Annotated in this window: 98 protein-coding genes, 2 tRNA genes and 3 pseudogenes; 32 read left to right on the top strand and 71 right to left on the bottom strand. The window is 75.9% G+C overall.

Annotated features, from left to right (window positions below; all coding sequences use genetic code 11):
* Window positions 1-66: 66 nt before the first annotated feature.
* Window positions 67-1,227: a LacI family DNA-binding transcriptional regulator gene (locus FMM08_RS20595; RefSeq protein WP_222711016.1), complete on the bottom strand. Its 1,161-nt coding sequence runs from the start codon at window positions 1,225-1,227 to the stop codon at window positions 67-69.
* A 114-nt stretch (window positions 1,228-1,341) separates the two neighbouring features.
* On the opposite strand from FMM08_RS20595, the gene FMM08_RS20590 reads away from it, so the two are divergent.
* From FMM08_RS20590 to FMM08_RS20575, 4 genes are all read left to right on the top strand, one after another.
* Window positions 1,342-1,719, top strand: coding sequence for a hypothetical protein (locus tag FMM08_RS20590; protein ID WP_147928210.1), 378 nt, complete (start codon window positions 1,342-1,344; stop codon window positions 1,717-1,719).
* A 108-nt stretch (window positions 1,720-1,827) separates the two neighbouring features.
* Window positions 1,828-3,252 (top strand): DNA repair protein RadA, encoded by a 1,425-nt coding sequence (radA, locus tag FMM08_RS20585; RefSeq protein WP_147928209.1) that lies wholly within the window; start codon window positions 1,828-1,830, stop codon window positions 3,250-3,252.
* A gap of 105 nt (window positions 3,253-3,357) precedes the next feature.
* Window positions 3,358-4,458 carry a DNA integrity scanning diadenylate cyclase DisA gene (gene disA, locus FMM08_RS20580; RefSeq protein WP_139710227.1) on the top strand — a complete coding sequence of 367 codons (1,101 nt, stop codon included), beginning with the start codon at window positions 3,358-3,360 and terminating at the stop codon, window positions 4,456-4,458.
* Window positions 4,459-4,553: 95 nt separating this feature from the next.
* Window positions 4,554-6,332 (top strand): DUF7800 domain-containing protein, encoded by a 1,779-nt coding sequence (locus tag FMM08_RS20575; RefSeq protein WP_222711015.1) that lies wholly within the window; start codon window positions 4,554-4,556, stop codon window positions 6,330-6,332.
* Window positions 6,333-6,470: 138 nt separating this feature from the next.
* Here FMM08_RS20575 and mmsB read toward each other — a convergent pair whose 3' ends face one another.
* The 3 genes from mmsB to chvE form a co-directional block, all read right to left on the bottom strand.
* Window positions 6,471-7,694, bottom strand: coding sequence for a multiple monosaccharide ABC transporter permease (mmsB, locus tag FMM08_RS20570; RefSeq protein WP_147928208.1), 1,224 nt, complete (start codon window positions 7,692-7,694; stop codon window positions 6,471-6,473).
* Window positions 7,691-9,340: a multiple monosaccharide ABC transporter ATP-binding protein gene (mmsA, locus tag FMM08_RS20565; protein WP_147928227.1), complete on the bottom strand. Its 1,650-nt coding sequence runs from the start codon at window positions 9,338-9,340 to the stop codon at window positions 7,691-7,693. The genes mmsB and mmsA overlap by 4 nt, the downstream gene beginning before the upstream one ends.
* 165 nt (window positions 9,341-9,505) lie before the next feature.
* Window positions 9,506-10,654 carry a multiple monosaccharide ABC transporter substrate-binding protein gene (gene chvE / locus FMM08_RS20560; protein WP_147928207.1) on the bottom strand — a complete coding sequence of 383 codons (1,149 nt, stop codon included), beginning with the start codon at window positions 10,652-10,654 and terminating at the stop codon, window positions 9,506-9,508.
* Between the two features lie 360 nt (window positions 10,655-11,014).
* On the opposite strand from chvE, the gene FMM08_RS20555 reads away from it, so the two are divergent.
* A complete protein-coding gene (locus FMM08_RS20555) occupies window positions 11,015-11,893 on the top strand; it encodes an iron-sulfur binding domain-containing protein (protein WP_147928226.1) in 879 nt (292 codons plus the stop codon).
* Between the two features lie 56 nt (window positions 11,894-11,949).
* Here the strand turns inward: FMM08_RS20555 and FMM08_RS20550 are convergent, their stop codons facing one another.
* Together FMM08_RS20550 and FMM08_RS20545 are read right to left on the bottom strand one after the other, a co-directional pair.
* Window positions 11,950-12,444 (bottom strand): amino-acid N-acetyltransferase, encoded by a 495-nt coding sequence (locus FMM08_RS20550; protein ID WP_147928225.1) that lies wholly within the window; start codon window positions 12,442-12,444, stop codon window positions 11,950-11,952.
* A 192-nt stretch (window positions 12,445-12,636) separates the two neighbouring features.
* On the bottom strand, window positions 12,637-15,180 hold the full coding sequence (locus tag FMM08_RS20545) for an ATP-dependent Clp protease ATP-binding subunit (protein WP_147928206.1): 2,544 nt from the start codon (window positions 15,178-15,180) through the stop codon (window positions 12,637-12,639).
* 290 nt (window positions 15,181-15,470) lie between these two features.
* Between FMM08_RS20545 and FMM08_RS20540 the strand changes: the two genes are divergently transcribed.
* Window positions 15,471-16,427, top strand: coding sequence for a GGDEF domain-containing protein (locus tag FMM08_RS20540; protein WP_147928205.1), 957 nt, complete (start codon window positions 15,471-15,473; stop codon window positions 16,425-16,427).
* Here FMM08_RS20540 and FMM08_RS20535 read toward each other — a convergent pair.
* The 3 genes from FMM08_RS20535 to lysS are packed head-to-tail and all read right to left on the bottom strand — an operon-like array spanning window position 16,403 to window position 18,516.
* Complete coding sequence (locus FMM08_RS20535; protein WP_147928204.1) at window positions 16,403-16,747, bottom strand: histone-like nucleoid-structuring protein Lsr2; 345 nt, start codon at window positions 16,745-16,747, stop codon at window positions 16,403-16,405. The genes FMM08_RS20540 and FMM08_RS20535 overlap by 25 nt on opposite strands.
* Before the next feature lies 1 nt (window position 16,748).
* Window positions 16,749-16,979, bottom strand: coding sequence for a hypothetical protein (locus FMM08_RS20530; RefSeq protein ID WP_147928203.1), 231 nt, complete (start codon window positions 16,977-16,979; stop codon window positions 16,749-16,751).
* A gap of 40 nt (window positions 16,980-17,019) precedes the next feature.
* Window positions 17,020-18,516: a lysine--tRNA ligase gene (lysS, locus tag FMM08_RS20525; protein WP_439653577.1), complete on the bottom strand. Its 1,497-nt coding sequence runs from the start codon at window positions 18,514-18,516 to the stop codon at window positions 17,020-17,022.
* 128 nt (window positions 18,517-18,644) lie between these two features.
* Between lysS and FMM08_RS20520 the strand changes: the two genes are divergently transcribed.
* A complete protein-coding gene (locus FMM08_RS20520; RefSeq protein ID WP_147928202.1) occupies window positions 18,645-19,487 on the top strand; it encodes a class I SAM-dependent methyltransferase in 843 nt (280 codons plus the stop codon).
* A 25-nt stretch (window positions 19,488-19,512) separates the two neighbouring features.
* Here FMM08_RS20520 and panC read toward each other — a convergent pair whose 3' ends face one another.
* Both panC and FMM08_RS20510 read right to left on the bottom strand, forming a co-directional pair.
* Entirely contained in the window at window positions 19,513-20,397 is an 885-nt protein-coding gene (gene panC / locus FMM08_RS20515) for a pantoate--beta-alanine ligase (RefSeq protein WP_147928201.1), read from the bottom strand.
* The gene (locus tag FMM08_RS20510) at window positions 20,394-21,332 is read right to left on the bottom strand and encodes a Rossmann-like and DUF2520 domain-containing protein (RefSeq protein ID WP_147928223.1); all 939 of its coding nucleotides are present in this window, start codon (window positions 21,330-21,332) and stop codon (window positions 20,394-20,396) included. Before FMM08_RS20510 ends, panC begins: the two co-directional genes overlap by 4 nt.
* 169 nt (window positions 21,333-21,501) lie before the next feature.
* On the opposite strand from FMM08_RS20510, the gene FMM08_RS20505 reads away from it, so the two are divergent.
* Window positions 21,502-22,245, top strand: coding sequence for a methyltransferase domain-containing protein (locus FMM08_RS20505; protein WP_187279901.1), 744 nt, complete (start codon window positions 21,502-21,504; stop codon window positions 22,243-22,245).
* 37 nt (window positions 22,246-22,282) lie between these two features.
* On the opposite strand, the gene FMM08_RS20500 is transcribed toward FMM08_RS20505, so the two are convergent.
* The 6 genes from FMM08_RS20500 to FMM08_RS20475 all read right to left on the bottom strand — a co-directional run bounded on the left by FMM08_RS20500 (window position 22,283) and on the right by FMM08_RS20475 (window position 27,831).
* Window positions 22,283-23,743 carry a PH domain-containing protein gene (locus FMM08_RS20500; RefSeq protein ID WP_222711013.1) on the bottom strand — a complete coding sequence of 487 codons (1,461 nt, stop codon included), beginning with the start codon at window positions 23,741-23,743 and terminating at the stop codon, window positions 22,283-22,285.
* Window positions 23,740-24,225 (bottom strand): PH domain-containing protein, encoded by a 486-nt coding sequence (locus FMM08_RS20495; protein WP_255472653.1) that lies wholly within the window; start codon window positions 24,223-24,225, stop codon window positions 23,740-23,742. The genes FMM08_RS20500 and FMM08_RS20495 overlap by 4 nt, the downstream gene beginning before the upstream one ends.
* A gap of 85 nt (window positions 24,226-24,310) precedes the next feature.
* A complete protein-coding gene (locus FMM08_RS20490) occupies window positions 24,311-25,063 on the bottom strand; it encodes a hypothetical protein (protein WP_187279900.1) in 753 nt (250 codons plus the stop codon).
* A 157-nt stretch (window positions 25,064-25,220) separates the two neighbouring features.
* On the bottom strand, window positions 25,221-26,201 hold the full coding sequence (locus FMM08_RS20485; protein ID WP_147928197.1) for an ABC transporter substrate-binding protein: 981 nt from the start codon (window positions 26,199-26,201) through the stop codon (window positions 25,221-25,223).
* Between the two features lie 185 nt (window positions 26,202-26,386).
* Complete coding sequence (locus tag FMM08_RS20480) at window positions 26,387-27,127, bottom strand: ABC transporter permease (RefSeq protein ID WP_147928196.1); 741 nt, start codon at window positions 27,125-27,127, stop codon at window positions 26,387-26,389.
* Complete coding sequence (locus FMM08_RS20475; protein WP_222711012.1) at window positions 27,127-27,831, bottom strand: ABC transporter permease; 705 nt, start codon at window positions 27,829-27,831, stop codon at window positions 27,127-27,129. Before FMM08_RS20475 ends, FMM08_RS20480 begins: the two co-directional genes overlap by 1 nt.
* On the opposite strand from FMM08_RS20475, the gene FMM08_RS20470 reads away from it, so the two are divergent.
* Complete coding sequence (locus FMM08_RS20470) at window positions 27,805-29,007, top strand: ABC transporter ATP-binding protein (protein ID WP_147928195.1); 1,203 nt, start codon at window positions 27,805-27,807, stop codon at window positions 29,005-29,007. The two genes, FMM08_RS20475 and FMM08_RS20470, sit on opposite strands and share 27 nt — an antisense overlap.
* On the opposite strand, the gene FMM08_RS20465 is transcribed toward FMM08_RS20470, so the two are convergent.
* The 9 genes from FMM08_RS20465 to dacB form a co-directional block, all read right to left on the bottom strand.
* Entirely contained in the window at window positions 28,917-29,492 is a 576-nt protein-coding gene (locus tag FMM08_RS20465; RefSeq protein WP_187279899.1) for a DUF3180 domain-containing protein, read from the bottom strand. The two genes, FMM08_RS20470 and FMM08_RS20465, sit on opposite strands and share 91 nt — an antisense overlap.
* Entirely contained in the window at window positions 29,489-30,478 is a 990-nt protein-coding gene (folK, locus tag FMM08_RS23885) for a 2-amino-4-hydroxy-6-hydroxymethyldihydropteridine diphosphokinase (RefSeq protein ID WP_255472652.1), read from the bottom strand. The genes FMM08_RS20465 and folK overlap by 4 nt, the downstream gene beginning before the upstream one ends.
* Entirely contained in the window at window positions 30,475-31,317 is an 843-nt protein-coding gene (gene folP, locus FMM08_RS20455) for a dihydropteroate synthase (RefSeq protein WP_222711011.1), read from the bottom strand. The genes folK and folP overlap by 4 nt, the downstream gene beginning before the upstream one ends.
* Window positions 31,318-31,345: 28 nt before the next feature.
* Complete coding sequence (gene folE, locus FMM08_RS20450; protein ID WP_147928191.1) at window positions 31,346-32,023, bottom strand: GTP cyclohydrolase I FolE; 678 nt, start codon at window positions 32,021-32,023, stop codon at window positions 31,346-31,348.
* Between the two features lie 2 nt (window positions 32,024-32,025).
* Window positions 32,026-34,053 (bottom strand): ATP-dependent zinc metalloprotease FtsH, encoded by a 2,028-nt coding sequence (gene ftsH, locus FMM08_RS20445; protein WP_147928190.1) that lies wholly within the window; start codon window positions 34,051-34,053, stop codon window positions 32,026-32,028.
* A gap of 179 nt (window positions 34,054-34,232) precedes the next feature.
* Window positions 34,233-34,787: a hypoxanthine phosphoribosyltransferase gene (gene hpt / locus FMM08_RS20440; protein ID WP_147928189.1), complete on the bottom strand. Its 555-nt coding sequence runs from the start codon at window positions 34,785-34,787 to the stop codon at window positions 34,233-34,235.
* A complete protein-coding gene (tilS, locus tag FMM08_RS20435) occupies window positions 34,787-35,866 on the bottom strand; it encodes a tRNA lysidine(34) synthetase TilS (RefSeq protein ID WP_147928188.1) in 1,080 nt (359 codons plus the stop codon). The genes hpt and tilS overlap by 1 nt, the downstream gene beginning before the upstream one ends.
* Before the next feature lie 54 nt (window positions 35,867-35,920).
* A complete protein-coding gene (locus tag FMM08_RS20430; protein ID WP_222711010.1) occupies window positions 35,921-37,048 on the bottom strand; it encodes a zinc-dependent metalloprotease in 1,128 nt (375 codons plus the stop codon).
* Window positions 37,049-37,108: 60 nt separating this feature from the next.
* Window positions 37,109-38,680: a D-alanyl-D-alanine carboxypeptidase/D-alanyl-D-alanine endopeptidase gene (gene dacB / locus FMM08_RS20425; RefSeq protein WP_147928187.1), complete on the bottom strand. Its 1,572-nt coding sequence runs from the start codon at window positions 38,678-38,680 to the stop codon at window positions 37,109-37,111.
* A gap of 122 nt (window positions 38,681-38,802) precedes the next feature.
* Between dacB and FMM08_RS20420 the strand changes: the two are divergent.
* Window positions 38,803-39,291: pseudogene (locus FMM08_RS20420) on the top strand (inorganic diphosphatase); the annotation flags it as partial.
* Window positions 39,292-39,430: 139 nt separating this feature from the next.
* On the opposite strand, the gene FMM08_RS20415 reads toward FMM08_RS20420, so the two are convergent.
* On the bottom strand, window positions 39,431-40,861 hold the full coding sequence (locus tag FMM08_RS20415; RefSeq protein WP_147928185.1) for a C40 family peptidase: 1,431 nt from the start codon (window positions 40,859-40,861) through the stop codon (window positions 39,431-39,433).
* Between the two features lie 128 nt (window positions 40,862-40,989).
* Window positions 40,990-41,466 carry a MarR family winged helix-turn-helix transcriptional regulator gene (locus tag FMM08_RS20410; protein ID WP_147928184.1) on the bottom strand — a complete coding sequence of 159 codons (477 nt, stop codon included), beginning with the start codon at window positions 41,464-41,466 and terminating at the stop codon, window positions 40,990-40,992.
* Between the two features lie 77 nt (window positions 41,467-41,543).
* On the opposite strand from FMM08_RS20410, the gene FMM08_RS20405 reads away from it, so the two are divergent.
* Window positions 41,544-42,497, top strand: coding sequence for a siderophore-interacting protein (locus tag FMM08_RS20405; protein WP_147928183.1), 954 nt, complete (start codon window positions 41,544-41,546; stop codon window positions 42,495-42,497).
* A 38-nt stretch (window positions 42,498-42,535) separates the two neighbouring features.
* Here FMM08_RS20405 and FMM08_RS20400 read toward each other — a convergent pair whose 3' ends face one another.
* A complete protein-coding gene (locus FMM08_RS20400) occupies window positions 42,536-43,198 on the bottom strand; it encodes a histidine phosphatase family protein (RefSeq protein WP_147928182.1) in 663 nt (220 codons plus the stop codon).
* Window positions 43,195-43,614, bottom strand: a complete 420-nt coding sequence (locus tag FMM08_RS20395; protein WP_147928181.1) for a winged helix-turn-helix transcriptional regulator — start codon at window positions 43,612-43,614, stop codon at window positions 43,195-43,197. The genes FMM08_RS20400 and FMM08_RS20395 overlap by 4 nt, the downstream gene beginning before the upstream one ends.
* Before the next feature lie 99 nt (window positions 43,615-43,713).
* Here FMM08_RS20395 and FMM08_RS20390 point away from each other — a divergent pair, with 99 nt between their 5' ends.
* Complete coding sequence (locus FMM08_RS20390; RefSeq protein WP_147928180.1) at window positions 43,714-44,571, top strand: SDR family oxidoreductase; 858 nt, start codon at window positions 43,714-43,716, stop codon at window positions 44,569-44,571.
* A 22-nt stretch (window positions 44,572-44,593) separates the two neighbouring features.
* Here FMM08_RS20390 and FMM08_RS20385 read toward each other — a convergent pair whose 3' ends face one another.
* From FMM08_RS20385 to FMM08_RS20350, 8 genes are all read right to left on the bottom strand, one after another.
* A complete protein-coding gene (locus FMM08_RS20385) occupies window positions 44,594-45,247 on the bottom strand; it encodes a response regulator transcription factor (RefSeq protein ID WP_147928179.1) in 654 nt (217 codons plus the stop codon).
* A 148-nt stretch (window positions 45,248-45,395) separates the two neighbouring features.
* Window positions 45,396-46,766 carry a sensor histidine kinase gene (locus FMM08_RS20380; RefSeq protein ID WP_147928178.1) on the bottom strand — a complete coding sequence of 457 codons (1,371 nt, stop codon included), beginning with the start codon at window positions 46,764-46,766 and terminating at the stop codon, window positions 45,396-45,398.
* 149 nt (window positions 46,767-46,915) lie between these two features.
* Window positions 46,916-49,897 (bottom strand): AfsR/SARP family transcriptional regulator, encoded by a 2,982-nt coding sequence (locus FMM08_RS20375; protein ID WP_147928177.1) that lies wholly within the window; start codon window positions 49,895-49,897, stop codon window positions 46,916-46,918.
* Between the two features lie 204 nt (window positions 49,898-50,101).
* Window positions 50,102-53,152, bottom strand: a complete 3,051-nt coding sequence (locus FMM08_RS20370; RefSeq protein ID WP_187279898.1) for an AfsR/SARP family transcriptional regulator — start codon at window positions 53,150-53,152, stop codon at window positions 50,102-50,104.
* Window positions 53,153-53,202: 50 nt separating this feature from the next.
* A complete protein-coding gene (locus tag FMM08_RS20365) occupies window positions 53,203-53,934 on the bottom strand; it encodes an aspartate/glutamate racemase family protein (protein ID WP_147928175.1) in 732 nt (243 codons plus the stop codon).
* Window positions 53,931-55,484 (bottom strand): NCS1 family nucleobase:cation symporter-1, encoded by a 1,554-nt coding sequence (locus FMM08_RS20360; protein ID WP_147928219.1) that lies wholly within the window; start codon window positions 55,482-55,484, stop codon window positions 53,931-53,933. Before FMM08_RS20360 ends, FMM08_RS20365 begins: the two co-directional genes overlap by 4 nt.
* 201 nt (window positions 55,485-55,685) lie before the next feature.
* A complete protein-coding gene (locus tag FMM08_RS20355) occupies window positions 55,686-56,378 on the bottom strand; it encodes a GntR family transcriptional regulator (RefSeq protein ID WP_147928174.1) in 693 nt (230 codons plus the stop codon).
* A 114-nt stretch (window positions 56,379-56,492) separates the two neighbouring features.
* Window positions 56,493-56,568, bottom strand: a tRNA-Thr gene (locus FMM08_RS20350).
* A gap of 105 nt (window positions 56,569-56,673) precedes the next feature.
* Here FMM08_RS20350 and FMM08_RS20345 point away from each other — a divergent pair.
* Window positions 56,674-56,982, top strand: a complete 309-nt coding sequence (locus FMM08_RS20345; RefSeq protein ID WP_147928173.1) for a hypothetical protein — start codon at window positions 56,674-56,676, stop codon at window positions 56,980-56,982.
* A 63-nt stretch (window positions 56,983-57,045) separates the two neighbouring features.
* Here the strand turns inward: FMM08_RS20345 and FMM08_RS20340 are convergent, their stop codons facing one another.
* The 11 genes from FMM08_RS20340 to FMM08_RS20295 form a co-directional block, all read right to left on the bottom strand.
* Window positions 57,046-58,641, bottom strand: a complete 1,596-nt coding sequence (locus FMM08_RS20340) for an alpha/beta hydrolase (RefSeq protein ID WP_147928172.1) — start codon at window positions 58,639-58,641, stop codon at window positions 57,046-57,048.
* Window positions 58,638-59,783, bottom strand: coding sequence for a DNA polymerase III subunit delta' (locus FMM08_RS20335; RefSeq protein ID WP_147928171.1), 1,146 nt, complete (start codon window positions 59,781-59,783; stop codon window positions 58,638-58,640). Before FMM08_RS20335 ends, FMM08_RS20340 begins: the two co-directional genes overlap by 4 nt.
* On the bottom strand, window positions 59,780-61,999 hold the full coding sequence (tmk, locus tag FMM08_RS20330) for a dTMP kinase (protein ID WP_255472651.1): 2,220 nt from the start codon (window positions 61,997-61,999) through the stop codon (window positions 59,780-59,782). Before tmk ends, FMM08_RS20335 begins: the two co-directional genes overlap by 4 nt.
* A gap of 84 nt (window positions 62,000-62,083) precedes the next feature.
* Window positions 62,084-62,923, bottom strand: a complete 840-nt coding sequence (locus tag FMM08_RS20325; RefSeq protein ID WP_187279897.1) for an anti-sigma factor — start codon at window positions 62,921-62,923, stop codon at window positions 62,084-62,086.
* On the bottom strand, window positions 62,920-63,552 hold the full coding sequence (sigK, locus tag FMM08_RS23205) for an ECF RNA polymerase sigma factor SigK (protein WP_222711008.1): 633 nt from the start codon (window positions 63,550-63,552) through the stop codon (window positions 62,920-62,922). Before sigK ends, FMM08_RS20325 begins: the two co-directional genes overlap by 4 nt.
* Before the next feature lie 145 nt (window positions 63,553-63,697).
* Window positions 63,698-66,580, bottom strand: coding sequence for a type I DNA topoisomerase (topA, locus tag FMM08_RS20320; protein WP_222711007.1), 2,883 nt, complete (start codon window positions 66,578-66,580; stop codon window positions 63,698-63,700).
* Between the two features lie 149 nt (window positions 66,581-66,729).
* Window positions 66,730-67,773 (bottom strand): phosphatase PAP2 family protein, encoded by a 1,044-nt coding sequence (locus FMM08_RS20315; RefSeq protein ID WP_147928169.1) that lies wholly within the window; start codon window positions 67,771-67,773, stop codon window positions 66,730-66,732.
* A gap of 4 nt (window positions 67,774-67,777) precedes the next feature.
* Window positions 67,778-69,382, bottom strand: coding sequence for a DUF7059 domain-containing protein (locus FMM08_RS20310; RefSeq protein WP_147928168.1), 1,605 nt, complete (start codon window positions 69,380-69,382; stop codon window positions 67,778-67,780).
* A 14-nt stretch (window positions 69,383-69,396) separates the two neighbouring features.
* Window positions 69,397-71,964 carry a sodium-translocating pyrophosphatase gene (locus FMM08_RS20305; protein WP_147928167.1) on the bottom strand — a complete coding sequence of 856 codons (2,568 nt, stop codon included), beginning with the start codon at window positions 71,962-71,964 and terminating at the stop codon, window positions 69,397-69,399.
* Window positions 71,965-72,090: 126 nt separating this feature from the next.
* Complete coding sequence (locus FMM08_RS20300; protein ID WP_147928166.1) at window positions 72,091-72,558, bottom strand: ATP-binding protein; 468 nt, start codon at window positions 72,556-72,558, stop codon at window positions 72,091-72,093.
* Between the two features lie 16 nt (window positions 72,559-72,574).
* Complete coding sequence (locus FMM08_RS20295) at window positions 72,575-72,931, bottom strand: STAS domain-containing protein (protein WP_147928165.1); 357 nt, start codon at window positions 72,929-72,931, stop codon at window positions 72,575-72,577.
* 136 nt (window positions 72,932-73,067) lie between these two features.
* Between FMM08_RS20295 and FMM08_RS20290 the strand changes: the two genes are divergently transcribed.
* Both FMM08_RS20290 and FMM08_RS20285 read left to right on the top strand, forming a co-directional pair.
* Window positions 73,068-75,578, top strand: coding sequence for a DEAD/DEAH box helicase (locus FMM08_RS20290; protein ID WP_147928164.1), 2,511 nt, complete (start codon window positions 73,068-73,070; stop codon window positions 75,576-75,578).
* 55 nt (window positions 75,579-75,633) lie between these two features.
* Entirely contained in the window at window positions 75,634-76,122 is a 489-nt protein-coding gene (locus FMM08_RS20285; protein WP_147928163.1) for a hypothetical protein, read from the top strand.
* Window positions 76,123-76,204: 82 nt separating this feature from the next.
* On the opposite strand, the gene FMM08_RS20280 is transcribed toward FMM08_RS20285, so the two are convergent.
* From FMM08_RS20280 to ssd, 7 genes are all read right to left on the bottom strand, one after another.
* On the bottom strand, window positions 76,205-76,582 hold the full coding sequence (locus FMM08_RS20280) for an Rv3654c family TadE-like protein (RefSeq protein ID WP_187279896.1): 378 nt from the start codon (window positions 76,580-76,582) through the stop codon (window positions 76,205-76,207).
* Window positions 76,579-76,908, bottom strand: coding sequence for a TadE family type IV pilus minor pilin (locus FMM08_RS20275; protein WP_147928162.1), 330 nt, complete (start codon window positions 76,906-76,908; stop codon window positions 76,579-76,581). Before FMM08_RS20275 ends, FMM08_RS20280 begins: the two co-directional genes overlap by 4 nt.
* A gap of 47 nt (window positions 76,909-76,955) precedes the next feature.
* Window positions 76,956-77,207, bottom strand: coding sequence for a DUF4244 domain-containing protein (locus FMM08_RS23880; RefSeq protein ID WP_255472650.1), 252 nt, complete (start codon window positions 77,205-77,207; stop codon window positions 76,956-76,958).
* A 221-nt stretch (window positions 77,208-77,428) separates the two neighbouring features.
* On the bottom strand, window positions 77,429-78,055 hold the full coding sequence (locus FMM08_RS20265) for a type II secretion system F family protein (RefSeq protein ID WP_187279895.1): 627 nt from the start codon (window positions 78,053-78,055) through the stop codon (window positions 77,429-77,431).
* Window positions 78,052-78,906 carry a type II secretion system F family protein gene (locus FMM08_RS20260; protein ID WP_147928161.1) on the bottom strand — a complete coding sequence of 285 codons (855 nt, stop codon included), beginning with the start codon at window positions 78,904-78,906 and terminating at the stop codon, window positions 78,052-78,054. The genes FMM08_RS20265 and FMM08_RS20260 overlap by 4 nt, the downstream gene beginning before the upstream one ends.
* Window positions 78,903-79,952 carry a TadA family conjugal transfer-associated ATPase gene (locus tag FMM08_RS20255; protein WP_255472649.1) on the bottom strand — a complete coding sequence of 350 codons (1,050 nt, stop codon included), beginning with the start codon at window positions 79,950-79,952 and terminating at the stop codon, window positions 78,903-78,905. Before FMM08_RS20255 ends, FMM08_RS20260 begins: the two co-directional genes overlap by 4 nt.
* The gene (gene ssd, locus FMM08_RS23875; RefSeq protein WP_187279894.1) at window positions 79,949-81,022 is read right to left on the bottom strand and encodes a septum site-determining protein Ssd; all 1,074 of its coding nucleotides are present in this window, start codon (window positions 81,020-81,022) and stop codon (window positions 79,949-79,951) included. Before ssd ends, FMM08_RS20255 begins: the two co-directional genes overlap by 4 nt.
* Window positions 81,023-81,285: 263 nt before the next feature.
* On the opposite strand from ssd, the gene FMM08_RS20245 reads away from it, so the two are divergent.
* From FMM08_RS20245 to FMM08_RS20225, 5 genes are all read left to right on the top strand, one after another.
* Complete coding sequence (locus FMM08_RS20245; RefSeq protein WP_147928158.1) at window positions 81,286-81,663, top strand: DUF485 domain-containing protein; 378 nt, start codon at window positions 81,286-81,288, stop codon at window positions 81,661-81,663.
* Window positions 81,660-83,294 carry a monocarboxylic acid transporter gene (locus FMM08_RS20240; protein ID WP_147928157.1) on the top strand — a complete coding sequence of 545 codons (1,635 nt, stop codon included), beginning with the start codon at window positions 81,660-81,662 and terminating at the stop codon, window positions 83,292-83,294. The genes FMM08_RS20245 and FMM08_RS20240 overlap by 4 nt, the downstream gene beginning before the upstream one ends.
* A gap of 241 nt (window positions 83,295-83,535) precedes the next feature.
* A complete protein-coding gene (acs, locus tag FMM08_RS20235) occupies window positions 83,536-85,521 on the top strand; it encodes an acetate--CoA ligase (RefSeq protein WP_147928156.1) in 1,986 nt (661 codons plus the stop codon).
* A gap of 193 nt (window positions 85,522-85,714) precedes the next feature.
* The gene (locus tag FMM08_RS20230; RefSeq protein WP_187279893.1) at window positions 85,715-86,107 is read left to right on the top strand and encodes a phage holin family protein; all 393 of its coding nucleotides are present in this window, start codon (window positions 85,715-85,717) and stop codon (window positions 86,105-86,107) included.
* A 61-nt stretch (window positions 86,108-86,168) separates the two neighbouring features.
* Entirely contained in the window at window positions 86,169-87,119 is a 951-nt protein-coding gene (locus FMM08_RS20225; protein ID WP_255472648.1) for an alpha/beta fold hydrolase, read from the top strand.
* 4 nt (window positions 87,120-87,123) lie between these two features.
* On the opposite strand, the gene FMM08_RS20220 is transcribed toward FMM08_RS20225, so the two are convergent.
* From FMM08_RS20220 to sp36, 6 genes are all read right to left on the bottom strand, one after another.
* The gene (locus FMM08_RS20220; protein WP_187279892.1) at window positions 87,124-88,308 is read right to left on the bottom strand and encodes a MarP family serine protease; all 1,185 of its coding nucleotides are present in this window, start codon (window positions 88,306-88,308) and stop codon (window positions 87,124-87,126) included.
* Window positions 88,305-89,021, bottom strand: coding sequence for an NUDIX hydrolase (locus FMM08_RS20215; RefSeq protein WP_222711006.1), 717 nt, complete (start codon window positions 89,019-89,021; stop codon window positions 88,305-88,307). The genes FMM08_RS20220 and FMM08_RS20215 overlap by 4 nt, the downstream gene beginning before the upstream one ends.
* Window positions 89,018-89,704, bottom strand: a complete 687-nt coding sequence (gene nth / locus FMM08_RS20210; protein ID WP_187279902.1) for an endonuclease III — start codon at window positions 89,702-89,704, stop codon at window positions 89,018-89,020. Before nth ends, FMM08_RS20215 begins: the two co-directional genes overlap by 4 nt.
* Window positions 89,705-89,813: 109 nt before the next feature.
* The gene (locus FMM08_RS20205; RefSeq protein WP_147928152.1) at window positions 89,814-90,491 is read right to left on the bottom strand and encodes a Crp/Fnr family transcriptional regulator; all 678 of its coding nucleotides are present in this window, start codon (window positions 90,489-90,491) and stop codon (window positions 89,814-89,816) included.
* A gap of 78 nt (window positions 90,492-90,569) precedes the next feature.
* Entirely contained in the window at window positions 90,570-91,034 is a 465-nt protein-coding gene (locus tag FMM08_RS20200; protein WP_147928151.1) for a RidA family protein, read from the bottom strand.
* Window positions 91,035-91,037: 3 nt separating this feature from the next.
* Complete coding sequence (gene sp36, locus FMM08_RS23200; RefSeq protein WP_170131469.1) at window positions 91,038-91,196, bottom strand: Sp36 family protein; 159 nt, start codon at window positions 91,194-91,196, stop codon at window positions 91,038-91,040.
* Window positions 91,197-91,251: 55 nt separating this feature from the next.
* On the opposite strand from sp36, the gene FMM08_RS20195 reads away from it, so the two are divergent.
* Window positions 91,252-92,361 carry an ArsA-related P-loop ATPase gene (locus FMM08_RS20195; RefSeq protein ID WP_222711005.1) on the top strand — a complete coding sequence of 370 codons (1,110 nt, stop codon included), beginning with the start codon at window positions 91,252-91,254 and terminating at the stop codon, window positions 92,359-92,361.
* Complete coding sequence (locus tag FMM08_RS20190) at window positions 92,358-93,599, top strand: ArsA family ATPase (RefSeq protein ID WP_147928149.1); 1,242 nt, start codon at window positions 92,358-92,360, stop codon at window positions 93,597-93,599. The genes FMM08_RS20195 and FMM08_RS20190 overlap by 4 nt, the downstream gene beginning before the upstream one ends.
* Before the next feature lie 7 nt (window positions 93,600-93,606).
* Here FMM08_RS20190 and FMM08_RS20185 read toward each other — a convergent pair whose 3' ends face one another.
* Window positions 93,607-93,930 (bottom strand): WhiB family transcriptional regulator, encoded by a 324-nt coding sequence (locus FMM08_RS20185; RefSeq protein ID WP_147928148.1) that lies wholly within the window; start codon window positions 93,928-93,930, stop codon window positions 93,607-93,609.
* A 272-nt stretch (window positions 93,931-94,202) separates the two neighbouring features.
* On the opposite strand from FMM08_RS20185, the gene FMM08_RS20180 reads away from it, so the two are divergent.
* On the top strand, window positions 94,203-96,794 hold the full coding sequence (locus FMM08_RS20180; protein WP_147928147.1) for a transglycosylase domain-containing protein: 2,592 nt from the start codon (window positions 94,203-94,205) through the stop codon (window positions 96,792-96,794).
* 124 nt (window positions 96,795-96,918) lie between these two features.
* The gene (locus tag FMM08_RS20175; protein ID WP_147928146.1) at window positions 96,919-98,151 is read left to right on the top strand and encodes a NupC/NupG family nucleoside CNT transporter; all 1,233 of its coding nucleotides are present in this window, start codon (window positions 96,919-96,921) and stop codon (window positions 98,149-98,151) included.
* 53 nt (window positions 98,152-98,204) lie between these two features.
* On the opposite strand, the gene FMM08_RS20170 is transcribed toward FMM08_RS20175, so the two are convergent.
* Window positions 98,205-98,705, bottom strand: coding sequence for a GatB/YqeY domain-containing protein (locus FMM08_RS20170; protein ID WP_255472647.1), 501 nt, complete (start codon window positions 98,703-98,705; stop codon window positions 98,205-98,207).
* A gap of 28 nt (window positions 98,706-98,733) precedes the next feature.
* Between FMM08_RS20170 and FMM08_RS20165 the strand changes: the two genes are divergently transcribed.
* From FMM08_RS20165 to FMM08_RS20155, 3 genes are all read left to right on the top strand, one after another.
* Entirely contained in the window at window positions 98,734-99,648 is a 915-nt protein-coding gene (locus tag FMM08_RS20165) for a metallophosphoesterase (RefSeq protein ID WP_255472646.1), read from the top strand.
* 89 nt (window positions 99,649-99,737) lie between these two features.
* Window positions 99,738-99,814: transfer RNA gene (locus FMM08_RS20160), tRNA-Pro, on the top strand.
* A gap of 176 nt (window positions 99,815-99,990) precedes the next feature.
* Window positions 99,991-101,553 carry an APC family permease gene (locus FMM08_RS20155; protein ID WP_147928143.1) on the top strand — a complete coding sequence of 521 codons (1,563 nt, stop codon included), beginning with the start codon at window positions 99,991-99,993 and terminating at the stop codon, window positions 101,551-101,553.
* A gap of 61 nt (window positions 101,554-101,614) precedes the next feature.
* On the opposite strand, the gene FMM08_RS20150 is transcribed toward FMM08_RS20155, so the two are convergent.
* Together FMM08_RS20150 and FMM08_RS20145 are read right to left on the bottom strand one after the other, a co-directional pair.
* Window positions 101,615-102,721 (bottom strand): aspartate-semialdehyde dehydrogenase, encoded by a 1,107-nt coding sequence (locus FMM08_RS20150; RefSeq protein ID WP_147928142.1) that lies wholly within the window; start codon window positions 102,719-102,721, stop codon window positions 101,615-101,617.
* On the bottom strand, window positions 102,718-103,992 hold the full coding sequence (locus tag FMM08_RS20145; RefSeq protein ID WP_147928141.1) for an aspartate kinase: 1,275 nt from the start codon (window positions 103,990-103,992) through the stop codon (window positions 102,718-102,720). The genes FMM08_RS20150 and FMM08_RS20145 overlap by 4 nt, the downstream gene beginning before the upstream one ends.
* A 127-nt stretch (window positions 103,993-104,119) precedes the next feature.
* Here FMM08_RS20145 and FMM08_RS20140 point away from each other — a divergent pair, with 127 nt between their 5' ends.
* On the top strand, window positions 104,120-105,487 hold the full coding sequence (locus FMM08_RS20140) for a DUF4032 domain-containing protein (protein WP_147928140.1): 1,368 nt from the start codon (window positions 104,120-104,122) through the stop codon (window positions 105,485-105,487).
* A gap of 35 nt (window positions 105,488-105,522) precedes the next feature.
* Here FMM08_RS20140 and FMM08_RS23870 read toward each other — a convergent pair.
* The 4 genes and pseudogenes from FMM08_RS23870 to cysS all read right to left on the bottom strand — a co-directional run.
* Window positions 105,523-106,029, bottom strand: a pseudogene (locus FMM08_RS23870) (GGDEF domain-containing protein); the annotation flags it as partial.
* Window positions 106,030-106,510: 481 nt separating this feature from the next.
* Entirely contained in the window at window positions 106,511-108,310 is a 1,800-nt protein-coding gene (locus FMM08_RS20130) for a putative bifunctional diguanylate cyclase/phosphodiesterase (protein ID WP_147928138.1), read from the bottom strand.
* Between the two features lie 70 nt (window positions 108,311-108,380).
* Window positions 108,381-109,439: a 23S rRNA (guanosine(2251)-2'-O)-methyltransferase RlmB gene (gene rlmB / locus FMM08_RS20125; protein ID WP_147928137.1), complete on the bottom strand. Its 1,059-nt coding sequence runs from the start codon at window positions 109,437-109,439 to the stop codon at window positions 108,381-108,383.
* A gap of 112 nt (window positions 109,440-109,551) precedes the next feature.
* On the bottom strand, window positions 109,552-110,979 hold the full coding sequence (gene cysS, locus FMM08_RS20120; protein WP_147928136.1) for a cysteine--tRNA ligase: 1,428 nt from the start codon (window positions 110,977-110,979) through the stop codon (window positions 109,552-109,554).
* A 135-nt stretch (window positions 110,980-111,114) separates the two neighbouring features.
* Between cysS and FMM08_RS20115 the strand changes: the two genes are divergently transcribed.
* From FMM08_RS20115 to FMM08_RS20105, 3 genes are read left to right on the top strand one after another with little or no spacing between them, the layout of a single operon-like run.
* Entirely contained in the window at window positions 111,115-112,200 is a 1,086-nt protein-coding gene (locus FMM08_RS20115; RefSeq protein WP_147928135.1) for an S-(hydroxymethyl)mycothiol dehydrogenase, read from the top strand.
* Entirely contained in the window at window positions 112,197-112,853 is a 657-nt protein-coding gene (locus FMM08_RS20110; RefSeq protein WP_255472645.1) for an MBL fold metallo-hydrolase, read from the top strand. The genes FMM08_RS20115 and FMM08_RS20110 overlap by 4 nt, the downstream gene beginning before the upstream one ends.
* 1 nt (window position 112,854) lies before the next feature.
* Window positions 112,855-113,274, top strand: coding sequence for a GntR family transcriptional regulator (locus FMM08_RS20105; protein ID WP_147928134.1), 420 nt, complete (start codon window positions 112,855-112,857; stop codon window positions 113,272-113,274).
* A gap of 16 nt (window positions 113,275-113,290) precedes the next feature.
* Here the strand turns inward: FMM08_RS20105 and FMM08_RS20100 are convergent, their stop codons facing one another.
* Window positions 113,291-114,244 (bottom strand): ferritin-like domain-containing protein, encoded by a 954-nt coding sequence (locus FMM08_RS20100; protein ID WP_147928133.1) that lies wholly within the window; start codon window positions 114,242-114,244, stop codon window positions 113,291-113,293.
* Between the two features lie 309 nt (window positions 114,245-114,553).
* Between FMM08_RS20100 and FMM08_RS20095 the strand changes: the two are divergent.
* Window positions 114,554-114,689, top strand: a pseudogene (locus tag FMM08_RS20095) (superoxide dismutase); the annotation flags it as partial.

Raw genomic sequence — 114,689 nt, 5'->3', positions numbered from 1 at the left:
TCACCAGCTGGTAGCGGACGAGGTGCCCGTGCAGCGCGGCCACCTCCTCGCGCAGGCGGCGGCGGGTCAACCTCCGGCAGCACCGCGCTGGGGCCGTCCGGGGGGCCGGGGAGCCACGGGCGGGCGCGGTGGAGCGGTGCTGGCGCGGACCACCAGCTCCGGGACCACCCGCCGGGTGCGCACGGGCTCGCCGCGCAGGCCCGCCAGCAGCACCTCCAGGCAGCGGCGGCCCAGCGCGTCGAAGTCCTGCCGGACGGTGGTCAGCGGCGGGACGAGGTACGCCGCCTCCGGCACGTCGTCGAAGCCGACCACGCTGACGTCCTCGGGCACCCGCAGCCCGCGCTGCCACAGGGCGCCCAGCAGGCCGATGGCCACCTGGTCGTTGACGGCGAACACGGCCGTGGCGCCCCGCTCGACCAGCGGTCCCGCGGCGCGGTGCCCCGCGGCGGCGGCCCAGTCACCGGGGACGACCTCCGGCACGGTGGCTCCGGCGGCGAGCAGCTCGGCGCGCCACCCGGCCTCCCGCGCCCGCGCCTCCAGCCAGGTCCGCGGCCCTCCGACGTGGTGGACCGTGGCGTGCCCGAGCTCCAGCAGGTGGCGGACGGCGAGGCGCGCACCGTGCTCCTGGTCGACGCTCGCCGACAGCGGGCCGGGGTGATCTCCACCACTCCCGGCGCCCCCGGCGCCCCCGGCGCCCCCGGCGCCCCCGGCGCCCCCGGCACCCCCGCCGCCCCGGGCCAGGGGCGCCTCGAGCGTCACCACCGGCACGCCGGCGTCCAGCGCCTCGACGGCGGCCACCGCGGCGTCGTCGGGGGCGATGACCACCAGGCCGTCCACGCCGAGGTCGCGCAGGTGGTCCACGGCGTCGCGCACCTCGCGCGGACCGACCTCCGGCAGCAGCACCACCGAGGTGGCGTAGCCCTCGGCGCGCGCCGCCTGCTCCACCCCCAGCAGGGCGCTCGTGGGCCCGAACTCGGCGGTGCTGGCGCTGACCAGGCCGATCGTGCGCGTCGAGCGCGTCACCAGGGCGCGCGCCGCGGTGTTGACCCGGTAGCCGAGCTCGGCGATGGCCTCCTCGACGCGGCCGCGGGTCTCCGCCCGCACGCTGGGGTGGCCGTTGACCACCCGCGACACCGTCTGCAGCGAGACGCCCGCGCGCGCGGCGACGTCCGCCATGACCGGAGCACGCACCGGGACGGGACCACCGCTGCCCGCGTCGACCGGCACCGCCACCTCCTCGCCAGCCCCGCCCGCCGCCGCTCGGCGACCCCGGACCGGGGAGGAGCGATGGTAGGGCGTGGGGGCTGGCGCGCAGCAGCGGCGCAGAGCACAGTGACGCCCATGAGCAGCACGCACGCCGAGACGCGCCGCCCGGGCCCCCCGGGGCGCGGCGCCATCCGCAAGCCCATCCTGTCCCCGGCCTCCGTGGCCCTGTTCCTGCTGTTCCTCGGCGGCACGGTCCTGGCCACGATCGTCCCCGCGGGCATCGCCCCGCCGAGCGACCTGGACGGCACCACGCTCGACCAGGCCTGGCAGGCCTTCGGCATCTCCGTGGTCGGGCTGCTGGTCATGGCGGTCGCCTCGGGCTTCCTGTACGCCCGCACCAAGGAGATCGCGATGCTCATCCTCGCGATCGCCCCCACCACCGCGGGCTTCGTGGGCGCCGTGGTGCTGCTGGCCATGCACGGCTTCGCCTCGGCGTACCCGAACGCCTACTGACCGACCGGCAGCTCGACCGACGGCCGGCGGCCGACCGCCGCCGGCCGCCCCCCGTCGTCGTCCCGGTGGTGACGAGCGGTGTCGGTGGCAGCGCCTAGCGTCACGTCCGTGAGCACCCGCACCACCCGAGCGCCCCGCGCCGAGCACCGCTGCGCGGAGTGCGGCTGGACCACCCCCCGCTGGGTGGGCCGCTGCGGGCAGTGCCAGGCGTGGGGCTCCCTGACCGAGACCGCCCCCCTGCTGTCCGCCGCGCCCCGCGGGGCCGGGGCACCCGCCCCCGCCGCCCCCGTCCGGGCGGCCCGCCGCGCCAGCGAGGTGGTGACCACCGGGCGCCTGCAGCGCCTGCGCACGGGCCTGGCCGAGGTCGACAGGGTGGTCGGCGGCGGGCTGGTGCCGGGCCAGGTGCTCCTGCTGGCCGGTGAGCCGGGCGCGGGCAAGAGCACCCTCCTCCTCGCGGTGGCCGACGCCGTCGCCGCTGCCTCCGGCCCGGGAGCGGTGGTGCTCTACGTCTCCGCCGAGGAGTCCGTGGAGCAGATCGCCGTGCGCGCGCGCCGCACCGGCGCCCGCTCGGAGTCGCTGCTGCTCGCCGACGACACCGACCTCGGCGCCGTGCTCGGCCACGTCGAGCAGCTCACCGCGTCCTCCGAGCGGCTCGCCCTGCTGGTGGTCGACTCGGTGCAGACCGTCTCCTCCTCGGAGGTGGAGGGCCGCCCCGGAGGCGTCTCGCAGGTCATGGCGGTGGCCGGGGCGCTCACCCGGCTCGCCAAGGAGCGCGGTCTGCCGGTCTGCCTGGTCGGCCAGGTCACCAAGGAGACGACCGTGGCCGGACCGCGGTCGCTGGAGCACCTCGTCGACACGACGCTGACCCTCGAGGGCGACCGCCACACGGCGCTGCGGCTGCTGCGGGCCGTGAAGAACCGCTACGGCCCGGCCGACGAGGTCGCGTGCTTCGAGCAGACCGACACCGGGCTCCGCGAGGTGCCCGACCCCAGCGCCCTCTTCCGCGGCACGCGCACCGACCCGGTGCCGGGCACCTGCACCACCATCACCGTGGAGGGTCGCCGGGCGCTGCTGGCGGAGGTGCAGGCGCTGGTCGCCCCCACGCAGGCGCCGGTGCCGCGGCGGGCCGTCTCCGGCCTCGACAGCGCGCGCACGGCCATGCTCACCGCCGTCACCGAGCGGCACGCCCGCGTGGCGGTGCACGCGAAGGAGCTCTACGTCTCCTCCGCCGGCGGCATGCGGCTGGCCGACCCGGGCGCGGACCTCGCGGTGTGCCTGGCGATCGCGTCGGCCGCCACGGACCGGGCGCTGCCGGCGGACGTCGCCGCCCTCGGCGAGGTGGCGCTGTCCGGTGACGTGCGCGCCGTGCCCATGCTCCAGGCCCGCGCCGCGGAGGCGGTGCGCCTCGGGCACACCCGCCTGCTCGTGCCTCCCGGCGCCGCCGAGCTGGTGGACGAGCGCACGCGCCGCGCCGCCCGCCTCGAGGTGGTGGGCTCGCTCGGCGAGGCCGTGCGCAGCCTGCTCCCCAGCTGACCGCTCCCGGCCTCCCGCCCCCGCCGGGGCTGGGGGCGGTCGGCGCACGGGCGGTCCCGCGCCGCCGGGACGGACCCCTCGGGCGCCTCCCCCTAGACTCCCCGCGTGGACGAGCGCGAGGAGGAAGCCCTCCTGCGGGCCACGCTGGCCGTCGTGGCCCCGGGCACGGCGCTGCGAGACGGCCTGGAGCGCATCCTGCGCGGGCGCACCGGCGCGCTCGTCGTCCTCGGGCACGACGCGACCGTCGAGCAGCTCTGCACGGGCGGCTTCAACCTCGACGTCGACTTCTCGGCCACCCGCCTGCGGGAGCTGGCGAAGATGGACGGCGCCATCGTCTGCGACCGGGCCGTGACCCGCATCGTGCGCGCCGCGGTCCAGCTGGTGCCCGACCCGTCCATCGAGACGAGCGAGTCCGGCACCCGCCACCGCACCGCCGAGCGGACCGCCAAGCAGACCGGCCTGCCAGTGGTGTCCGTGAGCGCCTCGATGAACATCGTGGCGCTCTACGTGGGCTCGCGCCGGCACGTGGTGGAGGGCTCGGACTCGATCCTCGCCCGCGCCAACCAGGCCCTGGCCACCCTGGAGCGCTACCGCTCCCGCCTCGACGAGGTCACCGGCACGCTGTCGGCCCTCGAGATCGAGGACCTGGTCACCCTGCGCGACGTCGCCAGCGTGCTGCAGCGCCTCGAGATGGTGCGCCGGATCTCCGCGGAGATCTCCGGCTACGTGGTGGAGCTGGGCGCCGACGGCCGCCTGCTCTCGCTGCAGCTCGACGAGCTGGTGAGCGGCATCGGCGGAGACCGCGAGCTGGTGGTGCGCGACTACCTCACCGGCCCGGCGGGCAGCGAGACCACCGTGCGCACCGGCCGCTCCGTGCAGGGCGTCCTGGAGGACCTGTCGGCCCTCACCGACTCGCGACTGGTGGACCTCGAGGCGCTCTCGCGGGTGCTGGGACTCCTCGGCGACGGTGACACCCTCGACTCCCCCGCCTCCCCGCGCGGCTACCGGCTGCTCTCGAAGGTGCCCCGCCTGCCCGCCGTCGTCGTCGAGAGGCTCGTCACCCACTACGACGGCCTGCAGAAGCTGCTGGCCGCCAGCACCGACGACCTCATGGGTGTCGGCGGGGTCGGGGAGCACCGGGCGCGCGCCGTCCGCGAGGGCCTCTCGCGCCTGGCCGAGTCCAGCATCCTCGAGCGCTACGTCTAGAGCGGGTGCTCCCGGCGCGGCCGGGAGATGATCGGGGCGTGACTGCTGACGGTCCTGCTGGCGGCGCGCCGGCTCACGGCTCGAGGAGCGGGGCCGTGCCCGAGCTGGTGCTCGGCCCCATGCTCCGCCACGTCGACGCCACGAGCGCGACGCTGTGGTTCGAGACGAGCGGGCCGTGCACGGTCTGCGTGGAGGTGGGCGGCGGGGTGCTGGACGCCCCCGTGACGGCATCGGGCAGCACCTGGGGCGTCCACGGGCACCACTACGCCATCCTCGTCGTGCGGGGGCTCCCGGAGGCCTCGGAGCTGCCGTACACCGTGCACCTCGCGGAACCCGTCGCGCCCGGAGCCGCCCACCCGCCCGCCGCGCGCCGGGTGTGGCCGCCGGTCAGCCCCGACGCCGAGCTGGCCGCCTTCCCCCCGAGCGCGGTGCGCACGGCGCGCTCTGACGGGAGGCTGCGCCTGGCGTTCGGCTCCTGCCGCCGCTCGGAGCCCCTGGACGCCGCCGGGGTGGCGGCCGTGGGGCCGGACGCGCTGGTGGAGCTGGCGCACCGGATGGCGTTCCCGCCGTCCGACGGGCCGGCGCTGGAGCCGCCCGACGTGCTGCTGATGCTCGGTGACCAGCTCTACGCCGACGAGCCGTCCGAGCCGATCCGCGAGCGGCTGGAGACCGCCCGCCGGGACCCCGACGTGGCCGACCACCCCGAGGTGGCCGAGGAGATCTGCACGTTCGAGGAGTACACGTGGCTGTACACCGAGAGCTGGAGCGCTCCCCCGGTGCGCTGGCTGCTCTCGACTGTGCCCACCTGCATGCTCCTGGACGACCACGACCTGCGCGACGACTGGAACACCTCCCAGGCGTGGCGCGAGGAGATGAGGCGCAAGCCCTGGTTCGACGACCGCGTGCGGGGCGCCCTGGGCAGCTACTGGGTCTACCAGCACCTCGGCAACCTCAGCCCGGCCGAGCTCGACCGCGAGCAGCTGCTGGCGGCCATCACCGCCGCTGAGGACGACGACGCGCGCAGCGCCCTCCTCGACGACTACGCCGAGCGCGCCGACGCAGAGCCCGACACCGCCCGGTGGAGCTACGTCCGCGACTTCGGCCGCACCGCCACGGACGGCACGGCCGACGACGGCACCGGCGGTGGCGTGCGGCTGGTGGCGGTGGACTGCCGCTGCTCGCGGCGCCTCGACCCGGGGAACCGCGCCATCCTCGACGACGCCGAGTGGGCGTGGGTGCAGGAGCGGGCGCAGCCGGAGGCCCCCGTCGACCACCTGCTGCTGGCCAGCACGCTGCCCGCGCTCATGGTGCCCGCCTTCTCCGACGTGGAGGCCTGGAACGAGGCCGTGGTGCGGGGGCGGTGGGGCCGGTGGCTGAGGGGGCCGGGCGAGGCGCTGCGGCAGGCGATCGACCTCGAGCACTGGGCGGCGTTCGGCACGTCCCTGCACGACCTCCTGCGGCTCCTGGCGCGCGTCGCGTCGGCCTCGAGACCACCGGCGACGGTGCTCCTGCTGTCCGGCGACGTGCACTGCAGCTACACGGCCCGGGCGCAGCTCGACGGCGTCGTCGGCAGCCCCACGGCCGTCCACCAGCTGGTGATGTCGCCGTTCCGCAACCCGCTGAAGCCCGCGCTGCGGGTGGCCAACCGCCTGGCCGACGTGCGGCCCGTCCGGGCGCTGGCGGCGCTGCTGGCCCGCTCCGCGGGGGTGGCGCGCCCGCCGGCGTCGTGGGAGGTCGAGGAGGGTCCCTGGTTCGACAACGGCGTCATGACGGTGGTGCTGGAGGGCCGCAGCGCCCGGCTGGAGGTCGACCACGTGCGCGTGGACGCCTCCGGCCGCACGCTGCGGCGCACGCACCACCGCACGCTCGTCTGACGTCGCCCGCCCTGCGCCCGACCCGCTCCCGACGCGCCGGGGCGCGGGGACGACGGAGGGCCCCGGCATCGGCCGGGGCCCTTCGTCGTCGTCCTGCTGGTCCCGCCGGTCAGCTGGGCCGACCGGCGGGCGGGGGTGTCAGCGGGTGCCGGAGCGCCGCTTGTTGTAGACGTCGAAGGCGACGGCCAGCAGCAGCACGAGGCCGCGGATGATGAACTGCCACTGCTGCCCGAGACCCAGGATGATCATGCCGTTGTTGATGACGGCGACGAGCAGACCACCGACCATGGCGCCGACGATCGTGCCGACGCCGCCGGTGACGGCGGCGCCGCCGATGAAGGCCGCCGCGATGGCGTCGAGCTCAGCGCCGGTGCCGGCGGCCGGCTGGGCGCCGTTGGTGTACGCGGAGAAGATGACGCCCGCCACACCGGCGAGGAAGCCCATGTTGACGAAGATCCAGAAGTTGACCTTCCGGACGTTGACGCCGGACAGCATCGCCGCGGACAGGTTTCCGCCGATGGCGTAGACCTGGCGCCCGAACACCGTCGACTTGGTGATGACGGCGTACGCCATGATCAGCACGGCGAGGGTGATGAGGACGATCGGCAGGCCGCGGGCGGTGGCGAGCTGGTAGGCGAACCACATGACGACGGCACCCACGACGACGATCTTCAGGAGCAGCACCGGCAGCGCCTCGACGACCTGCTGGTACTTGATGCGGGCCCGGCGGGTGCGCAGCTGCTGCGCGACGAAGCCGGCCACGGCCAGCGCCCCGATGAGCAGGGTGAAGGCGTCGTACCCGTAGCCGCCCATGAGGCCGTTGAGGTAGCCGTTGGCGAGGTTCTGGTACGACTGCGGGAAGCCCGACAGCGAGATGTTCTCCAGGACCAGGTAGTCCAGGCCGCGGAAGAGGAGCATGCCCGCCAGCGTCACGATGAACGCCGGCACGCCCACGTAGGCCACCCAGAAGCCCTGCCAGGCGCCGATGACGACGCCCACGGCGAGGCCGGCGAGCGCGGCGACCCACCACGGCTGGCCGTAGGTGATGGCGAGGCGGGCGGCCACCGCACCCACCACCGCCAGGACGGAGCCGACCGACAGGTCGATGTGCCCGGCGACGATGACGATGAGCATGCCGATGGCCAGCACCAGCACGTAGGCGTACTGCGTGACGATCGTGGAGACGTTGCGCGCGGCCAGGCTCTGGCCGTCGGTGAGCACCGCGAACAGCGCCACCACCAGCACGAAGGCGATGTAGATGCCGCTCTGGCGCAGGTTGGCCGTCAGAGCGACGAGCGGGTTGGCGCTGCCGGTCTTCGGCTGGGGCGCGCTCGGGGCGGGCGCGGTGGCCTGGGTGCTCATGCGAGGTCCTCGGGGTTCTGGCTGGAGATGGGCGAGCGCGACTGCTCGGACTGCTGGGGGGCGCCGGGGACGACGGGCGCCTCACCGGAGGTGCCCACCGTGGCCCCCCTGTCAGCCGGAGCGCCTGTGCGGACGGGAACGCGCTCGAGGGTCATGAGCTCCATGAGGCGCTCCTGGGTGGCCTGGGCGATCGGCACGTCACCGGTGATCCGGCCCTGCGACAGCGTGTAGACGCGGTCGCAGATGCCGAGCAGCTCGGGCAGCTCCGAGGAGATGACGATGACCGCCTTGCCCGCCGCCACCAGCTTGTTGATGATGACGTAGATCTCGTACTTGGCGCCCACGTCGATGCCGCGGGTCGGCTCGTCGAGGATGAGCACGTCCGGGTCGGCGAAGATCCACTTGGACAGCACGACCTTCTGCTGGTTGCCGCCCGAGAGCTTGCCGGTCACGGACATCACGGTGGGGGCCTTGATGTTCATGTCCTTGCGCGAGCGCTCGGCGACGGCGATCTCCTCCTGGGAGTTCACCAGTCCCGCACCACCGGCGAGCTTGTCCAGCGCCGCCGCGGAGACGTTGCGCTTGATGTCGTCGATGAGGTTGAGGCCGTACTTCTTGCGGTCCTCGGTGGCGTAGGCGATGCCGTGCTTGATGGCCTCGCGCACGTTCCTCGCCTGGATCAGCTGGCCGCGCTTGTAGAGGCGGCCGCCGAGGTAGCGCCCGTAGGACCGCCCGAAGATGCTCATGGCCAGCTCGGTGCGCCCGGCGCCCATGAGACCGGCGATGCCGATGACCTCACCGGCGCGCACGGACAGGCTGGCGCCCTCCACGACGAGCCGGTCCTGCGTGGCGTGGCCGACCGTCCAGTCCTCCACGCGCAGCACCTCCTCGCCGGGGTGGCTCTCGCGCTCGGGGTAGCGGCTCTCCAGGTCGCGGCCGACCATGCCGCGGATGATCCGCTCCTGCGTGACCTCGCCGGAGGCGATGTCGAGGGTCTCGATCGTCCTGCCGTCGCGGATGATCGTCGTCGACTGGGCGATCGAGATGATCTCGTTGAGCTTGTGGCTGATGATGATGCAGGTGATGCCCTCGGCCTGCAGCTGGCGCAGGAGACCGAGCAGGTGCTCGGAGTCGGTGTCGTTGAGCGCGGCCGTCGGCTCGTCGAGGATGAGCAGCTTGACGTCCTTGGTGAGCGCCTTCGCGATCTCCACGAGCTGCTGCTTGCCCACGCCCAGCTGGCCCACGGGCGTGGTGGGGTTCTCCTTGAGGCCGACGCGGCGCAGCAGCTTGCCGGCCTCGCCGTTGGCGCGGTTCCAGTCGATGAGACCGCCGCGGCCCTTGACCTCGTTGCCCAGGAAGATGTTCTCCGCGATGGAGAGGTAGGGCACCAGCGCGAGCTCCTGGTGGATGATCACGATGCCCGCGTGCTCGGACTCGTTGATCCCGCTGAAGCGCGCGACCTGGCCCTCGAACACGATGTCGCCGTCGTAGGTGCCGTGCGGGTAGACGCCCGACAGCACCTTCATGAGGGTCGACTTGCCGGCGCCGTTCTCGCCGCAGATCGCGTGGACCTCGCCCCGGCGCACCTTGAGCGTCACGTCGGAGAGGGCCTTGACGCCCGGGAAGGTCTTGGTGATGGAGCGCATCTCCAGGATGACGTCGCTGGAGGGACTGCTGCTGGTCGTCGTCACTGTGCCGCCCACCTCGTGGTGCTCCCGCCTGTTAGGCGCATGGTCAGTGCCCTGCGGCAGCCGACCGCCCCGCGCCCCCCGTGGGGAGCGCGGAGCAGCCGGCTGCGACGCGAGGTCGGGTTACTTCTGACCCTTGTCGACCTGGGCCTGCGTGTAGTAGCCGCTGTCGACGAGGACGGACTTGACGTTGTCCTTGGTGACGACGGTCGACTCGAGGAGGTACGACGGCACGACCTTCTTGCCGTTGTTGTAGTCCGTGGTGTTGTTCGCCTCCGGCTCCTTGCCGGACAGGTAGTCACCCGTGACCTTGATGGCCTCGTCGGCGAGCTTGCGCGTGTCCTTGAAGATCGTGGAGTACTGCTTGCCGTCGTTGATGAGCTTGACGTTGTCGATGTCAGCGTCCTGCCCGGTGACGATCGGGAACGCCTTGCCGCCGCTGCCGTACCCGGCGTTGGTCAGCGCGGTGATGATGCCGCGGCTCACGATGTCGGCGGGCGACAGCACCCCGTTGAGGGTGATGTTGGCGTCGGAGGAGGTGAGCAGGGTCTCCATGCGCTTCTGCGCGACGTCCGTCTTCCACTGCTGGGTGGCGATCTGGGAGATGTCCGTCTGCTTCGACGGGATCACGATGGTGCCCTTGTCGATGTACGGCTGCAGGACGGACATGGCGCCCTTGTAGAAGAAGGTCGCGTTGTTGTCGTCCAGCGAGCCGGCGAACAGCTCGACGTTCAGCGGACCGGCCGGGGCCGAGGGGTTCGGCGAGCCGTCGGCGTTGAGGAGGCCCAGGCCCGTGAGCAGGGAGTTGCCCTGCTGCACGCCGACCTTGAAGTTGTCGAACGACACGTAGAAGTCGACGTTCTCGGTGTCGCGGATCAGGCGGTCGTACGAGATGACCTTGATCCCGGCGGCGGCGGCGTCGGCGAGCTGGCTGCTCAGCGCGGTGCCGTCGATCGAGGCGACGATGAGGACCTTGTCACCGTTGTTGATCATCGTGGTGAGCTGCGACACCTGCGTGGGGATGTCGTCGTTGGCGTACTGCAGGTCGACCTTGTAGCCGAGCTTCTCCAGGCCGGCCTTGACGTTGTTGCCGTCGTCGATCCAGCGCTGAGAGGTCTGCGTGGGCATCGCGACGCCCACGGTGACGTCGGCGGGAGCAGCGCTCGTGGCGGACTCCCCGGGAGCGGTGGAGCCGGCGCCGCCACCACCGCAGGCCGACAGGCCCAGGGCCAGGGCTGCTCCGACGGCCACGAGTGCGAAACGCTTGTTCACGCGGTACCTCTCTGTCGTTCGAGGCCCACCCGTGCTCCAGCGCCCGGGCGTGGCCTTCGCACCGCACCTCGAGGGCGCGGTGAGCGCTCGGAGGCGGCTGGCGGGGCGTGTCTGCTGCACCGCGCCTGCGTCTCCTGCGCGGGGTCGATTGTGAACGCTCTCAGCCCCAGGCGGTCAAGGGTGGAGAGCCCGTCGGGTGGTCACGATCCGGTCACGTCCGTCGCGGACGACGCGATCTGCAGCACCGCGCCCCGGGAGCGGGCGGGGTCGGGCGGCCGCGCAGCCGGCGGCGGGAGAGCATGGGGCGTGCCACGACCGCGGGCTGCAGCCCTCCCCGCAGCCGACCGCGACCACGGAGCCCTGGTCGCCGCGGTGCTCCGCTGGTACGCCGACAACGCCCGTGACCTGCCCTGGCGCCACCCGGGGGCACCCGAGGAAGTCGCTTGGCCCGTGCTGGTCAGCGAGGTGATGCTGCAGCAGACGCCCGTGGCCCGCGTCGAGCCGGTGTGGCGCGCGTGGCTGGAGCGGTGGCCCAGCCCGGCGGCCCTCGCCGCGGAGGCCGCGGGCGAGGCCGTGCGGGCGTGGGGCCGTCTGGGGTACCCCCGTCGGGCGCTGCGCCTGCACGCGGCCGCGGTCGCCGTCGTCGAGCGCCACGGCGGGAGGGTGCCCTCGGACCCGCAGGCGCTGTTAGCGCTCCCAGGGGTGGGTTCCTACACCGCGGCGGCGGTGGGGGCGTTCGCCTTCGGGCAGCGGGTGGCGGTGGTGGACACCAACGTCCGCCGGGTGCTGGCCCGCGCCGTGCAGGGCCGCGCCCAGCCCGCGCCGGCGCTGACGGCCGCAGAGACGGCCCTGGCGGTCGAGGTGCTGCCCGAGGCGCCAGCAGGCGACTCCCGCCTGCCGGCGCGCTGGTCGGTGGCCGTGATGGAGCTGGGGGCGCTCGTGTGCACCGCGAGGGCACCGCGGTGCGGCGCCTGCCCGGTGGCGGACCTGTGCGCGTGGCAGCGCGCCGGTGCGCCGCCCGACGACGGCCCGGCCAGGCGCGGCCAGGCGTGGCACGGCACCGACCGGCAGGTGCGCGGGCGGCTCCTGGCCCTCCTCAGGGACGCTCCCGGTCCCCTGGACGGCCCGGCGCTGTCGGCCGCGTGGGACGACGACGAGCAGCGCGAGCGCTGCCTCGCGTCGCTCGCGGAGGACGGCCTCGTGGTGCCCTCCGGCGGCGGCTGGTCGCTGCCGCTCTGACGCCGCCCCGCGCCTGGGCGCTTCGCACCCCCGGTGCGCACGAGGACGGGACGGGCTCAGCGCAGGTGGAGCAGCATCCGGGTGTTGCCGAGGGTGTTGGGCTTCACGCGCGCGAGGTCGAGGAACTCCGCCACGCCGTCGTCGTGGGAGCGCAGCAGCTCCGCGTACACCTCTGGCGCCACGGGCGTGCCCTCGATCACCTCGAAGCCCAGGCGGGCGAAGAAGGGCACCTCGAAGGTCAGGCAGAACACGCGCGAGACGCCGGTCTCCCGCGCGTCGTCGAGGAGCGCCTCCACGATGGCGGAGCCCACTCCGAGGCCCCGGGCGGAGGACGCCACCGCGAGGGTGCGCACCTCGGCGAGGTCCTCCCACATGACGTGCAGGGCTCCGCACCCCACGACGTCGCCGTCCAGTTCGGCCACCCGCATCTCGGGCACGGACTCGTAGCTGGCCACCGCGTGCTTGGCCACGAGCACCCCTCGCTCCGCGAGCGGGGCGGTGAGGGCGCGCACCGCGCGGACGTCGGTGGCCCGGGCCCGGCGGACGAGCACCCGGGACGACGGAGGACCAGCCGCAGCAGCGGCACCGGCGCTGCCGGGGGTGCCAGGGGCGCCGGGGGCGAGGTCGGGCACCACCCCATCGTGCCCGATGCAGTCCGGGCCGCGACGAGCAGGAGCCCCCGACCCTGGTGGGTCGGGGGCTCCTGCTCGGCCCAGGGGCTCAGTCCCCGCGGCGAGCCAGCGTCAGGACGCGTCGTCCTTGGTCAGGCTCGGCGGGGAGGACGGCGGCACCGCCCCGGAGGAGGCACCGACGGCGGCCACCTCGGGGATGGGCGACTTGCGGGTGCCCTGGAAGGTGAACCGCGCGGCCGGGCCCTCGCCCTCGACGTCCACGAGGACGATCTCGCCGGCCGTCAGCTCGCCGTAGAGGATCTTCTCGGACAGCGCGTCCTCGATCTCGCGCTGGATGGTGCGGCGCAGCGGGCGCGCACCGAGCACGGGGTCGTAGCCGCGGACGGCGAGCAGGTCCTTGGCGGGCTGGGTCAGCTCCAGGCCCATGTCGCGGTCCTTCATGCGCAGGTCGACCTTGGCGATCATCAGGTCGACGATCTGGATGATCTCCTCCTGCGTGAGCTGGGGGAAGACCACCACGTCGTCGACGCGGTTGAGGAACTCCGGGCGGAAGTGCGTCTTGAGCTCCTCGTTGACCTTGATCTTCATGCGGTCGTACGAGGTGGACAGGTCGCCGCCGGCCTGGAAGCCCATCTGCAGGCCCTTGGCGATGTCCCGGGTGCCCAGGTTCGTCGTCATGATGATCACGGTGTTCTTGAAGTCGACCGTGCGGCCCTGGGAGTCGGTGAGCCGACCGTCCTCGAGGATCTGCAGCAGCGAGTTGAAGATGTCGGCGTGGGCCTTCTCCACCTCGTCGAACAGGACCACCGAGAACGGGCGCCGCCGCACCTTCTCCGTGAGCTGGCCGCCCTCCTCGTACCCGACGTAGCCGGGGGGCGAGCCGAACAGACGCGACACGGTGTGCTTCTCGGAGAACTCGCTCATGTCCAGCTGGATGAGCGCGTCCTCCTCGCCGAAGAGGAACTCCGCCAGGGCCTTGGCCAGCTCGGTCTTACCGACACCGGTGGGGCCGGCGAAGATGAACGAGCCGCCGGGGCGCTTGGGGTCCTTCAGACCGGCGCGGGTGCGCCGGATCGCCTGGGACAGCGCCTTGATGGCGTCGTTCTGGCCGATGACGCGGTGGTGGAGCTCGGCCTCCATGTTGAGCAGGCGGCTGGACTCCTCCTCGGTCAGGCGGACCAGCGGGATGCCGGTGGCCGTGGCGAGGACCTCGGCGATCAGCTCCTCGTCGACCTCGGCGACCACGTCCATGTCGCCGGCCTTCCACTGCTTCTCGCGCTCGGCCTTGGCCGCCAGCAGCTTCTTCTCGGAGTCGCGCAGGGAGGCGGCCTTCTCGAAGTCCTGCGCGTCGATCGCGCTCTCCTTCTCGCGCCGCACCTCGGCGATCTTCTCGTCGAACTCGCGCAGGTCCGGCGGAGCCGTCATGCGGCGGATGCGCAGGCGCGCGCCCGCCTCGTCGATGAGGTCGATCGCCTTGTCCGGCAGGTAGCGGTCGTTGACGTACCGGTCGGCCAGGGTGGCGGCGGCCACGAGGGCGCCGTCGGTGATGGAGACGCGGTGGTGCGCCTCGTAGCGGTCGCGCAGGCCCTTGAGGATCTCGATGGCGTGGGCCAGGTTCGGCTCGGCCACGAGGATCGGCTGGAAGCGGCGCTCCAGCGCCGGGTCCTTCTCGATGTGCTTGCGGTACTCGTCGAGCGTGGTGGCGCCGATGGTCTGCAGCTCACCGCGGGCCAGCATCGGCTTGAGGATGCTGGCGGCGTCGATCGCGCCCTCGGCCGCACCCGCACCGACGAGGGTGTGGATCTCGTCGATGAACAGGATGATGTCGCCGCGGGTGCGGATCTCCTTGAGCACCTTCTTGAGGCGCTCCTCGAAGTCACCGCGGTAGCGGCTGCCGGCCACCAGCGCGCCGAGGTCGAGGGTGTAGAGCTGCTTGTCCTTCAGCGTCTCGGGCACCTCGCCGCGGACGATGGACTGCGCCAGGCCCTCGACGACGGCGGTCTTGCCGACGCCGGGCTCGCCGATGAGGACGGGGTTGTTCTTGGTGCGGCGGGAGAGCACCTGCATGACGCGCTCCACCTCCTTGCCGCGGCCGATCACCGGGTCGAGCTTGCCCTCGCGGGCGGCCTGGGTGAGGTTGCGGCCGAACTGGTCGAGGACCAGCGAGCCCGACGGGGTGCCCTCCTGGGGACCGCCGGCGGTGGCGGGCTCCTTGCCCTGGTAGCCGGACAGCAGCTGCAGCACCTGCTGGCGCACGCGGTTGAGGTCGGCGCCGAGCTTGACGAGGACCTGGGCGGCGACGCCCTCGCCCTCGCGGATCAGCCCGAGCAGGATGTGCTCGGTGCCGATGTAGTTGTGGCCGAGCTGCAGCGCCTCGCGCAGCGACAGCTCGAGGACCTTCTTGGCGCGCGGCGTGAAGGGGATGTGACCGGAGGGGGCCTGCTGGCCCTGGCCGATGATCTCCTGCACCTGCTCGCGCACGGAGTCGAGGGAGATGCCGAGGGACTCCATCGCCTTGGCGGCGACGCCCTCACCCTCGTGGATCAGCCCGAGCAGGATGTGCTCGGTGCCGATGTAGTTGTGGTTGAGCATCCTGGCCTCTTCCTGAGCCAGGACGACGACGCGGCGGGCGCGGTCGGTGAACCTCTCGAACATGGTGCGCTCCTCGCGAGCGTGGGCGGTGCGGAACCCCGCTCACCGGCTGCCACCGGTGGGCCGGACGACCTCACTGACCCTGACGATGCTATCCCCGGGGTGCGACGGCGGTGGGGGCTCGCGCCCCGCACCTGGTCGGCCCGGAGGGGGAGGACCGGGTCGGCCTCCCGTCACAGGGAGCAACGCTCCCAGGTCAGAGGGGTGTTCCGCGGGAGGGCGCTCCGGCTGTTCGCTGGTGGCGGACGGGGGCGCAGGTCAAGACCGCCGACCGCGCTGCCGAAGATCCACCCGTGGAGCCCCCGTCACACCCCGCGCGGCCGCGCACGACCGCTCCGCTGCGGCGCCGCCCGCTGCGCGCCCTGGAGACGGCGATGGTCGGCCTGGGCGTGGTCACCGGCCTGGCGTTCCCGCCGGTGGTGGCCCTGACCGGCACCGCGCCCTGGTCCGCCGTCTCCGCGCCGGGCTTCGTCGTGGTGTGCGTGGCCGCCGGGGTGGCCGTCGGCGCGGCGAACGCCGGCCTGGTCCGGCTCGTGCTCGTCCGGCACCTGCGCGCGCTCGGCGTCCAGGTGCGCCTGGTCGAGCAGGCGGCCGGGTGGGCCACCACCACGGGGGACGACGCACCGCTGCACGCCGCGGACCTGCGCCTGCCCGAGCACGCCGACGACGCCCTCGGCACGGTGCCGGCCTCGCTCAACGCCCTCGTGGGCACCGTGGCGCGCGGGGTGCGCGAGCGCGCCCGGCTGGAGGCCGAGCTGCGCCACCGGGCGACGCACGACGCGCTGACGGGCCTGGCCCGGCGCGGCCACCTCGTCGACCTGCTGGACCGGGCCCTCGCCGACGCCGCGGCGCCGCGACCCGCCGTGCTGTTCGTGGACCTGGACGACTTCAAGGCGGTCAACGACGTCCACGGGCACCACGCCGGTGACGCGGTGCTGCGGGCCGTCGCCGAGCGCCTCCACGACGTCCTCGCCCCCGGCGACGTCCCCTCCCGCTTCGGCGGAGACGAGTTCGTGGTGCTCGTCGCCGACGGCGACCTCGAGCGCGCCCGCGACGCGGTGGCCCGGGTCTGGGAGCGCCCGGTGCACGTGGCCGGGGCTGCGCTCGCGGTCGCCGGCAGCTGCGGCGGCGTGCGGGCGCGGCCCGGAGAGCTGTCGGCGGACGCCGTCCTGCAGCGCGCCGACGCGCGGATGTACGCCTGCAAGCAGGCGCGGCGGCAGGGGGCTCAGGCGCCGGTGGCCGCCCGGTAGGCCTCGACCACCGCGGCCGGCACCCGGCCGCGCTCGTTCACGGTGTGGCCGTTCTCGCGCGCCCACGCGCGCACCGCGGCCACGTCAGCGCCCCCGGCCGCACCGGAGGTGCCGGCGCCGGAGGTGGCGCGGGCGCGGCGGCCCGCCGTCGTCCGGCGGGCGTGCCCCACCCAGACGGCGAGGTCGTCGCGCAGGCGCGCGGCGTGCTCGGCGGACAGGTCGATCTCGTAGTCGGTGCCGTCCAGGGAGAAGGAGACGGTCTCCTCGGCGGGGCCGCCGTCGAGGTCGTCGACGAGCACCACCTGCAGCGTCTGCGCCACCTCAGCGCACCTCTCCCCGCACCACCGCGGGAGCGGAGGACGACGACGCGCGCTCGCCGGCCTCGCGCTCCGCCGCCTCGCGCTGGGCCTGGGCGCGCTGGGCGTCCTCGCGGTCGAGGGCCGCCATCGCCTCGCGCTCGCTGCGGTCGGCCCGCAGCACGGCGCGCATGACGAACCAGAACAGCAGGGCCACCCCGACGGGGGGCGTCAGCGCGGCGATCGCGGCCATCACGACACGAACGGTACCCCGCTCGGCGCCAGCTCCCCGCCCCTCAGGCCTCCGGCTTGACCAGCGGGAAGAGGATGGTCTCGCGGATGCCGAGGCCCGTGAGCGCCATGAGCAGCCGGTCGATGCCCATCCCCACACCACCGGCGGGGGGCATGCCCACCTCCATGGCGCGCAGGAAGTCCTCGTCGACGGGCATGGCCTCGTCGTCGCCGGCGGCGCCCAGGCGGGCCTGCGCCTCGAGGCGCTCGCGCTGGACCACCGGGTCGTTGAGCTCGGAGTAGCCGGTGGCCAGCTCGAAGCCGCGCACGTAGAGGTCCCACTTCTCCACCACGCCGGGCACCGAGCGGTGCGACTTGGTGAGGGGGGAGGTCTCGAGCGGGAAGTCGCGCACGAAGGTGGGCGCGACCAGGTGGTCGCCCACGAGGTGCTCCCACAGCTCCTCGACGAGCTTGCCCGCGGAGGCGGTGGGCGCCACGCCCACGCCGAGGCGCTCGGCGCGCTCCACCAGCACCGAGCGGGGGGTCTCCGGGGTGATCGGCTCGCCCAGCGCCTCGGACAGCGAGGGGTACATCGACAGCTGCGCCCAGGTGCCGCCGAGCTCGTACTGGGTGCCGTCGGCCAGGAGCGCGGTGGTCGAGCCGAGGGCGTCGCGGGCCGCGGTCTGGATGAGCTCGCGGGTGCGGTCGGCCATGACGTCGTAGTCGGCGTAGGCCTCGTAGAACTCGAGCATCGCGAACTCCGGGGAGTGCGAGGAGTCGGCGCCCTCGTTGCGGAAGTTCCGGTTGATCTCGAAGGCGCGGTCCAGGCCGCCCACCACGGCGCGCTTGAGGAAGAGCTCCGGCGCGATGCGCAGGTACAGCTCGATGTCGAAGGCGTTGGAGTGCGTGACGAAGGGCCGCGCCGCGGCGCCGCCGTGCAGCGTCTGCAGCATCGGGGTCTCGAGCTCGAGGTAGCCCAAGCCGTCGAACGTCGAGCGCAGCGAGCGGACGACGGCGGCGCGCGTGCGGACCACCGCCCGCGCCTCGGGCCGGACGATGAGGTCGACGTAGCGCTGGCGCACCCGGACCTCCTCGCTGGTCTCCTTGTGGAGCACCGGCAGCGGCCGGAGGGCCTTGGTGGCCATCGCCCAGGAGGTGGCCATGACGCTCAGCTCGCCGCGCTTGGACTGCACCACGCGCCCGGTGGCGGAGACGACGTCGCCCAGGTCGACGTCGGACTTCCACGCCGCGAGCGCGTCGGCGCCGACCTCGGCGAGGCTGAGCATCACCTGCAGGCGCGTGCCGTCACCGTCCTGCAGGGTGGCGAAGGCGAGCTTGCCGGTGCCGCGCTGGAAGACCACGCGGCCCGCCACGGAGACGACGACGTCGGTCTCCTCCCCGTCGGCCAGCCCGGCGTGCGCCGCGCGGACCTGCGCCAGCGACGCGGTGCGCGGCACCGAGACGGGGTAGGGCTCCACGCCCGCGTCGAGCAGGCGCTGCCGCTTCTCGCGCCGCACCCGCAGCTGCTCGGGCAGCTGGTCCGCCGCCAGCTCGTCCTGCACCGCTGCTGCGGCGTCGTCGGCGGGGTGGGGGGCGGGCGGGACCTCGGGCACGGTCCCCGAGGGTATCCGGATCTCCCGGACCCGGCCCGGGGCTCCCGCCGCGGCCCGCGGCGTGCTGGGATCAGGTGGTGGCGAACTCCCCCCTCGACACCCCCGACGACGTGCCCGAGGCCGACGACGAGGCGCGGCGCACCTCCTTCGGCACCCTCGTCGACGCCGAGCGGTACGACCGCCTGCGCCCGGACCACCCCGACGACGCCGTGCACTGGCTGACGGGGTCCCCCGAGGAGCCGCTCGACGTGCTCGACCTCGCGGCGGGCACCGGCAAGGTCTCCCGCACCCTGGCCCGCCGCGGGCACCGCGTGGTGGCCGTCGACCCCAGCGACGGGATGCTCTCGGTGCTGCGCCACTGGCTGGCCGAGTCGCCGAGGGCGCAGGTGCGGGCCGTGGCGGGCACCGCCGAGCACGTCCCGCTGCCGGACGCCTCGGTCGACGCCGTCGTGGTCGGCCAGGCGTGGCACTGGCTGCGCCCCGCGGCCGCCGCGGCCGAGGTGGCCCGGGTGCTGCGCCCGGGCGGGGTGCTGGGGCTGGCGTGGGTGGTGCGCGACGTGTCGGTCGGCTGGGCCGCGGAGCTGGAGGCGCTGTTCGGCGGCGAGGGCCTCGGCGAGGCCACCGGCGCCGACGAGGCGGCGCCGGGCGCGCACGCCCGCGACCTCGCCGACGCCGGCTGGTGGCCGCGGGTCCCGCTGCGGGGCGCGCAGCGGGAGCGCGCGTCGTTCCCGGCCGTGCAGCGGCTGGCCTCCGCCGACGACGTCGTCGCGCTGGCCTCGACCTACTCGGGGCTGGCCGTCAGCCGCCGGCGGGAGGGCCTGCTGGCGCGGGTGCGGGAGCTCGCCGAGGGGGCGGCCGGACCCGACGGCTCGGTGCTGCTGCCCCAGGTCTGCCACTGCTTCCGCTACCGCCTCCCCTGACACGGGGTGGGGCGGGGCGGTGGCGTCAGCGGGCGGCGCCCACCACCAGCGGGAGGTTGTCGATGAGCCGGGTGGGCCCGACCTTCGCCGCCACGGCCAGCAGCGCCGGCCCGCGGAAGTGCTCGGGCACGTCGTCCAGGGTGTCCGGGTCGACCAGGGCCAGGTAGTCGACGCGCGCCAGGGGCTCGCCCACCAGCACGTCCCGCGCCGCGCGGCGCACCGCGCTGGCCCCCTCAGGCGCCGCCGCCTCCCCCGCGCGCAGAGCGCGCGACAGCACCAGGGCCACCTCGCGGTCCAGCGGGGACAGGTGCGCGTTGCGGCTGGACAGCGCCAGGCCGTCGTCGTCGCGCACGGTCGGCACGGCCACCACCTCCACGCCGAGGTCGAGGTCGCGCACCATCCGCCGCACCAGCAGCAGCTGCTGGGCGTCCTTCTGGCCGAAGAGCGCGACGTCGGGGCGGACCAGGTGCATGAGCTTCGCGACGACGGTCAGCACGCCGTCGAAGTGCCCGGGGCGCGAGGCCCCCTCGAGCACCGTCCCGAGCTGCCCGGAGGAGACCCGGACCGCCGGGTCGCCGTCGGGGTAGACGACGTCCGGGGAGGGCGCGAAGACGACGTCGGCGCCCACCCGGCCCAGCAGCTCCAGGTCGGCGTCGAGGGTGCGCGGGTAGCGGGCGAGGTCGGCGCCGGCCCCGAACTGCAGCGGGTTGAGGAAGATCGTGACGACGACGCTGGCGGCGCGCTCACGGGCGGCCTCCACGAGCGAGGCGTGCCCGGCGTGCAGGGCGCCCATGGTCATGACGACGGCGAGGGGCCCGGGCAGCTCGGCGCGCGCCGCTGCCAGCTCGGCGCGCGTGCGCACCAGCCGCGGCGGGGCGGGCTGCGCGGAGCTCGGGGAGGTGGCGGTCACGAGGGGTCTCCGCTCTGCAGGGCGCTGTCGACGTCGTCGGCCGGGGGGCCGGTGAGGCGCCCGCCGGCGCGGGCGCGGGCCGCCGTGGCGCGGGCGAGCGCGAGGTGGGCGGCGGGCACGTCGGGGCCCACAAGGCCCTCGGCGGCCGCACGGGCCAGGACGGCGCGGTGGGCGGTGAGCGTGCCCGCGTCACCGCGGGCCACCGGGCCGGTGAGGGCGTCGTCCCCGGAGCGCAGGGCGCCGTCGAGCGCGGCGTGCAGCAGCGGGCCGAGCACGCGGTCCGTGCGCTCCAGGCCGGCGGCGCGCAGCACCTCGGCGGCCTGGGCGACCAGCGTCACGAGGTGGTTGCTGCCGTGGGAGAGGGCCGCGTGGTAGAGCGCCCGGTCGGCCTCGTCCACCACCACCGGCTCCGCACCGACCTCCACGACCAGCGCCTGCGCCACCGGCAGCACCGGGGCCGGCGCGGTCACCCCGACCACGGCGTCGGTGAGGCGCACGAGGTCGAGGCTGGTGCCGGTGAAGGTCATGGCGGGGTGCAGCGCCAGCGGGATGCCGCCGGCGGCGCGCGCCGGCTCGAGCACCCCGGTGCCGTGACGACCGCTGGTGTGGACCACCAGCTGCCCCGCCTGCCAGCTGCCCGTCGCCGCGAGGCCCGCCACGAGGTCGGCGAGGGCGTCGTCGGGGACGGCCAGCAGCACCAGCTCCGCCCGCTCCACCACCTGCGGCACCGGGAGCACCGGCACGCCGGGCAGGAGGGTGGCCGCGCGCTCGAGGCTGGCCTCCGAGACCGCCGACACCCCCACCACGGCGTGCCCCGCGGCGCGCAGGGCGGCGCCCAGCACCGCGCCCACGCGGCCGGCCCCCACCACGCCGACGCCCAGGCGTCCCGGGGCGGGCCGTCTCCGGGCGCGGCGACCTGCGTCGTCGTCCTCCAGCACGCGGGGAGCGTACGTGCGGCGGCGCAGCGGCAGCTCGGCGCCCGCGCCCGACCGGGTGCGCCCCGGGGCCACCACAGGTCCTTCGCCGGTCCGTCGCGGGTCCGTCGCGGGTCCGTCGCGGGTCCGTCAGAGGAGGAGCGGCACCCGGGCGGCTAGGGTCGCCGACGTGGGACGGCACGAGCGCGTGGCCGAGCTGGCGCGCCTGGACGTCGAGGGCCTCGTGGTGGCCGACGTGGGCTGCGGCAGCGGCCGGACGGTGCGCGCGCTGCTCGACCCCGCGCCCGGCGCGCACGCCCCGCGGCTGGTCCACGCGCTCGACCACGTCTCCGCCCTCGACGACGACCTCCTGGCCGACGCCCGCGTGCGCAGCCGCATCACCGACCTCGACGGACCGCTGCCCTGGCGCGACGGCGAGCTGGACCGCCTCGTCTCCCTCAACACCGCCGAGCACCTCGGCGACCCGGTGGCGCACCTCGCGGAGGTCCACCGCGTGCTGCGCCCCGGGGGGCTGTGCGTGCTGGCGCACTCCGACTGGGACACCGCCCTGTTCACCAGCACCGACGACCAGCTGACCCGCACCCTGGTGGACAGGTTCACCGCGGCGGCGCTCGGCCCCGGCCGCTCCGACGGCTTCATGGGCCGCAAGCTGCTGGCGCTCGCGGCGACGGCGGTCCGCCGCGGGTCGGGCTGGACCGTGGAGGCCGCGACCTCGTGGGCCGACCCCCACCGCCGCTTCGACGACGGGTCGCTGGCGTGGAAGGTGGCCACCGGCGTGCTGGCGTCCGCCCAGGACGACCCGGTGCTCGCCGCCCGGGCCTCCGGGTGGATGGAGGAGCTGCGCGCGCTGGCAGCGGCGGGCCAGTTCCTCTTCACCGTCACGGACGTCGCCGTGGTGCTCCGCCGGGACTGACCCGGGACCGGTCGGGGGCTGACCGGGCGACGGCGGCTCAGCCGGGCTGCTCCATCCAGCGCTCCGGGCCCGCCACCGCGCGGGCGGTGCGGGCGCGCTGCGCCTGCTCGTCGAGCAGGGCCACCGCCTGCTCCGCGGACAGGTGCTCCGCGCGGGGCCTCACCGGACCCGGGGTGGAGTGCAGCGCGAGGGTCGCCAGGCCGAGGCGCCGCTGCAGCGGGCCCTGCTCGACGGCCAGCGACTGGGTGCGCTCGTGCGGCACGACGTCGAGCTCGCGCCGCAGGCGGCCGCGGCGCAGCAGCAGGGCGTGCTCGGTGACCAGCGCCCCGCGGCGCCGCCACGAGACGAGGTCCACCCAGCGGGCCGCGGGCGGCGCCACCAGCCAGCCGCCCTCGGCGGCCGTGCCCCGCAGGCCCGCCTCCAGGCCGTGGGGGCCGAGGTCGTCGTGCAGGGCCGGCAGCACCAGCGCGAGCACGGTGCCGGCCTCCGCGGCGGTCGCCACCGGCAGCAGCGTGCTCGCCGACTGGCTCTCCTGCCCCTCCCCCGCGAACCCCGCGACGTTGACGTGCACCCGCCACCACCCGAAGACCCGCCACAGCAGGGGCTGGGTCAGCCGCACGGCCTGCACGCGCCCCGGAGGCACGGTCTGGGTGCGGCTCTCCAGCAGCCCTGACCGCAGGCGCACCCCGTCCGGGGACGTCGCGACGCGCCAGTTGGCGCCCTTCGACAGCGCCGTCCAGAGGCTGCCGGCCAGGCCCAGCAGGGGGGCCGCCGCGCCGAAGAGCACGCCCACCTCGCGGGTGGTCACCGCCCCCACCACCACGCCGACCAGGACGACGCCGAGCGCGACCGCCGCCCCCGACAGCGCGACGGAGGCCGCCACCCGCCCGAACGGCACCTCCACCAGCTGCTGCTCGGGCGCCTCCGGCGCGGCGTCGCCCTCGAAGTCCAGGCCCGCCGAGCGGGCCAGCAGGAGGTTGCGCAGGCGCTGCGCGTCGGCCTCGCGCAGGTAGGCCAGCCGCACCTGGGACCCGGCGCCGCCGGCCACCTCCACGCGCAGCTCGGCGAACCCGAGCAGCCGCGCCACGAGCGGCTGCACGACGTCCACCGCCTGCAGCCGGTCCAGGCGCGCCACCCGCTGGCGCTTGGCGATGACGCCGCTGTGCAGGCGCACCGCCTCGTCGTCCACCGTGAAGCGGGTCGCCCGCCACGACAGCGCGGAGGCGGCCACGGCCACCACGACGCACCCCACCAGCGCCGCCACCGCGATGAGCAGCTCCAGGTGGCCGGGCAGCTCCTCGCCGTTCACCGCGCTGCGGCCGCGCTCCTGGGCGTAGAGGAACAGCAGCACCACGAGCACGCGCCAGCTGCGGAGCACCGGCGTGACCGGGTGGAGGCGCTCCCAGCGCTGCGCGGGCGCGCCCGCGCCGGGGACGACGGGAGCGGTCCCCGGCAGCGCGGTGGGGTCGGGCGTCGCTCCGCCCGGAGCCTCGGTCACAAGCCGGCCAGACGTGCCTCGCCGCGGCGGGAGAGCCTGTCGCGCAGCCGCGAGGCCTCCTCCGGCCGCAGGCCCGGGATGGTGGCGTCGCTGCTGGCCGAGGCCGTGTGGAGCTGCACCGTGGCGATGCCCAGCCACCGCTCGAGGGGACCGGCGGAGACGTCCACGTACTGCATCCGCCCGTAGGGGACCACCACCAGCGAGCGGAAGAGGATGCCGCGGCGCACGAGGAGGTCGTCCTCGCGCTCGGCGTACCCGATGGCCCGCACCTGGCGGCCGGCGAGCCACCACTGCCAGCCCTCCAGCGCGAGGAGGGCCGCACCGCCGACCAGCCACCACGGCGACCACAGCAGGACCGCTCCCGCCACGACGACCGCCAGCCCGACCACCGCGCCCACCGCCGTCACCAGGCGCCGCGCGAGGACCAGCCGGTCCGACACCGGCGTCCACTCCACGTCGGGCAGGTCGAAGGGGGTGCTCACGGCCTCAGCGTCCCCCCGGGGCACCCGCGGGCGCCAGGCGGGTCCCCGCCCAGGGGAGTCGTCCGGCGCCCGCCCGCGGTCCGCCTCAGGCGGCCGGGGCGGCGGCGCGCAGGGAGCCGGTGTCCGGGCCGGTGCCCACGGCCCACAGGCGCTTCAGCTGCGCGATCTCCAGGGCGCGCTGCTCGGGGGCGACCTCCGAGGCGGGCGGGCCGACGTGCACGGCGACCTCACCGGTGCTGGCCGCCACGTGCACGACGACCTCCGGACGGGCCTCGGCGGCGGAGGCCGCCGGGACGGCGGCGTCGGCGTCGCGCTCGAGGGCGTGCTCCGCGCGCTGCGACGGGATGATCATCGGCAGCTGGAGCACGGTGGCCTCCTCGCGCTCCGCGGCGCGCACCACGTCGACGACCTCGGCGTCAGCGGCGGAGCAGGTGTCGTCGTCAGCGGCGGCGGCCGGCGCCACGGGGGCCAGGGCGAGCGCGCGGAAGGCGGCGGGCGAGGGCTCCTCCACGTCGACAGCGGGGTCCAGGCGGACGTCGAACGGGACGGCGCCATCGGAGGGAGCGGTCGAGCAGACCTGCTCGAGGCCGGCGACGTGGCGGCCGCGGACCCGGCCGAGGCGCGCGCGGTGGCGGGCGCGCAGGCCTGAGAGCGTCAGCGGCACGCCGGCGGCGGCGAGGCCCGCCACGCCGAGGGCGGGGTTCTGGGCGGTGGCGGCGACGGCGGCGACGACGCAGCCGGCGAGGGCGCCCACGGGGACCGTGGTGGCGGTGATGAGGCTGCGCGCGGCCCAGGTCAGGGGGGCGGTGGAAGCGCGGTGGCGGGCGGTGGAGGCCATGCGTGAAACATAGGTCTCGCAAGCCCCGCAAGGCTCACGACACGCCATGCGTCACTGAAATCTCATCAGTCACACTCGCCACGCGCTCGGGCGCGTCGCCCGCAGACCGCACCGGGCCCCCTCCTCGACCGTCGAGGAGGGGGCCCGGCGGACGGGGTCAGCCGTCGATGAGGCCCTTGTCCTGCAGGTAGGTCTTGGCGACCGCCTCGGGCAGCTGCCGCTCGCCGTCGACCTGGCCGTTGAGGGCCTTGAGGTCGGCCGTGGTGAGCACCGAGGCCAGCTTGTTGAGCGCCTCGGTGACCTTGGTGTCGCTGGCGACGTCCTTGCTGACGGCGGGCACGAGGTTGTCGGCGAGCTGCAGCTTCTTGTCGTCGTCGAGCACCACGAGCCCGAACTGCTCCAGCGTGCCGTCCGTGGTCGCGACGAGCCCGAGCTGGCTCTCGCCCTTCTGCACGGACTGCTTCACCGCCGGGGTGTCGAAGCCGAGCGGCAGCAGGTTGCCGACCTTGATCCCGTAGGTGCTCTCCAGGCCCGGCTGGCAGAACGGCCGCGTCGGGCACTCCTCCGTGGCTGCGAGCGTGACGGGCTGCCCGAGGGCGCCGAGGTCGGACAGGGTCTTGAGGTTGTTCTCGGTCGCGTACTTCTGCGTGACGGCGAACGCGTTCTGGTCGGCCGCCTGCGCCGGGTCGAGCAGGGTGACGCCCTGCGCCTGCGCCAGCGGCTGCGCCGCGGCGACGGTGGCGGCGGCGTCGTTGGTGGCGATGGGCGGCGCGTCCTTGCCGTTCTTCTGCTGGTTGAGGTACTCGGCGAGGGTGGCGGCGTACTCGGGGACGACGTCGATCTCGCCCGAGGCGAGCTGGCCGAAGTAGACCTCGCGGTTGCTCGCCGTGACGATGCTGGTCTTGTACCCGGCGCCCTGCAGCAGCTGGGCGTACAGCTGCTCCATGATCGCTGCTTCGGTGAAGTCGGGGCCGCCGACGACGACGGCCTGCGTGGAGCCGCCGCTGGACGTGGCGTCGCTGGAGGCGGCGCCGCCGGACTGGACGCTGTCGGCAGCGCAGGAGCTCAGGGCGAGCACGGCGCCAGCCAGTCCGGCGATGAGGAGGGATGCGCGGGTGCGCCTGCGGAACGAGGTCACGGGGACCGCCTTCTGTGTCCCGCGGCCCGGTCCGAGCCGCGCGTGTCGGGCGGGAGCCGTCACGTCGGCCGTCGCGGCGCGGGAGCGCCGCGGCCGGCCCGGCCACCGCGGCCCGTGCGGTGCTGCGTGCACGGGATGCTCGGCATGCAACCCCATGAGCGCGGTGAACGCGCTCCGGGGGGCGGTCACGATGTCGTAACGGCTCCCGCGCCCCCCGAAGAGCCCACCCGCCCGGAGCGCTTCCGGGCGGCGCGGCGCGCCCGCGCCACGGGGTCGGCGCGGCGCCCGGCCCAGGCCAGCCCGTACTCGACCGCCAGGGCGAAGGCGGCGATGAGGAGGGTGCCGGCGAGCGCGGCCGACAGGTCGATGCCGGCGCTGCCCGTAGCGCGCGTGATGATGCGCCCGAGCCCGCCGAAGGCGAAGATCGCAGCGATCGAGGTGGTGGCGACCACCTGCACCGCCGCCTGGCGCACCCCGTTCATGATCATGGGGGTGGCCAGCGGCAGCTCCACGCGCCGCAGCACCTCCGACGCCGACATGCCCATCCCGGTGGCGGCGTCCACCGCCCCGCGGTCGACCTCGCGCATCCCCGTGAAGGTGTTGGTGAGCACGGGCGGGACGGCGAAGAGCGTGAAGCAGAGGATCAGCGTCCACCAGGTGCGCCCGAACCCGGGCACGAGCAGCAGGATGCCGAGCAGGGCCAGGACGGGCACGGCGCGCCCGGCGTTGCCGATCTGCTGGGCCAGCACTCCCCCGCGCCCGGTGTGCCCGAGCCAGACGCCCACCGGCAGCGCGACGAGGCACGCGAGGCCCAGGGAGGCGGCCGAGTAGCCGAGGTGCTGGACGAAGAGCGTGGGCACGCCGGCGTCCCCGCGCCAGTTGGCGGGGTCGGCGAACCAGGCCGGGATGCCCGTGAGCCAGTCCATCAGCGCTGTCCCCTCCGCCACGGCGTGGCCAGGCGCTGGGCCCCCAGCAGCAGCAGGTCGAAGACCACCGCGAGCACCACGCACAGGAGCGAGGCGGTGAGCACCTGCGCGTTGAAGTTCGAGGAGTACCCGGTGGTGATGAGGTTGCCCAGGCCGCCCTGGCCGATGATCGCCCCGACGGTGGCCAGCGCCACCGTGGACACCGCGGCCACCCGCAGCCCGGCCATCGCCGAGGGCAGTGCGAGTGGTGCCTCGACGCGCCACAGGGTGCGCCAGGACGACAGGCCCATGCCGGCCGCGGCGTCGCGGACCTCGGGGTCGACGCCGTCCAGGCCCACGAGGATGTTCCGGACCAGGATCGTCAGCGAGTACAGCGCCAGGGCGATGACCACCGTGGTGGAGGTCAGGCCCGTCATCGGCAGCAGCAGGATGAACAGCGCCAGCGACGGGATCGTGTAGATCACCGTGGTCACCCCCAGCGTCAGCCCCCGCGCGCGCTTCACCCGGTGGGCGAGCACCGCCAGCGGGACCGCCAGCACCACGCCGACCGCGAGCGAGACCAGGACGAGGTAGAGGTGCTGCCCCAGCGCCCCCAGCAGCACGTCCGAACGGGTCTCGACGTACAGCGGGCAGACCCAGTCGTTGCGGACCAGGCAGTTGTCGGGGAGGGTCGCGCTGTGGACACCAGCCGCGATCAGGGACACGGCGGGGACGCTACCCCGGGCAGCACCATCCGGCTCGACGGCGTGGAGAAGCGCTACCCGGACGGCACCCTCGCCGTGGGCCACCTCGACCTCGCCGTGGAGGCCGGGGAGATGGTGGCGCTCGTGGGTCCGTCCGGCTGCGGGAAGTCGACCACGCTGCGCATGGTCAACCGGCTCATCGAGCCGACAGCGGGCCGCATCGAGATCGGCGGGCGGGACGTCACGCGCGTCGACGCCGTGAAGCTGCGGCGCGAGATCGGGTACGTCATCCAGCGGGTCGGCCTGTTCCCGCACCTCACGGTGGCCGCGAACATCGCCACCGTCCCCCAGCTGCTCGGGTGGGACCGCAAGCGCACGAGCGCCCGCGTGGAGGAGATGCTCGAGCTGGTGGGACTGCCCGCCTCCCAGTACGCCGACAGGTACCCGCACGAGCTGTCCGGCGGCCAGCAGCAGCGCATCGGGGTGGCCCGCGGCCTGGCGGCCGACCCGCCGGTGCTGCTCATGGACGAGCCGTTCGGCGCGGTCGACCCCATCGCCCGCGACCGCCTGCAGGGCGAGTTCCGCCGCATCCAGGCCGAGCTGCACAAGACGGTGCTCATCGTCACGCACGACATCGACGAGGCCGTGCGCCTGGCGGACCGGATCGCGGTCTTCAGCCAGGGGGGGAAGCTCGAGCAGTTCGCCGACCCGGCCACGGTGCTGGGCGCGCCGGCCAACGAGTTCGTGGCCGACTTCGCCGGCTCCGACCGCGGGCTGCGGCGCCTGGCCGTGACGCCGGTGGAGGCCCAGGACCTGGCGCACCCCGCCACGGTGCTCGTCGACGACGACCTCGCCACCGCACGCGCCGCCATCGACGGCACCGCCGAGCCCTACGCGGTGGTGCTGGACCGCTCGGGCGCGCTGCGCGGCTGGGTGTCGCTGCGCCACCTCGCCCACGACCGGGGCCCGGGCGCGCAGGGGGGCACCGTGGGGCAGGTGGCGCGCCGCTTCGACGAGACGATCAGCGTGGGCGACTCGCTGCGCAAGGGGCTGGCGGAGATCGTCCAGCACGACGCCGGCTGGCTGCCCGTGCTCGACGGAGAGCGCTACGTGGGGGTGCTGACCCCGGACGGCGTGTACTCGGCGCTGCGGCGGACCTCGCCGTCGCCGGGCTCGCGCGACGACGTCCCGGTCTGACCGCCGCTGCGACGACCCTGCTGCCGGCCGGCGCGTCCGTCGGCGTCGTCGTCGGGTGGCAGGCGGCACCAGCGCTCCACGACGACGCCGGCCACCAGCAGGAGCAGCGAGCCGGCCATCGCCGCCAGCGCGAGGAGCATGCGGTCGCGACGCACCTCGATGCCGAGCATCGGCAGCAGGAGGGCCACGAAGCCGCCGTAGGCCCCTGCCAGCGCGGCGCCGGTGACGCCGGCCGCCTGGGCGACCACCACGGTCCGCGCGGCTCGCAGCGCGTCGAGCGGGCGGTCCCGGTGGCCCTGGTTCCAGCGCCGCACCGGCCTGCCCACCGAGAGCACGGCGACCGCCAGCACCACGAGCAGCACGGGGACGGTCCACGGCATCGGCACGGCGGCACCGGTCCCGTCGACGACGTCGAGCGCCACCCAGGTCACCACGCCGGCCACCAGCGCCACCGCGAGCAGCACCCGCGTCCGCAGGGGGCTCACGCGGAGCCCCCTGCCGACAGCGCGACGTCCGGGCGGGGACGCACGTCGGAGACGGCCGCCGGGTCCGCAGCGGCCAGGGCGGCGAGGACGTCGGCCACGCGGCCGGCCCCCGGCAGCACGTCGTCGGGGGCGAGCCCGGCCCACGGCACCAGCACGAAGGCGCGGACCCCGGCGCGGGGGTGCGGCACCTGCAGCGCCGGGCTGCCGCCGCCGCCGCCGTCGTCGTCCGCGGCGACCAGGGCGCCGCAGGTGAGGACGTCGACGTCGAGGGTGCGGGCGCCCCACCGCGGCTCACCGGCGCGCACCGCCGCGTCGCGCCCGTGGGCGGCCTCGACGGCCCGGCAGGCGCGCAGCAGGTCGCGCGGCGACAGCGCGCACCGCAGGCGCACCACGGCGTTGAGGTAGTCGGGCTGGGGGGCTGCGCCGGGCAGCCCGACGGCGGTCGTCTCGACGACGCCGGAGACGCCCACCACCTGCAGGCCGCCCGTGGCCGCCAGGTCGCGCACGGCCGCCGCCATCACGGCCTCGCGGTCGCCCAGGTTGGCCCCCAGGGCGACCACCGCGTCGAAGGGGCTGGCCGGCGCGGCGTCGAGCAGGTCGCCGCGGCGGCGGACGACGGTGATGACGACGTCGTCGAAGGGCACCTGCACCGGGGCCTGGGGCTTGTGGACGGCGACGGCGACGGCCAGCACGCCCGGGTGCACGAGGCACGCGCTGGCGACCCGGCTCGCGAGCACCTCGACGAGGGCCACGGGCTCGCCGGCGAGGACGGCGACGACGTCGGCGGCGACCACGGAGTAGTCGACGGCGTCGGCGAGGTCGTCGGTGACCGCGGCGGTGCGGGTGTCGACCTGGAGGTCGACGTCGGCGGTGAAGACCTGTCCCAGCTGGCGCTCGGCGTCGAGCACCCCGTGGCGGCCTCGGGCGCGCAGCCCGCGCAGGGAGACGACGTCTCCGCGGAGCTCGGTGGTCAGCAGTCCGCTCACGCCGCCGCCTCCGCCCAGCGGGCGGCCACGCGCACGGCGTCTGCGCTGGCGCGCACGGCGTGCACGCGCACGCCCCAGGCGCCCGCGGCGGCGGCCAGCGCCGTGACGGCTGCGGTGGCGTCGTCGCGCTGCTCCGGCGGGCGCGGGACCCCCGGGCCACCCCCGGCACCAGCGCCGTCGGCCAGCAGCGCGCCGAGGAAGCGCTTGCGGGAGGCGCCCACGAGCACGCGGCCCCAGGCGCCGACCAGCTCGGGGAGCGCCGCGAGCAGGGCCCAGTCGTGCTCGGCGCGCTTGGCGAACCCCAGGCCGGGGTCGGCCACGAGCTGGTCCCGGCGCACCCCCGCGGCCTCGAAGGCGGCCAGGCGGGCGCCGAGCTCGGCGCGGACCTCGGCCACGACGTCGTCGTAGACGGCGAGGTCGTTCATGCCCGCCGAGTGCCCGCGCCAGTGGCCCACCACGCAGGTGGCGCCCGAGGAGGCGACGAGGGCGGCCATGGCGGGGTCGGCGAGCCCGCCGGAGACGTCGTTGACGATGCTCGCCCCCGCCTCCAGCGCCGCGGCGGCCACACCCGACCGCATGGTGTCGACGCTCACCACCACGCCGTGCCCCGCGAGGGCCCGCACCACCGGCAGCACGCGGGACAGCTCCTCGGCCTCGCTGGGCCGGGCAGCACCGGGACGGGTCGACTCACCGCCCACGTCCACCACGTCGGCGCCCTGGGCGACCAGCGCGAGCCCGTGCTCGACGGCGGCCGGCGCCCGCAGGTGCCTCCCACCGTCGCTGAAGGAGTCGGGGGTCGTGTTCACCACGCCCCAGACCAGGGTCCTGCCCGTGCTCACCGGCTCCTCACAACTGCCCACCGCCCGGTCAGCGACCCAGCACCAGGCTCAGCGCCTCCGCCCGCGTGGCGGCGTCGCGCATGCCGCCACGCACCGCGGAGGTCGTGGTGCGGGCGCCCGGGGCCCGCACGCCGCGCACGGACATGCACAGGTGCTCGCAGTCGACCACGACCAGCACGCCGCGGGCGTGCAGGTGCTCGACGAGGGCGTCCGCGACCTGCGTGGTGAGGCGCTCCTGGACCTGCGGCCGGCGGGCGTACAGGTCGACGAGGCGGGCCAGCTTGGACAGCCCCGTGATGCGCCCGTCGGCGCTGGGCACGTAGGCCACGTGCGCGACGCCGGTGAACGGCAGCAGGTGGTGCTCGCAGACCGAGGAGACCGGGATGCCGCGGACGGCCACGATCTCGTCGTGGCCGATGTCGAACGACGTGGCCAGCACCTCGGCGGGGTCCTGCCGCAGGCCCGCGAAGAGCTCCACGCAGGCCCGGGCCACCCGGTCCGGCGTGGCCCGGAGGCCGTCGCGGTCCGGGTCCTCGCCGATCGCCAGGAGCAGCTCGCGCACGGCCGCGCGGGCCCTCTCGACGTCGACGGGACCGACCGCGCCGACGTCGCCCGGCGCACCGGTGCCTCCACCGGCCGCGGTCCCAGGACCGCCTGCAGCCGTGCCCGCGGGCTCCGCGGCGGCGCCGGGGGTGGGCGCCGCCACGGTCAGGCCTGGGGGCCGGGGTCGGCGCGGAAGCCCTCGGGCCCTCGGACGCCTCCGGCGAGGTGGTCCTCGCCGGCCGCGGCGGCCTCGTCCTGGGGGGCCATGAGGTGCGCGTGGCCGTTCTGCGCCGCGGCGATCTCCTTGGGGGACATCACCGGCGGGCGCTGGTCGACGTGCCGGCGCTCGCTGGACAGCCACACCGGCCGCAGCGGGCGCTTCTGCACGGGGGCGAAGACCTCGGCGAGCTGCTCGCGGTTGAGCGTCTCCTCCTCCAGCAGGCGCACCACGAGGGTGTCGAGCACCTGGCGGTGCTCCATGAGGATCTCCCAGGCCTCGTCGTGCGCGTTCTCGATGAGGCGGCGGACCTCCTCGTCGACGACGGCCGCGACGCCCTCGGAGTAGTCGCGCTCGTGGCCCATGTCGCGGCCCATGAAGACCTCGCCGCTGCCGCTGCCCAGCTTGATGGCGCCCACGCGCTCGCTCATGCCGTACTGCGTGACCATCTTGCGGGCCATGTCCGTGGCCTTCTCGATGTCGTTGCTGGCACCGGTGGTGGGGTCGTGGAAGACGAGCTCCTCCGCCACGCGACCGCCCAGGGCGTACGCCAGCTGGTCGAGGATCTCGTTGCGGGTGGTGGAGTACTTGTCGTCCACCGGCAGCACCATCGTGTAGCCGAGGGCGCGGCCGCGCGGGAGGATCGTCACCTTGGTCACCGGGTCGGTGTGCCGCAGCGCCGCGGCCACCAGGGCGTGCCCGCCCTCGTGGTACGCGGTGATCTTCTTCTCCTTCTCGTTCATCAGCCGGGTCCGCTTCTGCGGACCGGCGATGACCCTGTCGATCGCCTCGTCGAGCTCGCGGTCCCCGATCACCTGGCCGTTGGTGCGCGCGGTGAGCAGCGCCGCCTCGTTGAGCACGTTGGCGAGGTCAGCGCCGGAGAAGCCGGGGGTGCGACGGGCCACGGCGAGCAGGTCGACGTCGGGCGCGACGGGCTTGCCCTTGGCGTGCACCTGGAGGATCTGGTGGCGGCCGTTCATGTCCGGCGCCTCGACGGCGATCTGCCGGTCGAAGCGGCCCGGGCGCAGCAGGGCCGGGTCGAGGATGTCGGGCCGGTTGGTGGCCGCGATGAGGATGACGTTCGTCTTGACGTCGAAGCCGTCCATCTCCACGAGGAGCTGGTTCAGCGTCTGCTCGCGCTCGTCGTGGCCGCCGCCCATGCCGGCGCCGCGGTGGCGGCCGACGGCGTCGATCTCGTCCACGAAGATGATCGCCGGGGCGTTGTTCTTGGCCTGCTCGAACAGGTCGCGCACGCGGGACGCGCCGACTCCGACGAACATCTCCACGAAGTCGGAGCCGGAGATCGAGTAGAACGGCACCCCCGCCTCGCCCGCGACGGCGCGGGCCAGCAGGGTCTTGCCGGTGCCGGGCTGGCCGTACAGCAGCACGCCCTTGGGGATCTTCGCGCCGACGGCCTGGAACTTGGCGGGCTCGGCGAGGAACTCCTTGATCTCGTGCAGCTCCTCGACGGCCTCCTCGGCGCCGGCGACGTCCGCGAAGGTGACCTTGGGGGCCTCCTTGGAGACGAGCTTGGCGCGCGACTTGCCGAACTGCATGACCCGGCTCCCGCCGCCCTGCATGTTGGCGAAGAGGAACCAGAACAGGACCAGGAACAGCAGGATCGGCAGGACCGTGATGAGGATCGAGCCGAGCACGGAGCCCTTGGGCACCTCGTCGGTCCACTTCGGGGAGTCGTTCGCGACCGCCGTGGCGACCTCGCTGGCGCGCGCGCTCACGTAGTCGAACTGCACGTCGGTGTTGCCGTCCAGCGGCTGCTTGAGCTTCAGCTGGACGCGCTGGTCACCGTCGATGACCTTGGCCTCGGAGACGTTGCCCGAGGTCAGCTGCTGCAGGCCGACCTGGGTGTCGATGGTGGTGGTCCGGTTGCCCGTGAAGAGCTGGCTGGCGAGGACGAGGAGCAGCAGGGCCCCGACGATCCAGACCGTCGGGCCGCGGAAGAAGCGCCTGGCGTTCATGCGTGGATGAGGGCCGTGGCCCGTCCTCTCTCCTCTGGCTGACCGGCGCCCGACCGTACACCGGTGGCGCGGGGAGCCCGGCACCGAGCGCTGGGTCTCACCAGCCCAACGGACGAGGTGCGCCCCGGTGTTCCACCCGTTCGCCCTCAGCGGACGTCCTGAGGACGTCCCGGAGGCGCTCAGGAGCTGTAGACGTGCTCCGCGAGCGTGCCGACCACGCGCAGGTTGCGGTAGCGCTCGGCGAAGTCGAGCCCGTAGCCCACGACGAAGGCGTTGGGGATGTCGAACCCGACGTACTTCACGTCGACGGTGACCTTGGCGGCGTCCGGCTTGCGCAGCAGCGCCATGACCTCGACCGACGCGGCGCCGCGCGAGCGGAGGTTCGCCACCAGCCACGACAGGGTCAGGCCCGAGTCGATGATGTCCTCGACGATGAGGACGTGGCGGCCGGTGACGTCGCGGTCGAGGTCCTTGAGGATCCGCACCACGCCGGAGGACTTGGTGCCGGAGCCGTAGCTCGAGACCGCCATCCAGTCCATCTCCGCCGGACCGTGCAGCGCGCGGGCGAAGTCGGCCATGACCATGACGGCGCCCTTGAGGACGCCGACGAGCAGCAGGTCCCGCCCGGCGTAGTCGGCGTCGACCTGGGCGGCGATCTCCCCGAGGCGGGCGCGGATGTCGTCCTCGCCGATGAGGACGTCCGCGAGGTCGCGGCCCATGTCCTGGGCGTCCATCAGTGTCCTCCTGGTGGGGGTGGGGCCGGGGCGAAGCGCAGCCTGCCACAGGTGCGCACCGCGCCCACGCGCCCGGGCAGCGGCACCGGCCCCTGGCCGTGCCAGGACACCACGAGGGCGTCGACGGCGAGCACGTGCTCGCGGGAGAGCTCTCCCGCGGCCGCCCCCGCCTGCAGGGCCGCGGCGCGCAGGGCCCGGCGGCGCAGGGCCGCGGGCGCCGCGGCGAGCACCTCGACGTCGAGACCGGCACCGGGGTCAGCGCCGGGCCGGGGATCGACCCCGTCGTCCGCGTCGACGGCGTCACCCGATCGGTCCTGCGCCGCCGCGGAGCGCTCCAGCAGCTCGCCCGCCAGCCGCTCGAGCACCTCGGCGTCCTCCCGCAGCTGCTCGGCCGTGCGCGCCAGCGCCCCCGCCACGCCGGGCCCGAGCTCCGCCTCCAGCACGGGCAGCACCCGGGAGCGCACGCGCGAGCGGGTGAACGCCGGGTCGGCGTTGGTGGGGTCCTCCCAGGGCCTCAGGCCCAGCGCGGCGCACGCCGCCCGCGTCGTCGTCCTGGGCAGGCCGAGGAGGGGGCGGCGCAGCGCTGCGCGCCGCGCGGGCATGCCGGCCAGCGACCGGGCCCCCGACCCGCGCGCCAGGCCCAGGAGCACCTGCTCGGCCTGGTCGTCGAGGGTGTGGCCCAGCAGCACGGCCGCTGCGCCGGTGCGGCGGGCGACGTCGTCGAGGGCGGTCAGGCGGGCGTCCCGGGCGGCGGCCTCCGGCCCCGCGCGACCCCGGGGCACGTCGACGTCCACGACGACGACGGGGTCGAGCCCGAGCCCGGTGCACGCCGCACCCGCCGCCCGCGCGACCTGCGCCGACCCGGGCTGCAGGCCGTGGTCGACGACGACGGCGCCGGCCCTCCAGGGCGCCCGCCCCCGCCCGCCCGGCGCCGCGAGCCACCCGGCGGCGGCGGCCAGCGCGAGGGAGTCGGCGCCGCCGCTGCACGCCACGAGCACCAGTTCCCCGGGAGGCACGTCGGCGCACGCCGCGCGCACGGCGGAGCGCACGGCGGCGACCGCCGGGTCCGGCCCGGTCACGGCCCCGTCACCACCGACACCGGCACCGACCGCCCAGCCGTCGTGGGAGGCGCGTCAGCCGTGGACGCGGCGGACCCAGGCGGCCGGGTCGGCCACCTCCTCGGGCAGCGGCAGCGCCGCCGGTGAGCTCCAGACGGCGTTGAAGCCGCCCGTGCCGACCTCGCCCACCACGCCCCGCACGAAGCGGGCGCCGTCGGCGTACTGGCGCAGCTTGGCCTCCAGCCCGAGCCCGTGCCGCAGGACGGCGTCGAGCAGGCCGCGGCTCGACCCGCGGCGGGCGCTGAACCGGCGGCGGATGGTGGCCACGGTGGGCACCACGGACGGGCCGACGTCGTCCATGACGACGTCGGCGTGGCCCTCCAGCAGCGCCATCACGGCCGTGACCTCGGCCAGCGCCCGGCGCTGGTCGGCGGTGGTGGCCAGGTCGAGCACGCCGAGCCCCGATCCCCCGGGACCGCTCGAGCCGCTGGCCGGCGTCCCGGAGCCGCGCACGCCCTCCACCGCGCCGCGCAGCCCGCGCAGGGTCTGCGCGACCCGGTCCGCTCCGGCGCCCGGTCCGCGCAGCACGTCACCGGAGAGGGCTCGGGCGCGCTCGCGCAGGTGGTCGGCCAGCCACGGCGCGGCGGCGAACTGCACCCGGTGGGTCTCCTCGTGCAGGCACACCCAGCGGGCGAAGTCGCGCAGGTCCAGGCCCAGCTCGCGCTGCACGGCGAGCACGTTGGGCGCCACGACGAGCAGGTCGCCGGTGCCGGGACCCTCGCCGAGGGCGTCGTACTGGCCGAGCACGCGCGAGCTGAGCAGCGCCAGCAGCGACCCCAGCTGCACGCCGGTGACGCGGCGCGCCACGCCCAGCCCTCGCAGCGAGGAGCGGGCGGAGCGCGCGCGGCGCTCGTCGAGGGCCTCGTCGACGACGGGCGAGAGCAGGCTGGCGAAGGAGGCGACGTTGGCGCGCGCCCAGGCGCCCCGCTCCACGACGCGGGCCGGCGGCCCCGCGGGGACGAGCAGCTGGCTGACGCGCGCCACGTGCGGCGGGCTCTCGGCCGCGGCCTCGCGGACGACGTCCACCACGCGGCGGGCCTCTGCGGCGCTCACCCGGGGGCCCGGTCGGGCGAGGCGGGTGGCGGTGCGCGCGGCGAGGTCCCAGTCGACCAGGCGGTCGTCGTGCTGCTCGGGGCCCGCCACCCCCACACCGTAGGCGCTCGGGCTGGGAGCGCACCGGCGCGCCCGCCGGGCGCGGGACGGTCAGCCGGTGCGGCAGCCGCAGCCCGCCAGCGCGGCCGCCACGGCGTCCAGCGACTGGCGGGCCGGCACGGTGGGGCCGGTGCCGTCCGCGAGGACCGCGAAGGCCAGGAGCCGGCCGTCGGCGTCGACCACCGTCCCGACGAGGCTGCTCACACCGGTCAGGGAGCCGGTCTTGGCGCGCACCAGGCCGGCGGCGCCCGCGGAGCCGCCGGCGAAGCGCTCCGCCAGCGTGCCGCTGAGCCCCCCGACGGGCATCGCCTCGAGCAGCGGCGCGGCCTGCGGCTGGCGGGCTGCGGTGCTCAGCACCGAGGTGAACACCGCCGCGGGCACCTGCGAGCCGGCGCCCAGCCCGCTGCCGTCCACGAGCACCGCGCCGGTGGTGTCCACCCCGGCGGCGCTCGCCTCCTCCAGGACGGCCTGCGCGGAGGCCGCGAAGCCCGGCGGCCGGCCGGCGGCCGCTCCCACGAGGCGCGCCAGCGCCTCCGCCACGGTGTTGTCGCTCTCCGCGAGCGCGTCGGCCACGACGTCCACCAGGGGCGCCGACCGGACCTCGCCGAGCACCGCGCTCCCGGCGGGCGCCGGCCCGCCGCGGACGACGGCGGCCGGGTCCACCTGCACGCCGCGCTGCGCGAGCAGGGAGGCCAGCGTCCGCGCGACGTCGAGGCCGGGGTCGAGGGAGCGGGGGGCGTAGTTGGCCGGGGTCGCCCGGCCGGCGTCGAGGGCCACCGACGTCAGCGGCGCGACGTAGCCCGCGGCGATGTCACCGCTGCCCCAGCCCGCCTCGACCTGGGGCGACCCACCGGTGAGGGAGTCGTCGAGGACGACGGTGGCGCTCGTGGTGCCGCGGGCCCGCAGGGACGCGGCGACGGCGTCGGCCAGGTCGGCCAGGCCGGCCCGCCCCACCGTGGCGCCGGGGTCTGACCGGCCCGCGGTGAGCAGCTGGTCACCTCCCCCGACGAGCACCAGCTGGCCGGGAGCTGCGCCCGCGACCACGCGGGTGGGCAGCGTGGCGTCGGGGCCGAGCGCGTGCAGGACGGCCGTGGCCGTCAGCAGCTTGGCCACGGAGGCCGGCTCCTGCGGCTGGGAGGCCCCGGAGTCGAGCAGCACCTGCCCGGTGGTGGCGTCGACGACGCTGGCCGTGGCGCTGCCGCGCAGGGCCGGGGCGGCCAGCAGGGGGCCGAGGGCGGCGGCCAGGGCGGTGGGGTCGGGCCGGGGCGCGGACGGGTCGAGCCCGGCGAGGGCCTCCGGCGGGGCGGGGCGGGCCGCGGCGCCCGGGGGGACCGCAGGCGCGGGCGCTGTCGGCACGGGAGCGAGCGTCAGCACTCCGGGGGCCGCACCGGCGGCGTCGGCCACCGCGTACCCCCCGAGCAGCAGTGCGAGGGCCGCTGCGGTCGCGCCGACGCGCAGCCCCCGGCGGCGGGCGGACCGCTGCACCGGCGGGGAGGGGGGACCGGCCGGGGCCGGCGGCGCGGGCTCCGCGGGCGGCGGGGCGGGGTCCGCCGGGGCGGGCTCGCGGGGCGCGTCGTCGTCCTGAGCCACCGGCTCGGGGGTGCGCTCGGGTGGACCTGCCACGGGCTCCTCGTCTCGCCTGTCCTGCGTGCGGGACACTACGGCCCAGCGGGCCGCGCGGAGCGGCCGATCCGCCCGCGGCAGCCGCCGTGTCGGGGGGGCGCAGGACAGACCTGGAGGTCGCCGTGGAGTTCGACGTCACGATCGAGATCCCGCGAGGGTCGCGGAACAAGTACGAGGTCGACCACACGACGGGTCGCATCAAGCTCGACCGGATGCTCTTCACGGCCACGCGGTACCCGGCCGACTACGGGTTCATCGAGGGCACCCTCGGCGAGGACGGCGACCCGCTCGACGCGCTGGTGCTGCTGGAGGAGCCGACGTTCCCGGGCTGCGTGGTGCGCTGCCGCGCCATCGGCATGTTCCACATGCGCGACGAGGCCGGCGGCGACGACAAGGTGATGTGCATCCCCGCGGGCGACCCGCGCATGGACCACCTGCAGGACCTGCAGGACATCGGCGAGTTCCACCGCCTGGAGATCCAGCACTTCTTCGAGACCTACAAGGACCTCGAGCCCGGCAAGTCCGTCGAGGGCGCCCACTGGGTGGGCCGCGCCGAGGCCGAGGCCGAGATCCAGAACTCCGTGGAGCGCCTGGCCGAGCACGACGGCCACCTGACGTCGGGCTCCGACGCGGGCCAGCGGCCCGACGTGCGCGCCCAGGTCGGGCACGGCCCGGCCGCGGACGCCCCCCAGCAGGGCTGAGCACCGCCCCTCCGCACGGCGGCGGCGGCGCCGTCGGCGTGCGGAGGGCTCAGACCCTCCCGGCCCAGGTCATCGAGTTGGCGTAGCGCACCGACGTCTCCCGCACGTCGAGCCCCGTACGGGGCGCCTCCACCATCTCGCCGCCGCCGGCGTAGATCGCCACGTGGTAGACGGTCGACGGGTCATCGGGGTCGGTGCCGTAGAAGATGAGGTCGCCCGGGCGCATGTCGTCGTAGGAGATCTTCTTGACGGCGCGGTACTGCTGCGACGAGGTGCGCGGCAGCGAGGCGCCGGCGCCGCGGTAGGCCACCGACGTCAGCCCGGAGCAGTCCCAGCTGTCGGGGCCGGTGGCGCCCCACTCGTAGGGGTCGCCGATCTGCGTGCGGGCCCAGGCCAGCGCCGCGGCCGCCTGGGAGGAGCTCGCCGAGGAGCTCCCCGACGGCACGGACGCCGCTCCCCCGCTCGAGGAGCCGCGGGAGGAGCCGCCGGATCCGCCCGAGCCGCTGGACGAGGTCGAGCCGCTGGACGAGGTCGAGCCGCCCGAGCCGCCCGAGCCCGAGCCGCTCGAGGCGGCGGAGGCCTGCCGGCGGGCGCGGTCGGCCCGGGCCGCGGCGTCAGCGGCGGCGGCGGCCTGGGCCGCCAGCCCGGCCTGGCGCTGGGCGGCGAGCGCGGTGCTGATGCCCTGCAGCTGCGCCAGCTGGGCCACCAGATCGGCGCTGCGCTGCTGGGTGGTGGCCACCATGGCGGTCGCGGCGTCGGCGGCGCTGCTCGCGGCGTCGCGGGCGCTCTGGGCGGCCGCCGCTGCCTGCTGCTGCTGCGCGAGCGCCTCGGCCGACTGCTGCTGGAGCAGACCGGCGACGGACTCGGCGGCGCGCAGCTGCTCGTAGGCGCGGTCGGTGCTCTGGGAGACGACGTCGAGCAGGGCCGCCCGGTCGAGGAGGTCCTGGGGGCCGTCAGCGGACATGAAGGCCGAGACCCGGTCCAGGCCTCCACCGCTGCGGTAGGTGCCGGCCGCGAGGCGCCCGACGGCGGCGCGGGCCTGCTCGGCGCGCTGCTGGGCGTCGAGAGCGGCCACGGCGGCGCTCTGCGCGGCGGTGGTGCGGGTGGCCAGCTCCGTCGCGGCGGCGTCGTAGGCCTCGGCGGCCACCGCGGCCTGCACCTGCGCGGTGTCGAGGGCCGCCTGGGCGGCGGCGAGCTCGGCCTGGACGGCGGCGACCTGGCCCGCCTTGTCGCCGGCGGCGGCGCGGGCGGCGTCGACCTCGGACTGGCTGGGGGTGCGCGGTGAGGCCGCGGCGGTGTCGACGCCACCTGCTGCGGGCTGCAGCCCGAGGGCGAGACCCACGACGAGCAGGGCTCCCGCGGCGCGGGCCGCCCTCGTCCGTCCGCGGCGGGGGGCTCCGAGGGCGCTGGGCGGAGCGCTGGGAGCGGCACCGGTGCCCTCCAGGGGCAGGCGTCCGCGGTCCGAGCTGCATCCGTGCACGCTGGAGCATCGGCGCCCGGCGGAGCGGTCTTGAGGCGCGACGCGCGCCTCCAGCCCGTTCGGAGGAGCTGCTCAGGTGGCCCGCAGGCAGCCGCCCGAGGTCTGCGGCGGCTGCTCGCGGACGTCCGTCAGCGGTCGGCCGCGTCTTCCGGGGCGTCGTCGGAGCCGGCCGGCGAGGGCAGGGCGTTGAAGCGGCCCAGCAGTCCCGCGAGCAGCTCGACGTCGTCGTCCGTCCACGACGACAGCCGCTCGAGGAAGTGGGCGCGGCGCACCTCCTGGACGCGCTCCACCTGCTCGCGCCCGGACGGCGTGAGCCGGACCACCTGGGCGCGCGCGTCCTCGGCGTCACGCGAGCGCTCGATGAGGCCGAGGCGCTCCAGGGTGGCCAGCTGCCGCGAGACGGTGGGCTTGCCGATGCCGAGGTAGCTGGCCAGGTCGGTGGCGCGCGCACCGTCCGAGCTGAGCACCCTCAGCAGCAGTCCGTAGGCACCGGGTTCCAGCTCGGGGTGGAGGTCGCGCGCCAGCTGTCCCGAGATCCCGCGGGCTCGGCGCAGCAGCACGGCGAGCTCGCGCTCGAGGTGCTCAGCAGCTCCAGGGCTCACCATGCCTCCGATCATGTCAGCAGACCTGGTGGAGGGCGGGGTCTGGCCCCCGACCGGGCGGTGAGGTTAGCCTGCCCTTCATGGAAGCCCCCGCCTACCGGACCTTCGCGGTGGAGGTCAGCCGCGTGCAGCGGCTCTGCCCCAGCTTCGTGCGCATCACCTTCGCGGGAGACGACCTGGTCGGCTTCGGCGCCTGCGGCGCCGACCAGCGCATCAAGGTGGTGCTGCCCGCCCCGGGGAGCACGGCGTCGCAGCTGGTCCGGACCTGCCGCGGCTGGGGCGACGAGTGGTACCCGCAGTGGCTGGCGGCGCCCGAGGCGTCGCGTCCGCTGCTGCGCACGTACACGGTGCGCGCCGCGCGCCCGTCGCGCGGCGAGGTCGACGTCGACTTCGTGCTCCACGGCACCGGCGGCACGTCCTCGGCCGCGCACGCAGCGGGGTGCAGCGGACCGGCCTCGCGCTGGGCGGCCTCCGCCCGCGTCGGGGACCAGCTGGTGGTGGTCGGCCCCGACCGCCCCGGAGAGGGGCGCGCCTGGGGCCGCGAGTGGGCGCCCCCGCCGGGCGGGCGGCTCCTGCTGGTCGGTGACGAGACGGCGGTGCCGGCCGTGTGCGCGGTCCTGGAGGCCCTGGAGCCCGAGGCGGCGCTGCGGACGGTGGCGCTGCTGGAGGTGCCCTGCCCCGAGGACGCGCTGCAGCCCGTCGCCTCCGGCGGGGCGCAGGTGCGGTGGCTCCCGCGGCGCGGCCCGCTCGGCGAGGCGCCGCACGGCTCCCTCCTGGTGCCGGCGGTCTCCTCGCTCCTGGCGGGGCAGCGCCCCGTCGCCCTGGACGGCCAGGACGCCTCCGACGACGACGTCGACCTGGACCTGCTGTGGGACGTCCCCGAGGCGGTGAGCAGCGGCGACCTCTACGCCTGGGTGGCCGGCGAGGCCGGCGTGGTGCGCGACGTCCGGCGGCTGGTCAAGGCGGCCGGGCTGCCGAAGGCGTCGCTGGCGGCCATGGGCTACTGGCGCGCGGGGCGCACCGAGGCCGCCTGAGGCCTCCCCCTGCCCGTCGTCCCGGGCGGGTCAGCGGGTCACCACATGACGGGCTCGGCCGACGGGCCGGACTCCTCCACGGGAGCGGTGGGGGCGCCGAAGGGCTCGCCCGCGTAGCCCACGGTGCGCCAGCCCCGCCGGGGGTCTCCCTCGACCACGACGACGCCGGTGTTGAGCAGCGGGTTCTGGGCGGCGAAGGCAGCACCCACGCCGGCGCGCGCGGCCACCCACGCGCGGATGGCCCCGCCGTGGCTGACCACGACGGCAGCTCCGTCCGCCCCCACGGACGCCGCCGCCGCGCCGATCCCGGCGTCCAGGCGCGCCAGCACCTCGTGGCCGGTGGGCCCGCCGGGCACGTGAGCGGCCGGGTCGCCGTCGGCCCAGGCGAACGCCACGCGCAGGTACTCCCGCACCGAGGGCTCGTCCGTGCGGCCCTCGAGGTCTCCGGCGTCGAGCTCGCGCAGGCCGTCGTGGACCTGCACGGCGAGGCCGCGGTCGTGGGCGAGCGGCGTGGCGGTGAGCTGGGCGCGGGCGGCGCTGGAGGCCCACAGCGCGTCGACGCGCTCGGGGCGCAGGGTGTCCACGAGCGCGCGGGCCTGCTCCTCGCCGAGCGGGGTGAGCCCCGGCCCGGGCACCTTGGTGTCGAGCTTGTGCAGCAGGTTGGACGGGGTCTGGCCGTGGCGGACGAGGATCAGCCTCACGCCCCGACCCTCCCACGGACCTCGTGGGCCTCGCGCGCGGCCAGCACCTCGGGCACGGACTCCTCGAGCACCTCGACGAGGGCGCGCAGCCGCCCGGCGACGCGCTGCCCCAGGGGCGTCAGCGTGTACTCGACGTGCGGGGGGATGCTCGTGACGACCTCGCGGACCACGAGCCCGTCGCGCTCCAGGGCCTGCAGGGTCTGGGACAGCATCTTCTCGCTGACGCCGTCCACGCGACGCCGCAGCGCGCCGAAGCGCGCGGTGCCGTCGGCCAGGGCCAGCACGGCGAGGGTGCCCCACCGACCGGTGACGTCGGCGAGCAGCGAGCGCGACGGGCAGGCGCGGGCGAACACGTCGACGACGAGCTGCTGGTCGTCTCGCTGCTCGCCGCACTGGTCGCCGGGGGTGCTGCTCACCCGTCGATGCTACCGCGCAGTGGATCCGCTTGCGCTAACTTATGGTTAGTGCTGCATGATGGGTGGCACCTGTCACGTCCGCACCACCCAGGAGGACCCGTGCCCACGTACGCCACCACCGGAGCCACCGGCCAGTTCGGCCGTCTCGCCGTCGCCGAGCTGCTGCGTCGCGGCACGGCGCCGACCGACGTCGTCGCCCTGGTCCGCGACCCCGCCAAGGCCGCTGACCTCGCCGCGAGCGGCGTCGACGTCCGCGAGGCCGACTACGACCGTCCCGAGACCCTCGAGCCGGCGCTGGAGGGCGTCGACGCCCTCCTCTTCGTCTCCGGCAGCGCCGTGGGGCAGCGCGAGCGCCAGCACGCCGCCGTCGTCGAGGCGGCGAAGGCCTCCGGGGTGGGTCGGCTCGTCTACACCTCGGTGCTGCGCGCCGACAGCACCGACCTGCCCGTCGCCCCCGAGCACGTCGCCACCGAGCGCCTGCTCGCCGCGTCCGGCATCCCCACCACCCTGCTGCGCAACGGCTGGTACACCGAGAACTACGTCGGGCTGCTGGGCCAGGCGGAGGCCACCGGGTCGATCGCCAGCGCCACCCGCGGCGCCGCCGTGAGCCCCGCCACGCGCGCCGACCTCGCCGCCGCAGCGGTCACGGCCCTGCTGGACGAGAGCACCGCCGGGCGCACCTTCGAGCTGGGCGGCCCGTCCTTCACGATGGACGAGCTCGCCGCCGCCTTCTCGCGCGCTCTGGGCCGCGAGGTGGCGCACCACGAGGTCTCCCCCGAGGAGCTGGCTGCCGGCCTTCGGGCCGCGGGTCTGGACGAGGGGACGGCCGGCTTCCTCGTGGCCGTCGACGTCGCCACCGCCGACGGAGCCCTCGAGGTCGCCGCCGCCGACCTCGAGGAGCTGCTGGGCCGCCCGGCCACCTCGCTGGACGACGCCCTGCGAGCCGCCCGCGCCTGACGGTGCCGCATCCCGCCGGGTGTCAGGTGCCCGTGGCCCGCAGGTAGGTCACGGCCGCCAGCACCCGGCGGTGGTCAGCGGTCGAGGGCGGCAGCCCGAGCTTGGTGAAGATGCTCGCCACGTGCTTCTCCACGGCCCCCTCGGACACGACGAGCGCGTCGCGGATGGCGGCGTTGGACCGCCCCTCGGCCACCAGCGCCAGCACCTCCCGCTCGCGCGGCGTGAGCGCGGCGAGGGGGTCGTCGCGGCGGCGCCGGGCCAGCAGCTGCGCCACCACTTCTGGGTCGAGGGACGTGCCACCAGCGGCGACCGCGTCCAGCGCACCGGTGAGCGCGTCCAGGTCGGCCACCCTGTCCTTGAGCAGGTAGGCCACCCCGCCGCGCCCGTCACCGAGGAGGTCGGCGGCGTAGGAGGCCTCCACGTACTGGGACAGCACCACCACGGCCAGCCCGGGCCGGCGGCGCCGGGCCTCGACGGCGGCGCGCAGACCGTCGTCGGTGTGCCCGGGCGGCATCCGGACGTCGACGACCGCGACGTCGGGCGCCTGGGCCTCGACGGCCTCGAGCAGGGACGGGGCGTCGCCCACGGCGGCCACCACCTCGTGACCGGCCTCCGCGAGCAGGCGCACCAGCCCCTCGCGCAGCAGCACCGAGTCCTCCGCGACGACCACCCTCACGCCGCCGATGCTCCCAGACCCCCGGACGCACCCCCGTGATCATGGGCGCTGCTCACAGGAACGACCGTGATCACGGACGCCGTTGGTGGCGACGCCCATGATCACGGCCGTTCCTGTCGGTGTCTCCCATGATCAGGGAGGGGATGGGTCAGGGCAGCGGAAGGCGGGCCTCCACCACGGTCGGGCCGCCGGCGGGGCTGGCCACGGACAGCGCGCCGTCCACCGCCTGCGCGCGGGCCGCCAGACCGCGCAGGCCGGTGCCGGTGGTGCTGGCCGGGTCGGCGCCACCGACGCCGTCGTCCTCCACCCTGACCACCAGCCAGCGGCCCTCCGGGGCGGCGCTGACGGCCAGGTCGACCACGGCGGCGCGGGCGCCGCTGTGCTTGGCCGCGTTGGTCAGCGCCTCGGCCACCACGAAGTAGGCGGCGCGCTCCACCCCGCTGGGCACCCGCCCCAGCGCGGTGGTCCGTACGGTGGTGGGGACGGCGCTGCGCGAGGCGAGCGACTCGACCGCCGCCACGAGGCCGCGGTCGGCCAGCACCGGCGGGGCGATGCCGCGGGAGAGGGCCCGCAGCTCGGCCAGGGCCTCCTGCGCCTGCTGGCGCGCCTCGCCGAGCGCGGTCGCAGCGGCCTCGGCGTCACCGGCGGCCAGGCGGCGCTGGGTGGCGGCGAGGTCCATCTCCATGCGCACCAGCCGCTGCTGGGGGCCGTCGTGCAGGTCGCGCTCCAGGGACCGCAGGGCGGCGGCCTCGGCGTCGGAGGCGGCGGCGCGGCTGGCCGTGAGCACCTCGACGCGCTGGGCCAGGGCCCGCACCGAGGAGTTGCCGATGGTGCCGCGAGCGAAGGCCGCGTGGGCGAAGGCCAGGCCGCGGGCCACCGGCACGAGCGTCACGAGCAGGGCGGCACCGACGAGCACCTGCCAGACCACGGGCAGGGAGTCGATCCCGGCGACCGAGACGGTGCCCGGAGCGGCCGCGGCCTGGGCGCGGTCGCCCCAGGCCCACCAGCTGACGCCCGCCAGGCCCGTGGCCAGCCACGCGACGGTGATCGACCAGGTGACGGTGGCCAGGGCGATGGCGATGGAGCCGTGGAGCAGGTCGAGCCAGAGCTGGCCGTCGCGCAGCCAGTCCCACCAGCGCCACCAGGGACCGGTGCGGGTGGGGGCGGGCGGGGTGAGCGGCGAGCCGGCCCGCGCGGGGGCGGGGATCCGCTCCCCCGTCCACGCCAGCCGGAACCTCTCGACGTGCGCGAAGCCGCGGGCGCACGCCAGCACGGCCAGCAGCGCCACGAGCGCCAGCGGGATCAGCACCACGCTGCCCGCCAGGCTGGTCACGAGACTGGCCAGGGACCACAGCACCACCGTCGAGACGAGCGCGACGGGCATGCCGGTGAGCAGGTAGAGGAGGTCTCCGGGGGTCCGGCGGAGCCACCCGAGGACCACGGACGAGGCGGGGCGGGGAGCGGCGGGCGAGGCGGCGGGGGCCGTCGTCGCCAGCGGCGCCGTGGTGGTGTTCGTCATGGGGAAGAGCCTGGTCGCGGCCCGGTTCCGCGACCATGGTGCGACCCGGCGTCTGGTGGGTGGGGCCAGCCCCACCCCCGGGGCTGGGGCTGGCCCTCCGGCGGGCCGGAGGGGCGGCGGCTCGTCGGCGGCGCCCGGCGGCGGGGCCGTCAGGACCGCCCCGCCGGAGCCGCGACGACGGCCTGCTCACCCGGCGCGTCCCCACCGGGCCCGTCCCCACCGGGCCCGTTCCCGCCGGGCCCGTTCCCGCCGAGCGCCTCCACAGCGAGCACCTCCTCGCCGAGCCGGCGCACCAGGTCCATCGCCTGCGCCGCGGTGAGGTCCCGGCCGCTGGCCGCGGCCGCCGCGTACGCGTCGGGGGCGACGTCGGCGGCCAGCTCGACGGCGTAGCGGTCCAGGTCGGCGTCCATGGCGGCGGGCGAGTAGCCGATGCGCCCCGCCTGCCAGGCCACGGCGCCCGCCAGCCGCGCGGCCTCCTCGGGCCGTCCGTCGCGGTGCAGCAGGTGGCTCGCGGTGGACAGCCCCACCAACCACGACGTCGTCTCGCCCACCGCCCAGCCGCGCTCGAGGCTGTCGAGGAGCGCGCTCCAGGCGGCCCCGAGGCGTCCCCGGGAGGCCTCGACCTTGGACTGCGTCCAGCGCGAGCTCAGGCCCACCCACGAGTAGCCGCACGCGTCGGCCTCGGCGACGGCCGCCTCGAGGCGCTCGACCGCCGCGTCGAGGTCGCCGTCCTGGCGCTCCACCTCGCCGAGGACCATGAGCGACTCCGCGCGCGTCGCCGCGTGGCCGAGCGCCTCGCTGATGGCCAGGGCCGCCTGGCCGTGGCCGCGGGCCGCCTCCACCTGCCCGCCACCGGCCTCGAAGTAGGCGACCAGCGCCAGCGACTGCGCCTGCACCAGCGGGTCGTCGCAGCGCGCCGCGTGCTCGCCCACCTGCACCAGCGCGCAGCCGACCCCCGCCAGGTCACCGGCGAGGTAGCTCAGCAGCGCCGCGCCGCTCCACGCGCGGGCGCGGGTGGCGGCGTCGGGCTCGCCGTGCGGGTCCGGCGCGACCGCCGCCAGCGCGGGCAGCAGGTGCCCCAGTCCTTCGGCCACCAGGCCCTCGCGGTACCAGAACCAGAAGAACCCGCTGGCGATCCTCAGGACGACGGCGGGGTCGCCGTCCGACAGCGCGGCGCGGATGTTGCCGGCCTCGTCGTGGAGGCGGTCGGTCTCGAGCGCCGCGAGGCGACCGCGCATGGAGGGGTCGGCGTGGGCGGCGAGCTCGGCCACCCACTCCACCCGCCGCCCGGCCAGCACCTCGCGGCGGGCCGGGTCGAGCCGCTCCGCGGCGTGCTGGCGCAGCGGCTCGAGCAGGTGGAACCGGCGCTGGGCACCGGGGCGGGAGGCCACCACCAGGCTGCGCCCCACGAGGTCCGCCACCACGGGGACGACGTCGGGGCGGTCGAGCACGCGGCGCGCGGCGTCGAGGGTGAAGCCCCCGGAGAACACCGACAGGTCGCAGAAGACCTCCCGCTCGGCCGGGGTGAGCCGGTCGTAGGACCAGGCGACGGCCGCCTGCATGGTGCCGTGCCGGGAGGTGGTGCGGCGACCGCCCCGCAGCAGCGTGCCCAGGCTGGAGCCGTCGTCGGCGAGGGCGGCCACGTCGGCCAGGGTGAGCACGCGGATCTGCGCCGCGGCCAGCTCCACCGCCAGCGGCAGGCCGTCGAGCGCCGCGCACACCTCGGCGACGCGCTCGAGGTCCTCGCGGGTCGGCTCCCAGGCCGGGGAGGCGGCGCGGGCCCGGTCCACGAAGAGCGCGACGGCCTCGCCGTCGGGACCACCGGAGAGCACGGGCACCTCGTGGGTGCGCTCGCCGGCCACCAGGAGCGGCTCGCGGCTGGTGGCCAGCACGCGCACCCCCGGGCAGGAGGCGAGGAGGACCTCGACGAAGGCCGCGGCCCCGTCCACGACGTGCTCGCAGTTGTCCAGGACGAGCAGCAGCTCGCGGTGGTGCAGCACGGCGGCGAGGGCCGCCGAGGCGCTCGCGCCGCCCGGGGGCACCAGCCCCAGCGCGGTGGCGACCACCTCGGGCACCAGGCGCGCGTCCGCGAGGGAGGCCAGCTCCACGAGCCACGGCCCGTCGGCGTCCTCGCGGCGGCGCGCCACCTCCAGCGACAGCCGCGTCTTCCCGGCGCCCCCGGTGCCCGTGAGGGTGACCAGGCGGTGCTCCCGGAGCAGCGCGGCGACCTCGGCGACCTCGCGCTCGCGCCCGACCAGGGCGGAGGCGGGGGCGGGCAGGTTGGACGTCGCGGCGATGGGCCGTCGTCCGCCCGAGCCGTCGCCGCGGGGCGCGGGCGCCGCCTCGCGGCGCTGCAGGGCGGGGTCGGAGGCCTCCACGGCCGCCCGCAGCGCGGTCGCCGACGGTCCCGGGTCGGCACCGAGCTCGTCGGCCAGGCGCTCGGCCAGCTGGTCCAGCGCGGCCAGCGCCTCGGTGCGCCGGCCCTGGCGGTGCAGGGCCAGCGCCAGCAGCTCCCAGCCGCGCTCGCGCAGGGGCTCGGCGGCCACCAGCGCGGACGCGCCCGCGGAGGCAGCGGCGTCGTCACCGCGCTCCAGCTCCGCCGCGACGCGGTCCTCGCGGGCGGCGGCCAGCAGGTGCTCCAGCCGCCGCACCTCCGGTGCAGCCCAGCCGCGCTGCGCGACCTCCGCGAGCGCCGGGCCGCGCCACAGCGCCAGGGCCTGCTCCAGGGCCTCGGCCGCCGCGGTGGGGTCGATGGTGAGCAGCGTGCGGCCGCGGGCGGCGAGGCGCTCGAAGTCAGCGGCGTCGGAGCTCGTGGCGACGAGGGCGTAGCCGGGGCCGCGGCGCACGAGCGCGGTGGCGTCGCGCGCCGAGCGGCCGGGCTCCAGCGCGCGGCGCAGGCGCGCGACGTGGGCCTGGAGGGTGGTGGCCGCAGAGGCGGGCTGGTCCTCGCCCCACAGGTCCTCCTGCAGGGCGGTGTCGGTGACCATGGCGCCGTCGGCGAGGGCCAGCCGGTGGACCAGCGCCCGGGGCACCGGGCCGCCGAGCGCGGCCTCCTGGCCGTCGACGAGGACCCTCAGCGGGCCCAGCACCTCCACGCGCACGCCGGTGCCCCGGCCGTCCTGGTCCCCCACCCGTCAGCTCCCCCGTCCACCGGCACACCGCCGTCCCGCGGCCCTGCCCTGGACCCCCGTCTGCGGGCAGGGGTAGCACGCCGTGGGGGTGGGGCACCACCCCCTTCGCCCATGACTGGACCCAGCGTGACCGCTCGAGCGCGCAGGGTCGCCACGTAGGCCCACCGGGTCAGCCGCGGGTCACCCGGAGCGCCAGCCGGCCCGTCAGCGGGCCGCTCGACTGCCGACGAGGACGCCGTCGTCCGCCGCCAGGGCGCGGACGAGCCGCAGGTGCTCCTCCGGCGGCAGCGCGGCGCCCCGGGCAGCGGCGGCGGTGCGCACACCTGCGGGCAGCGCCGCCTCCACCTCCTGAGCGCAAAGGACGACGTCGGGGTCGAACAGGCGCGGGGAGGCGCCGGTGCGCGCGCCCTGGGCCTCGGCGGCCGCGAGCACGACGGCGGCGTCCTCGGCCCTGCCGCGGCGCACCAGCACGGCGGCCACCTGGCACATGGCCGAGATCCAGGCGAGGGCCTCCCCCAGCGCCCAGGCCCGCTCGCCGAAGTCGGCGGCGGCGCGCCAGGCCGGGGCGGTGCGGCCCAGCGCCAGCTCGGCCTTCGCCTGCATCTGGCGCGCCGCGAGGGCCACCGAAGGGGTCCCTGACGGGTCGGCGGCGGCCACGCACCGCTCGAAGACCTCCACGGCCTCCGCCAGGGCGCCCCCGTGCAGCTCGGCGACGCCGAGCGAGAGCAGCGCGTCCGCCTCGATGACGCCCGAGCGCGCCTGCTCGGCGACGCCGAGGGCCGCCAGGGCGTCGCCGCGGGCACCGTCGGCGTCCCCGTCGGCGACGGCGCGCCAGAAGGCGCGGTTGGTGAGCACGCGGGCGCGGGTGCGGGGGTCGTCGGTCAGCTCCGCCAGCTCCGCGGCGCGTGCGAGCGCCGCGGAGGACGCCGCCGGGTCTCCGAGGAGGCGGGCGAAGAGGCTGACGCAGGTCCAGCCGTAGGAGCGCAGGGCCGGGCCGACGCCGGGGTCGAGCGCGGGGTCGGCGTCCAGCGCCTCCAGCGCCGCGCGCAGCCGGGCGGCGCTGGGGGCGGTGCGGGACGGCCTGGCGTACAGCGACCAGTGCGCCCCGGTGCCGATGCGCACGGCATCGCCCGGGGAGGCCGCGGCGAGCGCGGCGTCGACGTCCGCGGCGGCGGCGTCCAGGCGGGCCATCGCCTCGGTGCCGGCCAGACCGCGCAGGTCGGGCGGAGCCGCCTCGGCCAGCCGCACCACCCAGGCGGTGTGCCGGGCCACCAGCGCGGCGCGGCGCGCGGGGTCGAGGCGCGCGGCGGCGAAGCGGCGGACCACTCCGAGGAGCCAGAAGCGGCGCGGCGCCCCGGGGGCGGAGACGGAGACCAGGCTGCGGGCGACGAGGTCGGCGACCGCGGTCACCGCGTCGGGGCGGGCCAGGACCTCCCGCGCGGCGTCGAGGTCGAACGCCCCGGCGAACACCGACAGGGAGGCGAGGACCTCCGCCTCGTCGGGGCTGAGCCTGTCGTACGACCACGCGATGGTCCCCTGCATCGTCTGGTGGCGCGTGTCCCCCCGGCGCCCTCCGCGCAGGAGGGACTCGTGGTCGTCGAGGAGGCCGAGCAGGTCCTCCAGGGTGAGGGCGCGCAGCTGGGCGGCGGACAGCTCCAGCGCCAGCGGCAGGCCGTCCAGGGCGGTGCACAGGCGGTCCAGGCCGCGCAGCTCCTCGGGGGTGGGCCGCCAGCCCGGAGCGGAGGCCTCCGCGCGGGCGAGGAAGAGGCGGACGGCGTCCCCGTCCACGCCGCCCGACAGCGTGGGCACCTCGTGGGTGCGCTCGCCCTCGGCGCGCAGCGCCTCCCGGCTGGTCACGAGGAGCCGCAGGCGGGGGCAGTGGTGGAGGAGGTCCTCGGCGACGGCGGCGGCGTCGTCGAGGAGGTGCTCGCAGTCGTCGAGGACCACCAGCGCCTCGCGCTCGCGCAGCACGCGGACCACGGTGGCGGTGTCGGTGGCCCGGTCTCCCGTGAGCGGCACGGCCAGGCCCAGGGCCGCGGACAGCGCCCGCAGCACGGGGCTGTCACCACCGGTCGGGTCGACCACGGGTGGAGCCGGCACGGGGCCGAGGGCGACCAGCCAGGGACCGTCGGCGTCGTCACGGCGCCGGGCCACCTCCAGCGCGAGCCGGGTCTTGCCGGTGCCGCCCGGGCCCGTGAGCGTGACGAGGCGGTGCTCCCGCACGAGCCGGCCGACCTCCTCCAGCTCCGCGGCGCGGCCCACGAGGGGTGTCGCGGGCAGCGGCAGGTTGGTCGAGCGCACGGGCGGGCCGACCGGCACGACCCGCTCCGCCGCGCCGGTCCCCTCAGCGCTCCTCGGGACGACGACGGCGACGGCGACGGCGGGCAGCAGCAGGTCGGGGTCGTGGGCGAGCAGGCGCCGGAGCAGGTCCTGCACGCGCGGCCCCGGCTCGGCGCCGAGCTCGGCCTGCAGCAGGGAGCGCAGCTCAGCGAGGCGCCCCAGCGCGTCCGCCTGGCGGCCCTGGCGGTACAGCGCCACGGCCAGCAGCTCCCACCCGCGCTCGCGCAGCGGGTGCTCGGCGGTGAGCGAGGCGGCGGCTCCGGCGGCGGCGGCGTCGTCGCCGAGCGCCAGCTGGGCCGCCACCGCGTCCTCCCTGGCCGACAGCAGCAGCTGCTGCAGCCGCTCGGCCTCGGGCGCGGCCCAGGGGCGGTCGGCCACGTCGGCGAGGGCGGGCCCGCGCCACAGCCGCAGTGACTGCTCGAGCAGCGCGGCGGCGCGCGCGGGGTCCGCCTCCAGCTGGTCACGCCCCTCGACGGCGAGCCGCTCGAAGCGGTGGGCGTCGACGGCGGCGTCGGGCAGCAGCAGGGCGTACCCGGGCCCGCGGCGGACCAGGGGCTGCACCGGCGCGGCGGCCTCGCCGCCCCTGCTGGTCCTGCCGGCGCCGGCAGGACCAGCAGGGGCGGCAGGTCGCGGGGCACCCGTCGACCCCGCGGGCAGGAGGGTCCGCCGCAGGCGCGAGACGTGCGCCTGGGTGGTGCCCGCCGCGCTGGGCGGGGGCGCGCCGTCCCACAGGTCCTCGTGGAGCGCGGCGTCGAGCACCGTCGCGCCGCGCGCCAGGACGAGGCGCAGCAGCAGGGCCCGCGGGACGGCGCCGCCCACCGCCACCGGGCGCCCGTCGACCACCACCTCGAGGTCTCCCAGGACGCCGACCAGGACGCCGTCGCTCACCCCCGGCTGCACCGGGTCAGCGAACACCAGGGCGCCTCGAGATCGCCAGCGGCGCGGGCACACCCCGCGCCGCCGGCTCAGCGCAGCGCGAAGCGCTGCAGCTCGCCGGCGTAGGCCTTGGCCGGGGGCCGTGCGTACTCCCCGCGCCGGCTCGTGGACAACCCCGCCAGCACGAGCGCCTGCGCCATGCCCACCGCCGCGGCCACGCCGTCGACGACGGGCACGCCCAGCTCGTCCGACAGCGACGCGGCGAGGTCGGTCATGCCGGCGCAGCCGAGGACGAGCACGTCGCTGTCGTCGTCGTCGAGGGCCCTCGCGCACGCGGCGGCGATGGTGGCCCGGGCCAACGGGTCGGTCTCGAGCTCGAGCACCGGGATCTCGCAGGCGTGCACGCCGGCGCAGTGCTCCCCGAAGCCGTAGCGGACGGCGAGCTCGCGGGCGCGCGGCGCGGTGCGCGCCAGCGTCGTCACCACGCTGAAGGACCGGCCGACGAGCACCGCGGCGTGCATGGCGGCCTCGGCGATGCCGAGCACCGGCCCGCGGGCCACCTCGCGGCAGGCGTCCAGGCCCGGATCTCCGAAGCAGGCCACGACGTGCGCGTCGGCCCCGGTGGCGCTGCCCTCGAGCACCGCCTCGAGCAGACCGGGAACGGCGAGCGCCTCGTCGTAGTGGCTCTCGATGCTCGCCGGACCGGAGCGGGAGGTGACGGCGCGCACGGTGGTGCCCGGGCCGGCTGCGGCCCGGGCACCCTCCGCGACGAGCGCCGTCATGGACCCCGTGGTGTTGGGGTTGACGACGTCGACGATCACCTGACGTCCACCACCTGCGGGGTCTCGTCGGTGACGATAGAGCCGTCCGTCATGCCGCTGCCGCCCTCGGCGACCGCCATGGCGGTCAGCGTCGGGGAGCCGGGGCGCAGGGCGAGGGCGCGGTAGACCACCAGGCCGAGGCCGCAGCCGATGAACCAGGACCAGTCACTGATCCACAGCGCCTCATCGACCAGGCGGGGCAGCAGCACCGAGGCGATGGCCACCCCGCCGGCGATGCCCGTGGCGATGACGGCGTCGGGGTTGTAGCCGTTGCGGTACCAGTAGCCGGCGCGCTCGTCCATGGAGTACATGGCGTCGACGGCGATGCGCTGCTTGCGCACGAGGAAGTAGTCGGCGATGAGCACGCCGAACAGCGGGCCGATGAGCGCCCCGAGGATGCCCAGCGTGTAGTGGATGGCGGTGTCGTCGGCGTACCAGTTCCACGGGGTGAGCACCACGGAGCCGACCGCGGCGATCATGCCGCCGGCGCGCCAGGAGATCTTCTGCGGGTTGACGTTGGAGAAGTCGAACGCCGGGGCGATGAAGTTGGCGACGATGTTGATGCCGATGGTGGCCGTGGTGAACGTCACCGCACCGAGGACGACGGCGAACGTGGAGTCGATCTGCGCGACGGTCTCCACCGGGTCGGTGATGAGGCGGCCGTACACGGGCAGCGTCGCGGCGGCCGTCAGGACTGTCAGGAGGGAGAACAGCACGAAGTTCACCGGCAGCCCGAGGAAGTTGCCCTTCTTCACGGCACCGAAGGTGCGGGCGTAGCGGGAGAAGTCACCGAAGTTGAGCATCGGGCCGGAGAAGTAGGCCACCACCAGGGCCGTGGCCGAGAGCATGGTCCCGAGCTGCTGCAGCGGCGTCAGGGACACCTCCGACAGGGTGAGGGACACGTCGAAGTCGGCCTTGACCAGCAGGTACCCGCACAGGACGAACATCACGACGTAGACCGCGGGGCCGCAGAAGTCGATGAAGCGCCGGATGGCCTCCATGCCGCGCCAGAACACCGCCGCCTGCACCGCCCACAGGAAGGCGTACGTGGCGTAGCCGAGCACGCTCAGGCCGAGGAAGCCGTGCTGGGAGGCGTCGGCGTAGGGGGCCAGGCCCGGCCACAGCCGGATGAGGACGACGTCGAGCGCGGCCGAGGCGAGGTAGGTCTGGATGCCGTACCAGGCCACCGCGATGGCGCCGCGGATGATCGCGGGGATGTTGGCGCCCTTGACGCCGAACACGGCCCGGTTGACGACGGCGTACGGCACGCCCGTGACCTGGCTCGGCTTGGCCACGAGGTTGCACAGGACGTAGACGATGGTGATGCCGGCGATGAGCGCCACGAACACCTGCCAGCTCGCCAGGCCGAGGGCGAACAGGCTGCCCGCGGTGACGTACCCGCCGACGCTGTGCACGTCCGACATCCAGAACGCGAAGAGGTTGTACGAGCCCCACTTCTGCTCGCGCAGCGGGGCGAGGTCGGCGTTGGTCAGGCGCGGGTCGTAGCCGGCCTTGATGACCGCGTCCCCGGCGGCGCCGTGCGCGGCCACGGGCGCTGCCGCGGTGGGACTGCCGACGACGACGCCGGCGGCCGGCGGGGCGCTGCTGGCGCCGGACCGGCGCGTGGAGGTATCAGGCACGGGGTCTCCTCGGGACGGGGCGGTCTGAGCTGCTGACCGACGACGCTAGGAAGCCCGTGTTGCCACCGGGTTGCCCTCGTCGTATATCTCGCACGACCACGGCGGACCACCTCACCCGGGCTCCTCGTCGAGGGGGACGTCGGCGACGACGTCCCCCAGCCGCCGCTGGTGGGCCCGCGCCACCGCCACGAGCGCGTCGGCGTCACGGCCGGCGAAGGCCTCCAGCATCTGCGCGTGCTCGGCGTGGAGGCGCTCGCGCGCCTGCCACGTCGACCAGCGCATGGGCTGCACCGCCTCGGTGAGGTTCCACGCCTGCTCCACCATGCCCAGCAGGCGCGGCATCCCCGCCGGGGCCATGAGCGCCACGTGGAAGGCCCGGCTGTGCTCGTGGTAGCTGCGCACGTCGCCGTCGGTGAGGCACGCGCGCAACGCCGCGAGCGCCTCGTGGGCCTGGTCGACGTCGTCGTCGGTGGCGCGGGGAGCGGCTGCGCGCAGCGCCGCCTCCTCCAGCGCCCCGCGCACCACGTACAGCTCGGCCAGCTCGCTGCGCGAGAGCCGGGCCACGGCGTACCCGGCGTGGGCGCGGTGCACCACGAGGCCCTCCCCCACGAGCACCTGCAGCGCCTCGCGCACGGGGATCGGGCTGACGCCGAACGCCTCGGCCACCTCGCGCAGCGGGATCGCGCTGCCCGGAGGGGCGTCTCCGGAGATCACCGCGCGGCGCAGCTCCGCCAGCACTCCGCGGGAGGGGTGCTGGCCCGCCGGCGCCCGCAGTCGCGCGACGAGCGGCGAGGGGTGCCGCACCGGCGGAGGCTAGGCCCGTCCACGACGCTGCGGTGGGCACGGTGCGAGATCCGGCCGGCGAGGGGACCGCAGGGACGAGGAAGCCCCCGCACCGGGACCGGTGCGGGGGCTTCGTGGAGCCGCCTCGGGGAATCGAACCCCGGACCTATTCATTACGAGTGAATCGCTCTGCCGACTGAGCTAAGGCGGCGTGCACGGCGGTGGACGCTGTGCAGCGGGGTCCACCATACCCGGCGCGCCAGCCCGGACACGCCGAACCGCTCAAGCCCGCGCGTCGGCGCGCCGTTGACCTGGCATGCACGACGACGTCACCCCCGCTCCCAGCCGGCTCCGCAGCGGCCCGCCCACCGGTCCGCGCTCCGCCGGCCTGGCCGTGGTGCTGCCGCCGCCGGCAGCAGCCGTCGTGGACCTGGACGCCCGCCGCGCCCGCACCAGCCCCGTGGTGGACCTCACCTCCGCCGGTCGGGGCCCGCGGTCGGCCCGCCCGCAGGACGCGCTCGTCGAGCTGCGGCCCGCGCCCCTGGTGCTGACCGCCGTCGACGAGTCGACGCTGAGCCTCCAGGACCGGGTGCGCCTGCGCGCCCTCGAGGCCGACCACCGCTGACCAGCCGCTGACCAGCCGCTGACGAGCGCTGGGAGCTCCTCCCGACGGGGCCCCGTCAGCCGGTCAGCTGTCGCAGGTGGCGTCCTGGCCGGGCAGCACACCGCTGAGCAGGTAGCCGTCCACGGCGCCGTCCACGCACGCCGAGCCCCTCCGGTAGGCGGTGTGCCCCTCCCCCCGGTAGGTGAGCAGGCGCGCCGAGGAGAGCTGGGAGGCCAGCGACTGCGCCCACACGTAGGGCGTGGCCGGGTCGTTCGTGGTGCCCACGACGAGGACCGGCGCCGCGCCCTCGGCCTTCACCGGGGCGGGCGTGCGGGTGGGCGGCACCGGCCACACCCCGCACTGCAGGGCCCCGTAGCTCAGCGAGCGGCCGAAGGTGGGCGAGCGCTGCTCGAGCTGGGCCGCCTCCGCGGCCATGCCCTCGGGACTGGCGTCCACCGGGCGGTCCAGGCAGCTGATCGCGGTGAAGGCCTGGAGGATGTTGGAGCTGTACGTCCCGTCCGGCTGGCGCCCCGCGTAGGCGTCGGCGAGCTGCAGGAGCCGTGAGCCGTCACCGCCCCGGGCGTCTCGGACGGCCCTGTCGAGCAGGGGCCAGGTGCCCGAGTCGTAGAGGGTGGCGATGACGCCCTGGAACGCCAGCGGTGCGGTGAGCGGCCGCTGCGGGTCCGAGGTGCCCAGGGGCTCCTTGCGCGCGGCCGTGAGCACGTCGCGCACCTGCTGCACCACGGCGTCCGCCGTGCTCCCCAGGTCGCAGCCGGAGCGCTGCGAGCAGGCCTGCGCGTAGGCCCGCAACGACTGCTCCAGCCCCTCGGCCTGGACGAGGTCGACGTCGGTGGCGCTGGAGGCCGGGTCGAGCGCGCCGTCGAGCACGAGCCGCCCCACCCGGTGCGGGAAGCGCCCGGCGTACTCGGCGCCCAGCAGCGTGCCGTAGCTCTTGCCCAGGTAGTCGAGCCGCTCGGAGCCGACGGCCGCCCGCAGCACGTCGAGGTCGCGGACGGCGTCCGCGGTGCCCAGGTGCCCGAGCAGCAGCCCGGCGTCCACCTCGCACCCCTGGGCGAACTGCTCCGCCTCGCTGGTCTCCTCCGCCAGTCCGGTCGGCGTGGTCGGGTCGGCCGGGTCCGCCCGGTAGGCGTCGAACTCGGCGTCGGACAGGCACTGGACGGGCTGGGAGGAGCCGGTGCCGCGCGGGTCGAAGGCGACCACGTCGTACCGCTGCTCGACCGCGTCGCTGACCACCGCCTGGACGCCTCCGCGCAGCCACGCCACGCCGGAGGCCCCGGGCCCGCCGGGGTTGACCAGCAGCGAGCCGACCTTCCGCGAGGGGTCGGTCGCGGGGTGCCGGGCCACCGCCAGCCCCAGCCGGTCCCGGTCGGGCTGGGACCAGTCGACGGGGACCTCGACCGTGGCGCACTGCAGGCCGCCACCGCAGTCGGACCAGTCGACCCGCTGGTCGTAGTAGCGGGCGTAGGCGGGGTCCGTGGCCTGCTCGCCGGGCACCGCCGTCGTCGACGGCGTCGGGGGCAGCGTGGTGGGGGCGCCGCCGGTCGGCTCCGGCGTCCCGCTGCACGCGGTCAGCGCCAGGGCCGCGGCGGCCAGCAGGGCGGCGCCGCGGAGGAGGCGGCGTCCGGGACGGCCCGGGACGGGGGGAGGCGCAGCGGTCACGGGCGCAGGGCGAGGGCCATGGCCTCGACGGCCAGGAGCGGGCTGACGCTCGCGGCGATGCGGCGACGGGCGGTGGCGACGGCGTCGAGCCGGGTCAGCGTCTGCTCGGGGGTGCCCCGGCGCGCCAGGGACGCCACCTCGCGGGCGAGCTCGGCGTTGACGAGGTCCACCCCGGCGCCCAGCTGCACCACCAGCACGTCCCGGTACAGGGAGGCGAGGTCGACCAGGGCCCGGTCGAGCACGTCGCGGCGGGCGCGGGTGGCGCGCTTCTTCTGGTCGTCCTCGAGGGCCTTGACCTGCGAGCGCAGGGCCGGCGGGAGCGATCCGGCGGCCTCGGCGCCCAGCGAGCGCAGCAGCTCCGCGCGCTCGGCGGCGTCGCGCTCCGCCGTCGTCGCGGCCGCCTCCTCGGAGGCGACGTCCACCAGCTCCCCTGCCCGCACCACGGCCTCCCCCACGCCCGTCACCTCGAACGCCAGCTGCAGCACCTGCCGGCGCCGCAGCCTGGCCCCCTCGTCGCGCGCCAGGCGCCGGGCCAGCCCGACGTGGCTCTGCGCCGCACGAGCGGCGTAGGCCGCCATCGTCGGGTCGATCCCGTCGCGGCGCACCAGCAGGGCGGCGACGTCGTCGGGAGGGGGCACCCGCAGCCGCACCGGGCGGCAGCGCGACTGGATGGTGGTCACCATGTCCTCGGGGCTGGGAGCGCACAGCAGCCACACCGTGCGCGGCGGGGGCTCTTCGATCGACTTGAGCAGCGTGTTGGCGCTGTGCTCGGTGAACCTGTCGGCGTCCTCCACGAGCACCACCCTCCAGCGGCCGGACGAAGGGGCGCGGGCGGCGCGCTGCACGAGCGCGCGCACGTCGTCCACCCCGATGCTGAGCTTCTCGGTGGCCACCACCTGCACGTCGGCGTGGGTGCCGGCCAGCACCGTGCGGCACGCGTGGCAGGTGCCGCAGCCGCGGTCGGCGAGGTCCTCGCGGTCGCACTGGAGGGCGGCGGCGAAGGCCCGTGCCGCCGTGGAGCGGCCCGAGCCCGGCGGCCCGGTGAACAGCCAGGCGTGGGTCATGGCCGAGGGCGTGGTGACGGCCCCGCGCAGCTGGGTGACCACCTCCGGCTGCCCCGCGACGTCCTCCCAGACGCTCACCGGCCGGCGTCCCAGGCGTCGGCGGGGTCGACGTCGCGGCCGGGGCCGGTCGGCGAGACCGCACGCGGCTGCTCGACCGGCTGCTCGTCCAGCCGCTCGGTGCGGTGCTCGGACCCGTGCCCGGCGTGCTGCTCGGCGTCCTGCTCGGGTGCCGGTGGCCGCGCGCGGCGGTCGAGGTGCGGCGGCGGGGGGAGCAGCGGCTCCAGGCGCTCGCGCACCTCCCGCGCCACCTCCTCGGCCGCTGCGCCCGCGTCGACCACGTGGAAGCGGCTCCGGTTGCGGCGCGCCAGCTGCCGGAAGCGCTCGCGCACGGCCTCGTGGAACGCCTCGGGCTCGCGCTCGAGCCGGTCCAGCTGCTCCCCGAGGCGGGCGCGGGCGGCCTCGGGGGCCAGGTCGAGCAGCACGGTGGCGTCGGGCAGGAGGTCCTCGGTGCCCCACAGCGAGAGCGAGGCGACCTCGTCGGCCTCCAGCGCCCGGCCGGCGCCCTGGTAGGCGACGGAGGAGTCGAGGTAGCGGTCGGTGACCACCACCGCGCCGCGCGCCAGCGCCGGGCGCACCAGCTCGGCGACGTGGTGCGCCCGGTCCGCGGCGTACAGGAGGGCCTCGGCGCGCGGGGAGACGTGGCCGCCGTGGAGCAGCAGCTGCCGGATGCCGAGGCCCAGCTCGGTGGCTCCGGGCTCGCGGGTGAGGACCACCTCGTGGCCGCGCTCGCGCAGCCAGGCGGCCAGCAGCCGGGCCTGGGTGCTCTTGCCGGCCCCGTCACCGCCCTCCAGCGAGATGAAGAAGCCGGGGCCGCTGCGGCGGCGCTCGGGCCGCGCGGTGCTGCGCAGGCGCCAGGCGCGGGCCAGGTCCGCGCGCAGCGGGCCGGACTGGCCGTCGTCGAGGGTGCGGTAGGCCGCCAGGCCGATGCCGGTGGCCAGCACCGCCGCCACCAGCAGCGTCAGCGCGGCGCCGTTGTAGGTCACGCCCGCGGTGTCGGTGACCTGGATGCGGTGCGTGCCGAACAGCGCCGCCAGCGCCGGCGCCAGGGCCAGCACGCCCACCAGCACGATGCGCGCGGAGGACTGGACGAAGGCGAAGGTGCGCCCGCGCACCTCGTCGGCCACCTCGAGCCCGAGCAGCGTGTACCCGGTCACCCAGGCGACGCCGCCGCAGGCGCCGACCGCCAGCGACAGGGCCGCGACGATGACGATGTTGGGGACCAGCGCCAGGGGGAACAGCACCACGCCCGCGGTGACGAGGGACAGCGCGAAGAGCCGCCAGCGCGGCAGCGCGGCCAGCACCCGCGGCCCCGACCACATGCCGAGCGCCAGGCCCGTGAAGACCGCGGCGAAGAGCACGCCGTAGCCGGGGTCGCCGGCGTCGAGGTCCTCCACGAAGGTCCGGGCGACGCCGATGACGAAGCCGCCCGCCGCGAAGGCGCCCAGCATCCCGACCACCAGGCCGCGCACGAGCGGCGTCGACCAGACGTAGCGCCAGCCCTCGACGATGCTGCGGCCCACGCCCTCGGGCACCGGCGCGGTGCCGTCCTCGTCGGTCCTGCGCGACGGCAGCACCAGGCGGGCCACCACCAGGGCGGCCACGAGGTAGCTGGCCGCGTTGAGGTACAGGGAGACGGCCACCCCGTCGAGGGCGCTGGGCAGCACCGGGTTGAGCAGGGAGAGGCCGCTGAACAGCAGCGCCGCGACCGGGGCCGTGCCGTAGGTGACCACCAGCGTCAGCTGGTTGGCGGCCTCCAGCGAGGGCCGCGGGACGATGTTGGGGACGGTGGCGTCCTTGGCGGGGGTCCAGAACAGCCCCACCACCTCGATGAGCACCGTCGCGACGAGCAGCCACCACAGGGTGCCGACGAGCGGGATGCTGGCGAAGAGCAGGCCGCGCAGCACGTCGCCGACGACCATGGTCGTCTTGCGGTCCCAGCGGTCGGCGACGACGCCGGCCAGGGGGCCGAAGACCACGGCGGGCGCCAGGCGCAGCACGAGGACGCCGGCGACGGCGAGGTTGGCGGCGGCGTAGGCGTCCCGGGCGCCACCGGACAGGCTCACCGCGAGCGCGGTGGTGGCGAGCAGGCCCAGCCAGTCACCCAGGCTGGACAGGCCCAGGCACCACCACAGCTGGCGGAAGGACCGGATGCGCAGCACCGCGCGCACCCCGTGGTCCTCCGTCGTCGTCCCGGCCGTCGCGGCGGCGCCGCCCGGCACCGCAGCGCTCGTCACCGGGTCAATGTAACCGCGGCTGCTGACCGCGGACGGTCCGTGCACAGCCACCCGGAGCAGTGGTGCGCCGAGGTCCGCGCGGGGTCACGCCGCGAGCGGGTAGACGGCCACCGGGGTGCTCGTCGGGGCGGTGCTGCCACCGGCGGGCTCGAGCGTCACGGCCACCGCGGTGGCGCCCTCAGCGGCGCCCTGGAGCACCTCAGGAGCGTCCGCAGGGTCCGAGACGGTGCCGGCGGAGCGGGGGGCCTGGTCCCCGGTGACCCACCACAGCTGCCAGGTGCGGCCGCGGGGCGCCTGCTCGACGCCCGTGGGCACGAGCACCGCCTCACCCAGGGACGCCGAGGCGACCACGCGGGTGGAGCCCCATCCGTCGCCGCCGTCCTGCGCCGCCACGGTGACGGCGTCGGGGGCAGCGGCGATCTTCGCGACGGCGTAGGCCGTCTGCTGGGCGCGCTCGGCGTCGGCGCGCCAGCGCAGCGCGGTCCACCCGCCAAGAGCGGCGGCGGCCACGAGGACGGCGGCGGCAGCGGCGGCCACCGCGGGCAGCCAGCGGCTGCTGCGGGAGCGCCGGCGGGCGCGCCGCAGCGCCAGCTCGTCCCCGCCCTCGGCGGAGGGCTCCGGGGCCGCCTCCGCCACAGCGGCGGTGGACGGGGGCGTGGTCGTCGCCGCAGCGGCCGGCCGCGCTGCCGCGGTCGACGGCGGAGCGGGCGGCAGCTGCTCGACGTCGTCCAGCGCCGCGAGCACGGAGGCGCGCAGCGCGGCGGAGGGCTCCACCGGGGCGGTGAGGTCGGCCAGGGCCTCGCGCAGCTCGGCCAGCTCGGCGCGGCAGGCCGCGCAGCCGGCGAGGTGCGCCTCGGCCTCGCGCGCCTCGGCGCCGGTGAGGGCGTCGACGGCGTAGGCGGCGGTCAGGTCGTGCTCGCTCACGTCGTCCTCCTCACCGTCGAGCCGGCGGTCCGCGCCGCGGGTGCCGCTCCGGGCTCGGAGCGCGTCATCTCGGTGCGCAGCCGGGTCAGCCCGTCGCGCAGGCGCGTCTTGACGGTGGGCACCGGGACGCCCAGGCGCTGGGAGATCTCCGTGGAGGTGCGCCCGCCCCAGTAGGCGAGCACCACGGCCTCGCGCTGCAGGTCCGTCAAGCCGCCCAGCGCCGCCCGCACGCGGGTCTCGTCCTCGTGCTGCAGCACCTGCTCGGAGACGTCGTCGTAGGCGGTGCGGTTCTCGCCGGCGGCCACCCGGTCCTCGCGGTCCTCGCGTGACCGCACGGAGCGCACGCGGTCGACGGCGCGCCGGTGGGCGATGGTGGCCGCCCAGGCGCCGACCGAACCCGCCTCGGGGTCGAAGCGCGCGGCCTGGCGCCACAGCTCGACCATCACCTCCTGCGCCACCTCCTCCGCCTGGGACGGGTTGCGCAGCACGGCGCGCGTCACGCCGAGCACCTTCGGCGCCACGGCGTCGTAGACCTCGGCGAACGCGTCCCGGTCTCCCCCGGCCACCCGGGCCATCGCCGCGGCCAGCGGGTCACCGCCGCGCCCTGCGCCTGCTCCGGCACGACTCACCCCTTCCTGGCCCACGGGTCCTCCTCCGTGCTCCTGGCAGCAGTTCGTCGCTGCTCGCCCCTCGGATGGGGGCCGAACGGGTGGTGCGTGCGGGCGGGCGCGGTGCGCCTCACGGTCGAGCCCCTGTCCCGGCCGCGCGAGCCCGTCAGCCCCCGGCCGGCGTCGACCGGGTGGTGCTCGCGCGCGGGGCCCGCTTGGTCGCGGTCTTCGCGCCCGCCCTGGCCCCCGTCTTCGCCCCGCCCTTGGTGCCCTTGGCCGGTCCCTTGGCGCGCTTCTCGGCCAGCAGCTCCGCGGCGCGCTCCAGGGTCACGGCCTCGACCGTGTCGGCGGTGCGCAGCGTGGCGTTGGTGGTGCCGTCGGTGACGTAGGGACCGAACCGCCCCTCCTTCACCACCACCGGGGAGCCGCTCACCGGGTCGGTGCCGAGCTCGCGCAGCGGCGCCGCCGCCGCCCGGCCGCCGCGACCGCGCTTGGGCTCGGCGTACAGCGCGAGGGCCTCCTCCAGGGTCACCTCGAAGAGCTGGTCCTCGCTGGTGAGCGACCGCGAGTCGGTGCCCTTCTTGAGGTAGGGCCCGTAGCGGCCGTTCTGGGCGGTGATCTCCTCGCCGGTGGCGGGGTCGGTGCCCACCAGGCGCGGCAGCGACAGCAGCTTCAGCGCCTCGTCGAGCCCGACGGTCTGCAGCTGCATGCTCTTGAACAGCGAGGCGGTGCGGGGCTTGGCGCTCTTGGGAGCGCCGTCCTCGAGCACCTCGGTGACGTAGGGGCCGAACCGCCCCGCGCGGGTCACCACCGTGCGGCCGGTGGCCGGGTCGGTGCCGAGCTCGCGCTCGCCGTCGCCGGCGGTCTCCAGCAGCTCGCGGGCCTTGGCGGGGGTCAGCTCGTCGGGGGCGAGGTCGTCCGGGACCGAGGCGCGCTGGGGCTCGGCGCCCTCGGGCGCACCCTCCGCCGGCGGGATCTCGAGGTAGGGGCCGTAGCGGCCGACCCGCAGCGTGATGCCCTCGCCCACGTCGAGGGAGTTGACGCCGCGGGCGTCGATGTCGCCGAGGTGCTCCACCAGCGGCTTCAGCCCGGTGCGCCCGGCCGGGGACGGCGCACCCCCGCCGGCGCCGCCACCCGCGGCGGCGGAGCCGCCCGCGCCGTCGGTGCCGAAGTAGAAGCGGCTCAGCCAGGCGCGGCGGTCCTCGGAACCGCTGGCGATCCTGTCGAGGTCGTCCTCCATCTCGGCGGTGAAGTCGTAGTCGACCAGGTGGTCGAAGTGCTCCTCGAGCAGCCTCACCACAGCGAACGCCAGCCAGCTGGGCACCAGCGCGGTGCCTCGGCGCCACACGTAGCCGCGGTCGGAGATGGTGGCGATGGTCGCCGCGTAGGTGGACGGGCGCCCGATGCCCCGCTCCTCCAGGGCCTTCACCAGGCTCGCCTCGGTGTAGCGCGGCGGCGGGGAGGTCTCGTGGCCGTCGGCGGAGGCGGCCAGCACGTCCACGCGCTGTCCCTGCTCCAGCTGCGGCAGGCGCCGCTCGGCGTCCCCCGAGCCGTGGCGCTCCTCGTCGCGCCCCTCCTCGTAGGCGGCCAGGAAGCCGCGGAAGGTGATGACGGTGCCCGAGGCGGACAGCTCCACCTGGTGCGCACCGGGCCGCAGCGTGCCGGTGGGCGAGGTGCCCTCGCCCGCGGGAGCGCCGGCGGGGGCGACGACGTCCACCGAGCCCCCGATCCGCACGGTGGCGGTGGAGCCGCGGGCGTCGGCCATCTGGCTGGCGACGGTGCGCTGCCAGATCATCTCGTAGAGGCGGAACTCCTCGCCGCGCAGCTGGCCCGCCACCTGCGCCGGGGTGCGGAAGACGTCACCGGCGGGACGGATGGCCTCGTGGGCCTCCTGCGCGTTCTTCGCCTTGGAGGCGTAGGTGCGCGGCTTCTCCGCCACGTACTCCGCGCCGTACAGCTGCGCCGCCTGCGAGCGCGCGGCGCTGACCGCCTGCTGCGACAGCGACACCGAGTCGGTGCGCATGTACGTGATCCAGCCGTTCTCGTACAGCGACTGGGCGGTGCGCATCGTCTGGCGGGCCGAGGAGCCGAGCTTGCGGCTGGCCTCCTGCTGCAGCGTGGAGGTGGTGAACGGCGCCGCGGGCTTGCGGGAGTAGGGCTTGGTCTCCACCGAGGTCACCGCCAGGCCCTGCGCGCCGGCGGCCCGCAGGCCCTGCGCGACGGCGGTGGCGGCGGCCTCGTCCAGGCGCACCAGCCCGGCGCCGAGGGCGGCGGCGCGCTCGGTGAGCTGGCCGGTGTCGGCGAAGTCGCGGCCGGTGGCCACGCGGGCGCCGTCGACGGAGACGAGGCGGGTGGTGAAGCGCTGGGCGGCAGCGGACGCCGGGTCCTGCGCTGACAGGTCGGCCTGGACGTCCCAGTACGACGCCGAGCGGAACGCCATCCGCTCGCGCTCGCGCTCCACGACCATGCGGGTGGCCACGGACTGCACGCGGCCCGCGGACAGGCCGGCGCGGACCTTGCGCCACAGCACCGGGGAGACCTCGTAGCCGTACAGGCGGTCGAGGATCCGGCGGGTCTCCTGCGCGTCGACCATGTGCGCGTCGATGTCGCGCGTGGCCTCCAGGGCGCGCTGGATGGCCTCCCGGGTGATCTCGTGGAAGACCATCCGCTTGACCGGCACAGTGGGCTGGAGGGTCTGCAGCAGGTGCCACGCGATGGCCTCGCCCTCGCGGTCCTCGTCGGTGGCGAGGTAGAGCTCGTCGGCCTCCTTGAGGGCCCGCTTGAGCTCGGTGACCTTCTTCTTCTTGTCGGCGTCGACCACGTAGTAAGGCTCGAAGCCGTTCTCCACGTCCACGGCGAACTTGCCGAACGGGCCCTTCTTCATCTCCGCGGGCAGCTCGGAGGGCTGCGGCAGGTCGCGGATGTGGCCGACGCTGGCCTCGACCTCGTACCCGTCGCCGAGGTAGCCGGCGATGGTGCGCGCCTTGGCCGGCGACTCGACGATGACGAGCCGGCGCACGGGCGCTGCGGAGGTGGAGCTTCGGGCCACGGACGGGCCTGCCTTCCTGGCGGTCGGGCTGGCGCGCGGCCAGCGGGTGCGTGTCTGAGCGGTCGGGCCGTCAGCGGTGAGCCCTCCGGGGGCGTCCCGCGCGGCGGCTCAGCCGGGGGACCCGGGCCTCGCCGTCGGCTGCGGCGCGGTCACCGTACCTCCCGCTGCGCCGGCCCCGCCCCCGGCGCGCGGCGCGCCGGTCCCCCGCCGGCGGGGCGGGGCCACCCGTCCGGCGTCGTCTCCGGCCCGGCACCGGCCACCTGGCCGGCCGTCTCGGAGACCGCCCGGCCAGGCCCTCGGTCGGCCGCTCGGTCAGCCGCTCGGTCAGCCGATCGATCGGCGGAGCGCTGCAGCAGGAGGAGCACCAGCAGGGCCGAGCAGGCGGCACCGCCCACCCCCAGCGCACCGCCCGCTCCGGCCACCAGCTGGCCCAGCCGACCGGTCGGCTCCGGGGGCACCGCCGCCCACGTGACGGCCAGCGCGGCGGCCGCTGCGCCGAGCCCCACCACCGCACCGGCCACGAGGACGACGACGGCGGCGGCGCGTCCGGCCGACCCCACCCCCGCCGTCGGGCGGCCCCCCGCCAGCGGCGCGAGCAGGGCCCCCCAGGCCAGCACCACGAGCATGGCGGCCACCGCGTCGCTGGGGCGGTGCCAGCCCGCCGCGAGGGTGCCGACCCCGATGGCGGACGTGTAGGCCGCCCCGAGCACGGCCACCAGCGGCCGCAGCCGGACCGGCGCCACGAGCAGCGCCGCCGCGGACACGGCGCCGGCGAAGGTCGTGTGGCCGCTCGGCAGGGAGTTGTCGAGGGCGTAGGTGACGTCGAGGTCGGGCCGGGACAGCAGGACGTGCTTGGCCAGCTGGGTGGTGGCCAGCGCACCGCCGACGAGCACCACCGCGGCCACCGCCAGGCGCACGCGGCGCTGCGCCAGGGCGACCACCGCCACCACGGCCAGCGCCGCGAGCACCGCCACCGCGGAGACGCTGTCGAGGACGACGTTCGCGCCGTCCTCCAGGCGCCACAGCCGGGTGCGCGCGCCGACCAGCGCGGCCTCGTCGACGGCCTGCCCGTGCGCGGTCAGCACGAACACGCGGTGCAGCACCCACACGCCCACCGCGGACGCGGCGGCGACCAGCACCCCGGCGACCACGACCGCCGCACTGCGCGCGCCGGTGCTGGTGGGGGCGCTCACGGCATCACGTCCACTCCAGCAGGCCGTCCTCGACGAGCCCGCGCACCTGCGGCAGCAGCTCGGCGCGCAGCGCGCCGGCGTCCACCTCCAGCAGCACCGCCAGCGCGCCGACCACCTGGCCGACCTCCAGCTCGCCGTCGCAGGCGCCCACCAGGCCGGCGAGCGCCGTCCCGACGGAGGCGACGCGGCCCAGCCCGCCGCCCGCGCGCAGCAGCACCGCGCGCGGACCGCCCTCGCCGGGGCGCGCGTGCCGCTCCTCGGTGACGTCGTCGGCCACCCGCAGGCGGGCGGCGAGCAGCGCGTCGTCGTCGGTGACGGCCAGCCGGTCACGGGCCGCCAGCACCGCGGCCACGTGCTCGCCGAGCGGGCGCTCCAGCGGACCGGTGACCTCCTCCACGCGGGTCCAGCGCGTGCGCGCCGAGGACTCGGCGGGCGGCGCGTGCAGGACGACGAACCCCAGGCCGACGGCCTCCACGCCGCGGGCGGCGAAGTCGTCGAGCCAGGCCTCCAGCAGCGCGTCGGCCTCAGGGCCGGGACGCTGGCCGCCGTCGCGGATCCACGTCTCGGCGTAGTGCGCCGGGTCCATGACCTCGCGCTGCACCACCCAGCCGTCGAGGCCGGACTCGTCCAGCCAGCCCTGCACGCGGTCCCGCCAGCCCTCACCGGCGCGGTGCTCCCAGTTGCCGAGCAGCTGCGCGCTGCCGCCGGGGGCGAGCACCCCACCGAGGCCGGTGACCAGCTGGCGGACCACCTCGTCGCCCACGAGGCCGCCGTCGCGGTACTCCCAGCCCGGCACGCCCGCGGCGCGCGGGGTGACGACGAACGGCGGGTTGGAGACCACCTGGTCGAAGCGCTCGCCGGCCACGGGCTCCAGCAGGCTGCCGCGGCGCAGGTCCAGCTCCACCCCGGCGACAGCGGCGTTGAAGGCGGCGAAGCCCAGGGCGCGCGCGGAGGTGTCGGTGGCCACCACCGAGCGGGCGTGGCGGGTGGCGTGGAGCGCCTGCACGCCGCTGCCGGTGCCGACGTCGAGCACCCGCTGCGCGGGCGTGCGCACGGCCAGGCGCGCCAGCGACGCCGACGCCCCGCCGATCCCCAGCACGTGCTCGGGCGGCAGCGGCTGCCCGTCGCCCAGGGCGTGCTCGCCCAGGTCCGAGGCCACCCACCAGGCCACCTCCCCGAGCGCGTCGACGGCGGCGTGCGGGCGCAGGTCCACGAGGGCGCGCACCGCGTCGTCGGGGGCGGCGCCGGCCGCCTCGACGAGGCCGGCGGCCACCGCGCCGTCGCTGCCGGTGGCCGGCAGGGCGGCGGCGAGGGCGGCGCGGGGCACCGGCTGCGCCAGGAGGAACAGCCTCGTGAGCACGCCCACCGGGTCGCCGTCGCCCGCGGCCCGGGCGGCGCGCAGCGCCGGCACGTGGGAGTCGCGGCGCAGCGCCGCCTCCGCCACCGGGCCGAGGAGCTGCTCGACGCCCTCCACCGTCCACCCGGAGCGCTCCAGGTCCGAGCGCAGCGCGGCCGCCGAGACCCCCGCGAGCTGCGGGGGCCTCGGCGGCCGGAGGTGCGCCCTGCGCTGGACCGTCTGGTGGGCCGTCTGCTGGGCCGCCGGGGTCATGCCCCGACGGTACGTCAGCGGCTGGGCTCGCTCTCCGGCTCGCGCTGGGGGGCGGCCCCACCGGCCGCTCCCGCCGCGGGCTTCGTGAGGCCCACGGCCGCCGGGGCGCCCTCGACGGCGCGGGCGGGACGGTCGACGTCGGACGGGGAGTCCTGGGCCGAGCCGTCGCCGTCGTCGTCGAGGTCGTCGTCGAGGTCGTCGTCGTCCTCGTCGGCGTCCAGGGCGCTGGTGCGCCGCGCCGAGAGGTAGACGGCCACGACGAGCACGAGCAGCGCCACGGCCGCGATGCCCAGGCGGATCGGGGTGCTGGCGCTCTCCCCCACGGTCAGGGCGACGACGGCCGGCACGATGAGGATCGCGACGAGGTTCATCACCTTGAGCAGCGGGTTGATGGCCGGGCCGGCGGTGTCCTTGAAGGGGTCGCCGACGGTGTCGCCGATGACGGTGGCGGCATGGGCCTCGGAGCCCTTGCCGCCGTAGCGGCCGTCCTCGACGAGCTTCTTGGCGTTGTCCCACGCGCCGCCGGCGTTGGACAGGAACACCGCCATGAGCGCGCCGGTGCCGATCGCCCCGGCCAGGAAGCCGGCCAGCGACGCCACGCCCAGGCCGAAGCCGACCACCACGGGCGCGAGCACCGCCAGCAGGCCCGGGGTGGCCAGCTCGCGCAGCGAGTCGCGGGTGCAGATGTCCACCACGCGGCCGTACTCGGGCTTCTCGGTGCCGTCCATGATCCCGGGCTTCTCCCGGAACTGGCGGCGCACCTCGAAGACGATGGCCCCCGCGGCGCGGGTCACCGCGTCGATCGCCAGGCCGGAGAAGAGGAAGACGACGGCGGACCCGGCGAGCAAGCCCACCAGCACGGAGGGCACCGTGACCTGGCCGATGGCGATGACGAAGCCGCCCTGGTTCAGCTGCAGGCCCAGGGACTGCAGCACGAACTGGCTGGGCACCTCCTGCACGCTGGCGAAGGCCGACTGCGCGGCGGTGAGGAAGGTGTCGGTCAGAGAGCCGAACAGCGCGGTCGCGGCGAGAACTGCCGTCGCGATGGCGATGCCCTTGGTGATCGCCTTGGTGGTGTTGCCGACGGCGTCGAGGTCGGTGAGGGTGCGCGCGGCCTCCTCGTCGACGTCGCCCGACATCTCCGCGATGCCCTGGGCGTTGTCGCTGACCGGGCCGAAGGTGTCCATGGCCACGATGACGCCCACCGTGGTGAGCAGGCCGGTGCCGGCCAGGGCCACGAGGAACAGCGCCAGGGTGGTGCTGCCGGCCGCCAGCAGGAAGCACAGCAGCACGGCGCCGCCGATGATCAGCGTGGTGTAGACCGCCGAGGTCAGGCCGAGGCCGATGCCGGAGAGCACCACCGTCGCGGGACCGGTCAGCGAGGTGCGGGCCACGGCCTGGGTCGGCTTCGACTCGGTGCCCGTGTAGTAGCCGGTGATCCACAGGATGACGACGGCGAGCAGGATGCCCACGATCACCGCGGCCGAGGCCAGGAAGCGCGGGTCGCTGTCGACCTGGGCGGCCGCCTGGGTGAGACCGGTCAGGCCGCTGAAGCTGGAGGGCAGGTAGGCGAAGGCCACCGCCGTGGAACCGACGGCGGACACGACCGCCGACAGGTAGAAGCCGCGCTGGATGGCGCCCAGGCCGCTCTCGGAGCCGCGGGCGCGGATGAGCATGATGCCGAGGACCGCGGTGATGGCGCCCACGGCGGGCACGAGGAGCGGGAAGACCAGTCCGGAGTCGCCGAAGGCGGCGCGCCCGAGGATGAGCGCGGCCACCAGGGTCACCGCGTAGGACTCGAAGAGGTCGGCGGCCATGCCGGCGCAGTCGCCCACGTTGTCGCCCACGTTGTCGGCGATGGTGGCGGCGTTGCGGGGGTCGTCCTCGGGGATGCCCTGCTCGACCTTGCCGACCAGGTCCGCGCCGACGTCAGCGGCCTTGGTGAAGATGCCGCCGCCCACGCGCATGAACATCGCCACGAGCGCGGCCCCGAAGCCGAAGCCCTCGAGCATCGTCGGGGCGTCGGACTTGAAGAACAGCACGACGAGGGACGCGCCGAGCAGCCCCAGGCCCACCGTGGCCATGCCGACGGTGCCACCGGTGCGGATGGCCAGGCGGAAGCCCTCGGCGCGGCCCTCGGGGGTGCGGGCCGCGGCGGCGACGCGGACGTTCGCCCGCACCGCCAGCGACATGCCGAGGTAGCCGACCGCCGCGGAGAACAGGGCTCCCACGAGGAAGAGCACGGCCCGGCCGACGCGGACCTCCCAGTCACCGGGGAGCACGAACAGCAGCGCCACCACCGGCAGCGCGAAGACCGCCAGGGTGCGGAACTGGCGGCGCAGGTAGGCGCTGGCCCCCTCCTGCACGCCGGCGGCGATCTCCTGCATCCGCTCGGTGCCCTCACCCGCGGCGAGCACCTGCCGGCGGAACACGAACGCCATCACCAGCCCGAGGGCGGCGATGACCGCGATCGCGATGACGATGGTCTGGTCACGGCCGGTCACGGCCGTGCTGGCAGGTGCGGCCGCACCGGCCGCGGTCTGCACCCCGGCCAGCACGGCAGAGCTCGTCAGCCCGAGCATCCGTCCTCCTCGACGAGGCTGGGGCGAACCCCCCGGGTGGCCTCGCGGCACCCGACGGGGGGTGGAACAGGTCGCCGCGAGACTACAGACGCGGCGGGCCGCAGCGGCGCGGCGGGGCGGGGCTCGTCAGGTGCCGCTCGTCGTCGTCGACGAGGAGGCGGCCGAGGGGCGCCAGGTCAACCGCGTGGTGCCGCCGGGACCTCCCGGGCCGGCGGTCACGGCCACCTCGTCGGCCAGGCCCTCCATGAGGAGCATGGCCACCTCCTCGGTCTCCAGGCCGTCGTCGCCGGCGTGGTCGACCACCTGCACCACCAGCTCGCCGCCGCGGGAGGTGGCGGTGACCTCGACCAGCTCGGCGGCTCCCGCCGACTCGCTGCGCTGGACGGCCCTGCCGCAGGCCTCGCCCACCGCGAGGCGCACGCCCTCGACGTCACCGCCGACGAGGCCGGCGCGGCGAGCGAGCGACGTGGTCACCAGCCGCGCGATGCGGACGTGCTCGGGCAGGGCGGAGAAGCGCAGCACGACGGGCCCCAGCGGCGCGGGAGCGCCGCCGGGGCCTCGTGCGGGGGTCGGCGAGGTCACCGGCCCGGTCACGACGGGGGTCGCCTGCTCAGGAGGCGGAGTCTCCGCTGGACGCCGCGACCGCGTCGTCCACGCTGGAGTGGATGGGGAAGACCTTGGTCAGGCCGGTGATGCGGAAGACCTTGAGGATCTTCTCCTGCGTGCACACCAGGTGCAGCGAGCCGTCGTGGGAGCGGACGCGCTTGAGGCCGCCCACGAGCACGCCGAGTCCGGTGGAGTCGAGGAAGTCGACCTTCTCCATGTCGACGACGAGGTGGTGGCGGCCCTCCCCGACGAGGTCGTTCAGGCGCTCGCGCAGCACGGGGGCGGTGTACACGTCGATCTCGCCGCCCACCTCGACGACGGTCCGGCCGCCCTGCTCGCGGCTCGTGACGGACAGGTCCACGGTGGCTCCTCGGGGTCGGTGCTGGTCACTGGCTGGTCGCTCGGGTGGTCGATCAGGCTCGGGTGGCAGTCAACCACCCGACCTCCCGCTCGGCCACGCGCGGTTGCCGTCCAGCACGCGGTGCGACCATCGGGGGGTGCAGCAGGCGGCGGGCCCCGGAGCCGGTGGAGGGGCGCTCGGGGCCGCCGAGCACCTGCTGCGAGCCCCCGGGCGGCGTGAGCGGGTGCTGCACGAGCACACGGTCCCCGCCCGTCCCGGCACCACCGCCGCGTGGCCGGAGTGGGTGCACCCCGAGCTGCGCGCCGCGCTGGAGCGCAGCGGGGTCACCTCGCTGTGGCGCCACCAGGTCGAGGCGGCCGAGGCCGCGCGCTCCGGACGGCACGTGGTGGTCTCCACCGGCACCGCGTCGGGCAAGTCGCTGGCCTACCTGCTGCCGGCGCTGACGGCGGTGGCCGAAGGCGCCGCCGAGCCGGGCGGTCGCGGCGCCACGTCGCTGTACCTGTCGCCCACCAAGGCCCTCGCAGCGGACCAGCTGCAGGTGGTCCGCTCCCTCGCCGTGCCGGGCGTGCGCGCCGCGACCTACGACGGGGACGTGCCGGGCGAGGAGCGCCGGTGGGTGCGCGACCACGCCAACCACGTGCTCACCAACCCCGACATGCTCCACCGGTCCCTGCTGCCCGGGCACGCCCGCTGGCACCGGTTCCTGAGGGCGCTGCGCGTGGTGGTCGTGGACGAGTGCCACCACTACCGCGGGCTGTTCGGCTCCCACGTGGCCGACGTGCTGCGGCGGCTGCGGCGCCTGGCCCGGGCCGCCGGCGCCGACCCGGTGTTCGTGCTCGCCTCGGCGACGGCCGCCGCCCCGGCCCTCACCGCGTCCCGCCTCGTCGGCGTGCCGGTGGAGGAGGTCGTGGCGGTCACGGAGGACACCGCCCGCCGCGGCGCCACCCGCTTCTGGATGTGGGAGCCGCCGCTGCTGCCGGGGACGGGCGAGAACGGGGCGCCCACCCGGCGCTCGGCGGCCTCCGAGGCGGCGGACCTGCTGACCGACCTCGTGGTCGGCGGGGTGCGCACCGTGGCGTTCGTGAGGTCGCGGCGCAGCGCCGAGGCGGTGGCCCTGTCCGCCCGCCGGGCCCTCGCCGAGGTCGACGGCTCGCTGCCGGGCAGGGTGGCCGCCTACCGGTCGGGGTTCCTGCCGGAGGAGCGGCGCGAGCTGGAGCGGCGCCTGCGCGACGGCGACCTGCTGGGCGTGGCCTCCACGAGCGCGCTGGAGCTGGGCGTGGACGTCTCGGGGCTGGACGCCGTGGTGGTGGCCGGGTGGCCGGGCACGCGGTCGGCGCTGTGGCAGCGGGCCGGACGGGCAGGGCGCAGCGGGCAGGACGCCCTCGCCGTGCTGGTGGCCGAGGACGACCCGCTCGACACCTACGTGGTGCACCACCCGGAGGTGGTGCTCGGGGCGCCGGTGGAGAGCACCGTCCTCGACCCCGGCAACCCCTACGTGCTGGGACCGCACCTGTGCGCCGCGGCGGCGGAGAAGCCCCTCACCGCCGAGGACCTGCCGCTGTTCGGCCCGTCCGCGGAGCCCGTGCTGCGCCACCTCGTGGCCGGCGGGCTGCTGCGGCGCCGGCCCGGGGGCTGGTTCTGGACCCGCCGCGAGCGCGCCACCGACCTGGCGGACCTGCGGGGCACCGGCGGGGAGCCGGTGCGGCTGGTGGAGGCCGCCACCGGGCGGGTGCTGGGCAGCGTCGACGCGGCCTCGGCCCACCACGCGGTGCACCCGGGGGCCGTCTACGTGCACCAGGGCGAGACGCACGTGGTGGAGGTGCTCGACGAGGAGGGGTCCGTGGCGCTGGTGCGCCGCGAGGACGTCGAGCACTCCACGTCGGCGCGCACCACCACGGACGTGCGGATCCTGTCGGAGGACCGTCGCCGCACGTGGGGCCCGGTCGCGGTGTGCACGGGCGCTGTGGAGGTCACCACGCAGGTGACCTCCTACCTGCGCCGCCGCGCGACCACGGGCGAGGTGCTCGGTGAGGAGCCGCTGGACCTGCCCGCCCGCACGCTGCGGACCGTCGCGGTGTGGTGGACGGTGCCCGCCGAGCTGCTCGAGGAGGCCGGCGTCCACGCTGCGGACCTGCCGGGTGCGGCGCACGCCGCCGAGCACGCGGCGATCGGGCTGCTGCCGCTGGTGGCCACGTGCGACCGGTGGGACGTCGGCGGGGTCTCCACCGCGCTGCACCCCGACACGGGGCTGCCCACCGTGGTGGTCCACGACGCCGCGGCGGGGGGCGCGGGGTTCGCCGAGCGCGGCTTCACCGCCGCGGCGACCTGGCTGCGCGCCACCGCCGACCTGGTGGCGGAGTGCGAGTGCCCCGCGGGGTGCCCCTCCTGCGTGCAGTCGCCCAAGTGCGGCAACGGCAACGACCCGCTCGACAAGGCGGGCGCGCTGCGCCTGCTGCGCCTGGTCCTGGAGTCAGCGGACGACGACGACGCGGGCCGCGGTCCCGCTGCCTCCCCCCACGCCGAGGGCCCGCCCTCGGCGGGTGCGGACGGGTCCGTGGACGTGCGCGACGAGGTCGACCTGCGCGACGCGCCGGGGACTGCTGCAGACGCGCGGCTCCGACGCGCTGACACAGCCCCGCGGGTCTAGCGTCCGGGGGACCTGGTCGGCGGTGGGCGCCGACCCGTCCAGCAGGGGGTCCGTCGTGATCGTCCTCGCCGTGCTGCTGCTCCTGGCCGTGGCCCTGGTGGTGGTGTTCGTGGTCGTCACGGGCATCACGCCGACGGTCCAGCTGGAGTGGTCGCAGATCAGCACCTCCGTCACCCTCACCGCCCTGGCCGTGTTCCTGCTCGGCGCAGCGTGCCTGCTCCTGGCCGAGCTCGGCCTGGCGCTGCTGCTGCGCGGCAACCGCAAGAACTGGGAGCGCCGCCGCGAGCTGAAGCGCCTGCGCCGCGTGGAGGCCGAGCGGTCGCGGCACGCCGGTCCGTCGGCCACCCCGGCGCAGTCCGGGTCCGGGTCCGCCGCTCCGTCCGGTCCGTCGACCGGCCGCAGCACGACCGCGACGACCCCGTCGGCCGCGGGTCACGGCACCAGCCCGTCGGGCAGCCCGTCGAGCACCGCGACGGGCCCGGCCGCCGACACCCCCACCACCCCCCTCAGCGGCGGCGCTCGGGGTGGCTCGTCGCGCAGCTGACCCCCTGGCAGCAGCACGCACGGCCCTGGGGGTGACCGCGGTCCTCCCCGGGGCCGTCGTCGTCCACGGGGCCGTCGTCCGGTCACGGCGCCGCTCCCGCTCTGGCCCGTGCGGTCACCGGCACCGCCGAACCCACGAGCCCGACCGGTCGCACCGCGACCACCACGTCGACCACCGGCCCCGCGGCGGTCTGGGAGAGGCTGCAGCCCACCAGCTCACCACCAGCGGCACCTGCGACCTGGTGCGCCCGTCCGCACCCGCTGCCGCCGACAGCGGCCGCCGCTGCCCCGCCGAGCGCCGCGGCGTCGGCGGTGGACGCTGCACGCGCCCCCGCCGCGGCCACCTGCCCCGCGGCCGCCGCCGCGGCGGCCAGCACCAGCGCTCCCGCTGCCGCTGCCAGCACGAGCACCGAGGCGGAGCCGCGGTCGGGGGGCAGCGCCGCGGACGGCGGACGGGTCACGCGTCCTCGCCGTCGAGCAGCTCGACGGGCACGACGGCGCTGCCGGTGAGCCTGCCGATGCGGCCGACCAGGGGCGCGTCCAGCGGCGCCTCGACGTCCACGCGCAGCAAGTCCCCGGAGCGCTGGACGCTCATCGTGGCCCCGGCGGTCACCTCCCCCACCCGCCCGGCGACGACGGCGGGCACCTCTCCGCGCGCCAGGGCGCGCGCCGCCGCCCCCGCCGCCAGCTGCACGCGCACCTGGGCCGTCCCGGCCGCCGCCAGCCAGGCCGCCAGCAGCAGCACCACGGCGAGCGGGACCAGGCCGACGGCCAGCTCCGCGGTCACCGCTCCGACCTGACGGCCCTGACTGCCCTCGCGGCGGGGGCGCCGGGTCACACCAGGCTCAGAGCGCGCTGCACGAGACCGAGGAGCATGCCCCTCACCTCGCCGCTCGACAGGACAGCCAGCAGCAGCGCCGCGAAGCCGCAGGCGGCGAGGGTCGCGATGGCGTACTCCGCTGTCGCCATGCCGGCGTCGCCGCGGCCAGGTCCTCGGTCGGGGTGCTGCTGGTCGAGCGCGTCCTCGACGGCGCCGGGGCTCGTGGCGGTGCCAGGGCTCGTGGGTGCCGGGGCGGGGTGGGTCACGTCGTCCTCCTCAGGAGCGGGATCGGGCCCGGCGAGCGCCGGGCCCGAGACCACCGTGGCTGCCCGTGAGGGCCTGCCGTCTGCACCCGGCGCGGGCCTGTGGACAGGCCCCGGGCGCGAGGACCCTGTGGGCGCAGGACGCGCTGGGGAGCCTGGAGGGGGTTCACCGCGAGGTTCGAGAGCGGTCCCGGCGACAGCGCCGTCGACAGGTCCCGGGGGCGTCAGCCCAGCAGGCCCCTGCCCAGGGACAGGAGCACCGGGACCACCGCGAGCAGCCCGAAGGCCGGGAGCGTGCAGAGGCCCAGGGGGGCCACCACGCGCACCCCGAGGCGGGCTGCGGCGAGCGCGGCGGCTCGTCGCCGGCGCCGGCGCAGCTCAGCGGCGGAGGAGGTCAGCAGCGCTGCTACGGGAGCCCCGGTCTGCTCAGCGATCCACAGGCAGCGCTGCAGGGCGGCGAGGGCGCCGGCCAGGGGGTCGCCCTCGGACCGGTCGACCGGAGCGCGGGGCGGCTGCCTCCCGGCGGCACCGGCGGCCAGCGCTTCCAGCGCCTCCGCAGCGGGCGCAGTGGCGCCAGCGGTCTCTCGCAGCACCGCAGCGACTGCCGAGACCGCCGCCACCGGGGCCGCTCCCGCCGACACGACGGCGGCGACCAGGTCGAGCAGGAGGGGCGGGTCGACCTCGTCGCGAGCACCACGGCGGCCGGGGGACCACCCGCGCGTCGGCGGCGGCTGGAGGTGTCCTGGTGCTGGGCCCACGCGTGGACGGCGAGGCAGGACCAGCACGGCGAGCCCCACGAGCACGGACGCCGCCCCCACGAGGAGGGCCTCCGGCGCCGGGGGGCCGCTCACCGCGCTCGCACCGCGGCGCGCACGAGCGCCGAGGTCCACGCCCAGCCGGCCGCGGCGAAGGCGAGGCCGAGCGCCGCGCACCAGCGACCGGCGGGGGTGCCGGCGAGCACGGCGACCGGGTCGGCCCCCAGGGCGGTGGAGGCCGCCAGGCCCAGCGGCGGCAGGGCGAGCAGGAGCCGCGCGGTGGCCCGCGGCCCGGCCAGGGAGGCGTCGCGGGCGTCCGTGGCGGCGGCCTCGTCCCGCAGCGCCGCAGCCAGCCCGTCCAGCACGGCGGCGGCGGGAGCGCCGGTGACCTCGCTGGTGCGCCAGGCCAGCGCGAGGGAGGCGAGCGCGGTCCCCGCTCCCGTGGCGCTGCGCCGGGCGCCCACCCGGTGGCGGCGCAGGGCGGCGGCGGGATCCTCGCCCGCGGCCGCAGCTCGCGCGGCCTCGTCCAGGGCTGCGGTGACGGGGTCGGGCGGGCGCCCGGCTCCGCCGACCGCACCACCGCTCGCCACCCCGACCACCACGCCGCTCGCCATCCCGCCCGCTCCGGTGCTGCCCAGCTGCTGGGGCGCCCAGGCCGCCGCGGGGGTGGCGCCGGCTCGCAGCAGCGCCGCGACCTCGGAGGCGGCTCGGGCCACCCTGACCGCCGGCGGCTCCGCGTCCGGCGGTCGGCCGAGCAGGCGGAGCCCCGCTCCCACCGCTTCGACCGCGCCTCGGCGTTCCGGTCGACGAGCGCGCACCGCACCGGTGGTCCGGGCTGCGGGCACCGACCTGGGCACCCGCACCGAGGCCGGAACGGCCAGCCACGCGGCGACACCCACCAGGAGCGCCGCGAACAGCGCGACCCCTGCGGCGCCGGTGCTGCTCACGACCTGCGCCGGGACGCCTGCACCGGGACCGCGGCCAGGCGCAGCAGCTCGGCCAGGCGGCCCCAGCCCTCCTCGCGCGTGCCGGGGTGGTCAGGGGCCGTGCCCGCGCGCAGGGCCGGCACCACCACGAGGCCGGTCCCACCACCCGCCCCCGCGGGTCGGTCGGCGAGGGCGACCACGCCGACCTCCACCACGCGACGGAGCGCCCCCTCGCGGCGCAGGTGCACCACCACCTGGAGCCCCGCGGCGGCCTGCGCCGCCAGCACGTCGGGCCCCATGCCCGCCAGGGCCGCGAGCGCCGTCAGCCGCGCCGGCACGGCGGAGGCCGAGTTGGCGTGCACGGTGCAGCAGCCGCCCTCGTGACCGGAGTTGAGGGCCATGAGCAGGTCGGCCACCTCCGCGCCGCGCACCTCCCCGACCACCAGCCGGTCGGGCCGCATCCGCAGGGCCTGCCGCACCAGCTCGCGCTGGTCCACCGCGCCCGCGCCCTCCACGTTGCCGTGCCGCGCCTGGAGGCGGACCGCGTGCGGGTGCGCAGGGGACAGCTCGCCGGAGTCCTCCACGAGCACGAGCCGCTCGCGAGCGTCGACCATCCCCAGGAGTGCCCCGAGGAGGGTGGTCTTGCCGCTGCCGGTGCCGCCGGAGACCAGCAGCGAGCAGCGGTGGTGCACCACGGCCCGCAGCACCCCGCCCCAGCCCGGCGGCAGGGAGCCGGCCGCCTCGAGCTCCGCGAGGGAGAGCGGGGTGCGGCGCGGGACGCGCAGCGACAGCAGGGTCCCGCTGCCGGAGACGGGTGGGAGCACCGCGTGCAGGCGCGTGCCGTCGGCGAGGACCGCGTCGACGCACGGGCTCGCGTCGTCGAGGCGGCGTCCGGCCAGCGCGGCCAGGCGCACGGCCAGCGCACGGACCTGGGCCTCCGGCCCCACGTCCAGGTCCACCCTGGCCAGACCGTCCCCGCGGTCCACCCACACCGAGCCGGGACCGTTGACCAGCACGTCGGTGGTGCCGGGCAGGTCGAGGAGCTCCTGCAGGGGGCCGGCGCTCACGCCGCCCGCCCGGAGCGGTCGTCGGGGTCTGCGAGGACCGCCAGGACGGACCGCGCGCACCGCGCCAGCGCGCCGCGCGGCCGGGGCAGCGGGTCTCCGCGTCCCGTCGCGGACCTCACGTCGCGGTCCGGCGGGAGACGGCCCAGGAGGGGCAGCGCTAGGGCGTCGGAGACGTCGTCGGGGTCCAGCGGGGCGCCCGGCGGCTCGGCCACCACGAGGCGGACGTCACCGGCGTGGCCCATCAGCACCGGCAGCTGCGCGCCCGCCGAGGCGACGGCGCGCAGGTGGGCCGGCACCACCAGGACCAGCAGGTCGAGGCGCCACAGCAGCGAGGAGCCGCTGTGGCGAGGCAGGTCGACCACCACGGTCCCGCTGGCTCTGGCCGCGGCCTCCAGGACGGCCTCGACCGCGGCCGGTGGCGCGCTCCTCGGCTCGGGCCAGGGCGCCCACGAGAGCACCCGGACGCCGTCGCGACCGCGCGGCAGCCCGTCCGCGAGCGCCGCCGAGCGCAGGGGGGCGGGGGCGTCCAGCACGTCGTGCCAGCGCAGGCCGGGCTCGTCGTGGGCGCCCACGAGGGCGTCCGCGCCTCCGCCGAGGGGGTCGGCGTCGAGCAGCACCACGGGGTGGGGCGGGTCGGCCGCCGCGGCGGTGCGGGCGACGGCGGCGGCGAGCACGGACGCGCCGGCACCGCCGCAGCCGCCGACCACACCCACCACGAGCCCGCCGGTGCCGGGGCCGTCGGCGGCGGTGGCGATGAGGGAGGCGACGGCGGGGGCGTCGCCTGGCAGGAGCGCCACGCCTTCCGCACCGACCTCGACGGCGCTGCGCCACAGGGGGGCGGTGTCCTGCCCAGGGGTCGAGGGCGCCACCAGGAGCACGCCGGGCCGGCGCCAGGGCACCCCGAGGGCGGCGGCGTCGTCTCCGAGCAGCACGACGGGAGCGCCGCGCCACGCGGCACCGGCCGCAGCGGCGTCGGCCACCACCCTCAGCAGCACGCCCCCTGCGGCGGCCAGGCGGCGCACCTGCTCCACCACCACCGATCGACCGGTCACCAGCAGCACCTCGTCCACGCGGCGACCCTGCCGCCGGGGCGGCCGCCGCGCTCCGCGCGCAGCGTCCCTGTGGACGGCGGCCGGCCCCAGCGCCTCGGAGCGGGACCTGTGGGCGCAGGACGCCCCGGGCACCGCTGCGGAGGGCCACCCCTCCGGCCCACCGAGTCGTTCTTGACCTCCTCTTGACCGTCTTTTACTCCGGCTTGACGAATGCGCGGGGAGTCGGTCGACTGGTGCGCCCGGTCGGAGCGAAGGAGCTCCGGCCCGCACCAGGAGGCGCTGTGAGCACTGAGCGCAGGACGGTCAGCGACGGACGGGGCGTTCCCCCGGACCTCGAGGCGGTGAGGCGCAGCGAGGAGTTCGAGGCCCTGCGACGCTCCTTCCGGCGGGTGGTCTTCCCCACCACGGCGGCCTTCCTGGCCTGGTACGCCCTCTACGTGCTGCTGGCCGCCTACGCGCCGGAGCTCATGGGCACGCGCCTGGGCGGCACCACGATCACCCTCGGGCTGGTCCTGGGCCTGGGCCAGTTCGCGACGACCTTCGCCATCACCATGGCCTACCGCCGCTGGGCGGACCGGCGCTTCGACGCCCGCGCCGAGGCGCTGCGCGAGCGCATCACGGGCACCAGCGCCGGCAGCACCCGCGAGGTGCAGCCGTGAACCTCGGCAACCCCCTGGTCAACATCGGCATCTTCGGGGCGTTCGTGGCGGTGACCATGGTCATCGTCCTGAGGGCCTCCCGGAACAACAAGACCGCGGCGGACTACTACGCCGCGGGTCGCTCGTTCTCGGGACCGCAGAACGGCACCGCCATCGCCGGCGACTACCTCTCGGCAGCCAGCTTCCTGGGCATCGCCGGTGCCATCGCCATCTACGGCTACGACGGCTTCCTGTACTCCATCGGCTTCCTCGTGGCGTGGCTCGTGGCCCTGCTGCTCGTCGCGGAGCTGCTGCGCAACACCGGCAAGTTCACGATGGCCGACGTCCTGAGCTTCCGGCTGCGGCAGCGCCCCGTGCGCATGGCCGCCGCGCTGGCCACCCTGGCCGTCTGCTTCTTCTACCTGCTGGCCCAGATGGCGGGGGCGGGCGGCCTCGTGGCGCTGCTGCTGGGCATCACCGCGCCAGCGGGCCAGTACGCGGTGGTCGCCGTCGTCGGCGTCCTGATGATCGTCTACGTGCTCGTCGGTGGCATGAAGGGCACCACCTGGGTGCAGATCGTCAAGGCCGTCCTCCTCATCGCCGGCGCCGGCGCGATGACCGTGTGGGTGCTCGCGACCTACGGCTTCAACGTCTCCAGCCTCATGCAGGCCGCCATCGACACCGCCGCGGCGGAGGGCGTGGCGGACCCGGAGAAGCTGGTCGAGCCGATGAACCAGTACGGCGCCTCGGCGCTGACCAAGCTCAACTTCCTGTCGCTGGCCCTGGCGCTGGTGCTGGGCACCGCGGGCCTGCCGCACGTGCTCATGCGCTTCTACACGGTGCCCGACGCCAAGCAGGCCCGCCGCAGCGTGGTCTGGGCGATCTGGCTGATCGGCCTGTTCTACCTGTTCACGCTGGTGCTGGGGTACGGCGCCGGGGCCCTCGTGGGACCGGAGGCCATCACCAGCGCTCCCGGCGGGGTGAACAGCGCCGCGCCGCTGCTGGCCTACCAGCTCGGCGGCACCCTGCTGCTGGGCTTCATCGCCGCGGTGGCCTTCGCGACCATCCTCGCCGTGGTGGCGGGCCTGGCCATCACGGCGGCGGCATCGTTCGCGCACGACGTCTACGCCAGCGTGGTCAAGGACGGCAGGGCCGACCCGGCCGAGGAGGTGAAGGTCGCCCGGCGCACCGTCGTCGTCATCGGGGCGGTGGCGATCCTCGGCGGCATGTTCGCCGTGGGGCAGAACGTGGCGTTCCTCGTGGCGCTGGCGTTCGCGGTGGCGGCGAGCGCCAACCTGCCCACGCTCGTGTACTCGCTGTTCTGGCGGCGCTTCAACACCCGCGGGGCGCTGTGGTCGATCTACGGCGGCCTCATCAGCTGCCTGACGCTGATCATCTTCTCCCCGGTGGTCTCGGGGAAGCCGAACCCGGCCGACCCGGAGAACAACCTCTCCCTCGTCAAGGACCCCTCGATCGACTTCTCCCTGTTCCCCCTGGAGAACCCGGGCATCGTGTCCATCCCCCTGGCGTTCCTGCTCGGGTGGCTGGGCACGATGACCGGCAGGCCCGAGCCCGACCACGAGGCGAAGGCCACCGAGATGGAGGTGCGCGCCCTCACCGGCGCCGGTGCCGAGGGCGCCGTCGACCACTGAGCGCCCCGGTCCGCCGCCCCAGGGCGCCGCGGGGTGGCGGACCGTCCTGACCACCGCTGGGATGAGGACGACGACGATCACCGGCCGATCGGGTCCGCTGCCGCGAGCGGGGCCCCGACCGACCGGCGACCAACCGGGAGCCACCACCCTCGGCGCCACCAGACCCGCTGGCTAGGGTCGGCCCCGGCCGCCCCCTGCCGACCGTGAAGCACCACGACGCGTGCACGACCCGGAGGACGCGATGACGCAGACCGCCACCGACTCCCAGCAGCCCCGCACCTACCCGCCGCCCGCCGAGCTCGCCGCTGGCGCGGTGGCCACGGCCGCGCTCTACGAGGAGGCCGCCGCGGACCGGCTCGCCTTCTGGGGCCGCCAGGCCTCCGAGCTGCTCACGTGGGACGTCCAGCCCACGCAGGTGCTCGACTGGTCCGACGCCCCGTTCGCGAAGTGGTTCGCCGACGGGGAGCTCAACGCGGCCGCCAACTGCGTCGACCGGCACGTGGCGGCCGGCAACGGCGACCGGGTGGCGCTGCACTGGGTGGGCGAGCCCGGTGACACCCTCACCGTCACCTACGCCGACCTGCACGAGCAGGTGCAGCGGGCCGCGAACGCCCTGTCCGACCTCGGCGTGCGCACGGGCGACCGGGTGGCGATCTACCTGCCGATGGTCCCCGAGGCCGTGGTGGCGATGCTGGCGTGCGCCCGTCTGGGCGCCCCGCACAGCGTGGTCTTCTCCGGCTTCAGCGCGCAGGCGCTGCGCGACCGCGTGGACGACGCGCAGGCGGTGGCCGTCATCACCGCCGACGGCGGGTACCGCCGCGGCGAGCCGGCCCCGCTGAAGCCCGCCGTCGACGCCGCGCTCGAGCCCAGGGACGGCGCCGAGAGCACCGTCAGGGCCGTCCTGGTGGTGCGCCGCACCGGCGGGGAGGTGGCGTGGACCGAGGGGCGCGACCACTGGTGGCACGAGGCGCTCGAGTCCTCCTCGCCGGTCCACGAGCCGGTGAGCGTGGGGGCCGAGCACCCGCTGTTCGTGCTCTACACCTCCGGGTCCACGGGCAAGCCCAAGGGCATCCTCCACACCACCGGCGGCTACCTCACCCAGGCCGCGTACACCCACAGGAACGTGTTCGACCTGCACCCCGAGACCGACGTCTACTGGTGCGGCGCGGACATCGGCTGGGTGACCGGCCACACGTACATCGTCTACGGGCCGCTGCTCAACGGCACGACGTCGGTCATGTACGAGGGCACCCCCAACACGCCCACGCAGGACCGCTGGTGGCAGGTCGTCGAGACGTACGGCGTCACCAAGCTCTACACCGCCCCCACGACCATCCGGACCTTCATGAAGTGGGGCGAGGAGCTGGTCTCCGGGCACGACCTGAGCACTCTGCAGGTGCTCGGCAGTGTGGGCGAGCCCATCAACCCCGAGGCGTGGACCTGGTACCGCCGCGTCATCGGCGGCGACCGCACCCCCGTGGTCGACACGTGGTGGCAGACCGAGACCGGCGGCATCATGATCAGCGCCCTGCCGGGCGTGACCAGCCTGAAGCCGGGCTCGGCGCAGGTGCCGCTGCCGGGGATCAGCGTGGAGGTGGTCGACGACGAGGGCCGCGTGCTCCCCGCCGGCCACGAGGGCGCCGGCTACCTCGTGCTCACCGAGCCGTGGCCGGGCATGCTGCGCGGCATCTGGGGCGACGACGAGCGCTTCCGCGACACCTACTGGTCCCGCTTCGCGAAGGAGGGCTGGTACTTCGCCGGGGACGGCGCCCGCCGCGACGCCGACGGCGACGTGTGGCTGCTGGGCCGCGTCGACGACGTCATGAACGTCTCGGGCCACCGCATCTCCACCACCGAGGTGGAGTCGGCGCTGGTGAGCCACCCGAGCGTGGCCGAGGCCGCCGTCGTCGGGGCCTCGGACCCGACCACCGGGCAGGGGATCGTGGCGTTCGTCATCCTGCGCGAGTCGGCGCACGACACCGACCCCGCGGCGGTCGGCAAGGAGCTGCGCGACCACGTGGCGAAGGAGATCAGCCCGATCGCCAAGCCGCGGCAGGTGCTCGTGGTCTCCGAGCTTCCCAAGACCCGGTCCGGGAAGATCATGCGCCGCCTGCTGCGCGACGTCGCCGAGGACCGCCAGGTGGGCGACGTCACCACCCTGGCCGACTCCAGCGTCATGGCCTCCATCCAGGCCGGGATGCAGTCCGGCAAGAGCTCGGACGACTGACCGGCTGGCGGCTCGCTGGAGAGCGCGTCGGGCCGCCCGCTGGTCCGCCCGTTGGCCCACGAGGTGGATCACGCACCTCCCACCGCGCGGGAGCCCTGGGGCACCCCTAGGCTCGCCGACCAGGGACCGCGCCCGCAGCGCGCCGCCGACCGGCGGCCGGGCGCGCGGGCCAGAGCTTGAGGAGGCACCCGCCGTGAGCCAGAGCGCAGGCGCCAGCGAGCGCACCATCGGTCAGCTCGTCGCAGACGCCAGCCGTGACCTGTCCGCGCTGGTGCGCGCCGAGATCGCGCTGGCCAAGGCGGAGATCACCGCCGAGGTGAAGCAGGGCGCCATCGGCGCCGGGCTCTTCGTCGGCGCCGCGGTCTTCGGCGCCATCGGGGGCCTGTTCGTGCTCCTGGCGATCGCGTGGCTGCTGACGCTGTGGATGCCCTACTGGGTGGCGTTCCTCATCGTCGCGGTGGTGCTGCTGGTCATCGCCGCCGTGCTGGCGCTCATCGGCAAGGGCCGCATCAGCAAGGTCGGCAAGCCGGAGCGGACGATCGCCACCTCCAAGCAGTCGATCGAGGCCATCAAGGGCCACCGCTGAGCCGACCCGGCCGCTGGCCCGTCACGGGCGCGCGGCCGGTGCAGACCTCGGGGGAGGGTCCGTGAGGGCCCTCCCCCGAGGTCTGCGCGCGGGACCCCCGGTCGACGCCGCCGAGCTGCTCGACCCCGGCCCGTGGCGCCACCGCTACGTCACCGCCAACGGCTGCCGCTTCCACGTGGCCGAGGCCGGGCCGGACGACGGCTCAGCTCCCCTGGTGCTGCTGCTGCACGGCTTCCCGCAGTCGTGGCGCGCGTGGAGGCACCAGCTCGTCGCCCTCTCGGAGGCGGGCTACCGCGCCGCGGCGATGGACCTGCGCGGCAGCGGCGCCTCCGACAAGCCGCCCCGCGGCTACGACACCGCCACCCTCGCCGCCGACGCCGCCGGTGTGGTGCGAGCCCTCGGGGCCCAGCGCGCGGTGCTCGTGGGCAGCGGATGGGGGGCCTGGGCGGCCTGGGCCTCTCCCGCCCTCCAGCCGGCCACCACCGCGGCCGTCGCCTCGCTGGGCGAGCCGCACCCGCTGCTGGTGCTGCGGGAGCCGTGGCGGGTGCTCACGGCGTCGGCAGCGCGCCACCTGGGCCGCGTGCAGGTGCCCGCCTTCCCCGAGTGGGCGGTGCGCGACGGCTCGATGGTGGAGCAGGTGCTGCGCGAGTGGGGGGCACCTGGCTGGGCCGACGAGGCGGTGGTCGCCGAGCACGCGGCGGCGCTGCGCGTGCCCTTCGCCGCGCACGCCGCCCTGGAGTGCTACCGGTGGGTGGCGCGCTCGCGCGTGCGCGCCGACGGCCACGCCTTCGCCCGCGCGGTGTCGCGGCCTGCGCAGGTGCCGGTGCTCACCGTGCAGGGCGCGCTCGACGGTGCCGTGCAGCCCGGAACGGCCCGTCGCAGCGCCGCCTGGGCGGGCGCCGGCTACCGCTGGGCGGAGGTGCCCGGCGCCGGCCACTTCCTCGGCGAGGAGGCCCCGCAGACCACCTCCGAGCTGCTCCTCGACTGGCTCAGCGGCACCGCGCCCCTCTGAGTCGTCAGCCGGTGGTGCAGGGCCCGGTGGACACCTCGCGGGTGGCCTCCTGCGCCTTCTGCAGCACCGGGCGGGTCTCGTCGAGGGTGAGCGCGTAGCCGGTCCCCCGGTCGGTGAGGGAGCGCGCGAACACCACGCCGACCACGTTGCCGCCCGGGTCGAGCAGCGGACCGCCGGAGTTGCCGGGCTCGACGTCGGCGGCGAGGGAGTAGACCTGCCGGATGACGGTGGCCTTGCCGTAGATGTCCTTGCCCTCGGCGCGCACGACCTCGCGGACGCGGGCGGGGACGGCGGTGAACGGCCCGTCCTGGGGGAACCCGGCGACGACGGCGTCAGCGGAGGGCCCCAGCTGCCGCCCGGCGCCCAGCGGCTCGGCGCGGAGCCCGGGCACGGCGAGCACGGCGAGGTCCTCGCTGGGGTCGAAGAGCACCACGGTGGCGTCGAGCCGCTCGCCCTTGCCGCCCACCTGCACCTGCGGCTCGCTCACCCCCGCCACGACGTGCGCGTTGGTGACCACGCGCTGCGGGGCCACGACGAAGCCGCTGCCCTCGCTGCCCTTGCGGCACGCCTCCGCCGTCCCGGTGATCTTCACGATGCCGGCCTGGGCGATCGACGCGGCGCCGCCGACCACGGCGTCGTTGGGTGCGGCGACCTCCTTGAGCGGCTCCTCCCCGGTGCCGCTGAAGACGCGCGGGAAGTCGTTGGCCTCCACCACGGAGCGGAACCCGGCGAAGAGCGACTCGGCCTGCGGCGGCACCAGCGTGCCGATGGTGGAGATGACCTGGGAGGACGCCACGGCGCGCGCCAGGGAGGGCATCGGCCCGGCGCGGACCGCACCGGCGACGAACCAGGAGACCAGGGCCACCGCGAGCACCGCGGCGACGGCGCCGAGCGCGGAGTCGACCACCTGCGCGGGCTGCCAGGTGATGACGTCGCGCAGGCGCCGGCCCACGAGGGACCCCAGCAGCTGGCAGCCCCACGCGATGAGCAGGACGCCCGCCACCACCACCACGGTGCGGGTGCGCCCGGGCTCCATGGACCCGACGAGCATCGGCAGCAGCCACATCCCCAGCCCGGCGCCGGCGATGAAGGCGCCCACCGAGAGGAGCCCCACCACGAGGCCCTGCCGCAGGCCCGACAGCCCGTACACGATGAGCAGCAGGAGGAGGACGACGTCGAGGGTGCTCACCGGGCGCCCTCCGGCAGGCCACCGGTGACGGCCGACATCGGCAGCGCGCGCGAGGCGTCCCAGGGGCGCTCCAGGCCGGCCACGCGCAGCAGCACGTCGAGGACGGCGGCGGTGAAGCCCCAGGCGACCAGCCCGCCGTCGTCGCTGTCCGGCGCCTCCAGGGCGAACGTCGGCCCGGTCCAGCCGGACCGGGTGCGGACCACGGCGCGGGAGGCGGGGTCGGTGAGCACGGCCAGCGGGACCCGCAGCACGCGGGCCACCTCCACGGGGTCGCCCACGGCCAGCGACGACGGCACGGGCTCCCAGGCCAGGACGGGCACCACCGAGGCGCCCGTGGGCGGCACGTGCAGCGCCGGCGCGACGCCCAGCACCTCCACGCCAGCGGTGTCGAGGCGGACCTCCTCGCGCGCCTCGCGCAGCGCCGCGCGCACGGGGTCGCCGCCGTCGTCGTCCTCGACGCCCCCGCCGGGGAAGGCGATCTGACCGGAGTGCGAGCGCAGGCCGGACGCCCTCTCGAGGAGGACGACGTCACCCGCGCCGTCGGCGCCGGGGCCGAAGAGCACGAGCACCGCCGCGCGGCGGCCGCTGCGGGCGCCCAGGCGGACGCCCTCGGCCCGGGCGGCGCGGGTGCGCTCGCCCAGGTGCTCGGCCACGGCCTCGCCCACCTGCGGCAGGGAGCCGGCGAGACGCTCCAGCCAGTCAGGCCGCGTCACCCCGGACCCGCCAGGACCGGAGCGGCCGCGACGGGGGGACCGGGCTTGACGAGGGCGGCCGCCTTCACGGGGTCGGTCTCGCCGGCGCCGTAGGAGGGGCAGTCCCGGGCGAGGGGGCAGGCACCGCACGCGGGCCGGCGGGCGTGGCAGGTGCGCCGGCCGTGGAAGATCACGCGGTGGCTCAGCGGGGTCCAGTCGCCCTTGGGGAAGAGCTCGGCGAGGTCGTCCTCGACGTCCACCGGGTCCTCGTGGGTGGTCCAGCCGAACCGCCGCGACAGCCGCCCCACGTGCGTGTCCACGGTGATGCCGGGGAGCCCGAACGCGTCACCGCGCACCACGTTGGCGGTCTTGCGGCCCACACCCGGCAGCGTGACGAGGTCCTCCAGGCGTCGGGGCACCTCGCCGCGGTAGACCTCCACGAGGCGCGCGGCCAGGCCCTGCACCGAGGCGGCCTTGGCGCGGTAGAAGCCCACCGGTCGCAGCACCTCCTCCAGCGCGGTGCGGTCGGCGCCGGCGAGGTCGGTCGGGGTCGGCCAGGTGGCGAACAGCTCCGGCGTGACGCTGTTGACGCGCACGTCGGTGGTCTGGGCGGACAGCACCGTCGCCACGAGCAGCTGGAACGGCGAGGTGAAGTCGAGCTCGCAGCGGGCGTCGGGGTAGCGCTCGGCCAGCGCCCGGTGCATGCGCCGGGCCCGGCGCACCCGCCCGAGGGGGGTCTCGCGCTCGACGTCGGCTGGCCTCACCAGCGAAGGGTACGGGCGGGGGCTGACAGCCCCGGGGAACTCGGGGAGGTCAGCGCGCGCGGCGGCGCAGCCGCTCCACGTCGAGCAGGTTGACCGAGCGGGCCTCCAGGCGCACCCAGCCGCGGGCGGCGAAGTCGGCGAGGGCCTTGTTCACGGTCTCGCGGGAGGCGCCGACCAGCTGGGCGAGCTCCTCCTGGGTGAGGTCGTGCTGGACCAGCAGGCCGTTCTCGGTGGTGCGGCCGAAGCGCAGGGCCAGGTCGAGCAGGGTGCCTGCGACGCGTCCGGGCACGTCGGTGAAGACGAGGTCGGCGAGGGCCGTGTTGGCGCGCCGCAGGCGCCGGGCCAGGGCGCGCAGCAGCTGCTGCGCCACCTCGGGCCGGGGCGCCATCCACGCGTAGAGCTGCTCGTAGTCGAGGGCGACGAGGCGGGCCGGGCCCACGGCCACGGCGCTGGACGTGCGGGGGCCCGGGTCGAACCAGCTGAGCTCGCCGAACATCTCGCCCGGGCCGAGCACCGCGAGGAGGTTCTCCCGACCGTCCGCCGAGGTGCGCCCGAGCTTGATCTTGCCGCTCTGGATGACGAAGAGGTCGGCGGGCTCGTCACCCTGGGCGAAGAGGACCTGCCCGCGCTTGAGCTCCACCACCCGGGCCAGCGACAGCAGGACCTCGGATGCCTCCTCGTCGACCCCCACGAAGAGGGGGGCGCGTCGCAGCACGTCCTGATCCACGGCGGCAGTCTGCCGCACGCGGTCCCCGGAGGCCTCGGCCGCACCACCCGGGCGGCCGAGGCAGGGGGCGCGGAGGGGTCAGACGACCTCGGCCACGAGCTCCAGCTCGACCGGCGCGGAGAGCGGCAGCTGGGCCACCCCCACGGCGGAGCGGGCGTGGCGGCCGGCCTCGCCGAAGACGTCCGCGAGCAGGTCGCTGGCGCCGTTGGCCACGGCCGGCTGCCCGGTGAAGCCGTCGGCGCTGGCCACGAAGACGGTCAGCTTGACGATGCGCACGACGGCGTCGAGCCCCACCTCGGCGTCGAGCGCGGCGACGGCGTTGAGCGCCGCGGTGCGCGCCTGCTCCTCGGCGGTGGCGGGGTCCACGAGGCCGTCACCCTCGCCCACCAGGCCGGTCACGGGGAGGGCGCCGCCGACGAAAGGCAGCTGCCCGGAGGTGAAGACCAGCGAGCCGGTCCGCACCGTCGGCACGTAGGAGGCCACGGGCGCCGCCACGGGCGGCAGCTCCAGGCCGAGGGAGGCGAGGTTCTCGCGAGCGCCCACGGATCAGCCCTGCTTCGGGCGCTTGAGGTAGGCCACGAGGCCGTTGCCGCCGGGGCCGGGCACCACCTGCACCAGCTCCCAGCCCTCCTCGCCGAAGTTGTCGAGGATCGCCTTGGTGCTGTGCACGATGAGCGGCGCTGTCAGGTACTCCCACTGGGTCACGCCTGGCGAGCCTAGTCCGCAGGCGCGCCGGCGGACCCGTCCGTACTGTCGGCGGGTGATCGCACGCACCGAGGCCCGGGGCGCGCAGCCCCGGCTCCACGTCGTGACCGGCAAGGGCGGCACCGGCAAGACCACCGTGGCGGTGGCGCTGGCGCTGTCGCTCGCGGACGAGGGCAAGCGGGTCCTCGTGTGCGAGGTGGAGGGGCGCCAGGGCGTCTCGCGCCTGCTCGGCACCGAGGCCCTCCCCTACGAGGAGGTCGAGCTGGCCGAGGGCGCCGGCGGGGGCCAGGTGGTGGGCCTGGCCGTGGAGCCGCGGGCGGCGCTGGTCGACTACCTCGACACCTTCCACGGCGGGGTCCTCGGCGGCCGCGGGGGCCGGGTGTCCACCGTGCTGGACCGCGCGGGGGCCGTGGAGTTCATCGCCGACGTGGCCCCGGGCCTGCGCGACGTGCTGCTGGTCGGCAAGGTCTACGAGGCGGTGCGCCGCACGGTCGACGGCGGGCGGGCCGGCAGCACCTCGTCTGCGCAGCCCGTCTACGACGCGGTCGTCCTGGACGCACCGCCCACCGGCCGCATCACCCGCTTCCTCGGCATCGGCGACGAGCTGGCCCAGCTGGCCGTCGGCGGTCCGATCGCCGCCCGCGCCGCGTCGGTGGCGGCGCTGCTGCGCTCCGAGCAGACGGCGGTGCACCTGGTCTGCCTGCCCGAGGAGCTGCCCGTGACCGAGACGCTGGAGGCCGCCGCGGAGCTGCGCGCCGCCGACCTGCCGGTGGGCGCCGTCGTCGCCAACCGGGTGCTCACCGCGCCGGCCGAGGACGGCGGGGCGCCGAGCCGGGTCCGCGGCGCGCTGCGCCGCGCCCTGGCCCCTCAGCCCGACCTGGACGACGGCGGGAGCGCTCCCGCGGACGACGGCGTCGAGGCGCTGGTGGCGGCCCTGCTCACCCAGAACCGGGGCCGGGCGGGGCGGGTGGCCGAGCAGCGGCGCTGGCTCGAGGTCGCCGCAGGCGCCGGCCGGCCGGTGCGCGAGCTCCCGGACCTGCCCGGCGGGGTGGACCTCGAGGGCCTCTACCGCCTCGCCGACGACCTCGCCGCCGCCCCGCTGCCCACGCCGCGGGACCGGCCCGCCCCCACCGGCCCGACGGCGCCGGCGGGAGGTGCGGCGTGAGCGCGGCACCCGGGTGGGACGTCGACGCTCTCCTCGACGACCCGGGTGTGGAGGTGGTCGTCTGCGCGGGCTCCGGCGGTGTCGGCAAGACGACCACGGCCGCGGCGATCGCGCTGCGCGCCGCCGAGCGCGGCCGCCGGGTGGCGGTGCTCACGGTGGACCCCGCCCGCCGCCTGGCCCAGGCGCTCGGCACCCAGGACCCCGAGGACGACGGCGGCGGGCTCGCACCCGACGACGACGGCGGCCTCGCACCCGACGAGCCGCGGCGCGTGCCCGGCGTCGACGCGAGCCGCGGCGGCAGCCTCGACGCGCTGGTGCTGGACGCGCGCCGCACCCTCGACGGCCTCGTCGACGCCGCCCTGCCCCCGGCGCGCGCGGCGCAGGTGAAGGCCAACCCCGTCTACACCTCCCTGGCCACCTCGTTCTCCGGGACGCAGGAGTACATGGCCATGGAGCGGCTCGGGCAGCTGCGCGCCGGGCGGGGCACGCCGACGGGGTGGGACCTCGTCGTCGTCGACACCCCGCCGAGCCGTTCGGCCCTGGACTTCCTCGACGCCCCCGCGCGCCTGGCCTCGTTCCTCGACGGCAGGTTCGCCCGGCTGCTCATGGCGCCGGTGCGCTTCGCGGGCTCGGCGCGCTCCGGCACGGGGCTGCGGGCCGCCGGGGGCCGGGTGGTCGGGGCGCTGGCCGGCGGGGTAGCGGCGGCCATGGACCGCGTCATCGGCGGTCGTCTGCTGCGCGACGTGCAGGCGCTGGTGGAGGGGCTGGACGAGGTCTTCGGCGGCTTCCGGGAGCGGGCCGAGGCGACGTCGGCGGCGCTGCGCGACGCCCGGACGGCGTTCGTGGTGGTCACCGCACCGGAGACCGAGCCCCTCGCGGAGGCGGTCTTCCTCGTGGACCGGCTGCGGTCGGCGGACCTGTCACCGGCGGCGGTCGTGGTCAACCGGGCGACGAGCGCCGCACCGGGCCTGGACGCGGCGGCTGCGCGACGGGCCGCTGCCTCGCTGCGGGACGGGACCGCGGCGGACCGGCGGGCGGCGCAGGTGCTGGACCTGCAGGTGGAGCTGCTAGAGCGGGTGGAGCGGGAGAGCCGCCTCGTGGCCGAGGGCCTCGGGGGCTCCGGCACGGCCACCGCGCTGGTGCCGGCCCTGGAGGGCGACGTCGCCGACCTGGACGGGCTGCGGGCGGTGGGGGCCGCTCTGGCCGGTCGGGCCCCTCGGTCGGGGGCCCCGGCCTGACGGTCCGTCAGGCGGTGCGAGCGGCGGACGCGGCCTCGGCGCGGGCGTGCTCGGCCTTCGCGGCCTGCAGGAGGCGGCTCCAGGACTGCACGTTCGGGCGGCGCTTGAGGATCGCGCGGCGCTCGCGCTCGGTCATGCCGCCCCAGACGCCGAACTCGATGCGGTTGTCGAGGGAGTCGGCGAGGCACTCGGTGCGCACGGGGCAGGCCTGGCAGACGACCTTGGCGCGGTTCTGCTCGGCGCCCTGGACGAAGAGCGCGTCCGGGTCGCTCGTGCGGCAGGCGGCCTGGGTGGTCCACTCGGCGGGCTCGAGGTAGACGGTCTCGCTCATGGTGGTGCCTTCCGGTCGGTGGTGCGGCGGGGAAGCGCCGATCGGGGATCTCACCCGGCGGATCTTGAGGCGTTTCAGGCCTTGTCCATCCGGTCGGACGAGTGACATGGATGAAGTTACGAACTGGTCACGTCCTGCGCCCACCCCTCGTGCGGGCCATTTCCAGGACCACCGGTGACTAGTCACCGTGGCCACTGCCCGCGCACATCACGGTCTGGTAAGGGCCTCTCGTCGTGGCCGGGCCGGACGCAGCGGCCACGTACGCTGGAGGCATGCCGGCCCGCGCTCCTCGCCCCCGTCCCGACGACGGCGAGGCCGGCGTCCAGCAGCGGTCGCGCGGCACCTCGTTCGGCCGCGCCACCAAGCTGCTGGCGGGCTTCCTCGCCGCCAGCGTCGGCGCTGGCGTGCTCGTGGCGGGCCTCGCGGCCCCCGCCGTCATCGCCGCTGGTCAGACCAGCAACGACACGGTCCAGGCGTTCAACAGCCTGCCCGCCTCGCTCGACCAGCCGCCGCTGAGCCAGCAGACCCGGATCCTGTACTCCGACGGCTCGCTGATGGCCACCTTCTACTACGAGAACCGCATCCTCGTGCCCCTCGACAAGGTGGCGCCGGTGATGCAGAAGGCCATCGTCGACATCGAGGACAACCGCTTCTACGAGCACGGCGGGGTCGACCCGCGCGGCCTGGCCCGCGCCTTCGTGCAGAACTCCCAGGGCGGCGACGTCCAGGGCGCCTCGACCCTCACCCAGCAGTGGATCAAGAACGTGCAGGTGGAGGAGGCGCTCTCGGCGCTGCCCACCAACGCCTCCGCCGAGGACCGCCAGAAGGCGTTCAACGAGGTGACCGTCAGGTCCGGCGTGGACGGCTACGTCCGCAAGCTGCGCGAGATGAAGCTGGCCATCGCCGCGGAGAAGAAGTTCTCCAAGGACCAGATCCTCGAGAACTACCTCAACATCGCCAACTTCGGCGGCGGCCAGTACGGCGTCGAGGCCGCGAGCCGGCACTGGTTCAACCGGTCCGCGACCGACCTCGACCTGCCCCAGGCGGCCCTGCTGGCCGGCATCGTGCAGAACCCCGTCGGCTACGACCCGGTGAACAACCCGCAGGACGCGCAGCAGCGGCGCGACACGGTGCTGGGCCGCATGCTGCAGCTGGGCACCATCTCCCAGGCCGACCACGACGCCGCCGTCGCCGTGCCGATCGCGCAGATGCTGAACGTGCAGCAGACCCCCAACGGCTGCGAGCAGGCCGGCCAGGCGGGCTTCTTCTGCGACTACGCGGTGAAGCAGTTCCGCGACGACGACGCCTTCGGCGGCACCAAGGAGGAGCGGCTGCGCCAGCTCTACCGCGGCGGCCTGACCATCACCACGACGCTCGACCGGAACAGGCAGCAGGCGGCCTTCGAGGAGGTCGCGAACGGCGTCCCCGCAGAGGACTCCACGGTCCCCACCAACGTCATCAACAAGGAGGGCAAGCCCCAGCGCACCGGGGGCACGTCCAACCTCGGTGCCTCGATCGTCTCGGTCGAGCCCGGAACCGGCAAGATCATCGCCATGGCGCAGAACCGCACGTACAGCACGTCCCCGGACGCGCCGGTGGGGGCCACGGCCATCAACTACAACACCGACTACCTCCAGGGCGGGTCGTCGGGCTTCCAGCCGGGCTCCAACTTCAAGCCCTTCGTGCTGGCCCAGTGGCTGGCCTCGGGGCGCACCCTCAACGCCACCGTGAACGCCACCCAGCGCGACTACCCGAACAGCAGCTGGAAGTACGGCAGCTGCTACTCGGGAGCCGGGTACGTGGGGAAGCCCTACGGCCCGGGCAACGCCGGGGACGGCGAGGACAGCGGCAACCTGTCGGTGATGAAGGCGACGTTCGACTCCGTGAACACGGGCTACGCCGCCATGGAGAACCAGCTGCAGCTGTGCGACGTCGCTGCGACCGCCCAGGCGCTCGGCGTGCACAAGGCCAGGGCCGACAAGCGGAACGTGACGGGACAGGTCAGCACGGACCTCAACGTGACCCCGTCGATGATGCTCGGCGTGGACGAGGTGGCCCCCCTGTCCATCGCCACCGCTTACGCCGCGTTCGCCGCCCAGGGCAACTACTGCGCCCCCCTCGCCATCGCGCAGATCACTGACGCCGACGGCAAGGGCCTGCCCGTCAAGGGCCCGCAGTGCAACCAGGCCATCGACAAGGACGTCGCCAACGGCGTCAACTACGCACTGCAGCAGACGATCGTCCAGGGCACGGCCCAGGGGATGAGCCTTGCCGGCGGCCGCGAGTCGGCCGGGAAGACCGGTACCACCAACAACTCGGTGGCCACGTGGTTCACCGGCTACACGCCGCAGCTGGCGACGTCGGTGTGGATCGGCGTGCCGGAGAAGAGCATGTCCATCAACGGCGCCACCATCGGGGGCCGCCGCTACGGGAGCATGTACGGCGCCACGGTCTCAGCCCCCATCTGGCGGGCGTACATGAACCGCGCGCTCGACGGAGCGGACCAGCAGGACTTCGTCGACCCGCCGCAGAGCACCATCGGCCGCCCGCCGGCTCCCCCGAAGCCGACGTACACCCCCAGCCCCCGAGGCGGCGGCGGCCAGACGGCCACCCAGGCGCCCGGTGGCGGTCAGGGCGGCGGCGACAACGGCGGTGACCAGGGCGGCGGCGACAACGGCGGCGGCCAGGGCGGCGGTGACCAGGGCGGCGGCCAGGGCGGCGGTGACCAGGGCGGCGGCAACGGCGGCGGCCAGGGCGGTGGCGGCCAGGGCGGTGGCGGCCAGGGCACGACCGTCGAGCCGGTCCCCGGCGGGGACCAGGGCGGAGGCCAGCAGGGCGGGGACGGCGGAGGCGACCAGGGCTGACGCCCTCCTCCACCCACCACGGCGAGACCGACGGGGTCCGCGGCGCACGGCGGCGCGGGCCCCGTCGTCGTGGCGCTGAGCGGTCGATCTTCCCGACTGGCAGCGGCGCCGGAGGCGCTGGAGGGTGTCCCCCGTGCGCGGACTCCTGGGCCTTGCGGTGCTGGTGGGCGTCGGCGTGCTGTTCTCGGCGCACAGGCGCCGCATCCCCTGGCGGACGGTCGGCACGGCCCTCGCGCTGCAGGCGGTCTTCGCCTTCCTCGTGCTGCGCTGGGGACCCGGCCGGGCGGCCCTGGACGCCGTCGCCGGCGGCGTCGAGAAGCTCATCGGCTACGCCGACGAGGGCACGACGTTCCTGTTCGGTCCGCTGACGCAGGTCGGCCCGTCACTCGGGTCGGTCTTCGCCTTCGGCGTGCTCCCTGTGATCATCTTCCTCGGGGCGATCATCCAGCTGCTCTTCTACCTGCGCGTGGTCCAGCACGTCGCGTGGGCCCTGGGCGGCGCCCTCGGGTGGCTCCTCCGGGTCTCCCGGCTGGAGAGCTTCTTCGCGTCCGTGGTCATCTTCCTGGGGCAGAGCGAGGCCCCGCTGATGATCGCCCCGTACCTGCGGCGGCTGACGCGCTCGCAGCTGTTCGCCGTCATCACCGGCGGCTTCGCCGCGGCGGCGGGCTCCACGCTCCTCGGCTACGCGCAGCTGGGCGCGCCGCTGCCGTACCTGCTGGCCGCCACGGCCATGAACGCTCCCGCGTCGCTGCTCATGGCAAAGCTGCTGCTCCCGGAGACCGAGCCGGTGCAGGAGACCTCGGGCGACGACGACGTCCGCGCGGTCCGTGACACCGAGTCGGCCAACGCCATCGACGCCCTGGGGCGCGGGGCCATGGCGGGCGGGCGGATCGCCGTCGTCGTGGGCGCCCTGCTCATCGCCTTCATCGCGGTGCTGGCGCTTGTCAACGGGATCGTCGGTGGCGTGGCGGGCCTCTTCGGCGCCCAGGGCGTCACCGTGCAGGGGATCCTCGGGTGGCTGCTGTCACCGCTGGCGTGGCTGCTGGGGGTGCCGTGGTCGGAGGCCGGCCTGGCCGGCTCGTGGATCGGCCAGAAGACGTTCCTCAACGAGTTCGTGGCCTACTCCGACTTCGGGCCGCAGGTCGCCTCGCTCGACCCGCTGACGGTGGCCGTGGTGACCATCGCCCTGGCGGGCTTCGCCAACCTCGGCTCGATCGCCATCATGATCGGCGTGCTCGGGTCGCTGTGCCCGGAGCGACGCGGCGAGGTGGCGCAGCTGGCGCCGCGCGCGCTGCTCGCCGGGGCCATGGCCAACCTCGCCAACGCCGCGGTCGCTGGCGTCGTCCTGTCGCTGTAGCCCTCCGCGGGCCGCTCGTGACGTCGCCGAGCGACCCCCGGAGGGCGGTCGCGTCAGTGCGCCAGGGCGCCCTTGACGGCGGCGGCCAGGCGGCCGCCGTCCACGGTGGACCCCACCTGCGGGCGCAGGACGCCCATGACCGCGCCCATCGCCGACGGGCCGGTCTTGCCGGCGGCGGCGACCTGCGCGACAGCGGCCTCCACCGCGGCGGCCAGCGCGTCGTCGTCGAGCTGGGCCGGCAGGTAGGCGACCAGCACGGCCTCCTCCGCCCGCTCGCGCTCGGCGGACTCGGTGCGGCCGGCGCCGGCGAACGCCTCGGCGGCCTCCTTGCGCTTCTTCACCTCGGTGCGCAGCACGGCGAGCACCTCGTCGTCGGACAGCTCGCGGGCCTCGGTGCCAGCCACGGACGCGGTCTTGACCGCCGTCAGCGCCATGCGCAGCGTCGCGGTGCGCACCTCGTCACGAGCGCGCATGGAGGTGTTGAGGTCGGCGCGGAGGCGCTCGGCCAGGGAGGTGCTGCCGGGACTGCTGGATGGGGTGGTCGGAGAGCTCACCGGCCCGAGTCTGGCAGGGTGGACCGGCGTGAGTCGCCTGGGATTCCTCCGCACCGCCGCGCTGGGCGCGGGCCTGGCCACGGCCGCCGGCGCCGGGGCGGTGGCCTGGGGCGCCGGGTACGAGGTGCGCGCGTTCCGCCTCCGCCGCTTCCAGGTGCCTGTGCTGCCCTCCGGGCAGGCCCCGCTGAAGGTGCTCCACGTCTCCGACATCCACATGATCGCGGGGCAGCGCGCCAAGCAGGAGTGGATCCGCTCCCTGGCCCGGCTGGAGCCCGACCTCGTCGTCGACACCGGCGACAACATCACCTCCCCGCAGGCGGTGCCGGAGGTGCTGGCCGCCCTGGAGCCGCTGCTGGAGCTGCCGGGGGCCTTCGTGCTGGGCTCCAACGACTACTTCGCGCCGAAGCCCAAGAACCCCGCCGCGTACCTGTGGCGGCCGTCCCGCGCCCACGCGAAGCCCACTCCCCTGCCCACCGACCAGCTCACCGACGCGTTCGGCGCCGCGGGCTGGCTGGACCTCACCAACGCCAGGGGCCGCCTGCAGGTCGGTGGGCGCCGCCTGGACCTCGTGGGCGTGGACGACCCGCACCTGCAGCGCGACCGGTACCTCGACGTCGCCGGGCCGGCCGACCCCGCCGCCGACCTGTCGGTGGGGGTGGCCCACGCCCCGTACCGCCGCGTCCTCGACGCCATGACCACCGACGGGCACCAGCTGCTCATCGCCGGGCACACCCACGGCGGCCAGCTCTGCGTGCCCTTCGTCGGCGCGCTCACCACCAACTGCGACCTGCCGCGCTCGATGGCCAAGGGCCTGCACCGCTGGGAGCGTGGACGCCGGTCCAGCTGGCTGCACGTCAGCGCCGGCCTGGGCACCAGCCCGTACGCGCCGGTGCGGTTCGCGTGCGCCCCCGAGGCGACCCTCCTGGAGCTCGTGCCCGCCTGATCGAGGGCTGACCGGGGCCCGGCGCGCCCGCACGGCGGAACCGCGTCGAGAGCAGTAGCCGCATTCGGCTAGAGTGGTCTGCGCTGCTCCGGGGTGTGGCGCAGCTTGGTAGCGCGCTTCGTTCGGGACGAAGAGGCCGCAGGTTCAAATCCTGTCACCCCGACCACAGTCACGAGGGCCCCCGCTGAGCGGGGGCCCTCGTCCGTTCAGCGGACCAGCAGCCTCCGTTCATGCGGATGACACACGACCAGTGCCACTCTCCCCCTCGCGTCCGGTGCTCACAGCAACTCATCGGGTGCTACTCATCGGGGCAGGACCAGGACGACGGGTCAGGTGGCGGTCATGGCAGTGGCAGACCTGCGCGCAGACGAGGGCGAAGGAGCCCTCGGCGCTGAGGCCGAGAAGAGCAAGCTCCAGAAGCACTTCGGCAGGGCCGACATCTTCTTCTTCCTCGTGTGCACCCTCGTCGGCATCGACGGGCTCGGCACGCTGGCCACAAAGGGCGGCGAGGGCTTCACGTGGCTCGTCGTCTGCGTGCTCCTCTTCGCCGTGCCGTCAGCGGCGCTGCTGGCGGAGCTCGGCGCGGCGTTCCCCGACGAGGGCGGTCCCTACGTGTGGGTGCGGATGGCGTTCGGGCGCCTGGTCGGCGCCATCAACAACGTCTTCTACTGGGTGACCAACCCCGTGTGGATGGGCGGCACCCTGGTGGGGACCGCGCTGGGCGGCCTCATGACGTTCTTCCACCACGGCCAGGCCTTCTCCACGACCTTCCAGTACGTCTTCGCCCTCGCGTTCATCTGGGCGGGCGTGCTGTTCGCCGTCCTGAGCTTCCGGGTGGGCAAGTGGATCGCGACCATCGGGGCCCTGGCCCGCTTCGCGCTGCTGGGCCTGTTCAGCGTGCTGGTGGTCGCCTACGGCTTCGTGCACGGCTTCCACGGGCCGTCGGCGGGCAGCTACGCGCCGAGCTTCTCCGGGTTCGTGGTGCTCGTGCCGCTCATCCTCTTCAGCCTCGTGGGCTTCGAGCTGCCCAGCGCCGCCGGCGAGGAGATGGAGGACGCGAAGCGCGACGTGCCCGCCGGCATCGCCAAGTCCATCCTCGCCACCGGGCTGCTGTACGGGCTCCCCGTCCTGGGGATCCTCCTGGTGCTCCCCGAGCAGCAGGCCAGCGGCCTGGCGGGCTTCCCCGACGCCGTGCGCCAGGCGCTGACGGTGTTCGGCGGCACGGTCACCACCGCTGCCGACGGCACCACGGCCGTGACGCTCACCGCCTTCTCCACTGCGGTCGGGTACGTGCTGGGGATCCTCGTCGTCGTCGTGGCGTTCACCTCGGGACTGACCTGGATCATGGGGTCGGACCGCACGCTGGCGGTCTCCTGCTACGACGGCGCCGGTCCGCGCGCCCTGGGGCGCTTCTCGGAGCGCTTCGGCACCCCGCTGCGCGTCAACGTGCTCTCCGGGGTCATCTCGACGCTGGTCTTCGTGGCGGCGAACACCATCACCTCCGGTGACGCCGGCAAGTTCTTCACCGTGGCCCTGGCGCTGGCGGTGTCCACCACCCTCATCAGCTACCTCGGCATCTTCCCTGCCGCCTGGGTGCTGCGCCGCCGGCTCCCGGACGCGCCGCGCCCCTACCGCGCCCCGGCGATCGGGCTGCTGACGGTCGTCTCCACCGCGTGGATCGTCTTCTGCACCGTGCAGATCCTCTTCCCGGGCCTCGGTGACGGCTGGTTCACCGCGGACTTCCGCGCCGACGGCTGGGCCTTCTCCGAGCGCTGGACCTACCTGTTCGTGGAGCTGGTGCCGCTGCTCGTCTTCACGGCCCTCGCCGTGGCGTTCTGGGCCGTCGGGCGCCGCGAGGTGCGCGCGGCCTCCCAGCTGCAGGCCCAGCCCCAGCACGCCGGCTGAACACGCGGGAGACCCGCACCCGAGAGCCTCGGGTGCGGGTCTCCCGCGTGATCGCGACGGCTCAGCGGCCGGAGAGCTCCGCGGCCACGAGCTCGGCGATCTGCGCGGTGTTGAGCGCGGCGCCCTTGCGGAGGTTGTCACCGCAGACGAACAGGTCGAGGGTGTGGGGGAAGTCCAGCGCCTGGCGGATGCGCCCCACCCACGTCGGGTCGGAGCCCACCACGTCGGCGGGCGTGGGGAAGTCACCGTTGGCCGGGTCGTCCAGGACGACGACGCTGGGCGCCTCCACCAGGGCCTGCCGCGCCGCCTCCACCTTGATGGGCTTCTGGAACGTCGCGTGCACCGCGAGGGAGTGCGTGGTCACCACGGGCACGCGCACGCAGGTGGCCGAGACCTTGAGGTCGGGGATGCCGAGGATCTTGCGGCTCTCGGCGCGGACCTTGAGCTCCTCGCTGGACCAGCCGTCGTCCTTGAGCGAACCCGCCCACGGCACCACGTTGAGCGCCAGCGGCGCCGGGAACGGCGAGGGCTCGTCACCGAGGCGCTCGGCGACGGCGGTGCGCACGTCACCGGGCCGGGTGCCGAGGGTCGCGTCCCCGGAGACGGCCTCGAGCTCGGCGTGGAGCCTGTCGATGCCGGGCTGCCCAGCGCCGGACGCCGCCTGGTAGGAGGCGACGACGAGCTCGGTGAGGCCCCACTGGCGGTGCAGCGCGCCGAGCGCGTCCATCATCGTCAGCGTCGTGCAGTTGGGGTTGGAGATGATCCCCCGGGGCCGGTTGCGGATCGCCGACGGGTTCACCTCCGGCACCACGAGCGGCACGTCGGGGTCCATGCGGAACGCGCCGGAGTTGTCGACGACGACCGCGCCGCGGGCGGCGGCGACGGGGCCCCACTCGAGGCTCACCTCGTCGGGGACGTCGAACATCGCCACGTCGACGCCGTCGAAGACCTCCGGCGCGAGCGCCTGGACCTCGACGTCCTCGCCGCGCACGCGCAGCTTCTTGCCCGCGGAGCGGGCCGAGGCGACGAGGCGGATCTCGCCCCAGACGTCCTCGCGGGTGGACAGGATGCCGAGCATCACCGTGCCGACGGCGCCGGTGGCGCCGACGACGGCGAGGACGGGCTTGCGGCCCGTCGCCTGCGCGCTGGTGGGGGTGCTGTCGCTCATCGCCCGGTCCCTCCGTAGACGGTGGCCTGGTCCTCGCCGGCGGACGCGTCCAGCCCGAAGGCCGTGTGGACGGCGCGCACGGCGTCGTCGAGGTCGGCGTCGCGGGTGACCACCGAGATGCGGATCTCCGAGGTGGAGATCATGTCGATGTTGATCCCGCTGTCGGCGAGGGCCTTGAAGAACCGCGCGGAGACGCCGGGGTTGCTGCGCATGCCCGCCCCGATGAGGGAGAGCTTGCCGATCTGGTCGTCGAAGCGCAGGGAGCCGAAGCCGACCGAGGCCTGCACCTGCGACAGCGCCGTCATCGCGACCTGGCCGTCGGCCTTGGGCAGCGTGAAGGAGACGTCGGTGAGGCCCGTCGCGGCGGCCGACACGTTCTGGACGATCATGTCGATGTTGATGCCGGCGGCAGCGACGTGCTCGAACAGCTCGGCGGCGGTGCCCGGCTTGTCGGGCACCCCCACCACGGTGATCTTCGCCTCGCTGCGGTCGTGCGCGACGCCGGTGATGATCGCGTGCTCCACGGGAAGGTCCTCCATCGATCCGGCCACGAGCGTCCCGGGCCTGGGGCTGAACGAGCTGCGCACGTGCACGGGCACGCCGTAGCGGCGGGCGTACTCGACGCACCGCAGCACCAGCACCTTGGCGCCGCTGGCGGCCAGCTCGAGCATCTCCTCGTAGGTGACGGTCTCGAGGCGGCGGGCGGCGGGCGCGATGCGCGGGTCCGCGGTGAAGACGCCGTCGACGTCGGTGTAGATCTCGCACACGTCGGCGCCGAGCGCGGCGGCCAGGGCCACGGCCGTGGTGTCGGAGCCGCCGCGGCCGAGGGTGGTGATGTCCTTGGTGTCCACCGAGACGCCCTGGAACCCGGCGACCACGGCGACGTCGCCGGCGTCGAGCGCGTCGCGGATGCGCCCGGGGCTGACGTCGATGATGCGCGCCTTCCCGTGGGCGGAGTCGGTGATGACGCCGGCCTGGCTGCCGGTGAACGAGCGCGCGCGGATGCCGAGGTTGGCGGTGGCCATGGCCAGCAGCGCCATCGAGATGCGCTCGCCGGAGGTGAGCAGCATGTCGAGCTCCCGCGCCGGCGGCAGCGGGCTGACCTGCTCGGCGAGGTCGAGCAGCTCGTCGGTGGTGTCGCCCATGGCGGAGACCACCACGACCACGTCGTGGCCGGCGCGGCGCGTCTCGGCGATGCGCGCGGCCACCCGCTTGATGCCGGCGGCGTCGGCGACCGACGAGCCGCCGTACTTCTGGACGACCAGGCCCACCGGGGGCACCTCCTGCGCAGTTCGTCGTGCAGCTTCTCGCGCGAGCGCGCGGAGCACGGACCGGCACAGGACTCTACCGGCGGCGGCGGTGCTGCCCGACCGGCTGCTCGTGCGGGAGGATCGGGGCATGGCGCCGCTGCAGATCACCGCCCTCACCGCCGAGCGGTCGGCGCTGGCCCTGCCCGACCTGCCGTGGGACGCCCCGCTGAGCCGCTGGCCCGCGGAGACGCTCGCAGCGCTCCCCCGGGGCATCTCCCGCCACGTGGTGAGGTTCGTCCGCCTGGCCGACGCGGTGGTGGCCGTGAAGGAGAACACCGAGGAGCTGGTGAGGCGCGAGTACGGCCTGCTGCGCGTGCTGCGCCGCCTCGACGTCCCGTGCGTCGTCCCCGTCGCGGTGGTGACGGGCCGGACCTCGCCCGAGGGGGAGCCGCTCGACCCGGCGCTGGTCACCCAGCACCTGCAGTTCTCCCTGCCCTACCGCGCGCTGTTCAGCCAGTCGCTGCGCCCCGACACCGCCACCCGGCTCGTGGACGCCCTGGCGGTGCTGCTCGTGCGCCTGCACCTGGCGGGCTTCTACTGGGGCGACGTGTCGCTGTCCAACACGCTGTTCCGCCGTGACGCCGGCGAGTTCGCCGCCTACCTCGTGGACGCCGAGACCGGCGAGCTGCACCAGGAGCTGTCCGACGGGCAGCGCAGCAACGACGTCGAGGTGGCCCGCATCAACATCGCCGGTGAGCTCATGGACCTCGAGGCGGCGGAGTACCTCGACGAGAGCGTCGACCCGGTCGAGGTGGCCAACAGCATCGTGGAGCGCTACTACTCCCTGTGGGAGGAGCTCACGGGCCTGGAGTCCTTCGAGCAGGGCGAGCGGTGGCGCGTGCAGGCCCGCATCGAGCGCCTCAACGAGCTGGGCTTCGACGTCGGCGAGCTGTCCATCTCCACCGACGTCGGCGGCTCGGTGGTGCAGATCCAGCCGAAGGTGGTCGACGCGGGCCACCACTCGCGGCGCCTGCTGCGCCTCACGGGCATCGACGCCGAGAACAACCAGGCGCGCCGCCTGCTCAACGACCTCGACTCCTACGTGGCCGCCACCGACCGCCAGAACGACGACGAGGAGATCTCCGCCCACGACTGGCTGGCGCAGGTCTTCGACCCCGTCGTGCGGGCGGTCCCGCGCCGCATGCGCCGCAAGCTGGAGCCCGCGGAGATCTTCCACGAGGTGCTGGAGCACCGCTGGTACCGCTCCCAGGAGGCGCAGCGCGACATCCCGCTGCTCGAGGCGGTCCGCTCCTACGTCGACGACGTGCTGTCGAAGCGCCCCGACGAGCAGGCGCTGATCCTGCAGACCGGGATGATGGACACCGGTCAGATGGCCGCGGTGGGGATGGACGGCGACGAGGCGCCACTGCTGGGCGGTCCCGGCAGGGACGACGTCGACGACCCGGACGACCCGGAGTCGGACCGCATCGACGGCTGGCTGTCCAGCCACGGCTGACCGGAGCCGTCGGCCGCCGACCACACGCGCGTGCGGCCGCGGCCGTCGCGCTTGGCCGCGTACAGGGCCTGGTCGGCGCGCGCGAGGGCGTCGTCGAGGACGTCCCCGGCCGCCACGCCCGTGACGCCGGCGGTGCAGCTGCGGCCCTCGGGGAGCACCGCGCGCAGGGCGTCGACGAGCGCGCCGGCCTGCGCGGGCGCGAGCGGGGCGAGCAGCACGAACTCGTCGCCGCCCCAGCGCCCGAGCACCGCACCCGGCGGGACCAGGGAGGTCCACGCGCCGGCGGCGCGGCGCAGGAGCTCGTCGCCGGCGGCGTGGCCGAGGGTGTCGTTGACCTGCTTGAAGTGGTCCAGGTCGACCACCGCCAGGGACAGCGGCCGCGCGGAGCGCGGGTCCGCGAGCGCGGCGACGACGTGGCGCTCGGTGCCGCGGCGGTTGGGGAGACGCGTGAGGACGTCGAGCTCGGCGGCCAGCACGGCGCGGGCGGTGACCCGGGACAGCACCCCGACGAGCACGCCCACGCCCACCGTGGAGCACGCCATGACGACGACGTCGCCTGCACCGACCTCGGGGGCGGCCCCCAGCACGCCGATGAGGAGCACCGTGCTGACGCCGACGTGCACCGCGGCGAGGGTCCAGGGGAAGAAGAACGTCGCCAGCGCCGCGAGGAGCATGAAGAGGGTGGCGTCGGCGACGCTCGCGCTCCCCCCGCCGTCGAGGTGGACGCCCACGAAGACGGCCACGGCCGTGGCCGGCTGTACGAGGTGGTAGTGCCAGGTGCGGTAGTGGCGGCGGAACACGGCGAGGACCGCACCCGTGACGACGGCTGCCACCGCTACCCAGAAGGGGGCGCCGGGGGGTGACGCGCCGGAGCGCAGGAGCGAGGCGACGGCGACGTACAGCCCGCAGAAGACCATGGTGGCGGAGGTCGTCCAGACCATCACCCGCAGCCCCGCGGCGGGTTGTGCGCGGGCGAGCTCGGCGAGCAGCGGCGCCAGGCGCCTGGCCCTCACGCGTCAGCCCTCACGCGTCAGCCCTGGCACCGGTGGCCTCCTGCTCGAGCCTGGCGACGAACGCGCCGGTGGGCAGGGCCGGGGCCCACCACCAGCCCTGCCCCTCCTCGCAGCCCTGGGCGGCGAGCCAGGCGGCCTGGTGCGCGGTCTCGACGCCCTCGGCGACGATCGTGAGGTCCAGGGCGTGCGCGAGGGCGATGACGCCCGCGCATACGGGGGCCTCGCGCCCGGGCTCGACCGCGGCGACGAAGCTGCGGTCCACCTTGAGCAGGTCCAGCGGCAGCTGCCCCAGGCGAGCCATGCTCGACCAGCCGGTGCCGAAGTCGTCCACGGCGATGCGGACGCCAGCAGCGCGCAGCGCGTGCAGGTTCCCGGCGACCACGGGGGACCTCTCGTCCAGCACGCCCTCGACCACCTCGACGACGAGGCGCTCACCCGGCAGACCGGCGCGGTGCAGCGCGGCCACCACCCAGGTCGCGTAGTCCGCCTCGGCCAGCTCGGGTCCGGAGGCGTTGACCGCGACGGTCAGCGCGGCTCTCCCCGGCAGCACCGGCCACGAGGCGGCGTCGGCGCACGCGCGCTCGACCACGTGGCGCCCGAGCTGCACGACGGCGCCGCTGGCCTCGGCCTGGGGCAGGAAGTCGCCGGGCATGACGGTCGAGCCGTCCTCGCGGGTCCAGCGGACGAGGGCCTCGGCGCCAGTCGTCGTCCCGGTGCGCAGGTCGACCACCGGCTGGTAGTGGACGTGCACGTCACCGCGCTCCAGCGCCTGCAGCAGGCCCCTGGTGGTCGGGGTGCCCAGGGCCCACAGGCGCACCTCTCCACCGCCGTCCCGCTTGGCCGCGGCCAGGGCGCCCTCGGCGTGGTCGACGAGGTCCTCCAGCTCGTCCCCCAGCTCGAGGACGGCGACGCCGGCGCTGCACCGCAGGCCCCCGGGCAGGTCGCACCGGAGCTCCTGCACGAGGTCCCACGCCTGGTCGGTGCAGCCCCGCACGAGCACCGCGAACTGGTCACCGCTCCACCTGCCGAGCAGGACGTCTTCGGGCAGCCGGGCACGCCAGCGCTGGGCGGTGGCCCGCAGCAGGGCATCGCCCTCGGCGTGACCGCGGACCTCGTTGACCCTCGCGAAGCCGTCCAGCCCCACCAGCGCCAGCACGAGGCCGTCGAGGCGCGCGGACTCCAGCGCGACGGCCCGCGCCATCCGCCGCGTGGTGCCGGCGCGGTCGAGGAGCCCGGTGAGCAGGTCCACGCCAGCGGCGGCGCTGGCAGCGGTCACCAGGTGCACCAGGACCGCCACGACGAGGAGCGACCCGCCGACCAGCACCAGGTCCGCGAAGCCCACGCCGACCGCCCCGGCCGCTGAGGCCACCAGCGCGGACAGCACCAGGGCGACGTGCAGGCACGCCACCGGCAGCGGGAAGAAGTAGACGGCCTCCACCACGGCGATGGCGAAGAGCCACGCCAAGGAGGGCGCCCGCCCCGTGCCTGCGCTGAGGGCCACTCCCGCGGCGATCGCTGCCGTCCCGGCGACCATGGTGGCGTTGTAGCTCCACGGGGGCATCCGGCGCCCCAGCAGCGCCACGGCGAGCGCCACGGCGAGCGCACCCAGCGCCAGGACGCCTTGCGGGTCGCTCCGCCAGCTCGAGGAGGGCTCCACCGCGAGTCCCAGGAGCACGAGCACGGCCGCGCTGGCGTAGCTGACGCAGGTGGTGGCCCTCAGCGTCTCGCGCGTGACCCCGGGGCGCAGGGCGGCTGCGCCCCTGAGGAGGCGCCTCGCGCTCGCGGCCGCACTGCCACCCGCTCGAACCATGCCTGGGGCATCGGACCCAGTCGTCCCGGCCTTGAGGGCTGTGCCGCCGCTCTCTGACCGGGCCCGGCGCTCAGAGGCGGGCGCTGGCTCCCGCGGCCTCGCGGGCCCGGGCGACCTCGTACAGCGCGATGCTGCAGGCGACACCCGCGTTGAGGGACTCCACCTGCCCCGCCATGGGGATCGAGGCGACCAGGTCGCAGGTCTCGCGCACCAGCCGGGAGAGCCCGCGGCCCTCCGAGCCGACCACCACGGCGACCGGCCCCTCGGCGATGCGGGCGACGTCGGCGGAGCCGATCGGGGCGTCCGCGTCGGCGTCGAGCCCGATGACGAAGCAGCCGGCGGCCTTGGCGGCCTCCAGGGCGCGGGTGAGGTTGGTCTCTCGGGCCACCGGCAGGCGCGCGGCGGCGCCCGCGGAGGTCTTCCACGCGCTCGCCGTCATGCCGGCGGAGCGGCGCTCGGGCACGAGGACGCAGGAGGCGCCGAAGGCGGCGGCCGTGCGGACCACAGCGCCCAGGTTGCGGGGGTCGGTCACGCCGTCGAGGGCGACGACGAGCGGCGCGCGGCCAGCGGTGGTGTCGGCCTCGAGGACGTCGGCGAGGGAGGCGTACTGGTAGGGCGGCACCGTGAGCACCAGGCCCTGGTGCACCGCCCCGCCGGACATCCGGTCGAGCTCCGGGCGGGCGACCTCCAGCACCGGGAGGCCGCGGTCGGCCGCGAGCCGCAGCGCCTCGCGCACCCGGTCGTCGGTCTCGATGCGGGTGGCCACGTGCAGCGCGGTGGCGGGCACGTGGGTGCGCAGCGCCTCGACGACGGGGTTGCGGCCCGCGACCGCCTCGTTGCCGGCCCGGCTGGTGGTGGTGCGGCCGGTGGGGCGCTGGGCGCGGAGCCCGTCGTCGCTGCCCCTGGTCGAGCGCGAGGCACCGCCCGCTGCCGCAGGGGCGCCCTCGGCGGAGCGGCGTGCGGCGGAGGCCGCACGCCGTGCGGCCGGGTGGCCGGTGCGCTCCTCGGCGGGCGGCGTGGGACCGCGGCCCTCGAGGCCGCGGCGGTTCTTGCCGCCGGTCCCCGTGGTGGGCGTCTTCTTGGAGCCGGCCTTGCGCACGGCGCCGCGCCGGGACGAGTTGCCGGCCATGGGTGCTCCTGTCGGGTCTGCTGGGTGTTCGGGTCTGCTGGGTGCTGGTGGGTGCTGCTGGTCCAGCGCGGGTCGGTGGTGCTGTCGGGCGGTTCGGGCGGTGGGAGCTGCGTCAGCCGAGCGACCAGCGGGCGCCGCCGGGCGAGTCCTGCACCACCACGCCGGCGCGGCCGAGGAGGTCGCGGATGGCGTCGGCCGCGGCGAAGTCCTTCTCGGCCCGGGCGCGGGCCCGGGCCTCCAGCTGGGCCTCGACCAGCACGTCCAGCGCGGAGGCCTGGGCGGTGGCCGCCGCGCCGCCCGCACCGGTCCAGCGGGGGTCGAGGGGGTCGATGCCGAGCGTGCGCACGATGGCGTTGACGTCGTTGGCGGCGGCCACCGCGAACTGCTCGTGGCCGCCGTCCAGCGCCGCGTTGCCCGCGCGGACGGTGTCGTGGAGGACGGCGAGGGCGCCCGGCACGTTGAGGTCGTCGTCCATGGCGGCGGCGAACGCCGGGGGGATGCGCGGCGCGGGCGCGGCGGCACCGACCCGCGAGGCCAGCACCGGCTGCACGCGGCGCAGGAACGTCTCCACGCGCCCGATCGCGGACTCGGCCTCGGCGAGGGAGGTGGCCGAGTGCTCGAGGTTGGAGCGGTAGTGCGCCGAGCCGAGGTAGTAGCGCAGCGCCAGCGGCGTGGTGTCGCGGAGCACCTCGGTGACCAGCAGGGAGTTGCCGAGCGACTTGCTCATCTTCTCGCCGCTCTGCGTCACCCAGCCGTTGTGCAGCCAGTACGACGCGAAGCCGAGGCCGGCGGCGCGGCTCTGCGCCTGCTCGTTCTCGTGGTGGGGGAAGCGGAGGTCGAGGCCGCCGGCGTGGATGTCGAACGCGTCGCCGAGGTAGCGCCGCGCCATGGCCGAGCACTCCAGGTGCCAGCCGGGGCGCCCGCGGCCGAAGGGCGTGGGCCAGGAGGCGGTGGCCGGCTCGGAGGGCTTGGAGCCCTTCCACAGGGCGAAGTCGCGGGGGTCGCGCTTGCCGCGCGGGTCGGCGTCCTCGGCGGGGGCGACGTCGTCGAGGGAGACGTGCGTCAGCGCCCCGTACTGGGCGAACGAGCGGACGTCGAAGTAGACGTCGCCGGACCCGTCGGCGGCGGGGTAGGCGTGCCCGCGCTCGACCAGCAGCTCCATGAGCTCGACCATCTCGGGCACGTGACCGGTGGCGCGGGGCTCGTAGGTGGGGCGGCGCACGCCCACGGCGTCGTAGGCGGCGGTGAAGGCCTGCTCGTGCGTGTAGGCCCACCCCCACCAGGGGCGGCCCGCCTCGGCGGCCTTGGCGAGGATCTTGTCGTCGATGTCGGTGACGTTGCGCACGAAGGTGACGTCGAGGCCGTGGCCGACCTCGAGCCAGCGGGCGAGCACGTCGAAGGCGACGCCCGAGCGCAGGTGCCCGATGTGCGGCGGTGCCTGCACGGTGGCGCCGCACAGGTAGATCGACGCGGCTCCGGGGACGAGGGGCGCGAAGTCGCGCACGGCGGCGGCCTCGGTGTCGTACAGGCGGAGTGGCACCCCTCCAGGCTATCGGCGCAGACGGGCGGCCCCGTCCAGCGCCGGACCGCACTGACCGGATGACTGATCCATCAGTGGTCCACAGCTGCGCTCCCGGTGGTGGTGCGGGTCGGGGCCGGTCGCTAGCGTCGGACCATGCCGCACACCGTGAAGGGCGTCGTCGCCCTCAGCAAGGGAGCTCCCGTGGAGCTCGTCGACGTCGTCGTCCCCGACCCGGGCCCCTTCGAGGCCGTGGTCGACGTCCAGGCGTGCGGGGTCTGCCACACGGACCTGCACTACCGCGAGGGCGGCATCTCCGACGACTACCCCTTCCTGCTCGGCCACGAGGCGGCCGGCGTGGTGTCCGCGGTCGGCGAGGCCGTCACCGACGTCGCCGTGGGCGACTACGTGGTCCTCAACTGGCGCGCGGTCTGCGGCAGCTGCCGCGCCTGCCGCCGCGGGCGGCCCTGGTACTGCTTCGCCACCCACAACGCCGAGCAGAAGATGACCCTGGCCGACGGGACGCCCCTGTCCCCCGCGCTCGGCATCGGCGCCTTCGCCGAGAAGACGCTCGTGCACGCCGGCCAGTGCACCAAGGTCGACCCGGCCCTCCCGGCGTCCGCGGCGGGCCTGCTCGGCTGCGGGATCATGGCGGGCTTCGGCGCCGCCGTGAACACCGGAGCGGTCACCCGCGGTGACTCCGTGGCCGTCATCGGCTGCGGCGGCGTCGGCGACGCCGCCATCGCCGGAGCGGTGCTCGCCGGCGCCACCACGGTCATCGCCGTCGACGTCGACGACCGCAAGCTCGAGGTCGCCAAGAGGTTCGGCGCCACCCACACGATCAACAGCCGCCAGACCGACGCCGTCGAGGGCGTCCGGGCGCTCACCGGCGGGAACGGCGCCGACGTCGTCGTCGAGGCCGTGGGCCGCCCCGAGACCTACCAGCAGGCGTTCTACGCCCGCGACCTCGCCGGCACCGTCGTCCTCGTGGGCGTGCCGACGCCGCAGATGACGCTCGAGCTGCCCCTGCTCGACGTCTTCGGCCGCGGTGGCGCCCTGAAGTCCAGCTGGTACGGCGACTGCCTGCCCGAGCGCGACTTCCCGATGCTCGCCGCCCTGGCGCTGCAGGGCAGGTTCCCCCTGCAGGACTTCGTCACCGAGACCGTGGGCCTGGGAGACGTCGAGGCCGCGTTCGCCGCCATGGGCCGCGGCGACGTGCTGCGGTCGGTGGTGGTGCTGTGAGCGCCCCCGGGACCTCGCGGAAGGGCGGGCTGCGCCTCGACCGGAGCACCTCCGAGGGCACCTTCAGCCTGGACGGGCAGACCTTCGACGTCGAGAACAACGTGCTCGTGCTCGGGGACGACGCCGAGTGCCTCGTCGTCGACGCCCCGCACGACCTCGGCGCGATCGCCGAGGTCGTGGGCGACCGGCGCGTGGTGGCCGTGGTCTGCACCCACGCCCACGACGACCACGTGCGCCTGGCGCCGGCCGCCGGGGAGCGCTTCGCCGCCCCCGTGCTGCTGCACCGCGACGACCTCGGCCTGTGGACCCTGACCCACCCGGCGGCGGCCCCCACCGAGCTCCTCGAGGACGGCCAGGTGCTCACCGTGGCCGGCACGGAGGTCCACGTGCTGCACACCCCGGGGCACTCCCCCGGCTCGGTATGCCTCTACGTGCCCGCGCTGGAGACGGTGCTGACCGGCGACACGCTCTTCGCCGGCGGTCCGGGCGCCACGGGGCGCTCCTTCAGCGACTTCCCCACGATCATCACGTCCATCCGGGAGCGGGTCCTCGCGCTGCCGCCCGGCACCACCGTCGTGCCGGGCCACGGCGGGACGACCACGGTCGGCGACGAGGCCCCGCACCTGCAGGAGTGGATCGACAGGGGCCACTGACGTGGCAGCCGGTCACGGGGGCGGCGGGAGCGCCGGCGGCGCGGGCCTCGGGGTGCGCCTCGACCGCGGCGCCGGGGCCCCGGCGCCGTGGCAGCAGGTGCACGACCAGGTGGTCGCCGCGGTCGACGACGGGCGGCTGGTCCCCGGTGACCGGCTCCCCACGGTCCGGGCGCTGGCCGAGGAGCTCGGCGTGGCCGCCGGCACCGTGGCGCGCGCCTACCGGGCGCTGGAGGCCTCCGACGTCGTGAGCACCGCGAGCCGCGCCGGCACCGTCGTGCGCGACCGCACCGCGCAGCGCGGTGACGCCGCGGCTCGCGCCGCCGCGGCGTCGCTGGCGCGTGAGGCCGTGGCCGCGGGTCTCGACGACGACGCGGCGCTGTCGCTGCTGCGTGGCGCGCTGGCGGCCGCCCGAGGGCGCTGAGGCGGGCCCCCGGTGCTCAGGTGGTCGTGAGGCGGGAGTCCTCGTTGTTCGTGCCGGCGGGGAAGAAACCGCCGGAGCGCACGCCCTGCGCCGGGTTGAGGTAGGCGATGTTGTGCACCTGCTGCGGGGTGCGGCCGAAGGCGATGGCGTTGCCGTCGACGGGGGTGACGTTGATGCGGCCGCCCGCCTGCGAGACGCCCTGGTCGTCGTCGCTCTTCCCGTCGAGGGAGTCGCGGGCGTCGGAGATCTTGTTCGCGGCGTCGGCCAGGCCCTCGGTGTAGATGACGGTCCGCACCGCCCCCGCGTGGTATGCCTCCACGGCGAGGATGCCCGCGGCGGCGTCGAGGTAGGTCTTGCTGCTGATGAGCGGCGCACCGCCCTTGTAGGCGGTGACGCCGACGTCCTCGAAGAGGAAGGCGCCCAGCAGGAAGCTCGTGTCGTCCGCGAAGGCGTCGAAGGTCTGCCCGTCCTTGATGAGGCCCGCCGCCTTCGCCGCGGCGTTGAAGGCGCCGGTGAAGTCGATGGCCGGGCGGGCGACGGCAGCGCCGCCGAGGGCCCCGCGCAGGAACTTCACGTGGGCGATCTCGTCGTTGGCGATCTCCTCGGCGATGCCGCGCACCAGCTTGCTCTTGAACTGCACCTTGCGGCCGCCGTTGACGTCTCCGCGGTTCAGCCTGCCGGTGGTGAGGCCGTCGTCGAGGCCGCGGCCGTAGAACGCGCGCGAGTAGAACTCCGCCTCGAGGTACTCGAGGTTGAGGGCGAAGTTGAGGATGGCGCCATCGCTGATGCCACCGCCGCCTCCCCCGCCCCCGCCGCCCTTCTTCTCGTGGGCCTGGGCCGGAGCGGCCACCGCGGTGGCGCCGATGACGCCCAGGCCCGCCACCCCCGCGGTGCGCAGGAAGGCGCGGCGGTCGGCGCCGCTCTCCGCGCTGCGGGAGATCATGTCCGTGACGAGCTGCTTGCCGAACATCCGGTCAGTCCTCTCGAGAGGTGGCGGGGCCGCCGTCGGCTCCACCCGCCACCCGTTCGGAGCAGCGGGGAGCCGGGATGGGAGCAGAACCGGACGAACCGCCCCCCTTCCGGCAGACCCCCGGCAGACCGGGCGCGCACCAGGACCCGGTCGCCGGTGGCCACCCCGCTGTTGCTCGGCGGTGAGGGGCGCGGAATGCTCGGAGGGTCGGCGCGCCCGCGCCGCTGCACGTGGACGGGCGCGACGCACTGAACGGGCCGCCCGGCAGTCCCCGCTGCGGGCGGCGAGGAGACACGAGGAGGAGATCCCGTGGCGGTGTACACCCTGCCCGACCTGCCCTACGACTACAGCGCCCTCGAGCCGCACATCAGCGGCGCGATCATGCAGCTGCACCACGACAAGCACCACGCCACCTACGTCGCCGGCGCCAACACCGCCCTGGAGC

Source organism: Quadrisphaera setariae (assembly GCF_008041935.1).
Lineage (GTDB): Bacteria > Actinomycetota > Actinomycetes > Actinomycetales > Quadrisphaeraceae > Quadrisphaera > Quadrisphaera setariae.
The sequence above is the reverse complement of the archived record's forward strand: the minus strand, read 5'-3'. Positions and strand labels throughout refer to the sequence as shown.

Coding starts and splice junctions, on each gene's coding strand:
- FMM08_RS20590 (WP_147928210.1), top strand. CDS start 1,342: ATGAGCAGCACGCACGCCGAGACGCGCCGCCCGGGCCCCCCGGGGCGC.
- mmsB (WP_147928208.1), bottom strand. CDS start 7,694: ATGAGCACCCAGGCCACCGCGCCCGCCCCGAGCGCGCCCCAGCCGAAG.
- mmsA (WP_147928227.1), bottom strand. CDS start 9,340: ATGCGCTCCATCACCAAGACCTTCCCGGGCGTCAAGGCCCTCTCCGAC.
- FMM08_RS20545 (WP_147928206.1), bottom strand. CDS start 15,180: ATGTTCGAGAGGTTCACCGACCGCGCCCGCCGCGTCGTCGTCCTGGCT.
- FMM08_RS20490 (WP_187279900.1), bottom strand. CDS start 25,063: ATGGCCTCCACCGCCCGCCACCGCGCTTCCACCGCCCCCCTGACCTGG.
- FMM08_RS20480 (WP_147928196.1), bottom strand. CDS start 27,127: ATGGACTGGCTCACGGGCATCCCGGCCTGGTTCGCCGACCCCGCCAAC.
- ftsH (WP_147928190.1), bottom strand. CDS start 34,053: ATGAACGCCAGGCGCTTCTTCCGCGGCCCGACGGTCTGGATCGTCGGG.
- hpt (WP_147928189.1), bottom strand. CDS start 34,787: ATGGACGCCCAGGACATGGGCCGCGACCTCGCGGACGTCCTCATCGGC.
- FMM08_RS20410 (WP_147928184.1), bottom strand. CDS start 41,466: ATGGTGAGCCCTGGAGCTGCTGAGCACCTCGAGCGCGAGCTCGCCGTG.
- FMM08_RS20405 (WP_147928183.1), top strand. CDS start 41,544: ATGGAAGCCCCCGCCTACCGGACCTTCGCGGTGGAGGTCAGCCGCGTG.
- FMM08_RS20380 (WP_147928178.1), bottom strand. CDS start 46,766: ATGACGAACACCACCACGGCGCCGCTGGCGACGACGGCCCCCGCCGCC.
- FMM08_RS20345 (WP_147928173.1), top strand. CDS start 56,674: ATGCACGACGACGTCACCCCCGCTCCCAGCCGGCTCCGCAGCGGCCCG.
- FMM08_RS20310 (WP_147928168.1), bottom strand. CDS start 69,382: ATGACCCCGGCGGCCCAGCAGACGGCCCACCAGACGGTCCAGCGCAGG.
- FMM08_RS20305 (WP_147928167.1), bottom strand. CDS start 71,964: ATGCTCGGGCTGACGAGCTCTGCCGTGCTGGCCGGGGTGCAGACCGCG.
- acs (WP_147928156.1), top strand. CDS start 83,536: ATGACGCAGACCGCCACCGACTCCCAGCAGCCCCGCACCTACCCGCCG.
- nth (WP_187279902.1), bottom strand. CDS start 89,704: ATGCACCGGGCGCTGGCCGAGCGCTACCCCGACGCCCGCTGCGAGCTC.
- FMM08_RS20185 (WP_147928148.1), bottom strand. CDS start 93,930: ATGAGCGAGACCGTCTACCTCGAGCCCGCCGAGTGGACCACCCAGGCC.
- FMM08_RS20180 (WP_147928147.1), top strand. CDS start 94,203: ATGCCGGCCCGCGCTCCTCGCCCCCGTCCCGACGACGGCGAGGCCGGC.
- FMM08_RS20155 (WP_147928143.1), top strand. CDS start 99,991: ATGGCAGTGGCAGACCTGCGCGCAGACGAGGGCGAAGGAGCCCTCGGC.
- FMM08_RS20150 (WP_147928142.1), bottom strand. CDS start 102,721: ATGAGCGACAGCACCCCCACCAGCGCGCAGGCGACGGGCCGCAAGCCC.
- FMM08_RS20140 (WP_147928140.1), top strand. CDS start 104,120: ATGGCGCCGCTGCAGATCACCGCCCTCACCGCCGAGCGGTCGGCGCTG.
- FMM08_RS20130 (WP_147928138.1), bottom strand. CDS start 108,310: ATGGTTCGAGCGGGTGGCAGTGCGGCCGCGAGCGCGAGGCGCCTCCTC.
- rlmB (WP_147928137.1), bottom strand. CDS start 109,439: ATGGCCGGCAACTCGTCCCGGCGCGGCGCCGTGCGCAAGGCCGGCTCC.
- FMM08_RS20115 (WP_147928135.1), top strand. CDS start 111,115: ATGCCGCACACCGTGAAGGGCGTCGTCGCCCTCAGCAAGGGAGCTCCC.
- FMM08_RS20100 (WP_147928133.1), bottom strand. CDS start 114,244: ATGTTCGGCAAGCAGCTCGTCACGGACATGATCTCCCGCAGCGCGGAG.